The organism is Vibrio sp. 1557 (genome assembly GCF_033340175.1).
Taxonomy (GTDB): Bacteria; Pseudomonadota; Gammaproteobacteria; order Enterobacterales; family Vibrionaceae; genus Vibrio; species Vibrio alginolyticus.
The window spans coordinates 1-115,343 of the sequence record NZ_JAWOVZ010000015.1; the positions used below are offsets into that span (position 1 = coordinate 1).

Genomic DNA, 115,343 nt, shown 5'->3' on the forward strand with positions numbered 1-115,343 from the left:
AAAACTGCTTTGATGCGGTCACGCACTCGACCATCACGAGTTGAATCGTGCATCTCTTCGAGCTGTTGTTTCTGTTGTGGAGTCAGTGTAATTTTCATGGTTCGTAGCATGATCCTGCTTTAAGGAAAAATCAAGCACCTTCAATGATCACGGGTATAACTGTGAGTCATTTTTCATCAGTCCCTTATAACGCGTTTTGATGAACCCGAACTGGCACTTGATGATGCGAAATGGGTGTTCCACTTTTGCACGGATACTGGCTTTCAGGTATTCAATCCTGATGACAGTTTTGTTCTTACGGGGATGCTTTTTCAATGCGCGAATTTTGCTGGGGCGCTCGGCGATTAACCATTCCACATCAGCGTCTTCCAGCTCTTCCCGTTTCTGTGCGCCCTGATAACCGGCATCGCCGGAAACGAATTCCTCTTCACCGTGCAGCAACTTATTCAATGGGTTTAGGCCATGTTCGTTGGCGGCAGTAGTGACTAGCGTATGGGTGAGACCGCTGTTGGCATCAACGCCAATATGGGCTTTCATGCCGAAGTGCCATTCATTGCCTTTCTTGGTCTGATGCATATCTGGGTCACGTTGTTTGTCTTTGTTCTTGGTGGAACTTGGGGCTTCGATAATCGTGGCATCCACCAAGGTGCCCTGTGTCATCATCACGCTGCAGTCAGACAGCCATTGATTGACTGTTTTGAACAGCTTGCGTGCCAGTTGGTGTTTTTCGAGTAAATGCCGGAAGTTCATGATGATGGTGCAGTCTGGGAGCGCTTTATCCAGTGATAATCGTGCAAACTGACGCATTGAAGCAATTTCGTATAACGCATCTTCGGTCGCTTCGTCACCAAGACTGTACCATTGCTGCATACAATGAATGCGGAACATTGTCTCAAGTGGATACGGGCGGCGGCCGTTGCCGGCTTTTGGGTAAAAGGGTTCAATCACTTCGAGCAGTTGAGACCACGGCAACAGGTTGTCCATCCGGGATAAAAAAATCTCTTTACGTGTTTGGCGGCGCTTGCTGGAAAACTCACTATCGGCAAAGGTGAATTGTTGGCTCATGGGTGTTGGTCGTTGTGATGGACTGTACCACTATGATCTCACATTAGGGACTTATTCGCACCTTCCCTAACACAGTTCGCCTGTCTGCTTCAGACAACAAGTTTGCAACGGACTCGGGCAACAAATGGAACAACCAAGCCATCGCCAAACAATCGGTTGCAGCTCGGTGTCCTTCATAAAACCAACCTAAGCGAAGCAGCAGGTACTCAAGCTTTCGACTTTCAAAACCCAATGCTTTCCAATCTATGCCACTGGCTGAACAGGCCCAAGATAGATGGCCTAATGTGACAAACCGCTTTTCAAAGAAAGGACGATCAAACTGTGCATTGTGCGCGACCACCAGCGGATCATCGGATAACCAACTCGCAACCAGTGCATCATCAATGCGCTGGCGTTGCACCATGTCATCGGTGATACCGGTTAACTCGGTAATCAGCTCAGGGATTGGCTTGCCGGGATCTTCATACAAACTGATCACATCAACAATCGACACAATCCGCTGAGCAGAGGGGCTGTAAAGCACCTTAACCAAATAGTAGAGAACCACCATTGGCTGTTCATCACCGACCACAGCAGAAAGTTCAAGTGGCCAGGACTGCGGTTTACGCGTTAATGGAATGCGCTCCAGCAATCTAAAATCTTCTGGTCTTTCTGGGATATCCGCGAGGCGCTCTAGCGGAAATGGTGCAGGGGCTCTTGTCATTGATGGTTCCTCTTCAATTCTGTTGTTCGCTTTGGGTTATTTCACTGTGCCCTGTTCGTTTATAAACGCGTTTGTACAAAATGCACCTTGGATACCTCAGCGTTTTTTTAATCTTTCTACTGGGTGAACCCATGTATGAAGGCTTTGGCTAAGCCTTTCAGAAAGTCTTAGCTAAACCGTTTAGGCAACCCTTACCGATACCCTTTACGTATGGCTTAGCCAACCCCTTTTCAAACGGTTGCAAAAGGCTTGAACCGAGTTCGACTGAGCATTTTAATGATTCTCCTGACTTCGCTTTAAGCCAGTAAATTCAATACGAAGCAGAATTTTACTAACTGTTTTGAAACCCTTTGCGAAGGGTTCAACAAGCCTTGTTTGACGGTTACCTAACCCATGCGTTAACCAGTAGCAGTAACAGGATCATTAACAGAAACAAGAACAGTAGGCAGAAGCAGTATTGTCCAAGCCTTGCGGCTTTGACGAGGGCGAGCGATCCCCCACATCAAGCTTTTCAACACAAAAAAGAAATCACCCACGAAACAACGTCTTACTCGAACAACTACAGTTTTACCTACAATTTTACTTGTAGAAATCAGCATAGTATTAGATACTGTATGAACAAACAGTATCAATTCTATTTTTTTCGAGGTTCGTCATGAGTGTCTCGCTGATAGGCCGTAGCGGCGCACTTGCCTTCATCAAAGCCAAGCGCCTTCGTATTCCATTGTTCATGGAACGTGTTTCTGCTGGTTTTCCCTCACCAGCGCAGGATTATGTTGAGCAAACGCTCGACCTTAACGAGCTGTGCATCAAACGACCGGCTGCAACCTTCTTTGTGCGTGTTGAAGGTGATTCTATGATTGATGCCGGGATTCACCCAGATGATATTCTGGCGGTTGATCGCTCTGTCCAAGCAGAACACGGTGACATTGTCATCGCTGGCATCCATGGTGAACTCACGGTAAAGGAGCTTCAACTAAGGCCGTGCGTCAAGCTGATCCCAAGAAGCCGGGCGTATGAACCTATCCATATTCCCGAAGGGACAGAGTTAGAGATATTTGGTGTGGTCACCAATGTGGTGCGAAACATGCGCCGTAAGTCGTGACTATCCCATGCCTGTATTTGCCTTGGTGGACTGCAACAATTTTTACGCCAGTTGTGAGAAGCTGTTTCGTCCTGATTTAAAAGATACGCCGGTTGTGGTGCTGTCCAACAATGACGGCTGCGTGGTTGCACGGTCGCGTGAAGCCAAGTTACTCGGTATTAAAATGGGCGTACCCGTCTTTCAGATCAAAGCTGAAATGCAGCGCCATGGCATTTTGGCTTTTTCATCCAACTATGCGCTGTATGCAGATTTAAGCAGTCGAGTGATGCGCACTTTGGAAGAGATGGCACCACGAGTAGAGGTTTACTCCATTGACGAAGCGTTTTTGGATTTAACCGGTATTGAGTCTGCCCTATCCCTTGTCGAGTTCGGACAACAAGTGCGGGAGCGCATAGGCCACTGGATTGGGATCACCGTCTGTGTCGGCATTGCACCGACTAAAACACTCGCCAAACTGGCAAACCATGCCGCCAAAAAGTATCCCGCCACTCAGGGCGTTGTAGACCTGACCAATCCAGATCGGCAACGTCGATTACTCGCATTAGTCCCAGTTGATGATGTTTGGGGCGTTGGTAGACGGCTTTCTAAGCGTTTAAATGCTTTGGGTATCACCACAGCCCTAGACCTAGCCAATGCCTCTCCTAGAGCCATCAGAGACCAGTTTTCAGTGGTTTTAGAGAGAACCGTCCGAGAGCTCAATGGTGACTCGTGCATTGAACTTGAAGAGATCCCGCCAGCTAAGAAACAAATTGTCTGTAGCCGTTCATTTGGCGTAAAAGTAACGCACTTTGAATTGTTACGTGAGGCCGTCTGCGAATACGCAACCCGCGCCACTGAGAAGCTACGCAAAGAACAGCAGCAAGCCAAAGTGCTGACCGTGTTCATACGTACCAGCCCCTTTAAGGACAACGAGCCGCAGTACAGCAACTCTGCATCGGGTGAATTGCTAATCCCCAGTTGCGACACGCGGGATTTTATCGAGCTGGCCAATCACTTACTCAAGCGGATTTGGAAGGATGGTTTTCGTTATGCCAAAGCGGGCGTCATGCTATCTGACTTTTACGATCTTGGCATGTTTCAGTCAGGACTATTCGATGACGTATCGACCCGCTCAAATAGCCAACAGTTAATGTCTGTATTGGACACCATTAACCAAAGCGGTGCCGGAAAGGTTTTCTTTGCTGGACAAGGTACGAAGAAAGATTGGTCAATGAAGCGAGAGCATTTATCTCCCGCCTATACAACACGCTGGGACCAGTTACCACGAGTGAAGTAGACCCTGCGATTCAATAGGCATTCACTCTGCGACGCAGCATGTTGAGCTTATCAACCTGGCGTCGAATATCACTGAAAAATTCCTCTTTCTCCATGGCCAGCGCTAGCTCCCACTCTTTGGCCAAACCTTGGCAGTCCAAAAATGAGTATCTGAGCTTCGTCTTGGAAATACGCAGCCCCTTGCTAAAGACCACGCGTTTGCCTCGTTGACCGTGAAAACTGTTGATGTACCACTCAATGCCAAAGCCATACTTAAAGTCTCTGATACGGACACCAAGCAGCCCCCAATCTTTAAAGGGCTCATTCTCACGAACCTTGTAATGGGTAACCCAAAAGTCATCAACTTCAGCTCGTGCCAGCGCTTTTAGCCTGTCCGTTTCTTGCTGAAGTAAATCTGATACCTCTGCTTTCCATTGTTCATTGACGATTTCTACCAAACCAATTTCCCCATCCAATTAACCCCAAAAGCCAAAACCACTATCCGTTTGGCTTTTGGATCGAAACGCCAAACGTAAAACTGCCGTAACAATCACTGTTTGGCGTCTCGATATAAATCAACTCGCGCAATCCCATACATGACAAGGGATACAGGCCGATTTCACTTAAAAGCGCCTAAAAAGACGTATCGCCATGAAGATACAAACCGTTTGGCGAGTTCAGGCCAGAATGCAAACGACGTTTGGCGTCTCGATTTTTTTGACTCAGTCATTCGCCGCCAAACAGAGCCTATTCTCATACTTTTGCGAAAATGCAATAGGCAGATAGATGAAAGGATTTGTCACCTTTCTGCCCACCGCCAGTGCACCGAATCCTGATAATGACATTTGAGTGAACCGCCAGAGTACTTGGAAATGCCCAAGCGTGGTCAGTGCGGTTGATTGAAAACCGTTAGAGCACTTTGAGTGCACAGGAGATAAGTATGTTTGTACTAGGCGTAGATATCGGTTACTCAAACCTGAAGCTGGCCATTGGCCAATCAGGCAGTGAACCGAAAACCATTATTCTGCCTGCGGGTGCCGGTCCTGCGGATCGTATGCCGGATCGTATCAGTGGAGGCGATGATGAAACCTGTTTGTATGTGTCTGTCGATAATGAGCGTTGGGCCGCCGGTGTGCCAGCTGGACGCCTTCAAGGCTGGGAACGAGAGCTTAACCCCGAATATCCCACCACAAAAACCTATAAGGCGCTTTTTCATGCTGCCTTGTTAATGGCTGAAACTGACTCCATCGATTTGGTTGTCACTGGATTACCGGTTTCCCAGTTTCATGAACCACAACGTAAGTCAGACCTTGTGCAGCGTTTAAAAGGTGTCCATCAAGTGACGCCTAAGCGCAGCATCACTGTTCATGACGTCAAAGTGCTGCCGCAGCCTGCCGGTGCCTATATGGATCTGGTTCAAACAGGTGGTGATTTGGGCTTGATTGAAGAAGGTCGCGTCGTCGTCATCGATCCAGGCTTCTTTTCTGTTGACTGGGTTGCCCTTGAGGCCGGAGAAATTCGCTACAGCTCATCAGGAACCAGTCTTCAGGCAATGTCCGTGCTACTGGAAACGATTGATAAGCTGATTTCGGAAGATCACGGTGCCAAAGTGGGTATGGATCGACTTGAAAAAGCCATGAGAACCGGCGACTTGCAGGTGCTGCTATTTGGAGAAAAAGTCGATGTTTCACCTTGTCTGAATACTGCCATGAAAAAGGTAGCGCCTGTTGCTCTTACAGCCATGCGCCAATCCATGCGTGACGAAAGCATTAACGCGGACTTGGTATTGATCGCCGGAGGTGGGGCCTTGACTTATAAGGAAGCGGCCAAGGAGATTTTTTCACGAAGCAAGATCATCGTGCCGGAGCAGTCTGTTTTGGCGAACGTCCGAGGCTTCTGGTTTTATGGGGCCTGATCATGAGAGTCGTCGTCAACATTCCCCCAGGGAGCCACCCTGAACTGCTCAAAGAATTAGAAAAGACGCCGCCACGGGAACGCGCTGAGCGTCTGCGGATGCTGGCCACCTTTGGCCTAATTCACATGAGCCAAACCAATCTATCGACGACATCTGCACCGGTGGATGGCCATGCACCAGATGGTGAAGTGACTTTTATGAGTACAGCGCCAGAACCCGAAGCAGAATCACGTAAGCAATCATTAAAATCAAAACTAGGGCTGGGCTTATAACATGGCGTTATCAGTTAGCTGGCTCGATGCCAGGTTAAATAAAGAAGCAAAAGAAACCGTAGTAAAAGCCGACCGAGACGGGCTAAGCGCTCGGGTATCGCCCAAGGGCAAAATTGTTTTTCAGTTTCGTTATCGTTTCGATGGCAAGCAACAGCGAGTAGACATAGGTACTTACCCACTTATGAAGCTTGCTGAAGCCAGGAATGAGCTGGATAGGTTAAGGGCGGTACTCGACCAGGGCAGAAACCCCAAGCTCTACCTACAGCAGGAACGGGCCAAGTATTCTGCCAACCAAAGCTTCGAATCGATTTTTCGAGACTGGATAGACTCTGCCGGTAAGCAAAGGCTAAAGGAGAAAACGTGGCACTACCAAAAACGCAGCAGTGAAATATATTTGCTGCCTCGACTTGGCAAGTACCCATTAACTGACATCAATGAATTATCCTTACGAAACTGTCTTCGTGAGGTTTCGGAGTCGTCCCCTTCAAACACAGAACGCCTGGTGTCTGTGCTGCACAAGTTTTATGACTGGCTGATTGATGAACAAATTTTGGAAATTAACGCTGCCGCTGGGATCACAGCAAAAAAAGTTGGCGGTAAGAAAGGCAAACGAACTCGGGTGCTAAATGACAACGAGATCAGGATACTTTGGCGCTATTTGCACGAGTCAAAAATCACTGAGAAGAACCGCATCTACATAAAGCTGCTTCTGCTATTGGGCGGTCGCAAGGGCGAACTCATTCAAGCTGAAAAGCATCACTTTGATTTGCAATCTGCAATGTGGACAGTGCCTATAGAGATCCGCAAACAAGGTGAGAAAATAGGAGCGCCGATCATGCGGCCATTAATCAAACCAGCTATCGAGCTGATTGAACTGGCGATGCAGATGAGTAAATCAACTTACTTGTTTCCCGCGAACGGACAAGAAGCACTTGCCACAAATGGCTTTGATACCACTATTCCTAACAATGTGAAAATCTGGGCTCGCAGGTCGCTTGGTATTGAGATGGAACATTGGTCTATGCATGATCTACGCAGAACGATGCGAACACGAATGTCGGCCATCACGACGCAAGAAGTTGCCGAGTTGATGATTGGCCACAGCAAAAAAGGGTTGGATGCTATCTACAACCAATATCAGTACCTGGATGAAATGCGTCATGCTTACGACGTTTGGTATCAACAACTAGAAACCATCATCGAGCCGACAGGCTTTCCATTCAACTGGCGTTTCGGACAGTAAAAGAAAGAGGCTCAGTCCTCTTTCTTCTCATACTCTTCCAAGTCTTCAATGTGCCACAGCTTGTTTCGTGTATTTCGGTTGATACGAGGTTGCGGCAAGCTGCCATCTTTTATTCTTCGCCAGAGCGTCGTATAGCTAATGTGGTAACGAGCCATCACTTCGTAAGACGTGAGAAAAGGGGTTACTTGGTGCGCTACTGCTGTCATCTGCATTCTCCTGAAAATCAATGTAAAGCTATCATCGCCTGATTCATCACTTGTTGATGGTCAGAAAGATGCATGATTTGTTCAGAAGATCAGCCGTATAAAAACACTGGTATCATTATTCAGTTTACCAAACGTCCAATTTTCGGCGCAAAGCGCCGTAAATTAGCGTGAAGTTAAACCATCATTACGACAAACATCGATATTCACACTCTAGCTTCCAGAAATTCAGCGTAGCGGTATGCTTCGTAAGTGTGTTTCGATTGCTTCAATCATCGATTTGGTAAGCGGTAAATGCGCTTTTTCTTTCGCCCATACCTCATGAAAGCCTGCTACGGTTTGTTTGGCGGTATCTAACACCAATTTTTCTGGCAGCATGGCTTTAGCTGCTAGGTGTGATAACTCATCTAACGTGAAATCACTGAATTTCTTGCTACGGCTCACCTTCAGCGACGCACTATCATCGGAGATATAAGGAATGGTCGAGACAAAGTCATAAGCAGGTGCTATTGATGCTGTGCGCTTATCTTTATAGATCACAGACCAATTCTTCAAATGCATATCTGCATTTCCAATTAGCGTATTGAACACCAATCGGCGAGTAAATTCTGCGATATCATCGTCTTGGCCTTCGATGCCGATAACCTGAGCAATATTGCGCATACTGGCTTTTTTGTATTTATCTTGAGGATAAACGCCAAACACTTGCGCAAAGTCCTCAATGTGCACAGCTTGACCATCTGCACGGTCAAAACGTTTGATCACAAACGCACTGTCACCAAATTTGCCAATGCCATTTGGGATATTAGCAATCTGATTAATAGGGAGTAACTGCGTTTCTGGCACATTCATTCCCAACATTCGAGCCAGTTCCATCATTGAATATTCATTTTCTGGCACAGCTTCAAATCGAGACGACGGTAATTTTACAATCCAAGAACCACCTTGACCGGTTGCTGGGATCGTCAAACCGCCATTTGCCTGCTGCACCGCTGAAAACTTCAATTGCACTCCCGCCAATGAAAAACGCATTGGCCCATCAGTCTTCTTTTCATCTTCTATGTCTTGATACACATTAGGTGGTAAGGATTCACCATTCGCAGGCTCAACCGTGATCGCGCCAGCCAGATCCCGTCCCAGTGCCCACAATAGAAAAAATTCTCTCGCGGGGTTCACTCCGGCACGCTCTGCTAGGTAATTTCTCATCGTTTCTTCTGGCAAAAGGTTAGAGAAAAGCGGGGTTAACTTAGTTTGGGTCGGTTTGAAGCTAGTCAGCAGGCCACCTAGCGAATCTTTAAAGCTAAGTCCTAACACGGGCCGCGATTCATCATGAATGTACGAATCCATAAAGGCAAAAAGCGTTCTGTCATTGCCCACGTTGGTGATAGTGGCAATGGGTTCACCGTACAGCAACACGTTGAGCGTAGAGACATGGTTAGTCATCGTCGTCTTCCTCTAACTGATACGCGGGCGACATTGACTCACCCTCATCGCTAATGCCGTTAATACCTTGGCCACTTCGAATGATCGACTTGATGGCAGGTACAGACTTTTTAGGCGCAACCAATAGCTCTAGGTCTAGTACACGGGCAAGTGCAATCAAACTGGATATTCTTAAATCAACACTGCCAGACTCGATTTTCGAAATATGGCTTTGAGGCACACCCGAACGAGCACTTAACTCTCTCTGGCTAAACCCCTTTCGTACCCGAGCTTCTCGAAGACTTTCTAGTATCTGCTCTGTTACATAGCTCATTTCGATATGCCTTAATGCATCAATTAAGAATAATTATATACAAAAACATATCACAGTACCTTAAATAACACAAATTTGATTAGCCATTACATATCAAAAGCCATGACCAGATACATAATTACATATAAGTAGAAGGAGATTTTTGTCATCGACAAAAGAGCGATACTCTCGCTGATAATCGCCAACTGACGCATCAAACTCCCTAAGTACTTTTGTAGCTCAGCCCTTATACAGCAAGGGCTACAGAAGAACTCGCGTCAAATCGCCAGAAGATAAGTGCAACAAAGAGGAAGTTTGTACACAGTTACAGGAAATTTTGTACACACAAGTCGAAAAACAAGTGCAAAATGATGGTGTAAACAGCAACTAAATTTGAAGGTAAGTCTGATATCTCAATTAGAAATAACCGTATTGGTTCGCTTCAAGCATCTTCAAAAACGAACACTAAAGCGAAAATCACGCCAACAATAAACTCCCTCATTAAATTTTGTAATTTGGTACAGAAGAAAACATTTACCAAAAAAAGAGACTCTTTTTAACGGTAGTACTTTTTACGCCAAACCCAGTAACCACAAGGCCTACAGCCAGGTTTGTGTCATGGAATTTTCGCAAAAGGCCTCTAAAACGGAATTTGTACTCAAGTTTGTACACACTTTCCGAGGTTACGCTTGAACATCATTGAAAAGCAAAGAAACGAGAAAAAGACAAAAAGCCTTTAAATTCAGTAAGTAGAGATGTAATTGTGGTGTGCAATGAAAGGTGGTTTTAAGCGTTGAAAGGCTGGGCGGCATCAGGGTGAGAAATAATAGCGAACGTTCTGCGCTTAGACACTTCGCCTAAAAAAAGGGGATTTGACATTAGTTAATCTTCTAAATTACTTTCATGCTCACAAAATAGGCAAGCATATCTACTATTCGATATTGTGCGGTATTCTCGCTTATTATCGCTGTGCTAGCAAACTGGAAAGACATGAACTGAATTTACTCGGCTCACCAGCCTTTACCTGCAACTAACAAGGGAAAGCCAGCTCCACACAAAGAGATGTAAAAATTCAAAAAATTATTATTACATATTCAAAAGCCTCGAATCCGGATACGCATTTAAAGCATAAGTGTTGATGAGGTAATTAGTAACGGCCTAAAACTAACTCAAAAATAAGTAACTCATGATAATGGCGTCTTCCTTACCATTTCCCGATTTAGCTGGGTAATAGTTGTAACGACGGTCCACTTCATTAAAACCTGCTTGCTCATAAATATGGATAGCTGGGTGATTACTTTCACGCACTTCTAACCAAGCACTCTCTGCTTTGGCTTGTTCACAGTGTTCAATAAACGCGTCCAGCAATTTTTGCCCTAGCCCTCTGCCCTGTTGAGAAGGCGCTACTGCAATATTTAATAGTGTCACTTCTCCAACAATATTCTGTCCATAGAAGTAACCAACCACTTGAGAGCCTTCCAGCATCACATGGTGGCAAGCACCGCGACTGGATAAGTCACGAACCAAAGATTCAGCCCAAGGGTGAGAATGTGCTTGCTGCTCGATTTGCCAAACTTGGTCGAGGTGCTCTGCACGCATCGGCGTAATTTCAATTGTCACGCATTAGCTCCGTTAAGAGTACGAACAGATTTGTTGCCACAATGCGCGGCGCTGTTCGTTATTACCATCAATATCTTGTAATAGTGGCGAGGTCAGGTGCTTTGCCTTGATGCTTTGATCAGCCTCACAGCCTGCAAACCACACCCACTCTAGCTGATGTTCACCCAGCATGGATAAGCGCTCAGGCTCTAGGTGTAGCGCATCATCAAGCGTGAGCTTAATGCTTTTTAATACGCGCTCAAACATCAATGCCGTCTCGTTTTCTGGACATATTGGCGATACCAATAGGAGTTTACATGAACTTTGCAAATCCAATAATGGCGATTGATAGCCTTCCAGTCTTTCAGGGTGTACCAGCTCCCATGTGCTGATCCCCATTTCACGTAAATACTGTTTCTCGTTAATTGACATTTTCCGTCACCTATTTGAACGAGGGCAATCCTATCAAATTATCGCGATTATACCTAAAGGACTTCAAGGAACACCTGAACACAATGAGATGATTTGGATATTCCTGAACATAGCGTTTTGCCAACGGCCACACATTGGGTATGACATATGAGGTACATTATGAAATTCTTAAATACGCTACTACTTTGCACACTGGTAGCCGCCACCAGCATGAGTGTTTTTGCTAATAACAGCGATGAGTGGGAGCTGATTGCAACGAAAACCGTTAACTTTCATACAGAAACAGATACCGTGACACCAAATAGCCTATTCCGAAACCGAAGCTTCAGTAAAATAAAACTAAAATGTGTGCAAGGAACGGTAGACATTAATGGTTTAAAAGTCGTCATGACAGATGGTAGTGAGAAAAAGCTTTCCTCTATGGGCGTACTAACAAGCGGATTGTCGACTCGTGCCTGGAGCCTTCCAGGTACAAAAGAAGCCAAGCTAAAACAGATTGAAATGACTTACAGTAGCTGGGGAAGCACAAAACTCAGCCTGCTAGGGGTAAGTAAAAAAGCGAAAATAGAGGTCTGGGGCAAAAAGAAAAGTAACCAGTCATCCTAACCTCCCTATCTCAGTTTTCAGTGAATAAGAAAGAAGCCCACTTAGTCGTGGGCTTCTTTCATTTACAGTTCAGAGAACTCTGGCGCATAGTCTATGCGTCCGGAGCGTCCAGCACATTGACCTTCGACCAACTCTGCGACTCGAAATGCACCTTTAGGGACATCCCAAGCACATTCAAAGCCCATCTCGTCGCATGATTGAAAACCCTGGCGCGCGTAATAATCAGGATCGCCCAACACCACACACACTGGGTAGCCAAAATCACGCAGTGAATCAAAACCTTCTTTGATCAACTCTGCAGCGATGCCTTGGCGACGGTAATCTTCATGAACAGCTAATGGCGCTAGCCCTTGCCATGACAAATCTTCACCATTTAAGGTCACAGGGCTAAATAAAGCATGGCCTATCACCTCTCCCTCATCTGTACACGCGACTAAGGAAAGCGTGAATTTGCTGTTTTCGCGCAAACGCATCACAAGCTCAGCTTCAGCTTCCGTCGGGAAGGCGTGTTTCAATAAGCGGTCAATGGTAAGAATGTCCGCTGGGGCTTCAGTTCGAATAAGCATTCGCTACTCCGGTTGGTTGTGCAGGCGCTTGAACTCCTTTCTGAACAAAATCAGCCAATTGATTCAAAGCGACTTGCATTGCTTTCGGTAACTGCTCTAAGTCGACACTGTCCATTAAGTTTTTCACTTCTAAGCCAAGCTCAGTATCACCTTCAATTGAAAGGCGACGTTGGAAGAACAGTGTGTCAGGGTCTTCTTTACGACCAGCAATCAGTACTAGGTCGTTTAGATTACCACTAAAACTCACATCTTCCTGAACTGGTTTTTCAGCTACCACCAATTTTTCGTCTTGATAGCTGATGTACCATGCTAAGTTCAAGTCTTTAATCGCAACTTTTAACCACTTGTCTTCAAGGAACTCAAAGTCACCATCTTCCAAGGCTTCTTTAAACACCATTTTTAGCCCTTCCAGCAACGCTTTTTGCTGAATTGGCTGTGGTAATAACTGGACTGGAGAACGCAAAATATTAGCTGCGTTCTTTACTAGTTGACTGCGAATCTTGTTTAACACGTTCATTATCCGTTACTTTGTCATTAGGTTGCTTATATTAAGCAATCGTGGCGATGAGATTACTGTTATGTATCAATAAAGTGCTTATTTTAGATTGGTGGTTTATTGCTCACTAACGCTTCTTTTTTTGAACTTACGTGTATTATTGATGCGAACAGGTGGATAAACACTTTTACAACCGTATTTTCAAAGTTATAGTTATCTGAGCGTATCCATGTGATTGTCGACTGCACAGCTAAAACCGCGAGCCCTTTAATGGCAGGTAACACTTTGGCTTGGTGGTAGACCGCCGCAGGCTTATCAGGGTGTCGCTTTTTATACACGGACGAATAATCTGGCTCATTGGAGATCGGTAATACCCTAATGCCTTCCCAGCAATTAAAACATTGGTTTGCCACGCTAACCTCAAATAGCCCTTTCTTTTTTGCCATTCTTGATAAAAAACACAATTATCGAATGGTAAGTGACCGTTACTGCGATATCGCAGGTTTAAGTCATGAGGAAATCGTCGGCTTAAACGATTGCCAAGTGCTGGGTGAACAGTTTTATAAGAAGCTTGCACCATACTATCAGCGCGCGTTCAAAGGGGCACATGTCGAAGCCGAAATCACGCTCGATGAAACCGACCTTGAAACCAGTCTTCACTTTAGTCTTTCGCCAGTTTTTGAAGGTAACGACATTCGCTTTGTTGTTTTTCACGCTGTCGATACTTCAGAAAAGCAGATACTCGTTCGCTCCTTAGAAGAGTCCGAAAGTAAGTTTGCGAAGTTAACACAACTGCTACCAGACGGCTTACTGCTTATCGAAGATGATATTGTCATCTCTGCGAACCCCGCATCAGCGCGCCTTCTCGGACTTAACTCTCCTCATGAATTGTTGGGCGAAGAGCTAAGTCGTTTATTCATCGATGAAAATAGTAAAAAGGTATTTAGTCATCGATTGAGTACATTAATTTCTGACAAACCTTTTGTCTGCTTAACCAGCGCAAGATGCGGCTTTGAACGGAAAGTTCAGCTACACGCGGATTCCACGGCGATATTAGGTAGCGAATCTCAAATTATCCTAATCCAAGATGCTGATGATGCGCCCAAAAACCTGTCTTCTGCATCGAATGAAGACATACACATTGACTCGCTCACCAAACTCTACAACCGCTTTGGCTTCACCAAACGTTTGGAACAGCTGATCAAAAAGCAAACACCGCTTCTGGTGTTCTATTTGGATATCGATAACTTCAAAAACATTAATGACTCACTTGGTCACCATATTGGCGATAAAGTGATTCAAGAGGTATCGGCCCGTCTTAAACGGTTACTGCCAAACCAAGCGATTATTGGTCATTTGGGTGGCGATGAGTTTGGCGTCATTCTACCGGAGCCAGAAAATACCCGCATGGCTGAAATTTTGTCCGATCGCATTATCTCGTTGATCAACCAGCCTTTCGATTTACACCACTTCAGCAAACGCCTTGCCTGTTCAATTGGTAGCGTTCGATACCCTGAAGACGGACAAGATGCACGAATCCTACTACAAAATGCCGATACTGCGATGTATGAAGCCAAAGATCGTGGTAGAAATCGTCTGATCAAATTTAACGATCAAATGAACAAAGAAGCGCGTATGCGTTTGTGGCTTGAAATCGAACTGCAAAAAGCATTGCAGCAGAACGGTTTGGAAGTGTGGTATCAACCTAAGGTTAACGCGCGAGACTTCAGTATCAACGGCGCAGAAGCGCTCGTTCGTTGGAAGCATCCAGTCGAAGGGTACATTAGTCCTGGCTCATTCATTCCTGTCGCCGAGCGTGCTGGGTTAATCGAACACCTTGGACGTGTCGTGATGCGTGATGTTTTCAATACGGTAAAACGTTGGAAGCAACAAGGCATACTGCCAGGCCGTGTCGCCATCAACCTCTCTCCCGAGCAATTTGGCAACCCACAGCTGATCGACTTTATGGAAAAGCTGCTTCGCACTACCGAGCTTGATCCAAGCTGCATTACCTTCGAGCTAACCGAAAGTGCCGTGATGAGTGATAGCGAACATACACTGCAAATGTTGAATGCGATTAAAAAGCTTGGCTTCGCTCTCTCTATCGATGACTTTGGTACCGGCTACTCTTCTCTTTCCTACTTAGCGCGTTTCCCTATTGACGAGCTAAAAATCGACCGCGCTTTTATTAATGATATCGACACACTACCGAAACAAGTCACTGTGATTGAAAACATCATTAATCTGGGTAAGTCGCTCGACTTAACTGTCGTTGCCGAGGGGGTGGAAACCCACCAGCAAGCGACCCTGCTCTCTAACCTTCAATGTAATGCGATTCAAGGATTCCATTTTTATCGCCCGCAGCCAAAACATGAAATTGAAGAGCTGTTTGTACAGAATCGTCGTCACAAGAACTAACCCCGACCCGATACCCTTACTCGCAAGGGGTAAATATCGACTTTATTGAGCTAAACCTAACTTAGGTCAATTTCGCTATTCATAATTCTTCATAAAATGCGGACACCTTTTTATTCTCAATGATTGTGAGCATATGGAACTCTTGTGTCCCGCGGGTAACCTGCCTGCGTTAAAAACTGCGATTGATTGCGGTGCCGATGCCGTCTACATTGGTTTCAAAGATGATACCAACGCCCGTCACTTTGCTGGCCTCAACTTTAACGGCAAGAAATTAGAAAAAGCGGTGCAATACGTTCATGACCGCAATAAAAAAATTCATGTCGCGTTGAATACCTTCGCTCATCCCAATGGCTTCGAGCGCTGGACGAACGCAGTAGACAATGCAGCGGCACTGGGTGTAGACGCGCTGATTGTTGCAGACATTGCAGTGCTGGAGTACGCGGCTCGCAAATATCCCGATCTGGAACTACACCTTTCAGTGCAAGCATCAGCGACCAACGTCGCAGCCATTGATTTTTACAAACAAAACTTCAACGTAAAACGGGTAGTATTACCTCGCGTTTTATCGATTCATCAGGTCAAACAGCTTTCACGCAACATCACTAGCGATGTCGAGTTAGAAGTCTTTGCTTTTGGTAGCCTTTGCATCATGTCTGAAGGTCGCTGCTACCTATCGTCATATATGACAGGCGAGTCTCCAAACACTGTGGGAGCATGCTCTCCAGCTAAGTACGTTCGCTGGCAAGAAACAGAAAATGGTCTGGAATCCCGCCTTAACGACATTTTGATCGATCGCTACAGCGCCGGTGAAAATGCGGGCTACCCTACCTTGTGTAAAGGTCGTTTCGAAGCAGAAATCGAAGGCGAGAAAAAACGCTACCACGCACTGGAAGAACCAACCAGTTTGAACACCCTCTCTATGCTGCCAGAACTATTTGCTGCAAATGTGGCGTCTGTAAAAATTGAAGGTCGCCAACGTAGCCCAGCTTACGTAGAACAAGTCACTCGAACATGGCGAGCCGCGATTGACCGTTACCAAGCAAACCCAGAAGCTTACCAAGTCGAAGCGGCTTGGGATGCCGCATTGGCAAACGTGTCTGAAGGTACGCAGACCACACTTGGTGCTTATCACCGCAAATGGCAGTAGAGGTTAAGATGGATAATTCAATGAAATACGCGCTTGGCCCGCTGTTGTACTTCTGGCCAAAACAAGACATCGAAGCGTTTTATGAACAAGCGAAATCAAGCTCCGCGGACATCATCTATCTTGGGGAAACCGTATGTTCAAAACGTCGAGAAATGAAGCCTTCGCATTGGCTTGAAATCGCAAAAGAGCTGTCTGCATCTGGCAAGCAAGTGGTGCTATCAACGATGGCACTACTAGAAGCTCCGAGTGAAGTAAACATAATGAAGAAGTACATCGACAACGGTGACTTCGCGATTGAAGCAAATGACGTATCTGCTGTTCAATTAGCATCAGAGCATAAAGTGCCTTTCGTCGTTGGCCCTGCAATCAATACTTATAACGCACACACGCTCAACTTATTTTTGAAGCAAGGTATGATGCGTTGGTGCATGCCTGTCGAGCTCTCTCGCGAATGGTTAAACGATACTTTAGTTCAGTGTGACGAGCTGGGTATTCGTAACAAGTTTGAAGTTGAGGTATTTAGCCACGGTTATTTACCTTTAGCGTATTCCGCTCGCTGTTTCACAGCCCGAGCTGAAAACCGAGCGAAAGACGATTGCGAAACCTGCTGTATCAAATACCCTACGGGTATCCAGGTCAGCAGCCAAGAAGGGCAAGAAGTCTTTAACCTTAACGGCATTCAAACACAATCAGGGTATTGTTATAACCTGATCAATGACTTACCAAGTATGCAAGGCCTGGTTGATGTGGTCCGATTAAGCCCTCTCGGTGTGAGTACACTTTCTGAGTTAGAGCATTTTCGCTCAAACGAATACGGCGATAATCCTGAAAAGCTCGAAAGCCGCCAATGCAATGGCTATTGGCATCAACTAGCGGGCTTAGAAGTAAAAACCATTTAATCCTTAAAGATAAAAGCGAGGCCTAGCCTCGCTTTTATCTGTTAGCTTTTGTTAGCAGGCTTGCACCCTTGGTTCGACAGAACTCTCATTAAGCAGCTTTTTCACATCTCGCCACAACATACTGATCACGACCAAACTCAATGCAATGTTAGACAATGGGAAAGCTAACCAAATACCTGTCACGCCGAAAAGTTTCGGCATAATGAATAAGAATGGCAACTGGACCAGCATGTTGCCTAGTGTTACAAACATAGCTTTGCTGCCTTTGTTTACTGATTGATAGTACGCGGCCGCCACAACTAAAAAACCATCTAAGAACAACGCAAACATGTGTAAACGAATCCCGATCACGGTGCTATCAATCAACTGTTGGTCAGCATTATTAAACACCGCAACAAGTTCGTACGGGAAAAGGTTCATCAAAACAACGAACGCCACCCCACCAAGCACAGATGTCCCCATCGCGACCTTTAATAACTTTCTGATGTTCTCCTGATTACGTGCACCGTGGTTGAAGCTCACTAAAGGCTGCATACCATTCGCAATTCCTTCGGCTATCAGATAGTAAACCGTCACGATGTACCCCAAAATGGCGTACGCTCCGATCAACATTGCACTTCCGTATTGAGCAAATAACGCGTTGTGCAGTGCCACCATCACAGAGCCGTAGGCGTACATAAAGAAACTTGATGTACCTATCATGATAATCTTTGGTACAGCATCAACCTGAACTTTGAAGTCGCGGATACGAAGGCGTAATGTTGCTTTTGAAGTAAAGAAGTAACCAATACCGAGCACAGTGACCACTAATTGTGCAAGTGCAGTGGCAATAGCGGCTCCGGTTAACTCCCACTCCAACCAAGCAATAAATACGTAGTCTAATACAATGTTAATAACGGCACCGATGACCATCAAAATCGTTGCTAAGTTCGGGCTGTCGTCATTGCGTAATAAAAACGGAACTGCGATAGAACCCAACGTGAATACGCACGCGACAATCAGAATATGCAAATATTGCAGCGCAAGTTCAAACACTCGCCCTTCCGCACCTTGCCAGCGAATAAATTCATCCGAAAACAAGAACAATATTGTAGCAACGATCGGCATCAATGCCGCTAACAACGTCAATCCGGTCGTTAGGATTCGCTTAGCGCCTTCATGATCGTTCTCTCCTTGCTTGATCGAAGTCAGCGCGCCAGTCCCCACCCCAATCATCATTCCTATACCGAGGATCGAACCGATAATAGGCCACGCAACATTGATCCCAGCTAATCCGTCAGCGCCAACATAACGGCCAATAAAAATGCCATCAACTATTTGATACAAACCGTTTACGAGCATTGCTGCGACGGTTGGAATCGTATATTTCCAAAACTGTCTATAAATTGAGTTTTGCATGACTGTCACCAGTAGTTAGCAAAGCTAACCATTTAATTAGCAAGACTAACTAAATGGTTAAATTAAATAAAAGAAAGATGAAACAACAAAAACTAAACCATACAGCTGAGGCCTTTGCTTTAGTTTAAAATGACTTATTACTCAATGCTTTATTCAATAAAGCTTGTAACTGTTCAGCTTCTTGCTGATTTAATTGTTGCATCATTTGGTCAGAGATATCTTTGTACACTACCTGCTCCAAAGACATTTTTTCTGCGACTTCTTCCGTAAGCAACACACGCTTAGCACGAGCATCCTCATTACATGCGATGCGTTTCACCAAACCCTTTTTTTCCAAACGCACAACCATTGTCGATGCGGAAGGCTTAGTCACTTGCAGCTCTTCTGCAAGATCGGTTATTCGCACACCCTCAGGGTAAACCTGAATCACACGTAAATAATCGAACTCATTAAAGCTTAGATGTGATAACGGATCTTCTTTGGCATAGACACGCCAAGCTTTGGCGCAAAAACGCTCTAAATCAATCAAGCTTTCTTCTAATGCCATAAAAGCCACCACCACTTAGTTAGCAAGACTAACTACTTTAAATGAGTCACTCATCAAGTTCAATCATAAAAAAAGCCGCTCTCATCGAGCGGCTCTAAATCATTCAATTTCCAGCTTCTTGGCAGCCTTTAACTTGGCCAATCTATCTTGCTGTAATTGATCGTAAATTTGCGCCAACTCCAAGAAAGAATAGCGATGCTCAACATAATCGTAAACGTTGAACGAAATCGCGAGCTTATAAAGTGAGATGGCACTTGCGATATCACCTTCAAGCTGATTACGCTTTCCAAGGTAGAAATACGTTTCCGTCAATCGTTCAGCTAGGCGATAGTTCTCTCTCGTTCCATCCATAATTGCTTTAAGCGCGTCTTCGTCCGAGACGTCTCGTAGCATGATGGCAACAAGAACCCATCCCCACTCTTCACTACGATCTCGTAAATAACGCTGTTGAAGATTGGCTTTTGCTTGCTCTGGATTTTGCTCAGCTTCGATGATGTACAGCCATAATGAACGAAAAGGATCCGTTGGCATTTCTTGATAATGCTTGGTCATATCTTCTAAAGCGAGATCGATTCGGCCACCATAATACAGTGCAATCGCACGGTTGCGCTCAGCATAGGTATTATCAGGAGCCAACTCTATGGTCGAGTCAAACGCTTCATATGCCGCATCAAACTCTCCTACTTGGGTAAAGTATACTCCCAAAAGATTGAAGATGTCCGGCTGAGCAGGATTCAACTGCAAAGACTGGTTAAAGTCCAAACGGGCAAGATCACGCAAACCAACGCTGTCGTAGTAGCTACCGCGCTCATAATGCATTTTAGCGCGCACTTCATCACTAAGGTCGGGACGTTGTAGCAACTGCGAGAGACGCGCGATTTGTACTTCTTGTTGAACACTAGGCTGAAGTGGCACCGCCATCGGTGGATATAACCACTTTTGTGCTGATTGTTGAGAAGTATTTGCACAACCGGTCAGCGCGATAGCAACACATAAAATTGCGGTTTGAAACCATTTCACTAATTGATACTCCTGTTTGGACCGCTCAAGATTTGTTTCTCTTAATGCAATATAGGCGATAACCTCGTTTGAGGTTAATACATCGAAACAAACCAAAAAAGGGGAGCGAAAATGCTCCCCTTTTATAACATGCTTTCAGGCCCTTAATCTAATAAAAGGCTGAAAGTCTCATTTTGTCTTACTCGTCTTTAGCAGCCGGTGCTTCAGCAGCAGCTTCTTCAGCTGGCTTTTCTACCGCTTCTTTCATGCTTAGACGTACACGGCCTTGGCGGTCGATTTCAAGAACTTTAACTTGAACTTCTTGACCTTCAGCTAGGTAGTCAGACACTTTCTCTACGCGTTTTTCTGCGATTTGAGAAATGTGTACAAGACCATCTTTGCCTGGAAGAACCGTTACGAATGCACCGAAGTCCGCTAGACGTGCAACTTTACCTGTGTAGATACGGCCCACTTCAACTTCAGCAGTGATCTCTTCGATACGGCGGATAGCTTCTTTCGCAGCAGTGCCTTCAGTTGCCGCAATCTTGATAGTACCGTCGTCTTCGATTTCGATAGTTGTACCAGTCTCTTCAGTTAGAGCACGGATAACTGCACCACCTTTACCGATAACGTCTTTGATCTTCTCAGCGCTGATCTTCATCGTGTGAATACGCGGAGCAAATTCAGAGATGTCTTCACGAGCACCAGAGATAGCTTCATCCATTACAGATAGGATGTGCTTACGTGCGCCTTGAGCTTGGTTAAGCGCAATTTGCATGATTTCTTTAGTGATGCCTTCGATCTTGATGTCCATTTGAAGTGCAGTGATACCAGTGTTAGTACCTGCTACTTTAAAGTCCATGTCACCTAGATGGTCTTCATCGCCAAGGATGTCAGAAAGTACAACGAAATCGTCACCTTCTTTAACAAGACCCATTGCGATACCAGCAACAGATGCTTTGATTGGTACACCTGCGTCCATAAGTGCAAGAGAAGTACCACATACTGAAGCCATTGAAGATGAACCGTTAGATTCAGTGATTTCCGATACAACACGTACTGTGTATGGGAACTCATCAACAGAAGGCATTACTGCAGCAATACCACGCTTCGCCAGTTTACCGTGGCCGATTTCACGACGCTTAGGAGAACCTACAAAACCAGTTTCACCTACACAGTATGGAGGGAAGTTGTAGTGCAGTAGGAAGTGATCTTTACGCTCACCAGTTAGCTCATCGATGATTTGAGCATCACGCTGAGTACCTAGCGTTGCCGTAACGATCGCCTGAGTTTCACCACGAGTAAATAGCGCGCTACCGTGAGTACGAGGAAGAACACCAGTACGTACATCTAGTGCACGAACCATGTCTTTTTCACGGCCATCGATACGAGGGTTACCTGCAATAATACGGCTACGTACTACTGTCTTCTCTAGATCATGGAAGATAGTGTGGATTTCTTTTGTGTCTGCTTCAGGATCTTCAGCAAGAAGAGCTTCATTTACTTCCGCAGCGATCTCATGGATGCGGTCGTAACGAGCCATTTTCTCAGTAATTTGGTAAGCTTCAACAAGTTTAGCTTCTGCTAGATCAGCAATCTTATTTTTAAGCGCTGTGTTCTCTTCAGGAGCAACCCAATCCCAAGCAGGAGTTGCAACTTCTGCTTTGAATTCGTTGATAGCTTGAATAGCAACTTGTTGTTGGTCATGACCATAAACAACCGCCGCTAGCATTTCTTCTTCAGTTAGGTTGTCCGCTTCTGACTCAACCATCAGTACTGCTGACTCTGTACCTGCAACAACAAGGTCAAGCTTAGAAGTTTCTAGTTCAGTTTGGCTAGGGTTAAGTACAAGCTGACCATCGATATGACCAACACGCGCCGCACCGATAGGGCCGTTGAATGGAATGCCAGAGATAGCAAGAGCAGCAGAAGTACCGATCATTGTAACGATATCTGGCTGAACATCTGGGTTTACAGACATTACTGTCGCGATAACCTGAACTTCGTTTTTAAACGCGTCTGGGAATAGCGGACGGATTGGACGGTCGATTAGACGAGCTGTTAGCGTTTCGCCTTCAGAAGGACGACCTTCACGTTTGAAGAAGCCGCCTGGAATTTTACCCGCAGCGTAAGTACGCTCTTGGTAGTTAACCGTTAGTGGGAAGAAGTCTTGACCTGCAACGGCTTCTTTTTTACCTACAACAGATACGAATACAGACGTATCATCCATTGTGACCATAACTGCTGCTGTAGCTTGACGTGCAATAACGCCAGTTTCTAAAGTAACTGTGTGGTTACCGTACTGGAACGTTTTAACAACTGGTTTTTCGAACATTGTTATTCCTTGTTTCTAATCTTCCTTTAGTGCTTAAAGAAATCTTAGATGTGTTAATTGACACTCAAGGCATTACGAATCGCGACTAGTAAAAAGAAACTCGGAAATTCCTTTTGAATAGTCGCGACCTTTTGGTCGACGTGGTTGACTGTAATGCTATGAGCTTTTGAGAAAACCTCTTACAAGGTTTAGCCGCCAGTATTATAACGGCATAAGTCTAATTTGGCTAAATTTAGGCAACAAAAAAGGGGCATAAAGCCCCTTTTTAGACAAACTGCTATGCAGTCGCTGATTAGCGACGTAGGCCTAGACGTTTGATTAGGTCTTGGTAGCGAGCTAGGTTTTTACCTTTTAGGTAATCTAGAAGCTTACGACGACGAGAAACCATGCGTAGAAGACCACGACGGCTGTGGTGATCGCCTTTGTGCGCTTTGAAGTGACCTTGTAGGTGGTTGATAGAAGCTGTAAGTAGAGCTACTTGAACTTCTGGTGAACCAGTGTCGCCTTCGCCTTGTGCGTATTCTGCAACGATTGCTGCTTTAGTTTCTGCATTCAGAGACATAATTCTCTCCTAATAAGAGTAGGTTTAAAGTTGTAGCAGCCAATCTCTGATTCAGCCGCTACGCGAAGCGCGGATTATAGGGAAATTTCCTATCTCGTGCAATATAAAAATACCGACACTCAGGTCGGTATTTTCAATCATTTACTTGGATGCAACGTCATCTCGGAACACGACCAATCGCTTAGGAGCGATTTTGCCATCTTCGTTCATTTCGCCAACGCCAATAAACAAGCGTTCTTCACCCATAGTAAGGCGAAGTGAGCCCTCAGTCGGAGCACCAAATACTTGAACGGGCTGCCCATGTTGGACCATATTCGCCAGTTCAGGCACCAAGTTGACTTCTGGTAAGTCTTCTACCGCTGTATCCATTGGCAAAAGCAGTGGGTCCAGTAGCTCTCGAGGCGCTCGTTCCTCGCGGTGAGCTTGCTCTAGCAACTCATTTAGTTGCTCAAGTGTTACCATATTCTCGTAAGGGTATTTAGCAACACCAGTACGACGAAGCATAGTTACGTGCGCACCACAACCTAACATTTCGCCCAGATCATCAACGATAGTACGAATATAGGTACCTTTAGAGCAGTGCACTTCCATCTCTACTTCATCGCCTTCAAAACGGTGAAGAACAATCTCATATACCGTGATCTTACGAGATTCACGCGGAACTTCGATGCCTTTACGAGCGTATTCATACAAGGGTTTACCTTGATACTTCAACGCAGAGAACATGGAAGGCACTTGATCAGATTCACCACGGAACTGATCGATGCACGCTTCTAGCTTGTCTAACGTAACATCGACTGGACGCGTCTCTACAACTTCACCATCCGAGTCAGATGTATTGGTACGTTCACCCAGCTTTGCGATCACGCGGTAGCGTTTATCAGAATCAAGAAGAAACTGAGAAAATTTTGTCGCTTCACCCAAGCAAATTGGCAGCATGCCTGTCGCTAATGGGTCCAAGGCTCCAGTGTGGCCTGCTTTCTCGGCAAAGTAGATTCGCTTTACTTTTTGCAGTGCATCATTGGAAGAGATACCTGTTGGTTTGTCCAACAGTATAACACCATTAATTGGACGACCTTTACGACGACGAGCCATTATTCTTCGTCCTCACGACCAGAATCTTTTTGCTTTTGTTTGTCTGAACTAACGACTTCAGACACTAGGTTAGACATACGCATACCTTCAACCAGCGTATTGTCATAGTGGAAGCGGATTTCTGGCGTTAAACGTAGACGAATACGCTTACCTAACATCATACGAATGTGCACTTCGTGCTCACGTAGCGCTGCTAGACATGATTCTGGTGTTTGCTCCCCCACACACAGGAAGGTCACAAATACTTTTGCGTAAGCTAGGTCACGAGAGACTTCTACGTCTGAGATCGTCACCATGCCAAGGCGAGAGTCACGAACTTCACGTTGAAGGATCATCGCTAGTTCTTTTTGCAGCTGCTGTGCAACGCGCTGCGTGCGGCTAAATTCTTTTGACATATCTTTACTCTTATATAGAAAGAATGGGGGGTTGGTCAAAGCCAGCCCCCCATGGTGTATTCAACAACCAATTACTACTTATCTTTCAAAGACAATATTAGTAATTTTAGTCAATTAGTCTAGAGTACGTTTAATTTCAACGATTTCGAAGACTTCGATTTGGTCACCAACGCGAACATCATTGTAGTTCTTAACGCCGATACCACATTCGTAGCCATTCTTAACTTCTTGAACGTCATCTTTGAAACGACGTAGTGACTCTAGTTCACCTTCGTAAATAACAACGTTATCACGTAGTACACGGATTGGGTTGTTACGCTTGATCACACCTTCTGTAACCATACAACCAGCGATAGCGCCCAGTTTCGGTGACTTAAACACGTCACGAACTTCAGCAAGACCAATGATCTCTTGCTTGAATTCTGGAGCAAGCATACCGCCCATTGCTTGTTTCACTTCATCAATCAATTGGTAAATGATTGAGTAGTAACGTAAGTCAACAGCTGCGGCTTCAACAGCACGGCGAGCAGAAGCATCTGCACGAACGTTAAAGCCAAGGATGATTGCGTTTGAAGCTTCCGCTAGTACTACGTCAGTTTCCGTAATACCACCTACACCAGAACCAACGATGTTCACTTTAACTTCGTCAGTAGATAGCTTAACTAGTGAGTCAGCGATTGCTTCTACAGAACCTTGAACGTCTGCTTTAAGTACAACGTTAAGTTCAGCAACTTCACCAGCAGTCATGTTAGAGAACATGTTCTCTAGTTTAGATTTCTGCTGACGAGCAAGTTTCACTTCACGGAACTTACCAGCACGGTAGTTAGCTACTTCACGCGCTTTACGCTCGTCACGAACTACTGTTGCTTCATCACCTGAAGATGGTACACCTGAAAGACCTAGGATCTCTACAGGGATAGATGGGCCAGCCGAAGTAATTTCTTTACCTAGCTCATCACGCATTGCACGAACACGGCCGTATTCTTGACCACAAAGAACGATGTCGCCTTTGTTTAGTGTACCTGATTGAACAAGTACTGTTGCAACTGGACCACGACCTTTATCTAGGCGAGATTCAACAACAACACCAGATGCCATGCCCTCAGCTACAGCTGTAAGTTCAAGAACTTCAGACTGAAGAAGGATTGCTTCTAGAAGACCATCGATGTTTGTACCCTGTTTAGCAGAGATGTGAACGAACATGTTCTCACCTCCCCACTCTTCAGGAATAACGTCGTATTGAGCAAGCTCGTTCTTAACGTTATCTGGGTTCGCGTCTTCTTTATCGATCTTGTTCACAGCAACAATTAGAGGAACGCCTGCCGCTTTCGCGTGCTGAATCGCTTCTACTGTTTGTGGCATTACGCCATCGTCTGCTGCAACAACAAGAACAACGATATCTGTTGCTTGAGCACCACGAGCACGCATTGCAGTAAACGCTGCGTGTCCAGGAGTATCAAGGAACGTGATCATGCCGTTGTCTGTTTCAACGTGGTACGCACCAATGTGCTGAGTAATACCACCCGCTTCGCCAGAAGCAACGTGTGTGCGACGGATGTAGTCAAGTGTTGACGTTTTACCGTGGTCAACGTGACCCATGATAGTAACAACTGGAGCACGTGGAACTGCTTCCGCGTTAGTGTCACGGTCAGATAGTACCGCTTCTTCCAGTTCGTTCTCTTTACGAAGAACTACTTTATGGCCCATTTCTTCAGCAACAAGTTGTGCTGTTTCTTGGTCGATCACTTGGTTGATAGTCGCCATAGCGCCCATCTTCATCATTACTTTGATAACTTCTGTCGCTTTAACCGACATCTTGTTAGCAAGTTCTGATAGAACGATCGTTTCGCCAATTACAACGTCTTGCTTAGCAACCGTTGCTGACTTATCAAACCCGTGCTGCATTGAAGTCGGCTTAGCAAGTTTGCCCTTACGACCTCTACCGCCACGTTGGTTGTTACGGCCACCGCGAGCTTGGTCGTCTTTACCCGAAGCTGCTTTTTTCTTCTTACGACGACCGCCTTCTACTTTGCGATCTGCTTCATCTTCGGCTTCACGTGCGTATTGTGAAGTCGTTACATGGTAATCTGTATCTTCCATATCACCCTTTTTCTCTTCTGCAGCAGACCAACGCTCTTTATTCTTTTCAGCCAATTCGCGAGCTTCTTCAAGCTTGCGCTGACTTTCCTCTTCAGCCTTACGCTTAGCTTCTTCTTCCTGACGACGTTTAAGCTCGTCGGCCTCTTTTCGCGCTGCTTCTTGCTTAATTTTCTCTTCAGCATCACGCTTTGCTTTTTCTTCAGCATTACGTTGTGCATTCGTATCTACGTCTCGCTTCGCTTTTTCTTCAGCTTCACGTTTCGCTTTTTCTTCCGCTTCACGTTTTGCAGCTTCTTCAGCTTCACGTTTTGCAGCTTCTTCAGCTTCACGTTTTGCAGCTTCTTCTGCTGCACGTTTTGCTGCTTCTTCTGCTTCACGTTGTGCTGCTTCTTCAGCTTCACGTTTCGCTTCATCTTCAATTGTGCTGCGCTTCACGTATGTACGTTTTTTGCGCACCTCAACCTGAACATTCTTACTCTTACCACCACCCGCGTTCACACTAAGTGTACTACGAGTTTTACGCTGAAGCGTAAGGCGAGTCGGCTCTGAATCACCTGATTTATCACCGTGTTCTTTCTTTAAATGAGAGAGAAGCTTCTGCTTCTCTTCATCAGTAACATTGTCAGAGCTCGCCTTTTTAATGCCAGCGTCAGCAAGTTGTTCAATCAAGCGGTCGACTGGCGTACCAATCTCATCACTCAGTGCTTTAACTGTTAATTGTGTCATGCCGCTTCCTCCTTGCCGAAAATTATGCTTCTTCGCCGAACCAACAGATGTTACGTGCGGCCATAATTAGCTCACCTGCACGTTCCTCGGTCAGGCCTTCGATACCTTCTAAATCGTCAATACCTTGGTCAGCAAGATCTTCCAGTGTCGCTACACCTTTCGCTGCCAATTTAAATGCCATCTCACGCTCAAGACCTTCAAGTGCAAGTAGGTCCTCAGCTGGTTCTAGACCTTCAAAAGACTCTTCTTGTGCTAGTGCGATCGTCGTTAGTGCATCTTTTGCACGTCCACGAAGCTCTTCGATTAGTTCTTCATTCAAACCATCGATTTCTAGTAGCTCGTTAACTGGCACGTATGCGATTTCTTCTAGCGTTGAGAAACCTTCTTCAACAAGAAGTTGAGCGAAGTCTTCTTCAATATCTAGGTACTTCATGAAGTTTTCAATAGATGCTTGTGATTCTTCAGCGTGTTTCTTCTGAAGATCAGCAACTGTCATAACATTCAGTTCCCAACCGGTTAGTTGAGATGCTAGACGCACGTTTTGACCGTTACGACCAATAGCTTGCGCTAGGTTGTCAGCTTCAACTGCGATGTCCATTGAGTGTGCATCCTCATCAACGATGATAGAAGCAACATCAGCTGGCGCCATTGCGTTGATAACGAATTGAGCTGGGTTATCATCCCAAAGAACGATATCGATACGCTCACCACCAAGTTCGCCAGAAACAGCTTGTACACGTGCACCACGCATACCAACACACGCACCTACAGGGTCGATACGTTTGTCATTTGTTTTGACAGCGATCTTAGCGCGAGAACCAGGATCACGTGCCGCGCCTTTCAACTCGATAATATCTTCTGCGATTTCAGGCACTTCAACACGGAACAGTTCTGCCAACATTTCTGGCTTAGAACGAGTGATGAACAATTGGAAACCACGTGCTTCAGGCGCGACTTTGTAAAGAAGGCCACGTACGCGGTCGCCTGGACGGAAGTTTTCACGAGGAAGTTGGTCATCACGCAGGATTACCGCTTCAGCGTTATTACCAAGATCAAGCACGATTGTGTCACGGTTTACTTTTTTCACGACACCAGTGATTAGATCACCTTCATTGTCGATGAACTGTTCAACGATTTGTGCGCGCTCAGCTTCACGAACTTTTTGTACGATAACTTGCTTAGCAGTTTGAGTCGTAATACGGTCAAACGTTACTGATTCGATTTCGTCTTCTACGTAGTCGCCAAGCTCGATTGAGTCATCTTCGTATTGCGCTGCTTCTAGTGAGATCTCTTTTGTAGGGTTCTCAACGTCATCAACAACTAACCAACGGCGGTAAGTGACAAACTCACCGGTTTTACGGTCAATGGCAACACGTACGTCGATTTCGATTTCGTATTTTTTCTTTGTAGAAGTTGCTAGAGCAATCTCAAGAGCCTCAAAGATACGCTCACGAGGTACCGCTTTTTCGTTCGATACCGCTTCTGCTACCGCTAAAATTTCTTTACTCATTATATTTAGCCTCTAAGCTTAAACTTTTTTAGGGAACTAAAATTTAGGGATCAGGTTAGCTTTGGAAATGTTACTTAGAGCAAACTCTTCTTGCTGACCGTCTACAGTAATTGTCACTGTTTCGCCATCAACACCGTGGATAATACCTTTCCACTTACGACGGTTTGCTACAGCCATTTTCAATACGATGCTGACCTCGTGACCAATAAATTGCTCGTAATGTGCTGCTTTAAAAAGTGGTCTTTCTAAACCTGGAGAAGACACTTCTAGGCTGTAAGCAACAGAAATTGGATCTTCAACGTCTAAAACTGCACTAACTTGGTGGCTAACTTCTGCACAGTCGTCTACGTTAATACCATTTTCATGGTCAATGTAGATACGTAACGTTGAGTGCGCGCCTGCACGAATGAATTCTAATCCAACTAACTCATAACCTGATGCCGCTACTGGCGCGTCAAGCATTTCAGTAAGTTGTCTTTCTAAACCAGTCATTTAACCACTCCAGAAACAAAAAAAGGGCTCAGAGCCCAATCAAAAAACCAAGCAGTATCTGAGCTATTTCAAAAAGCTCAGATAACAAAAAACCCCGATAGTCGGGGTTTTATGCTGCTGGACCCTGATACGTTAAGAATAGCCAACAATTGCTTTTCTTAACTCGTAGTGTGGTTAGCACTACGCAAACTTGCCAATCTACGATTTCCTTTTAAAGAAAGAGATTGGTTGCGGGGGCCGGATTTGAACCGACGACCTTCGGGTTATGAGCCCGACGAGCTACCAAGCTGCTCCACCCCGCGTCCGACTTGCTGAGCATTATACTCGCAAACAAGTGATTTACAAGTTTGTAAATACATGGTGCCGAGAGAGGGACTCGAACCCTCACACCTAAGGCACTAGCACCTCATGCTAGCGTGTCTACCAATTTCACCATCTCGGCATCAAAACCTTACAGCTTATTGAGGAATTTCATCACCCGCAGGGGCAGGAACTTCACTCGCTGCATCCTTAACTTGTTCAACAACTGGTTGACCTAACGTTGGGTCTACCCATTGTGATTCAGTCTGGTGCGTAGACATACGACCAAGTAACAAGCTAACGATAAAGAATACGGTTGCTAAAATAGCAGTTGTTCGGGTTAAGAAATTACCTGAGCCGCCAGCACCAAACACTGTGTTTGAAGCACCAGCACCGAACGAGGCTCCCATATCTGCGCCTTTACCTTGTTGAATCAACACAAGGCCAATCACACCAAGCGCTGCCAACAGGTAAATCACAAGTAGAACTGAAAACATTTTTTCCACCTATGTTCCAAATTGTTGAGCCAGCGCCGTTCAAAAGAACAAATCATAATGAACAAGGCTAGCGACCTCCTAACGGGAGGCGGAGCAATACTAGCGAAAGCCAGTAACGCTGACAAGGGAAAATTAGTAAAAAATCAATGCCAATGCGTTAAGCGCTCAAAAAAAGGGCAAAAGATGCCCTTTTCATTCAAGACATGCTTTAACGCAATGATTAACAACTTGCTTTAACAGCCTCAGCGATTTTCAATGCTGAGTGTTGAACTAGTTCACCATCTTCGCCTTCCACCATAACGCGGATCAAAGGCTCAGTGCCAGACTTACGCAGCAGTACACGCCCTTTATCACCAAGTGTCGCCTCTACTTCAGCGACAGCGTTTAATACAGCTGTAGCTTCAAGAGGGTTACTTTCTCCTGAGAAACGGACATTTTCTAAAACCTGAGGATATAATGTCATTCCTTGCGATAGTTCATATAAAGACATATCGCTGCCAATTACAGAAGCAAGTACTTGAAGTGCAGCAACAATCGCATCGCCGGTTGTGACTTTATCTAATAAGATCACATGGCCTGAGTTTTCAGCACCAATTTTCCAACCTTTTTCTAGCAGTTGCTCCATGACATAACGGTCACCAACAGCAGCACGTACAAACGGAATGCCTAGCTGCTTTAAACCATTTTCCATACCCAAGTTAGTCATTAGTGTACCAACAACACCACCCTTTAGCTCACCACGACGAAGTGCATCACGAGCGATGATATAAGCAATTTGGTCACCATCAACTTTGTTACCTAGGTGGTCGACCATAATGATGCGGTCACCATCACCATCAAATGCGAGACCAAGATGCGCTTGCTCTTCAACAACACGCTGTTGAAGAGCTCGTACGTCTGTTGCGCCCACTTTTTCATTAATGTTGATGCCGTTAGGCTCTACGCCCATAGCGATAACTTCTGCCCCAAGTTCTTTGAAAACATTTGGAGCGATGTGGTACGTTGCACCGTGCGCACAGTCTACTACGATCTTAAAGTTCGCAAGGCTCAACTCAGATGGGAAAGTACTCTTACAGAACTCGATGTAACGACCAGCTGCATCATTTAGGCGGGTTGCTTTACCAAGCTCAGCCGACTCCACACATTCAATTTCTTTATCTAACTCAGCTTCGATCGCCAATTCGATATCGTCAGGTAGCTTAGTACCCTCAGAAGAAAAGAATTTAATGCCGTTGTCGTAATATGGGTTATGTGATGCAGAAATCACAATACCAGCCTCGGCACGGAAAGTCTGAGTTAAATATGCCACAGCTGGAGTTGGCATGGGACCAGTAAATGTTGCTTTAAGTCCCGCAGCTGCAAGGCCAGCCTCTAGTGCAGATTCAAGCATATAACCTGAAATGCGTGTATCTTTACCTATGATAACTTTCTTTGTGCCTTGTTTCGCTAGTACACGACCAGCAGCCCAGCCAAGCTTAAGTACGAAGTCTGGAGTGATTGGGTATTGTCCTACTTTACCGCGCACACCGTCAGTACCAAAGTAACGTCTTTCATTCGACATAAACTTTCCTTTATTATTTTTAAATATTGTTTTTCGTCATCTCAACAACTTTCATTGCTTCGATTGTCTCTTCAAAGTCATGCACGCGAATGATCTGCGCGCCTTTCATCGCGGCAATCGTAGCACAAACAACACTTGCGTTCGTACACTCTGCCGCTGGCTTGTCTAACAGTTTGAAGATCATGGATTTACGAGACATGCCAGCCAAAATAGGCAGGCCGAATTCATGAAACTTTTCAAGATGAGCAAGCATATGATAATTGTGTTCGATTGTTTTGCCAAAGCCAAACCCAGGATCGAGAATCAGTTGAGATTTATCAATCCCTGCAGCTTCACACGCCGCGATACGTTCTTCTAGAAAAGCCGACACGTCCCCCATTAAATCATCATAATGAGGGTCAACTTGCATGGTCCTAGGTTGACCTTTCATATGCATCAGACAAATTGGAAGGTTTGCTTCTGCTGCGACTTCCAGAGCACCAGGCTCTTGCAGCGAGCGGATGTCATTGATCAAATCAGCCCCAGCATCAATTGCTTGACGCATCACTTCTGCTTTACTGGTGTCAACGGAAATCCACACATCATACTTTTCACGAATGGCTTTGATTACTGGGACAACACGCCTAAGCTCTTCTTCCAAAGACACATCCGGTGCACCAGGTCTTGTCGATTCACCACCAACATCAACAATACTTACACCAGCCTTTATCATTTTATCAACTTGAGCAAGAGCAAGTTCAATTGAGTTGTATTTACCGCCATCCGAAAAGGAATCCGGTGTCACATTTAGAATGGCCATGACATGTGGACGCGAAAGGTCCAAAGATTTGTTATTTGCTGTAATCATCATCATAAACACAAAAACCCCGAGATAACTCGGGGTTTAATATTATCGATACTCTTTACTCAGAGTCTTTCTTTTCAGGCGCTTCGTTAGAAGTTGTTTCAGAAGAGCTAGGCTGTTCTGCATCTTTCGCAGTCTCCGTTGCTTCTTCTTTAACTTCTTGCTTTGCTTGAGGCTTGTCGCTGTCTTCTGGTTTGCTTGCTGAGTTATCACTCCAGCCCGCAGGCTCACGAATTTCAGCTTTGCGCTCCATTAAGTCATCAATCTGGCGAGCATCAATGGTTTCATACTTCATCAGCGCATCTTTCATCGCATGCATGATATCCATGTTCTCTTGAAGAATCTTCTTCGCACGATCGTAGTTGCGGTCAATGATCTGACGAACTTCGTCATCAATCAACTTCGCTGTATCGTCAGACACATGTTTAGTCTGAGTTACACTACGCCCTAAGAAGACTTCGCCTTCATCTTCTGCATACAGCAGAGGGCCAAGCTTTTCAGAGAAACCCCATTGAGTAACCATCTTACGAGCAATATCTGTTGCACGCTCGATATCATTAGAAGCACCGGTTGATACTTTGTCAGCACCGTAGATAAGCTCTTCTGCTAAACGACCACCGTACAAGCTAGAAATCATTGATTCTAGGTGTTGGCGAGACATACTCACGCGGTCCTGCTCTGGAAGGTACATTGTTACACCCAACGCACGACCACGTGGAATGATAGACACTTTGTACACTGGATCGTGTTCAGGAACCAAGCGACCAACAATCGCGTGACCCGCTTCGTGGTATGCTGTTGACTCTTTCACTTCCTCGGACATCACCATTGAACGGCGCTCAGCACCCATCATGATTTTGTCTTTCGCCAGTTCAAACTCAACCATAGAAACGTTGCGCTTGTTACCGCGCGCAGCAAACAGGGCTGCTTCGTTAACTAAGTTTGCTAGGTCAGCACCAGAGAAGCCTGGAGTACCACGTGCGATGAGAGAAGGCTCTACATCACCCGCTAGAGGGACTTTACGCATGTGAACTTTTAGGATCTGTTCACGGCCACGTACATCTGGAAGACCAACTACCACTTGGCGGTCAAAACGACCAGGACGCAGTAGCGCAGGGTCTAGCACGTCCGGACGGTTAGTCGCAGCGATAACGATAATACCTTCGTTACCTTCGAAACCATCCATCTCAACGAGCATTTGGTTTAGTGTTTGTTCACGTTCATCATGACCACCACCAACACCTGCGCCACGTTGACGACCTACCGCATCGATCTCATCGATAAAGATGATACAAGGTGCGGCTTTCTTTGCTTGTTCAAACATGTCACGAACACGAGATGCACCAACACCAACGAACATTTCTACGAAATCAGAACCAGAGATAGTAAAGAATGGTACTTTCGCCTCACCGGCAATGGCTTTCGCTAGAAGCGTTTTACCCGTACCAGGAGGACCAACCATTAGAACACCCGTTGGAATCTTACCGCCCAGTTTTTGGAAGCGGCTTGGATCGCGTAGGTAGTCCACCAGTTCTTTCACGTCTTCTTTTGCTTCGTCACAACCAGCAACGTCAGCAAAAGTTGTCTTGATTTGTTCTTCGCTCATCATTCGAGCTTTGCTCTTACCAAAAGACATGGCGCCTTTACCACCGCCGCCCTGCATTTGACGCATGAAGAAAATCCATACACCAATTAGTAAGATCATTGGGAACCAAGAGATGAAGATTGTACCAAGCAAGCTTTGCTCTTCTGGAGGCGTGCCTTGTACTTTCACGTTTTGGTTAATTAGGTCATCTAGAAGCTTTTGGTCATACACTGGCATGTAAGTGACCATTTTGGCACCGCCGCCACGACGAACAAAGCTAATTTCACCGTCTTTAAAAGTTGCTTCTTGAATCTGGCCTTGGCCAACTTCCTGTACAAACGTGGTGTAATCCACGGTTCTGCCATTGCTTTCTCCAGGGCCAAAGCTCTGGAATACCGACATCAATACGACGGCGATAACAAGCCACAGAATTAAATTTTTTGCCATGTCACTCAAGGTGTAAGCCTCTCGATAACTAATTGTAATTAAAGGTAGGGTACTACAGTTCATTAACTGTAGCTATAGTGTTAACACGCTCTCAAGAGAGCAAAATGGTTAACCTTTGTAACCAGTGGCTACGACGAAGACCTCTCGAGAGCGAGCTCGCGATGAGTCTGGTTTTCTAATTTTTACGGCTTTAAACATGTCTCGGACTTCTTTCACATACTGATCGAAGCCCTCCCCTTGGAAAACCTTTACGACAAAGCTACCATTAGGCGCTAGAACTTGTCGACACATATCTAAAGCTAATTCAACTAAATACATAGCGCGAGGTTGATCAACAGAATTGTTTCCCGCGATGTTAGGCGCCATATCAGACATTACTACGTCTACCATGGAAGGTTGGATCCTTTCTAGCAAAGCTTCCAATACTGCATCATCACGAAAGTCGCCTTGTAAAAAGCTAACGCCAGCAATCGGGTCCATAGGAAGCAAGTCACACGCAATGATCTGACCACTGTCCCCTACTATCTTAGCAGCATATTGAGACCATCCGCCCGGCGCAGCCCCCAAGTCGACGACTGTCATTCCAGGCTTTAACAATTTATCTTTCGTTTGAATCTCATCGATCTTGAAATAAGCACGTGAGCGGTAGCCTTTTTTTCGGGCTTCATTCGCGTATTTATCATCAAAGTGTTCTTTCAACCAACGACCAGAACTAGCCGAATGTTTTTGTTTACTCATTTTAATCCCAACAAGGCACAAATTGGAGCTATTGTTTTAATAGGCGCTACCTATTAATCAATAAATTATAGTCTTCAGCAATAGATGGCGTTAAAATAGCTTTTTTCAACCCTTATTTTAAAGAAAATTGGCCGCGTAATGAACCTAAGCACCAAACAAAAGCAGCACCTTAAAGGCCTAGCTCACAGTTTAAAACCTGTTGTGCTAATGGGCGCAAATGGACTTACAGAAGCCGTGCTAGCAGAAATTGAAATCGCTCTTAACCATCACGAACTTATCAAAGTAAAAGTTGCTTCGGAAGATCGTGAAACAAAACAGCTAATCATCGACGCTATCGTACGTGAGACGGGCGCTGAAAAAGTTCAGACTATTGGTAAAGTGCTTGTGCTATACCGCCAGTCTGAAGAGCGTAAAATCGAAATCCCTCGTAAGTAACTCTACTTACGTTGCTGAAGAAAAAAGGTCGCCTGAGGCGACCTTTTTGCGTTTTATCAGGGCAGTAATGCTACTCCAAACGACTTAGATATATTCTACTCGGTCAATTTCGAAGTCTTTCGCGCCACCCGGAGTTTGAATAGCAACTTCATCACCTTCCATCTTACCAATCAGGCCACGAGCAATAGGTGAGCTCACTGAAATGCGACCTGCTTTGATATCGGCTTCATCATCACCAACGATTTGGTACGTTTTTTCTTCTTCGGTGTCGATATCAATCAAGGTTACGGTTGAACCAAAAATAACTTTACCCGTGTTCTCCATCTTCGTTACATCAATAACTTGAGCAACTGACAGTTTGTATTCAATGTCACGGATTTGTGCTTCACAAATGCCCTGCTCTTCACGAGCGGCGTGATATTCAGCATTCTCTTTTAAATCACCTAGCTCACGAGCTTCAGCAATTGCCTCTGAGATCTGAGGACGTAGTTTAAGTAGACGATCGAGTTCTGCACGTAGCTTTTGCTCGCCACGTAGTGTCATTGGAACTTTTTCCATTTTATAACCTCAAGCCCAAATGGGTCTTTGGACAAAAAAAGCCCACCCTGTCATAGGACTGGGTAGTGCGCTTAAAGATGTATTTCGTTTAGTGTAAACAAACTCCCGGACGAAATCATCTTAATTCGAAAGGCAGCAAGACTATGCCTTTTCGGCATAATGATATAACTCACTTTTAGAGCGGTTCTAGGGCGAATCACCTTCTCAATTTATTGAAAAACAACACTGTTCATTACACCAAAAACCTCAAAAAAGATAAAAACTAATCAATGTCAGGTCAATGTCATTGCCAATAATTTCAATAAAAAACAGCAATTTAAATAAAAACAACGCACAATTGAACAGTGTTCATCAGTGAGATTTATATCATTTTACTAACTCATACGGAAACTTTAGCAGTAAAACATGTCCAGCGAGTTGTTAGATCAATGGCTTACAAGTGCGAACTATATCGCTCAATTAGCCAATTTTGGACCAACAACTTGTGAGAGATCACCTCTCCCCCATACAACAATGATTATGGACAGCTAACTAGGACAAATAAGATGAAAAAGACTCTAATTGCTCTTTCTGTATCTGCAGCAGCTATGGCAACTGGCGTAAACGCAGCTGAACTTTACAACCAAGACGGTACTTCTCTAGAAATGGGCGGCCGTGCTGAAGCACGTCTATCTATGAAAGATGGCGACGCTCAAGACAAATCTCGCATCCGTCTAAACTTCCTTGGTAAACAAGAAATCAATGACAACCTATACGGTGTTGGTTTCTGGGAAGGTGAATTTGAGACTGCTCAAAACGGTACTGTAGACGGCGACGACAAGAGCGATCTAGAAACTCGTCTTGCTTACGCTGGTCTTGGCGGTGCTTACGGTGAGTTCGCATACGGTAAAACTGAAGGTGCACTAGGCGTTATCACTGACTTCACAGATATCATGGCTTACCACGGTAACTCTGCAGCAGACAAACTAGCTGTATCAGACCGTACAGACAACATGATGGCTTACAAAGGCCAGTTTGAAAACCTAAGCGTAAAAGCAAGCTACCGCTTCGCTGATCGTATGGAAAACGAAAACACTGGTGAGTACTACGACAACAAACAAGACGGTTACTCTCTATCTGCAATCTACGCTCTAGCTGACACTGGTCTTGAGCTAGGTGCTGGTTACGCAGATCAAGACAAAGCTAACGAGTACATGCTAGCTGCATCTTACACAATGTCTGATCTTTACTTCGCTGGTGTATTCACTGACGGCGAGAAAATGGAAGATTCAAACAACAGTAACACAGTTGATTACACTGGTTACGAGCTAGCGGGTGCTTACACTCTAGGCCAAACAGTATTTACAACATCATACAACAATGCAGAAACTAACAACGAAACTTCTGCAAACAACTTTGCTGTTGATGCTTCTTACTACTTCAAGCCTAACTTCCGTGGTTACATTTCTTACAACTTCAACCTGATTGATGCAGGTGACAAGTTTGGTTCAACTGACACTAGCAAAACAGTTGCAACTAAGATCGATGCTGAAGACGAGCTAGCTCTAGGTCTACGTTACGACTTCTAATTCCGGTCTTTGACTAGAATATCGAATGCCCGCTTTAAGCGGGCATTTTTTATACTTCATTTTAAGCAGCGCGCCTTTCTCTCGTGTCTCATTCATGAAGACATTTGAAGCATTTCTTTAGTTACCTAGCATATTGAAAGGACTTGCGTATACTCAATCACATAACTCACCTTAGAAAGTATCATTATGCGTTTACGTTGGCCCTTGCTCATATTCTCTTCATTACTTTCTGCTTTTTCACAAGCGTACCCTCATCAAGAGGTGTTGCCTGAAGGCGCCCGCATCAGTTTAGTTGCGGAAAAACTCAGTGAAAATGCTGAGCTTGACGGTGTTCATCCTACCGAACAACTGTTCCCACCAGCGAGTACATTAAAAATCGTCACCGCATTAGCCGCGAAGTTAGAACTGGGTGATAACTTCCGGTTTCGAACCAAGCTGGAAACATCGAACTCAGATGCAGTGATTTACTTTGTCGGCGACCCAACACTCCAAACCAACGACTTAAAATCACTTCTCACTCTAGCTAAGAAAAATGGCTTAAAACGGATTAACGGTGACCTATGGCTCGATAACAGCGCATTCACTGGTTATAACCGTGCGGTGGGCTGGCCGTGGGATATCTTGGGAGTTTGCTACAGCGCTCCGGCATCGACCATCACACTCAATAACAACTGTGTACAAGCCTCTATCTATACACAAAAAGATGGTGGAACGCGGGTCTACGTACCAGAGCATCAACCTATTCGTGTCACAAGTACCGTAGAAACAGTTTCTAAAACCATTAAGAAAAGTCGTCATTGTGACTTAGGTTTAGTTGCAAATCCCGATAACAACTACAAGCTAACAGGGTGCTTGGTTGAAAGAGACAAACCATTGCCACTGAAATTTGCGGTTCAAGACCCTGAGCGTTACACCAGTCAAAGGTTGGCGACTTTGCTCAAGGAGCTCAACATTGGGGTATCAGGAAAGATTAGGGTCGGTACGGCGCCAGAAAAGCAGCGAAAGCTCATCGCAATGCATCAATCAAAGGCCTTACCAGACATTCTTGAAGATATGCTCAAAAACTCTGACAACTTGATTGCCGACACATTAACCAAAACACTTGGTGCTAAATTTTTCGTTCAGCCAGGCAGTTTTACTAACGGTACAGAAGCGATCAAGCAGATCATTTTCGCCAACACTGGTATTGATATTCGTAATGCGCGCCTAGAAGACGGCTCAGGACTTTCGCGAAATAACCGGATCTCCGCGACCAAGATGGCTGAAATGCTGCGCTATATTTGGAAGCATGAAAACGAACTCAAATTGATTGCCATCATGCCGAAATCAGGTGAATCCGGCACATTAAAGTACCGACAAAGTATGCGAAAACTTCCAATTAAAGGACAGCTGATCGCGAAAAGTGGCTCTATCTACGGGACTTACAATATGGCTGGATATGGCTTGGATAAAAATGGTCAACCTAACACCATTTTTGTTCAGTTTGTTTCAGACTACTTCCCAGAAAAACGGGACGACAACACACCTGTCATCGCCCCGATTACACATTTTGAGCAGCTTTTTTACAATGACATTGTGAACTTTAGTCAGGCAATACCTAAGAAATAGTTCACCACGTTAAAGTAAATCCACATTCCTGAAATATCGACGATAGACGCAAGAACTGGACTCACCAATACGGCTGGGTCCAACTTGCAAGCTCGTGCAATAATTGGCAACAGCCCGCCCAATGTTGTAGAAATGGTGACTTGAATGAACAGCGCAACTGCTATTGCCAGTGCGATATCGGTCAGTTCAAAGCCTCCTGTTGATTGTCCTGCACTAAATAACATAATGCGTCCAATCATCACGATAGCGATCGCTAGCGCAATAAATAGAGCGACTCGGCTCTCTTTCCACAAAACTTCTAACCATTGGCGTTTTTTTAACTCTCCAGTAGCAAGAGCACGAATCACCAAAGTTGCTGCTTGTGTTCCTGTGTTACCACCAGCAGCTGCAATCACTGGCATGTACACTGCAAGTAAAACAAGCTGACTAAGGGTGTCCTCATACTGAGCGATGATCAAGCCTGACACTATCCCTAAAAGAGCCAGCGCAATGATCCATCCAATACGCTGTTTTACATGCCCTAAAACACTAGTTGATAAATAACCATCGGGTGTATCAACTTCAGACATATGCAGACCCAGTTGGTGAGCATAATGACGTGCGCGTTTGTCATGACCTGCTTGCTCAAGTTGAGCAATAAGACTATTCACATAGCCGACAGAGCAATGCTGTAAAATACCTACAGCCTCATCAATCGGCATAACCGTAAGCAAATGGACTTGTTGCTCTTGCTCGTACTGCAAGAATGCATTGCGAGCTGCACCAATTTCTACTTCAGAAAAGTTTGGTGTTGTTTCAATAAAAGTGTTGTTCATTACCGTCATGGCGAATCTCCCGATTGGCATTGGTAACGACCATCGACAAAGCATGAAAAAGCCACTCTCGCACGCTAAAAGTCAGACAACAATTAAGATGCACAGAGAAAACCAATGCGAATGCACTGTCTATTCAGAATGTATGAAGGAAATAACGAGAAGAAAGTTAGAAAAGATGCCTCACCACTTAGGTAAGGCGGAGATCGCCAATACCGAAGCGGGTTATTTCGCTCCCTTAATCTTACTCACCCAACGACTGGGAGGATGGTCGGTATTGTTCATGTAAATCTCCGATAGCGCTGCCATTATTGGCAGCGCAAGTATAGTAGCAAAGTTCATCAGGTATGGAAGTTTTACTTTGCCGTTTTTGCTAAATTTTCATACAAAAAAAGCGCCCTTCAGACGCTTTCATTTGCAGTCATTATGAATTACTGAATAGTAATACGAGCAAATTTACGTTTGCCGACTTGGAACACGTAAGTACCCGCTTCTGGAGCAAATTTGCTGTCCGCAATTTTTTCACCATCAATCTTCACAGCGCCCTGCTTAACCATGCGCATCGCATCTGACGATGATGGACATAAGCCTGCTTCTTTCAACAGATTACTCACTGGGCGACCTGCGTCAAAGTCAAACTCTGGCATTTCATCAGGAATTTGGTTCTTCGCAAAACGGTTTACGAATTCTTGCTCTGCTGCATCGGCATCGGCTTCACTGTGGAAACGAGCAATAATTTCTTTTGCTAGCAATACTTTGATGTCACGAGGGTTTTTGCCCGCTTCTACATCAGCTTTGAATTGAGCAATCTCTTCCAGAGGACGGAAAGAGAGCAGCTCGTAGTAGCTCCACATTAGGTCATCAGAAATAGACATGATTTTACCAAACATTTCGCTTGGCGCTTCGCTGATACCGATGTAGTTGTTTGCTGACTTAGACATCTTCTTCTCGCCATCAAGGCCCACTAGAAGCGGCATCATCAGTACAACCTGAGGTTTTTGACCGTGAGACTTTTGCAGTTCACGACCCATTAGAAGGTTGAACTTCTGGTCTGTACCACCTAATTCAACATCCGTTTCCATTGCTACTGAGTCCCAGCCTTGTAGAAGTGGGTACATGAACTCATGAATAGCAATTGGCTGACCACCCGCGTAACGCTTTTTAAAGTCGTCACGCTCTAGCATACGAGCAACGGTTTGGTTTGCCGCAAGGCGAATCATACCTTCTGCGCCCAGTTCAGACAGCCACTCAGAGTTAAACTGAATTTTAGTCTTTGCAGGATCGAGAATTTTGAACACTTGCTCTTTGTACGTTTCAGCGTTACGCAATACGTCTTCACGACTTAGCGGTGGACGAGTTGTGTTTTTACCTGTTGGGTCACCAACCATTGCAGTGAAGTCACCGATTAGGAACGTCACTTCATGACCTAGTTCTTGGAACAAGCGAAGCTTATTGAAAATAACCGTATGGCCTAGGTGAATGTCAGGTGCTGTTGGATCAGCGCCCAATTTAATACGTAGAGGACGGTCTTCTTTTAGTTTTGCGATTAGCTCTTCTTCTGGAATCAGCTCTTCAACACCGCGCTTAATCTCGGCTAGTGCAGCTTCAATGCTCGCCATTCTTGTTCACTCCCACAGATTTGGCAAAAATATAATAGCTGAACATATTACTTGAATAGCGATGCATTTTGAAACACGTTAGACTAGGTAGTTGTCACTTTTTCCGTTTAATTTAGCAATCAAGTACCTCATGCATTCGATTTTTGTCCGACTTCCACTCTTGCACAAAGTATTGATCGGTTTTTTTAGTGCGCTGATTATCTTCGCGCTCTTCTTTTTACCTGATCCGCAAGACCTAGACCCGCAGCAGAGCCGATTAAAAGTTGGTCAACATTATCCTGTGCCAGTTTCCCTCGAACTCAGTGCACTAAATAGTTCATCGCCTGCGGTTCCCGCCGTGCTGCGCTGGGAGACATACAAGGTAAAAAATGGCGAGAGTGCTGCCATCTTATTTAGTCGCGTAGGGCTTTCTGCTCGTCTATTACATGAACTGGTGTCATCAGACAAAGAAGTGGAAAAACAGTTAACTCGGCTTCGACCTGGTGACCGATTGCAATTTGGTTTTGACGAAAATAACGACTTGGTGCAGCTAAGAAGAACACTAAGCGCGTTCGAGACTTTTCGTATCACATTAAAAGACGGCAAGTACGTTTCTGAAGTTGATAAGAAAGAAGTCGACTTCCAGTACAACTACGCTGAAGCCACCATCAAATCAAACTTTTGGAATGCAGGAATATCTTCTGGATTAAATGGTAACCAAATCATGGAACTGGCTGGCATATTTGGTTGGGACATCGACTTTGCTTTAGATATTCGTAAAAAAGACAGCTTCCGAGTACTTTACCAAGAGGAAGTGGTAGAAGGTGAAGTAATCGGCCGTGGAAAAATCATTGCTGCGATCTTTAAAAACCAAGGCGATACCTTTACCGCAATATTGGATCAGAAAAGTGGCAAGTATTACGACGAAAATGGGCGTGCAATGAAAAAAGCATTCTTACGCGCGCCGTTGGATTTCCGTCGAGTTTCGTCTAACTTCAACCCACGCCGCTTACATCCAGTGACGGGACGCGTTCGTCCTCATAGAGGCACGGACTATGCAGCACCAGTGGGCACCCCGATTTGGGCGGCTGGTGATGGTGTTGTTCAAAAATCGTCTTACAACAAATTTAATGGTAACTACGTTTTCATTAAACATAGTAATACTTACATTACCAAGTACCTGCACTTAACCAAACGTACTGTACGAGCTGGTCAACGCGTTAAGCAAGGCCAAACCATCGGTACGCTTGGCGGAACTGGCCGTGTAACTGGCCCTCACCTGCACTATGAGTTCCTTGTGAATGGTGTCCATAAAAACCCGCGCACGGTGAATTTGCCACAATCTAAATCCCTGACAGGAAAAGCGAGACAAACTTTCATGGCAAACGCGAAAGTTAGCATGGACAAGCTTGAACGCTACAGCAAACTGCTAGCAATGAAGTAAGGCAAGGTATTGAAAAGGGCAGCTTCGCTGCCCTTTTTGTTTTGTCGATATCATCACGATAAAGCTTACTGTTCGGAGTGATGCTCTCTCCCGAGCATAAGCAAACACGGTGTCAGAACTAACGTTAGCAAAGTCGCAAACGCCAAACCACCCGCGACAGCGGTCGCAAGCTGAGACCACCATTGAGTGCTTGGTGCGCCAAACTCCACTTTCTGATTAACTAAGTCGATGTTCATTTCTAACACCATTGGCAATAAGCCTAATATGGTGGTCACCGTCGTAAGTAAAACGGGTCTTAAACGCTGCACACCCGTACGCAAAATAGCCTCAGATTTTTCTAAGCCACGTTTACGCATCTGATTATAAGTATCGATTAAAACAATATTGTTGTTTACCACGATACCAGCCAACGCAATCACTCCAATTCCCGACATAATGATGCCAAATGGCTTTTGGAAAATAAGTAACCCAGCGAAGACACCAACAGTAGAAAACAGCACTGCGCTAAGGATTAAGAAAGCTTGATAAAAGCTATTAAACTGCGTAATTAAAATCAAAGCCATCACACCAAGCGCGACAATAAAAGCATTTTGCAAGAATGCTGATGAGTTTTCCTGCTCTTCATTTTGCCCCCGAATCTTATATTCAATGCCTTCCGGTAACTCGAGCTGTTCCATTCCAGCGGCAATCTTAGGTAATTCAAGCGCTAAATTGTAACCTTCCACCATATCCGCTTTAATATTGATAACTCGATGACCGTCGACCCTACGAATGGTGTCTTGCTTATGATCTGGTTTGATTTGAGCAAAATTCGTAATCGGTACTAGACCAGCTGCCGTTTTCACTCTCAGCTGATCAAATCGACCTATGTCGCGCTTATCTTGCGGATAGCGCACCAAAATATCGACTTCTTCATCTGCATCATCAGGCAAATAATCGCCTATTTTCAAGCCGTTCGTAACAAACTGGACGGTATTCCCGACTAAGGTAGCATCCGCTGCAAAGCGAGAGGCGTCATCTCGCTGGATATCAATTTGCCAATCAATCCCTTCCTTATTAGTGGTATCACTCAAGTTGGTCAGTGCAGGATTACCATCAGCCCAATGTCGTACTTTTTTGGCCGCTTCATCTAACGCACTAACACTCAAGTTTCGTGATGATACTTCAATCACGAGATCATGCTCGACAGGCGGTCCTGCGTCCGGGAATTTATACTCAAGTTCAACACCATAAAAGCGATCTGTCGTCTCTTTTAGTTCCTCAATAATGGTTTTCACTTTGCGTCGATACTGCCAATCCACAGGCGTTATTTGAATCTGGCCAATCTCGTCCCCATTATCGCTCGACCCCGTGCGCGTGTAGACACTTTCAAACTCGTCATGACCGAGCATCACCTTCTCGATTTCGCGCATAACAACATCTTTTTCGTGAATAGACAAGTCACCATAAGAACGAACTTTAACGGTAAAAAAGGCAGGGTCCACCTCAGGGAAAAACTCTGCACCCAAGCCAGCTTTGTTGTAAGTGAAGCCGACACCTGCCGCTAGCAGTATCGCGCTGAGTAAGACTTTCCATGGATGACGAATCGCTACCGACAGAGTCTGGTAATAAAGCTTGGTAATGCCTGTCGCTTTTTCAAAGTTGCCGTTATGCAGCTCCACCATTTCTCGCTGAGCTTTCTGATTGACGACTTGAGGCTTGCCAATGATCCCACCGATGACAGGAACGAACAGTAAAGCCATCATCAGTGAAGCGGCCAAAGTAGCAATTAAAGTAAGTGGTAAGTACTTCATGAACTCACCAGTGATGTCTGGCCAGAAAAGTAACGGAGCAAACGCAGCCAATGTGGTTGCTGTGGATGCGGTAATCGGCCAGGCCATTCGCTTTGCTGCATCTCGATAGGCTTCTTTACGTGGCGTTCCTTCTTGCATGCGCCGATCTGCAAACTCTGTCACCACAATGGCACCATCCACCAACATGCCTACTGCCATAATTAAAGCAAACAGTACGACGATATTGACCGTCAGCCCAAATACCGATAACACCAACAACCCAGTCAAGAACGATCCTGGAATAGAAATCCCCACGAGAAGCGCGGTCCTAACCCCCAATATGGCAATAATGACGATAACTACGAGGATAATTGCGGATAAGATATTGTTTTGTAGATCACTGAGCATCAATTTGACATCGTCGGATTGATCCCAAGTGTATTTAACTTGCAAATTGTCGGGCCACTCGGCGCGCTTCTGTCCCTGAGCCAGTACTTCTTTTACCAGCTCAACCGTTTCAATGATGTTTTCCCCTGCCCGTTTTTTTACGTCCAAAACGATGGCAGATTCGCCATCTAAACGAGCAAAACTTTCAGGATCGCGAAATGCACGTCGTACTGTCGCCACATCGCCAAAAGTGATCACCTCTTTGCCATTCACCTTGATCGGTAGTTCAAGCACATCTTTCAGTGAATCAAAAACCGATGGGACTTTTACCGAAAAGCGTCCATACCCAGTATCGACAAACCCCGCTGCCACAACTCGGTTATTCAAGGCGATTAAATTATAGATATCCGCTTGATCGAGACCGTAGCTTTCCATCAATAGCGGATCGACAACTATCTCCACGATGTCTTCGCGATCTCCTGCGATTTCAACCTCAAGAATCTGACGGAAACTTTCCAAACGATCACGTAACGTTCTGGCAATCTGAACAATGGTTCGCTCTGGTACGGTGCCATAGAGCACAACGGTCAAAACAGGCTCTTCAGATGCAAACGTGACTTCGTTTACCGTCGGCTCATCACTGTCCTCTGGTAACTTTGGCTTCGCAAGATCAACCGCATCACGCACATCTGCCATCGCTTTATCAAGATCCACTCCGACACTAAATTCCAGCGTCACCGAAGCATGACCTTCTGATGCCACAGAGGTCATCTCTTTTACGCCTTCAATTGAACGCAGCTCTTGCTCTATTGGCCGAACTAATAAACGTTCGGCATCGACAGGAGAAATGCCTTGATGTCCAACAGAAACATAAATGATCGGAATGGTAATATCAGGGCTCGATTCCTTGGGGATTGTGACGTAAGTAATGACACCAGCAATTAATATCATCACCAACAATGTCAGCATAGTGCGAGCGCGAGATAACGCAGCATCAATCAGAGTGTACATAGGTGCTCCTTACTGCTCATTAGCCGCTTCAATAACTACGTCATCAACTTTATTGGCCAGTACTTGATCACCATCTCGCACAAAACCTTGTCCCAGCACGATAATGTCTGCACGCTCTCCTAACCCAGAGAGCCACACACCATCATCCTCGGCCTTAACGAGTTGAATTGGAACAAACTCAACATACTCATTACGCAGTGTCTTGACACCTAAGTTACCTTCTTCATCGAGTGCTAACATGGCAGCCGTAATCTTTACTGCCAACACTTCACTCAAAGGCAGCTGTACTTCTGCGCTCATACCGGCAGGAATTCTTGCGTCTTGATTATCAATTTCGATTTCAATTGGAAATGTATTAGTAGAAGCAGAAGAAACACGTCCAATGTAGCGCACACGACCTTGATGATGCTGTTGGTTAATGGTTCTTACGTCGGCTTCTAGGCCTTCCTTAAGGTATTGTATATGCCGTTCACTGACATCGGCTTCAATCACTAAAGTATCCAAATCAATGACCGTCGCAATAGGATCGCCAATCCCGACAAAATCACCTAACTCAACAAAGTGGTGATCTACGATGCCATCAAATGGCGCTTTAACCTCAGTATTTCTTAAAGCCGTTTGCACGTTACTCAAATTCGCACGTGCATCTACCAACGCTGCTTGCGCTGTCGCAAATGCAACCTCACCTTGCAGTCCACGACTTTTTAGCGATTTAGCTGCATTAAACTCTTTCTCTTTAACCAACAGCATCGCCTGGGCCCGTTTAAGTTGAATGCCAAGGTCGCGCTTATCGATGTTTGCGATCACTTGTCCCTGTTTGACCGCTTGGCCTTTCTTTATGTTAAGACTGACTATTTTACCTGCAACTTCGGCGCCAAGACGCGCTTGACGATTGGGCGCTGTTCGTCCATACAATTCAATGGTTTTACTGGTAGGTTCGGCAAGAAAAGTATCAAACATCACCTTTGCAAGTGGTGTCGTGTTCGTGGATGTTGAAGAGTTAGGATGATCATCTTGTGCTTTGAGTTGGCCGATGGTTAGCCATGCAACAAGAAGTAAGACGAGGATAAGAGATACTAGCCAAGGGCGCTCGACAATTCGGCGTCCAAAAGAAAGTCCAGACATATAAAGTCCTTTTTATTATTTCTCTGCATATCTGCGAGCGTGTGCTTTACGTGACATCCTTCTACATAAAGCACAGGCAGCCATTAGCTGCCTGTTAGGTGTTAATTACACACTGAACGATGCACCACAACCACATGTTGTCGTTGCATTGGGGTTATTTACGAAGAAGCGCGCTCCTTCCAACCCTTCTGTGTAGTCAACAATACCGCCAACGAGATATTGCAGACTCATAGGGTCTACAACCAGTGTTACACCACTGTTTACGATTGTCGTATCGCCTTCGTTTACATTTTCATCAAAAGTAAAGCCGTATTGGAAGCCGCTGCAGCCGCCGCCAGTAATGTATACGCGCAGTTTCAATGCTGGGTTTTCTTCTTCAGCAATCAATGCTTTAACGCGAGATGCTGCTGCGTCAGAAAAAGATAATGGTACGTTTACTTCGCTCACGAAGACCTCTCTCACTCGTGTAATGCGTCAAGCCTGAAGCAAGACGTCAAATTTGTGCTAATTGAGACGATTATCCAATACCTGACAAACTCGTTCAAGTATTCGCCGCCGATTCTTTATAACAGATGCGGATATATAAGATTACACTGCGAAACAACACATAAATTAAGCAAAACGTTTCTAACTTGATTATAGCTAGGTACAATGCGCTCCACTTGGTCCGAGCAATCAAAAGAGGATAACCCCATGACCAAATCATCAGAGCTGTATCAAAAAGCTCAGCAAACCATCCCTGGCGGTGTCAATTCACCAGTTCGTGCATTCAACGGCGTTGGCGGTTCTCCGCTATTTATCGAACGAGCAGACGGTCCACTGATTTTTGATGCCGATGGTAAAGCGTATATTGATTACGTTGGCTCTTGGGGTCCAATGATTCTTGGCCACAACCACGCAGTTATCCGCGAAGCAGTAATTGATGCAGCGCAACGCGGTCTTAGCTTCGGTGCGCCAACAGAACTTGAAATCGCGATGGCAGAATTAGTTTCTGAGCTTGTTCCATCAATGGAGCAAATCCGCATGGTAAGTTCTGGTACTGAAGCTACGATGAGCGCGATTCGCCTTGCACGTGGCTTCACCGGTCGCGACAAGATCATGAAATTTGAAGGTTGTTACCACGGCCATGCTGACAGCTTGCTAGTAAAAGCAGGTTCTGGTGCACTAACTCTAGGCCAACCAAGCTCTCCTGGCGTTCCTGCAGATTTTGCTAAGCACACGCTAACAGCAACATTCAACGACCTAGATTCTGTACGCGAGCTATTTGCTGCTAACAAAGGCGAAATTGCTTGTATCATCGTTGAGCCAGTAGCAGGCAACATGAACTGTATTCCACCAGTGGAAGGCTTCCACGAAGGGCTACGTGAAATCTGTGATCAAGAAGGCACGCTACTAATTTTTGATGAAGTAATGACAGGCTTCCGTGTTGCTCTAGGCGGCGCGCAAGCACACTACAACATCAAACCCGACCTAACGACACTGGGTAAAGTGATTGGTGGCGGTATGCCAGTAGGTGCTTTCGGTGGCCGTAAAGAAGTGATGCAATACGTTGCACCTACAGGCCCAGTTTACCAAGCTGGTACCCTTTCCGGTAACCCTGTCGCAATGGCAGCAGGCTACGCATGTTTGAACCTTCTAAAAGAAGAAGGCAACGAAAAGCGCCTAGCTTCTAAAACGAAACAACTTGCTGAAGGTTTTAAGTCTCTAGCAGAAAAACACGGTATTCCGCTAGTTGTTAACCAAGTGGGCGGTATGTTCGGCTTCTTCTTCACTGACCAAGAAAAAGTAACTTGCTACGAAGACGTAACGAAGTGCGATGTAGAACGCTTCAAGCGTTTCTTCCACTTAATGCTAAAACACGGTGTCTACCTTGCGCCATCTGCGTTTGAAGCGAGCTTTACTTCACTCGCTCATGGTTCAAAAGAGATTGATGCCACACTAGAAGCGGCTGACCGCTGTTTTGCTGTTCTTGCAGAAGAAGCGAAATAATCGCTAAAAACGGCGATAACGCATTTAGAAAAGGACCGTAACGGTCCTTTTTTATTGCCAATTCAAAATAACCAATATCGCTAATACCCCAACGACAATGCCAAACCACGGTATTCGCTTAGCTTTTTTCTCGGTTTGACACTTTTTATCACCGTTGCAACAACCCATAGCTCATCTCTTGATTGATAACCAACTGATTTGTAGTCATTATAGCAAGGTACATCGCCCTGCTCTAATTCGGCATTGTCATAAGCTTGAAAGAGTTAAGAGTGCAAAGTAATAAAGGTTACACGCCATCATTGAAGGCATAAACCGTAAACGTCACCTGTAAGTTGGACTAATACCATGCCAAATAATGTAAAAATAACGTCGAGTCACCGAGTACTAATGGTTGCTTTACTCGCCGCTGCTTTTGCTTGCTACTTATTGGTTGAGCCATATATCAATTCCATTGTGATGGCTTTTATCATTTCTTTGCTCATGTTTCCGATACACGAATGGTTTGAGCAGAAAATTCCCAAGCACCCCAATATGGCGGCACTGCTGTCATGTGTCGTCTTGACATTTATTATTGTTATCCCGCTTTTATTTGTGTTTGCCGCCATTGTTCAGCAAGGCTCTGTTTTCTCACAAAATACATATAATTGGGTTACCAATGGTGGTATCCAAGATATATTCCAGCATCCTTTCGTTATCAAAGGCTTAGCGATTGTTAATGAGTACTTACCTTTTGATAAAATCGAGCCCAAAGCCATTGCTGAGAAAATTGGTCAATTTGCCACATCGTTTGGCTCTAACTTAGTTGCTATCAGCGCAAAGATTTTAGGAGACGCAACCAACTTCCTAATGAACTTCTTCCTGATGCTGTTTGTGCTGTTTTTTCTGCTTCGTGACCACGACAAAATTATCTCTGCGATTCGTCATATCCTGCCACTCTCACGTAGCCAAGAAGACCGCATATTGACAGAGATAGAGCAAGTTTCTAAATCAGCCGTAATGGGCTCATTCATGACAGCGATTGCTCAAGGTTTGGCTGGCGGTATCGGTATGTGGCTCGCCGGTTTCCCTGGGTTATTTTGGGGAACAATGATGGGCTTTGCATCATTCATTCCAGTGGTAGGAACCGCGCTAATCTGGATTCCTGCAGCAGCGTACTTGTTCTTAACAGGCGATATGACTTGGGCTATCTTCTTGACGGTGTGGAGTGTAGTTATCGTTGGCTCTATAGATAACCTATTACGTCCGTTGCTAATGCAAGGCAGCGCCGGCATGAATACCCTTATGATTTTCTTCTCATTACTGGGTGGTCTGCATCTGTTTGGTTTGATTGGTCTTATCTACGGCCCACTTATTTTTGCCGTGACCATGGTACTGTTTAATATCTACGAGGAAGAATTCAAAGACTTCCTTAACCAACAAGACAACAGCTAGTCACCGCTTAATCACTTCAAGCTTGGGGCAGATTGTGCGAAAATCTGCCCCAAATTATTTCTGATGAACCAAATTTATGTCTGCTTATATCGCTCCTAGCCAAATAGCTCAGCGCCAACTTGAATACTTCAACGGAAAACACGTTTTAGTCGCTGGTGAAGTTGAAGACCTATTTCCTCTTGAGTTAGTGGCTCATTGTGAGTCTGTTGAAGTGTTTACTTCCAACTATAGCTACTACCGCCAAATTCAAACCTCTGACAAAGTGAAAAGTCATTTTGGCTCTGTGTTTGATGCCGAAACAAAAGCAGACATGGTCCTTTTATACTGGCCAAAAGCAAAAGCCGAAGCAGAATACTTGCTGGCGATGTTGATGGCGAAACTGGGCATTAACACCGAAATCGTCATCGTTGGTGAAAACCGCTCCGGCATCAAGAGCATCGAGAAGATGTTCCAAGAATACGGCCCTGTGAACAAGTACGACTCTGCTCGTCGCTGCTCATTTTACTGGGGTAATTGCCTCAATGAACCAAAACCTTTCAACCAAGCAGATTGGTTTAAGTCTTACACTGTTACACTCGGTGAGCAGTCGCTAGCGGTTAAGAGCCTACCTGGCGTATTCAGCCATGGCGAGTTCGACTTAGGTAGCCGATTGCTGCTTGAAACCTTACCTAAGCTGTCGGGCAAAGTGCTCGACTTTGGTTGTGGTGCAGGTGTACTCGGTGCGTTTATGGCGAAAGCGAATCCAGAGATCGCGATTGAGATGTGTGACATTAATGCTTATGCGATCACTTCTAGCCAAGCCACATTAGAAGCGAATGGTTTATCCGGACGCGTATTTGCATCAGATATATACTCGGATACCGCAAAAGACTACCGCTTTATCGTCAGCAACCCGCCATTCCACAGTGGTTTAGACACAAATTACAACGCAGCGGAAACCTTGTTGGGTCAGGCACCACAATATCTAACCAAAGATGGCGAAATGGTGATTGTCGCGAATAGCTTCTTAAAATACCCACCAATTATCGAGCGGGCGTTTAATAATTGCGAGACGCTAAATAAGACCAATAAATTTTCTATCTACTACGCGAAAAAATCATAACTTCCCCCGCGCAGGCATAAACCTGCGCGATTTTTTCTCATAAATTCAACACTCATAAGAAAAACTGCGTCACCCTGCACGCTTTACAACTAACTTTCTTGTCAAAGAAAAAAAACTCGTTAATTTTGTTAATTCTATCTAGTTGAACATCTTATCCGTTTTTAACGAGAACCTCGGCAGCGAAGTATGTTTTAGAACTGCCCATTATGAGTTGTAATCTTATCCATGTTTAAATTCTACAAAAAACAGAAATTTAAGCGCCTTCAGAGTACACTGATGACCGCATTTCTGGTGCTCAGTATCACACCTCTTACCATTACTGCGATCTTTTTCTTGCAGTCCCACAGTAAAGATCTGCAAGAACAAAGCACCTCACACTTACTGTCTGTTCGAGATACAAAACAGCAGCAAATCATCGACTACTTTGAGGCACGAGAAACCGAAGTCATGGGCTTTGTGCGCTCAGAGTTGGCTTACGCCAGTGGTGGCCGATTCTACGGTCTCGTCAATGCTTTTAGTCGTTTAGGCAATGATATTGAAGAGTCTCGTAAAAACGCCCAACAGCGCTACATCGAGGGCAGCGGAGACCAAATCAAAACCTCAACGTTACCCGAGTCATCCAACTATGTAGGAAGTGAACGTTACCGGCTTTTACATAAACGCTATCATTGGGCCTACTTAGAGCTCCTCAAGCGCTCTGATTTTAATGACATTTTGCTGGTAGACATCAATGGTAACGTCACCTACTCGATCAACAAAGACGATAACTACGGAACGAACTTGTTATCAGGCCCCTACAAAGACTCGGCACTTGGCAAAACTTTCAAGCGTCTCGCCGATGATGTGACTGAACGTCGAAAAGTAAACGAAGACTACACTCCTGTGATTGTGTCTGACTTCGAGCTGGAAGGGGGGAAATCAGTCGCTTGGCTAGGTGCACCAATTGTTCAGCAAGGTTATCTACACAGCTATGCCATGTTCCGCTTGCCAAATAATGGCATCACTAAGTTAGCCGCAGACGCCAACCGAGAGTCATCAATTAACACCTTGCTGGTTGGAAATGATCACCAACCTCGCACAATTAACACGAAACAAGACGACATTAAGAACAGTTTAGAAGTGATCGATAAAGCACTCTCTGGTGCATTTGGTGTCGGCACTTACACAAACGGTTTAGGTGAAGAGATCATCGCGGCTTATGCACCGATTGAAACTCGTGGTGTGATTTGGGCGCTCGTCGTACAGTTACCAGAAAACGAAGCTTTCGCTCGTATACATCAACTCGAAAAACTATTCGTTATCGCTATGTTGATCGCCATTATCCTTGTGGTGATCGCTTCTCACTATTTATCAAACTTTATCACTTCTCCGTTGCTGAAATTGACTTGGGTTGCCGAAAAGGTCTCTGCAGGGGATCTTGATGACACGTCTTTTAATACGGTTCGTAAAGATGAAATTGGTCGGCTTGCGTTAAGCTTTGAACGAATGCAACGCTCTATTCGAGAGAAGATTCAAACCATTAAGAAGCAAAATGAAGAACTAGAAAGCAACATACAGATCATTCAGAAACAGAATGAAGAACTGCAATTGGCCGATAAATTAAAAGATGAGTTCTTAGCCACGACTTCTCATGAACTTCGTACACCGTTACACGGCATGGTCGGGATTGCTGAAACCTTAGCGTCCGGCGCCAATGGCGCGATCCCCGCTAGCCAGAAATATCAGCTTGATATCATCATTAAAAGTGGTCAGCGTCTCGCTAATCTAGTCGATGACTTGTTGGATTATCATAAAATGCGTTATGGAAGCATGGATATCCAGAAATCAGCAGTGAGTTTGGGCAGTGCAACACGATTGGTTTTAGAGCTTTCTAGCCATTTACTTGGAAGTAAAACCATCCGCATCATCAACCAAGTCCCAGCGGATTTAAAAGCAGTGTCAGCTGACCCGCAACGCCTTGAACAAGTGCTATATAACCTGATTGGCAATGCGATTAAATACACCTCAGAAGGTAAAATTGTTATCTCCGCTAATGTGGTAGATGATCATGTACGCGTACAAGTCGTGGATACTGGACAAGGAATTCCCGCAGAACAACTTGAACATATTTTTGAACCACTTATCCAAGCAGGGCAAGACGCGAGCCGTTATCGTCAAGGTGCAGGACTTGGGCTCTCCATTAGCCGTCAATTGATCGAATTAATGGGAGGCTCGTTATACGTCAGTAGCCAACCAATGGTCGGAACTACCTTCAGTTTCACTTTACCGCTCGCCAGTGAAGAAGAAATCCAAGCAACCCAGACTCTAGCTGCGCACGGGCACTTCCAAATTCCTGAAGTTAATGTAGAGAACAGTGAAGACTTATCACTTCCAGAGAACCCAGACGGCCCGTTACTGTATGTTGCTGACGATGAACCAGTAAACTTACGCGTGCTTGAAAGCTTTTTACGTTTAGAGGGCTATCGTGTGCGTACTGTCTCCGATGGGCCAGAAACGTTAGCGCTCGTCGAGCAAGAGAAGCCGGAACTTCTGTTATTGGATATCATGATGCCAGGCATGAGCGGCTACCAAGTTTGTAGTGAACTACGTGAAACCTATGATCATGCCGAGTTGCCAATCATTATGCTCACCGCACTCAGTCAAACAGAAGATCGTGTAAGAGGTTTTGAGGCAGGAGCCAACGACTATTTATCGAAACCATTTAATAAACAAGAGTTGGCGGCACGTATCCAAGCGCATTTAACGGCAAGTAAAGCAGAAATGCGCCATATGGAAAACAAAGTGCTAGAGTCTGAACTTAGACAGCGTGCAGTCGTTGAAGCAAGCTTACTTGAGACTCAAGGTCGTTTGTTGGAACAGCTAGAATCGGCTCCTGAAGCTATCATCTGTCTACGTGAAGACAAGCGTATTCGCTTTGCTAACGAAGCTGCTTGTAAGCTATTCAAGCGCAGCTTAGAACAGCTAAAGCGTTCATCTGCTGATGAGCTGATTGCCCCTAAATATCTGACCGTCAAACAACCTCATTACTGTGGCAAGATTGATATCTATATTGAAGATATTCGTCAGAACATCGAAGCAGACATTCTTAAGCTCCCTGAAGGTTCAGGGTTAGATATCATGTACATCTTTAATGTCGGCGGTGGAGCCAGTGCCGCTCGCATACATAATCTAGAAACCGCCGTAGAAGTGCTTTCAAGTTATGCATTTGATGGTGACAAAGACCAATTGCAAAAGCTAAAAGAGCTTGGCGGAGAATTTACGCGCCTTGCAGACAAAGCGCTCGGTAATAAAAAAGACAAGCAAGAACTTATGCGAGAAGTTCTAGTAGACGCAATGACACATGCTTTAGAGTATTGGGAATCTGTAACGGGTGAAAGTAAGTTCGCATTTGCAGAGCAAAGTGGCTTGTGGCGCGTTTATCTAGACCGTAGTACTTTGCAAACACGCACTTTAGATAAATACATGCGTATAGAAACATTACCCAAAACACCACGTTGGAGAACGGTGCTAAGCTCGATAGAGTTCATTCTCGAACACTGCAAAGAACAGAGCCCCGAGAGAGCATACATAGAAGCACAACGAGATAAACTACAGCGACTATTGACCAGCTAATATTTATCAAAAAAACTAGCCTAGCGTGCATGCTGGGCTTTTTTGTTATTCGAGTATTCCCTTCCTAGAGATAAAAGAGACCGCCTCTTCCTACCCCATTAACATATTTCCAATAACGAACATTCGGTTAGACATCACTATCTATTGTTGGTCTTCAAAACGTACGATCTTATCCATTTAACTGGCCTTAATTAGGTAAGTTCGAGCAACCAAAAAACTTCATTCATACAATAAAAAAAGGACGACAAACGGAAGAAAACTGTCGATAAAAAAGGCCATTTTTCAGATAACAAGCGGATTTTGACGAACTATTGATAGAGATTGCGAACTTAATCACAACAGAACGGCAGATTAATTTTTAGCTGATTAATTAACACCATTTCTGCATGTGAGCGAGATCTCCGAACCTAGAAACCAAGCAAGAAACGTATATTTTAAATGGATCACCAGGTTAGTAATCACCAACACTCATTATTAACAAGGATATAAACTGCGACGCATATCAACGTTTATTTTTTGTCCCTCTACTGGTTAAAATTAGCCAAAATAACGTTTATAACGGAGAGCTCAGAGATTTTAACGTTTTTAACGGGAATCAAGTTTGATTATTTTATGGATAAGGTGTTTTCTTACTCCTGCCTAAGGCCTACAGGCCACTCTTGGCGAAACTCAATGTTGTAATGAGTAAGGCATGTACAAGAGGTAGGTCTTAGAGAGTGTTTATCAATTGATGACATTCAATTCCATTTAGTGAAATGAAAGCAAATAGTAAGGAACAGCTATGCTTGCCAATATTAAAAAAACAGCACTAGCAACAGCAATTATTGCAACGGCTACTACAGGTTTTGCATCGGTAGCTACTGCGGCTGAACGCAGTGAACTGACTATCCACCCTAAAGAGTTTACAACTTTCGTTCGTAACTTTAACCCTTTCTTGGGTGCAACTAACCTGCACACAACAACCGACTTTATTTACGAGCCGCTCGTTGTTTTTAACGAAATGCACGGTAACACGCCTGTATTTCGTCTAGCAGAAAACTTTACCATGGCTGATGACCTGATGAGCGTAACCTTCGATATCCGTAAGGGCGTAAAATGGTCTGATGGCAAAGCGTTTACCGCTGATGATGTTGTTTACTCTTTCAACCTAGTTAAAGAGAAGCCAGAGCTAGACCAATCTGGTATCAACTCTTGGGTGACTGGCGTAGAAAAAGTTAACGACTACCAAGTTAAATTCCGTCTAAGCGAAGCAAACTCAAACGTTCCTTACGAAATTGCGAAAGTACCAGTCGTACCTAAGCACGTATGGAGCAAAGTAAAAGATCCAGCAACATTCACAAACGAAAATCCAGTAGGCAGTGGTCCATTTACTGAAATCGACACTTTCACACCGCAGCTATATATCCAGTGTGAGAACCCGAATTATTGGGATGCTGACAACCTAGATGTAGATTGTCTGCGTGTGCCACAAATCGCGAACAACGACCAATTCTTGGGCAAAATCGTTAACGGCGAAATGGACTGGACGTCTTCATTCGTACCAGACATCGACCGTACGTACGCTGCAGCAAGTCCGAATCACCACTACTGGTACCCACCAGCGGGTACTCAAGCATTTGTAGTGAACTTCAAAAACCCAGACGCTGCGAAAAACGAAGCACTAACTAACGTTGACTTCCGTCGTGCGTTCTCTATGGCGCTAGACCGTCAAACTATCATTGATATCGCTTTCTACGGCGGCGGTACAGTGAACGACTTCGCATCTGGCCTTGGCTACGCATTTGAAGCTTGGTCTGATGAAGAGACGCACAACAAGTACAAAGGCTACAACACATACAACGCGGAAGGTGCGAAAAAGCTTCTAGCTAAAGCTGGCTTCAAAGATGTAAACAAAGATGGCTTTGTGGATACACCATCTGGCAAGTCTTTCGAGCTTCTAATTCAATCACCAAACGGTTGGACTGACTTCAACAACACGGTACAACTAGCCGTTGAGCAACTAGCAGAAGTGGGCATTAAAGCTCGTGCTCGTACACCGGACTTCTCGGTATACAACCAAGCTATGCTAGAAGGTACTTACGACGTTGCTTACACCAACTACTTCCACGGTGCAGATCCACACTTGTACTGGGATAGTGGCTACAACTCGAAGCTACAAGCTGGTGACGGCATGCCTCGCTTTGCAATGCACTTCTACAAGAACGATAAGCTAGACGGTCTTCTTAACAGCTTCTACAAGACAGCAGATAAGCAAGAACAGCTAGAGATCGCTCATGGCATTCAGAAGATCATTGCTCAGGACCAAGTAACTATTCCTGTGCTATCTGGCGCGTACATGTACCAATACAACACAACTCGCTTCACTGGTTGGTGGAACGAAGAAAACCCTAAGGGCCGTCCAAACATTTGGGCAGGTATCCCAGAGCGTCTACTTCACGTACTGGACCTAAAACCAGTTAAATAAGTAGAAGTTCATTTCAAGCGGCATACATCCCGTGTGCCGCCTATAAAAATCCCTTGTTAACGAAACCAATATGTGGCGCTCGTCGTCAGGGGATTTTTCGCTCTAAATTTCGCTAGGAGCGACCTGAAACCAGAAACAGGGAAAAAATCTGGGTGAGTAAGGTGTGAGTTATGGGTTATTTTTTAAGACGTTTGTCGTTCTATCTTGTCGCGCTCTTAGTTGCAGCGACGTTAAACTTTATTATTCCGCGAGCAATGCCTGGTGACCCAGTTACCATGATGTTTGCTAATGCTTCAGTACAGGTGACTCCAGAACGAATCGCAGCAATGAAAGAACTGCTCGGTTTCGTTGATGGGCCAATTTACATTCAGTACTTCTCGTACATTAAAAACATTCTAAGTTGGGAATTGGGCACCTCAATCCAGTTCTACCCACTTTCAGTTAATTCTTTACTAGGTAGTGCATTTGGCTGGTCACTATTTCTAGCTGGTACTGCGGTTGTACTTTCTTTCTCCATCGCTTCTGTCCTTGGTATTTTTGCCGCCTGGAAGCGCGGTAGTAAGTACGATGCATTCGTAACGCCTGGTACATTGATCATTCAAGCTATTCCACAAATGGTTATCGCAATGTTAGCGCTGTTTACCTTTGCGATTGGCCTGAAATGGTTCCCATCTGGCTATGCTTACACGCCAGGTACTATTCCTGATTGGACAAGCTGGGAGTTCATCAAGAACGTGGGTTACCACGCTGTATTACCTCTATTCTGTGCAACCATCGTTCAAATTGGTGGCTTCCTAGTTAACATGCGTAACAACATGATCAACCTTCTCGCCGAAGACTATATCACGATGGCTAAAGGTAAAGGGCTGAGTGAAAACCGCGTCGTCTTTAATTACGCCGCACGTAACGCACTACTTCCAAGTGTTACCGCACTGTCTATGTCTTTAGGTATGGCCATTGGAGGTCAATTAATCATCGAGATGATTTTCAACTACCCAGGCCTAGGTACTGTTCTATTGAACGCAATTCACGCTCGTGACTACCAAGTACTTCAAGGTCAGTTAATTATCATGACGATGTTCATGCTGTGCTTCAACTTAATGGCTGACATGCTGTACATGATTCTAGACCCTCGCCTACGTACGGGAGGCAAATAATCATGAAAGAACTATTCAAACTTATTTTAGGTAACGCATTTGCTCGCATTGGTCTTGGCATTGTTACGCTGTTCGTGTTCGTTGCGATTGCCGCTCCTTTACTTACAAAGCATGCGCCAGACAAGCGAACCGGTAACCCACACGAATACCCAAGCTTTGTTGTAAAACAGGCACAAAACAACCCTGATGGTTGGGTCGCTAAAAACCTAGCAGACGATCGTCGTACACTGCTTATGTCTAAAAAGGCCGACCACGTATTAGGTACTAGCCGAATGGGTCGCGATATCTGGTCGCAGGTGGCTTACGGTGCACGAGTATCACTGGGTGTAGGCTTTGGTGCTGGCATCATCGTGTGTTTCTTAGCAACAGTCATTGGTATATCGGCAGGTTACTTCGGCGGTAAAGTGGATGACGTATTGAGTGCCGCGATGAACATCATGTTAGTAATCCCGCAGTATCCATTGCTATTCGTGTTGGCGGCCTTTATCGGTGAAGCAGGCCCACTCACCATTGCCTTGATTATCGCTGGTACTTCTTGGGCATGGGGTGCACGTGTTGTCCGCTCTCAAACTATGGCACTACGCGAGAAAGAGTTCGTTAAAGCTGCCGAAGTATTGGGAGAGTCTTCATTCCGCATCATCTTCGTTGAGATTTTACCAAACCTTATCCCAATTGTCGGTGCGAGCTTCATTGGCTCAGTAATGTTGGCGATCAACACTGAAGCGGTCATTTCGTTCCTAGGTTTGGGTGATGCCAACACGATCAGTTGGGGCATCATGCTTTACAACGTGCAAACCTCATCAGCCATGCTGATTGGCGCATGGTGGGAAGTACTAGCACCTTGTATTGCCCTAACACTACTGGTTACTGGTCTTGCTCTGTTGAACTTTGCCGTTGACGAAATTGCGAACCCTCAACTTCGTTCTCACAAAGGCATGAAACGCTGGAAAAAACTAGCAGCAAAAGACAAGAAAGAGCGTGAGCCTGAACTGGCACCACAAAATGCACTATGGAGCGGAGATAAATAATCATGACTGCACCACTAATTTCCATCCGTAACCTATGCGTAGACTACATCACAGACGCGGGCGATGTCCGCGCCTGTAACAACGTGAGCTTCGACATTGCACCAGGTGAAGTATTCGGTCTGGCTGGTGAATCTGGCTGTGGCAAATCCACTGTTGCCTTCTCACTAATGCGCCTTCATAAGCCACCAGCGTTTATCACAGGTGGTGAGGTTATCTTCAACGGTGAAGATATCCTTCAGTACAGCGATGATCGCATGCAAGCGTTCCGCTGGAGTGAAATGTCGATGGTATTCCAGAGTGCGATGAACGCTTTGAACCCTGTTCTAACCATGGAAGAGCAGTTCTGTGACGTCATCATGCGTCATACCAATATGACTCGCGCTCAAGCAAAAACACGCGCTGAAGGTCTGCTGGAAATCGTTGATATCCACCCTAGCCGATTGAGTGATTACCCGCACCAGTTCTCTGGTGGTATGCGTCAACGTCTAGTAATCGCAATCGCTTTGGCTCTGAACCCAAAAATGATCATCATGGACGAACCGACTACCGCATTGGATGTAGTGGTTCAACGTGAAATTCTACAAAAAATTTACGCGCTTAAAGAAGAGTTTGGTTTCTCAATTCTGTTCATCACACATGACTTGTCATTGATGGTCGAGTTCTCGGATCGTATCGGCATCATGTACTCAGGTGAGTTGATTGAAGTCGCGCCTTCTAAGCAAATTCTGGAAAGTCCTTACCACCCTTACACCAAAGGTTTGGGTAGCTCTTTCCCTCCACTAACTGGACCAAAGACCAAATTGACTGGTATTCCAGGTAACCCGTTGAACTTGCTAGAAGTACCACGGGGCTGCCGCTTCCAAGCTCGTTGCGATCGCGTACATGAAGCATGTACACGTGTACCAACCCAATTACGTCAAATTGAACCAGGTCGCCTCTCAAATTGCCATTTGTACGGCGACACCATTGCTCAAGCTAAGGTTTAACAACAAAAAAACGTTAGCTAAGAACAAAAATTACACTGGAGAGAATTATGAGCAAACAATTCGGCGAACTGCTGATTGAGGGTAAAAATGTCGTTAAGGACTTCCCTTTAAACAGTAACTCAATCAAACAATCTAAGATGCGCGCAATCAACGACGTCTCTTTCAAAATGTACAAGAGCCGCGGCTTGTCAGTGGTAGGTGAATCTGGTTCAGGTAAGTCTACTACTGCAAAAATGATTGCAAAAATGTACGCACCAACCGATGGCATCATTGAATACAAAGGTCGTGATATCCAAGACATCACCTCTCGTCACGATTTAATGACCTACCGTGAAGGTGTACAAATGGTGTGGCAAGACCCGTTTGGCTCGCTAAACCCAACGCACAATATCTTCCACCATATTGCGCGCCCGCTGCTGATTCATAAGAAAGTAGCACCGGGCAACAAGAAAGAACTGGAAGAGCGTGTGTACGACCTACTTGAACAAGTTGGTCTTATTCCACCAAAAGAAACGGCGCAAAAGTTCCCGCACCAGCTATCTGGCGGTCAGCGTCAACGTGTAAACCTAGCTCGTAACATCGCAGTTGGTGCAGAAGTGGTATTGGCGGATGAGCCAACATCGATGCTCGATGTATCAATCCGTGCCGGTGTTCTGAACTTGATGGAAGAGATGAAGTTCGAGAAACAAATGTCTCTGCTTTACATCACTCACGACATCGCAACAGCGCGTTACATTGCTGAAGATCTCGCGGTCATGTACGTAGGTCACATGGTTGAATGGGGCGATACTGAAGAAATCATTCACGATCCTCAACACCCATATACGCAACTGTTGGTATCTGCGGTTCCAGATCCATCGAAGTCTATTCACGAGAAACTGAAAGGCAACAAAGGGGAAATCCCACTTTGGACACCAGAATCTGTCGGCTGTCCATTTGCTGGACGTTGTGTACACGCTACCGACAAATGTCGCGAACGACTACCGGGCGTCACTCAACTGTCCGACAACCACTTTGTCCGCTGTTACTTATTTGAAGATTAATCATAACGAGGGTCAGGTTCAGCCTGGCCCATTCCTGTTTTTATCGTTTCCCGGAGACATTGAATGCTGCTACTGACTAACCACATTGGTTATGAACGTCTGGGCCCAAAGAAAGCCATTATCCAGACCGAACAACCACACTTGTCTTCTTACACTGCTCAATTGATTTGTGCCACTAGCGAGCAAACCGTGGCAACTTTTGCGGTTGAAGAACAAGGTAAAGTGGCGAACTGGCATCAGGGCTATTTCTACCTCATCGACTTTTCCTCTTTCACAACGTCAGGTGACTATTTCTTGCAAGTAGAAGATACGCGCTCTTCCTCTTTCATCGTTGGCGAACACATTCTGTTGGATCAAACTTTGTCAGATGTGATCCACTACTTCAAATCGCAACGTTGCGGCGGGATCTTCGATCAACAAGATCGACAACTTCCAGTACTAAACTCCAATAAAAAGGTTGATGTACACGGCGGCTGGTACGACGCATCAGGAGACGTTAGCAAGTATTTAAGTCACCTTTCATACGCGAATTATTTGAATCCTCAACAAACCCCAATGGTGGTTTGGAACATCCTAAAAGGGGTTTCATTGCTTGAAGGAAGCGAAGACATTGCAGCTTTCACACGTACACGTCTGATTGAAGAAGCCCTGTTCGGTGCAGACTTTCTTGTGCGTATGCAAAACGAAAAAGGCTTTTTCTACATGACGGTCTTTGACAAGTGGAGCAAAGATACTGCGCAACGCGAGATTTGCGCGTACGAAACTCAACTTGGTCACAAATTTGACGACTATCAAGCAGGCTTTCGACAAGGTGGCGGTGTCGCCATTGCAGCGCTAGCGGCAGCATCGCGTTTAAGTGTTCACGGTGAATACGATCAACAAAAATACCGCAACGCTGCCGAAAATGGTTACTGGCACTTAAAAGAGCACAATACGCAGTACCTCAATGATGGGGAAGAAAACATTATCGACGAATACTGTGCGCTACTGGCTTGTGTAGAACTGTTTAAAGCAACCAAAGAAACTCGCTACTTGGAAGAGAGCCGTTTGTGGGCGCAACGTTTAGTTGCACGCCAAATGAGCGACGAGCAGATTCAACACTTTTGGTCAGCAAACCAAGACGGCAGCCGTCCATATTTTCACGCAGCCGAAGCTGGTCTACCAGTTATTGCCCTATGCGAATATCTATCAATTGAAGACGACTCAGCACGAGCGGAATCGGTAAAACGTATCGTCAACCTAGCGTGTGAGTTTGAGATCACAATATCGAATAAAGTGATCAACCCATTCGGTTACCCTCGCCAATATGTTAAAGGCGTAAATGAGTCAAAACGCGAGGCATTTTTTGTCGCACACAACAATGAATCTGGCTATTGGTGGCAAGGCGAGAATGCTCGACTGGGCTCACTCGCGACCATGGCGTACCTTGCTCAACCGCATATAGCGTCGCAAGAAGTACAGCAACAACTTTCTGTGTTTGCTCAAGATGCATTGAACTGGATTGTAGGCTTAAACCCATACGACATGTGCATGCTAGATGGCCATGGTCGTAACAACCCTGATTACCTCCCTCAATATGGTTTCTTCAACGCAAAAGGTGGCGTGTGTAACGGAATCACTGGCGGCTTTGAAGACGAGGAAGACATTGCATTTAACCCACCAGCACAAAAAGAAGACGTGTTACAAAACTGGCGCTGGGGCGAACAGTGGATCCCGCATGGCGCTTGGTACTTACTCGCGATAATGAGTCAAGCTCAGCATGTTTCTCAGTTGGCGACCTCTAAAAATATGAAGGAAGAATAATCATGGGAATGTATTTTGTCGGTATCGATGGTGGCGGCACGTCATGTCGAGCCAGGATTAAAGATTCACAAGGTAATTTTCTTGGCGAGGCCAAAAGCGGCAGTGCCAACATCATGCTAGGTGCTGAAATAGCAATGGCTTCGATTCTTGAATCCATCACTTCGGCTACCGAGCAAGGCGGTCTGACACAACAAGATTTCGCGTCGATGCACGTCGGCTTAGCCCTTGCTGGCGCAGAGCACAAAGCATCTTGGCAAGCCTTCATGTCTCTTCCTCATCCATTTGCCAGTATGACTCTGAATACCGATGCCTACGGTGCGTGCGTTGGTGCGCACAATGGCGAAGATGGCGCAATCATGATTGCGGGAACCGGTTCTTGTGGCATCTACCTTAACGGATTGGAGCAACACGTTGTCGGTGGTCGTGAGTTCCCTATTTCGGATCAAGGTGGCGGCGCAGTGATGGGGCTACGCCTAGTTCAGCAAGTTTTGTTAGCTGAAGATGGCATCAGAGAAAAAACGCCCCTAGCACAACACGTTATGACGCATTTCGAAAATGAGGTCGACAACGTGGTGGCGTGGTCAAAACAGGCGCTTCCTCGTGATTATGGGCAGTTTTCTCCGGCTATTTTCCAACATGCGGAACAAGGCGATGCACTGGCCATTGAAATGCTGAAGCAAACCGCAGCGGATATAGAAATGTTTCTCGTGGCATTAAACAAGCGCGGCGCAACACGTATTTGTTTAATGGGCAGCATAGCTGAACGCATTGTACGTTGGCTTTCACCACCAGTTCAGCAATGGATTGTTGAGCCACAGTTTGACGCGATTGAAGGCGCAATTATGTTTGCTGGCAAACCAGAACATAACCTTTACTCGCTCAGTGCGGCGTAGGAGTAGATATGGAATATCGTGTTGATCTCGTAGTCCTTTCTGAGCAGAAACAAAACTGCCGCTTTGGCCTCACCTTTCATAACTTGAGCGACCAAGACCTAAACAGCTGGAGCTTAACTTTCGCTTTCGATCGTTACATTCTTCCAGACAGCGTTTCAAATGGTCAACTGACTCAAATTGGTAGTTTTTGCACACTTAAACCAGAAGGGGTGGTACTGGCTGCCAACCATCACTATTACTGTGAATTCAGTATTGGTTCGAACCCATTCCGTTATTACTCGGATGGCTTTAACGAAGCGATGATCAACTTTGTCGTTGATGGAAACCCACAGCGCGCACAAGTGGATGTCACGCCTATCGTATTAGCTTCACCATACCGTGAACGCAGTGAGATTCCGGCAAGTTTAACCCATGCACAGCCCTTGCTGCCAAAACCAAACCATATTGAGGTCAGCGATCACTATTTTAGCTTTGATCATCATGCTGGCGTCGCGGTTTATTCAAGCCTGGCCAATTCAGCTAAAGAATGGCTACTTGAAGAGCTTAAGCGCATTCACCAATTTGAGTTCGCATCAGACAATGGCAGTCAGATCATCTTCAAAGGCAACCCAACCTTGGATGAAGGCGCTTACAAACTGAAAGTAGCCGAAGAGTCAATCAAAATTGAAGCAGGATCTTCGTCTGGTTTTACCCATGCTTGTGCAACGTTATTACAACTAGTCAAAGTTGGCGATCAACCTAACTCAATGGAAGTAGTTTGCTGTTCAATCAAGGACAGGCCACGCTTTCGTTACCGCGGTATGATGCTCGATTGTGCTCGTCATTTTCACTCCGTTGAGCAAGTCAAACGCTTGATCAACCAACTGGCTCATTACAAGTTCAATACGTTCCATTGGCATCTTACCGACGATGAGGGTTGGCGAATTGAAATCAAATCACTGCCTCAACTGACCGATATTGGTGCTTGGCGCGGATTGGATGAGATCAATGAACCACAGTACACGCACTTTGATGAACGTTACGGCGGCTTCTACACGCAAGAAGACATCAAAGACGTTATCGAATTTGCATCGCAACGCGGCATCACCATCATTCCTGAAATTGATGTACCTGGTCATTGCCGAGCCGCCATCAAGTCGTTACCACACCTATTGGTAGAAGCGGAAGATACCACCGAATACCGCAGTATTCAGCATTACAACGACAACGTCATTAACCCTGCTCTGCCGGGGAGTTATGAATTTATCGACAAAGTGCTAGAAGAAGTCTCTGCACTTTTTCCTGCGCCTTACGTTCATATTGGTGCCGACGAAGTACCTAACGGCGTATGGTCAAAAAGCCCAGCATGCCAAGCACTAATGGAACAACTGGGTTACAGCGACTACAAAGATTTGCAAGGACACTTCTTACGTTATGCCGAAGACAAACTTCGTAAATTGGGCAAACGCATGCTGGGCTGGGAAGAAGCTCAACACGGCGACAAAGTCAGTAAAGATACGGTGATCTACTCATGGCTAAGCGAAGAAGCGGCCTTGAACTGTGCTCGCCAAGGCTTTGATGTGGTGCTGCAACCAGCACAAACCACTTACCTAGATATGACCCAAGACTACGCACCTGAAGAACCGGGCGTGGACTGGGCAAACCCACTGCCACTAGAAAAAGCTTACAACTACGAGCCGCTCGCTGAAGTGCCTGCCGACGACCCAATACGTAAGCGCATTTGGGGCATTCAAACAGCATTATGGTGCGAAATTATCAATAACCAACCTCGCATGGACTACATGATCTTCCCTCGTTTAACTGCAATGGCAGAAGCATGTTGGACAGACAAACAACACCGAGATTGGACCGACTATTTATCACGCTTGAAAGGCCATCTACCTCTGCTTGATTTGCAGGGAGTGAATTACCGTAAACCGTGGAAGTAATACAAAACTGATGTCGAAACATCACGCTTGAAGAGTTTTTAAATTTTGGCTGCTGATGCAGCTTCGTAAAAAGGAAAGACACAAATGAAATACGGCTATTTCGATAACGAGAATCGCGAATACGTCATCACTCGCCCTGACGTACCAGCACCATGGACCAACTACCTAGGTACTGAGAAGTTCTGTACGGTTATCTCGCACAACGCGGGTGGCTACTCGTTCTACAACTCTCCAGAATACAACCGTGTTACTAAATTCCGTCCAAATGCGACATTCGATCGCCCAGGACACTACGTTTACTTGCGTGATGATGAGACAGGTGATTACTGGTCAATCTCTTGGCAACCAGTTGCGAAGAGCCTAGACGAAGCAAACTACGAAGTTCGTCACGGCTTGTCTTACTCTAAATTTAAGTGTGAGTACAACGGTATTGAAGCTGAAAAGACGCTATTCGTACCAAAAGGCGAAGACGCTGAAATCTGGGATGTAGTGATTAAAAACACCTCTGACAAACCACGTACGATCAGTGCATTCTCATTTGTTGAGTTCTCATTCAGCCACATTCAATCTGATAACCAAAACCATCAGATGTCTCTGTACTCGGCAGGTACGGCTTACAACGAAGGCGTGATCGAGTACGACCTGTACTACAACACCAACGATTTCGAAGGCTTCTACTACCTAGCTTCAACATTTGACCCAGATTCATACGACGGCCAACGTGACAGCTTCCTAGGCCTATACCGTGACGAAGCAAACCCGTTAGCGGTAGAACAAGGTAAGTGTTTCAATACAGCACAAACGTGTTACAACCACTGTGGCTCTTTGCATAAGCAATTTACTATTCAGCCGGGTGAAGAAGTTCGCTTTGCTTACATTCTAGGTATCGGTAAAGGCAACGGTGAGCGTCTACGTGCTAAGTACCAAGACCTTGCAGAAGTCGACAACGCATTTGCGGGTATCAAAACACACTGGGATGAGCGCTGTGGCAAGTTCCAAGTGAAATCACCAAACGAAGGTCTAGATACCATGATCAACGCTTGGACACTGTACCAAGCAGAAACTTGTGTGGTGTGGTCTCGCTTTGCTTCATTCATCGAAGTGGGTGGTCGTACTGGTCTTGGTTACCGCGATACAGCGCAAGATGCAATCTCAGTTCCTCACGCTAACCCTGCAATGACGCGCAAACGTATCGTTGACCTACTGCGCGGCCAAGTAAAAGCGGGCTACGGTCTACACCTATTTGATCCAGATTGGTTCGATCCAGAAAAAGCTGACGTTAAACCATCGAAATCCCCAACCGTGGTTCCAACACCGTCTGATGAAGACAAGATTCACGGCATCGAAGACACCTGTTCTGATGACCACCTATGGCTAGTTCCAACCATCTGTAAGTACGTGATGGAAACCGGTGAGCACAGCTTCTTTGACGAAGTGATCCCTTACGCCGACGGTGGCGATGCAACGGTTTATGACCACATGAAAGCCGCACTAGACTTCTCGGCTGAATACGTAGGTCAAACCGGTATCTGTAAAGGTCTGCGTGCAGACTGGAACGACTGTCTGAACCTAGGTGGTGGCGAATCTTCAATGGTGTCGTTCCTACATTTCTGGGCACTGCAGGAGTTCATCGACCTAGCGAAATACCTAGGTAAGGAAGCCGACGTTGAAAAATACACGGTGATGGCAGCAAACGTTCGTGAAGCGTGTGAAACCCACCTTTGGGATGACGAAGGCGGTTGGTACATCCGTGGTCTGACGAAGAATGGCGACAAGATCGGTACTGCGCAACAAGCGGAAGGCCGAGTACACCTAGAGTCAAACACACTTGCGGTACTTTCTGGTGCGGTATCTCAAGAGCGCGGCGAAAAAGCGATGGACGCTGTCGATGAGAACCTATTCTCTGAATACGGCCTTCACCTAAACTCACCATCTTTTGCAACACCGAATGATGATATCGGCTTCGTAACTCGTGTTTACCAAGGCGTAAAAGAGAACGGGGCGATCTTCTCGCATCCAAACCCATGGGCTTGGGTAGCTGAAGCGAAACTGGGTCGTGGTGATCGTGCAATGAAGTTCTACGATGCACTAAACCCATACAACCAGAACGACATCATCGAAAAACGTATCGCAGAACCGTACTCCTATGTGCAGTTCATCATGGGTCGTGACCACCAAGACCACGGTCGTGCAAACCACCCATGGTTAACAGGTACATCTGGCTGGGCTTACTTCGCTGTTACCAACTTTATCCTTGGTGTGCGTACAGGCTTCGATGGCCTAACTATCGATCCATGTATCCCAACGAACTGGCCTGGTTTCGAAGTGACTCGTCAATGGCTAGGTGCAACGTACAACATCAAAGTCGTTAACCCAGACTCAGTAAGCAAAGGCGTTAAGTCGATTACTGTGAACGGTGAAGCGGTGAATGGTGCCTCTGTACCAGTTCAAGCGGAAGGTTCAGTAAACGAAGTTATCGTTACTCTAGGTTAATCATCTTTTGGGGGAGAGCTTTTCCCCTTTTGATTTATCCGATGCACTTGAGTTTGAGAAGTGCATCGGTTCGCTAGCAAAGATTTAAGACGCGGTGGGATGCCGCTCTTATCGAGGATCGAATCATGATCAAATTTGGTACAGGCGGTTGGCGTGCATTTATTGGTGAGGAGTTCACCAAAGATAACGTACGCTTGGTTGCCCAAGCAGTTGCAAACATCACGAATAACGAATCGGTTGCTGATCGCGGTTTTGTGATTGGCTATGACCGTCGTTTTCTTTCCGATAAAGCAGGTCGTTGGTTCGCTGAAGTTCTAGCAGCAAACGGCATTATGGTTAGCTTTATCGACAAATTTGTCCCAACACCTATCGTAATGTTTAAAGCGAAAGAAATGGGCTGCGCATACTCGGCATGTATTACCGCATCACACAACCCTGCCGATTACAACGGCATTAAAGTCTTCATTGAAGGTGGTCGTGACGCAGATGAAATCATCACCCAAAAAATCGAATCACAAATAGACGCGCTCACTGCGCAAGATGTAAAAAGCGTCGACTTTGAACAAGCGGTTGAAGATAAGCTGATTGAAATCATCAATCCGATGAACGAATTCGTTGACTCAATCATCGACTTTATCGACATCGAAGCGATCAAGAAGGCGAATTTACGTGTTTTGATCGACCCAATGTTTGGTGTCGCGAAAAACGCACTGCAAACCGTATTAATCAACGGCCGCTGTGACGTTGATGTGATTAACGATGGCAAAAACCCAGACTTCGGTGGGTTAATGCCTTCGCCAAGCGCTGCAACACTCTACCGTTTGATGCACCTAGTGAAAGAGCAAGGTTACGATATTGGCATCGGTACTGATGGCGATGCGGACCGTCTTGGTATTATCGACGAAAAAGGTAACTTCATTCATCCAAATGAAGTGCTACTGCTGCTTTACTACTACCTACTTGAATACAAAGGCTGGAAAGGCTCCGTGGTACGTAACATCGCAACCACCCACCTTCTCGATAAAGTCGCCGAAGATCATGGCGAGAAATGCTTTGAGGTTCCTGTAGGCTTTAAGCACATCAGCTCCCAAATGGAAGCGGATGACTCACTGATTGGCGGGGAAAGCTCTGGTGGCCTAACCATTCGCGGCCACATCAAAGGTAAAGACGGCGTATTCGCATCAAGCCTATTGGTAGAAATGATTTCAGTAACCGGCAAGAAGCTGTCTGAGTTGCTGGATGAAATCTACGGCAAGTACGGCTATGCCTACATGGCAGAAGGCGATTGCAAGTTCAAACCAGCGCAAAAAGACGTACTGTTCAACAAGATTTATGTTGAAAAGCAGTTGCCTGAGTTTGAGTTTGAAATCGAAAAAGTCAGCTATGAAGATGGTGCGAAAGTCTACTTCAAGAACGGCGGTTGGATCATCGCTCGCTTCTCTGGCACTGAGCCACTGCTACGAATTTTTGCAGAGATGCAAGATAAGGACACTGCGGAACGTGTTCTTCAACAGTTTAAAGACTTCTTGTCTTTATAACTGAACCTTGTGCCCGCTTCGAGCACTATGATGAGAGTCAACGCTGTCTGAAAAGGCGCTCATCAACAGGAGAAGAGCACTTGCCCGGCTCCACAGCCGGGCTTTTTTATTGTATGTTGGGAAGTCGTAAACGAGATAGAAAAGATACTCAGGAGCGTTAAGCAAATGCCAGGACGCCTTGCGTTTCAATTTTCACCGCGACGGACTCACCTATATTTAATGCTTGCGAAGCTGTAGCTAACAAACGGTCACCATTCGCGTTAATCACATAACGGCAGTGATCACCCATAAAATGCTGTTCCAATACGGTTACCGAACTATCTTCATCGGATTGAATTTGCACATGCTGCGGTCTTAGCAGTAAAGAGCACTCCGCCTGTACTGGAATATCTTGTTGAGCCGTGGCTTCAACCACGCCCAAGTGGGTTTCATATTCTGAATTCGAAACCCGTTTAGCAGCAAGGTAACTGCCACCACCTAAGAAATCAGCGACAAATTTACTTGAAGGCTGGTAGTAAAGCTCAGATGCTGTGCCATATTGCTCGATGACTCCATTGTTCATCACTGCCATTTTATCGGCGAAAGCAAAAGCCTCTTCACGGCTATGCGTAACAAAAATGGCAGTCACACCTTGGGCCTTAAAAATCTTACGGATCTCACTTATCAACTCATGGCGAACTTGCGTATCAATATTAGAAAACGGTTCATCAAGTAACAATAAGTCTGGGCTGTAAGCTAATGAGCGAGCAATCGCAACACGCTGCTGCTGTCCACCAGACAATTGATGAGGATAACGATCGCCATAACCTTGAAGATGCACGAGTTCTAACATCTCTTGAACTTTGGCATTTTTCTCTTTTGTCGAGCACTGCTTTAAGCCAAAGGCAATGTTTTGCTCCACCGTCAAGTGAGGAAAAAGTGCGTAATCTTGGAAAATCATCCCGATATTACGCTGTTCTGGCGGCAACCAGTTTTCCCCATCATCAATTGTGACGCAATTTAGACTCATTTCGCCTGACGTTAACGGCAATAATCCCGCAACGGCCTTTAATAGTGTTGTTTTCCCACAGCCACTGGCTCCTAGCAAACAGACAATCTGCCCTTGTTCTACCTCAAGAGACAATGATTCGAGTACAGTTTGATCGTCATATTGGCACGTTAGGTTTTTAATTGATAATGCACAGCTCATCAGTGATTTTGCTCCAGTGAACGGTTAACAACAACAAGCGGGATCAACCCAACAAGAACCAACAGAACCGCTGGCAAAGCGGCCAATTCTAAATGCTCATCCGAGGCGAAGTTATAAACGTATGTGGCTAGTGTTTCAAAGTTAAACGGACGAAGTAACAAAGCCGCATTAAGCTCTTTCATCGACTCGATAAACACTAATAAAGCCGCAATCAGTGCACCGCGCTTAACCAGCGGAAAGTGCACGCGCCACAGCATGGCATTGGGCTTACAACCCATAGTGCGCGATGCCATATCTAACGACGGAGAAATTTTATTTAAATTACTTTCGATACTACCAATCGCTACCGCGGAAAAGCGCACAACCATGGCAAATACTAGTGCGAACATGGAACCAGAAAAGATAAGTCCCGGCCTTCCCCACTCCATGGCTTTAGCAACATCGTTGACACGATGATCCATAAACAGCACAGCGACCATCACACCGATGGCTAGTACCGTTCCTGGTACTGCATAGCCCATAGAAGAAAGACGCATAAATGCCAAGCTTTCTCGTTTACCACTGACTCGATGGGTAAAGTTAACGATCAGTGCGACAGCAACACCAATAATCGCAGCAATAACAGACACAACTAAGCTATTCCATGCGTATTCACGAAACTCTGAGGTCCAACTCTGCGCAAAATAAGTGATCGCATAATCAATCAGCTGTAGTAGCGGCAAAATAAAAGCGACTGAAACCAAGCCCCAACACCAAACCAGTGCGGTCCACTTTTTCCAGCCCGTCAACTCGTAACGAAAATCTTCGTGACTGTTAAATTGGCTTTGAAAAAGCTTTTGTTTACGGCGGCTGTATCGTTCGGCACTAAGAAGCAGTACTACAATGACGAGCATCATGGCAGAGATCTTGGCTGCCGCATTAAGATTAGAGTACCCCAACCAAGTATCGTAGACCGCTGTGGTTAACGTATTCACCGCGAAGTAACTTACCGTACCAAAGTCACCGATGGTCTCCATTGCGACCAATGATAAACCCACTGCGATAGAGGGTCTTACTAACGGCATCGAGATGCGCCAAAAGCTTTCCCATGGAGAGCACTTGAGCAAACGCGCGCTTTGCAATAAAGAGACATTTTGCTCCATAAACGCAGCCCGGCACAATAAATACACGTAAGGATACAACACCAAAGCTAACACAAAGGTCGCGCCAGGCAACGTACGAATGTCAGGGAACCAATACTCGCCAGGTCCCCATCCGGTTACATCACGCAAAAAGATTTGAATTGGACCAGCAAAATCAAACCAATCCGTAAAAATATAACCAATGATATAACCTGGCATCGCAAGAGGTAGCACCAATGCCCACTGCAACCATTTTTCGGTCGGCAGTTTACACATGGCCATTATCCAAGCGCTTGGAATACCAAGAATTAAGGACAGCACCATTACGCCAACAGTTAGCGCAACCGTGTTAAAAATATAAGTCGGCATGACTGTTGCCATTAAATGAGCAAACAAATCATCCGTTTCACCAATTGCGGTGTAGAAGATCGCTAAGATCGGCAAAACCAGTAGCAGAGTTATTACCCCACTACTGGTTTTCCATAAAGAGTGTTTATCTTTCATCGCCTAATTACTGCAAGGCTGTATGAAATACAAATGCTGTTGCAAATACATCTCATATCCTTTAATCAAATGGGGGTACTGTTATACCCCCACAAGGAATTAAAGGTCAAATTTCACTTCGTCTAATAGCTTAATTGCCGCTTCGTGGTTGGCTGCAATATCGTCTAGAGAAAGCTTGTCTGCTTTAAAGTCACCCCAAGATTCCACAAGCTCAGAACGCTTCACGCCTTCTTTAACTGGGTACTCATAGTTAACTTCTGCGTACATTTGCTGCGCTTTGTCACCCGTTAGGAATTCCATTAGCTTCACAGCATTGTCTTTGTTTGGAGAGTACTTCGCCATCGCCATACCAGAGATATTCACGTGAGTGCCTGTAGTCTCTTGGTTAGGGAAGTTGATGTAAACTGCATCAGCCCAAGCTTTTTGCTCTTTGTCGTTAACCATTTTACCTAGGTAGTAGCTGTTACCTAGAGAAACATCACATAGGCCTTCTTTGATCGCTTTAACTTGTGCACGATCGTTGCCTTGTGGTTTGCGAGCAAGGTTTGCTTTCACGCCTTCCAACCACTCTTTGGTTTCTGCTTCGCCATTGTGAGCAATCATTGCTGAAACTAGAGAAACGTTGTACGGGTGCTTACCGCTACGAGTACAAATTTTACCTTTGAACTCTGGCTTAGCTAAGTCTGCGTAGTTGAAATCTGCGCCTAGTTTACCTACGCGATCACGTGATGAATAAACGCTACGAGAACGTAGAGTTAGAGCAAACCACTCATTCTCTTTATCTTGGTATTGAGCAGGTACATTTTCTTCAATGATTTTGCTATCGACTTTCTGAACTAAACCTTTGTTTGTCAGTTCAGCTAGACGGCTGATGTCTGTCGTAAGAATAACGTCAGCAGGGCTGTACTCACCTTCTTGAGCTAGCTTTTCTGCTAAGCCTTTTTTAGCAAATTTTACGTTTACTTTGATACCAGTTTCTTTAGTGAACTCATTGAACATAGGTTCAACTAGGAAAGGTTGACGGTAAGAGTAGACGTTCACTTCTTCAGCAGCCATTGCTGTTGGAGCTAGAGTAGCGCAAGTTAGTGCTGAAAGAGTTAGCAGTTTTTTCATTGTTTAATCCTTTACCATGCTAATGATAACGTTTATCAGTTGCGTTATTATATGTATGTTCAATAAGAAGACAATGACGAATATTAAAAAACCTGCTCATCGGAGCAGGTTTTATTGTGTTAAGTGTGTAACCATTTATTACAAGCTAATGATTATTTCACCGTAACAAACTCTGGGTAAGCACCAACACCACAATCATGCATGTCCATACCTTCCATTTCTTCATCTTCTGTAACGCGAATCCCAACGGTTGCTTTCAAGATTGCCCACACAACTAGGCTGGCACCAAATACCCAAGCAAAGATAACTACGGCACCTAAAAGCTGTGCACCAAACGTTGCATCACCGTTGCTCAGTGGCACTACCATTAGGCCGAAGAAACCACACACACCGTGAACTGAGATAGCACCTACTGGATCGTCAATTTTAAGTTTATCTAGAGCAATGATACTGAATACTACTAGTGCACCCGACACCGCACCAATCGCAACCGCGTACAGTGGTGATGGCGATAGAGGGTCTGCAGTGATGGCAACCAAGCCAGCTAGCGCGCCATTGAGAATCATCGTTAAATCGGCTTTACCCCAAGTAGTTTTACAAACGAATAGCGCCGCAATTGCACCGGCAGCCGCTGCTGCGTTAGTGTTTAGAAAGATCTGACCTACCGCTGTAGCATTCTCAAAATCTGAAACCATCAACTGAGAACCACCGTTAAATCCAAACCAACCAAACCAAAGGATAAAAGTACCCAACGTTGCCAAAGGCATGTTAGAACCTGGAATCGGATAAATTTCACCATTTTTACCGTACTTACCCTTACGCGCGCCAAGCAGTAACACACCAGCTAGAGCAGCAGAAGCACCTGCCATATGTACGATACCAGAACCCGCAAAGTCACTAAATCCAGCTTCTGCTAGGAAGCCTCCACCCCATGTCCAGTAACCTTCCATTGGATAGATAAACGCAGTTAAAATCGCAGAGAAAATCAAGAAAGACCAAAGCTTCATGCGCTCAGCTACCGCACCAGAAACGACGGACATGGCAGTTGCAACGAAGACAACTTGGAAGAAGAAGTCAGACTCTAAAGAGTGGTCGGCCCCTTCACCTTGAGTACCAATTAGCGTACCAAATGAAGGTAACCAGCCTCCTTCTCCATTATCGACATACATGATGTTATAACCGACGATCAGAAACATCGTACATGCGATGGCGTACAAACAGATGTTCTTCGTAAGAATTTCTGTTGTGTTTTTAGAGCGCACAAGGCCAGCCTCTAGCATCGCAAAGCCTGCTGCCATCCACATTACCAACGCACCGGAAATGAGGAAGAAAAAGGTGTCAAGTGCGTAACGTAACTCGGTTACTGTTGTTGTTAATTCCATAATAAGTATCTCCAATCCTTTGAATTCTTAAAGTGCTTCTGCGTCCATTTCGCCAGTTCGGATACGCACCGCTTGGTTCAGATCGTAAACAAAAATTTTACCGTCGCCGATTTTTCCGGTTTGCGCAGCTTTTGTAATTGCTTCAACAACACGATCTACATTGTCTGCGTGAGTCGCGATTTCAATTTTCACCTTTGGTAGGAAATCAACTTGATACTCTGCACCGCGATACAATTCCGTGTGACCTTTTTGACGACCGAACCCTTTAACTTCTGATACTGTCATCCCTTCGATACCGACATCAGCCAATGCTTCTCGTACATCGTCTAATTTAAACGGCTTAATAATGGCATTGATTATTTTCATTGAGTTATCTCCGAAGCTTTCATCCTGAAACACTTCTTATAATCCAATCTACGTGCCAAGTTTTTAAGTCATTGAATAATAAAAGCTAACCTCAATTTACATATCTATAAACAAAAAGAGCGCACCATATCGGTGCGCCCTTTTCACAAATTTAAAGCAACGGCAGAGAAGTTACCCAAAACTGTGCATTAAATATTCAAAAAGTCTTTCCATTGTTCGATAAGTGTCATGAAATCCTCTATCCCACAACTTGCTGTACTTTCTGCATTGTAGAAGTCGAACTCACTTTCCATCTCGACATCATATTCATGGGCTAATGCGTTTTCTTGTACAAGAACTTCGTCGCCCTGAATCATCAAGCTAATTTCCGTGCCTGTTAGGTTATGCTCCTGAGAAGGCGCTGAAAATGACCGCTCAATTAGCTTTTCAACCTGTGCAATCTTCATCGGATCTTTGCCAATTTCTTCTTGCAACCAGCGCCCTACAATCTCATGTCCCATGCTACATTTTACGTAGTACTCGCCCATCAACGTGTTACGAATGAATTCAAATTCCACCGAGATTGCCTATTTCGTATCAATTTGGTGCGAGTATAGCGAATTGCTCCCATAAAAAAAGCACCTCATATGAGGTGCTTTCGAATTGTGCATTTCTGATTATGCCGGTTCTTGGAAGATCACTTCATCCGCTTTCTTGGTGTATTGATCCATTTTATGGAAGTTCAAGTAGCGGTACGTATCCGTTGCCGTAGCGTCGATTTGCTTCGCGTATTCTAGGTATTCTTCTTTGGTTGGAATCTTACCTAGGATTGCACCTACTGCAGCTAGCTCAGCTGACGATAGGTAAACATTCGCACCAGTACCCAGACGGTTCGGGAAGTTACGCGTTGAAGTCGACATTACTGTTGATTTATCTGCAACACGTGCTTGGTTACCCATACAAAGTGAACACCCTGGCGTTTCAATACGCACCCCTGCACGTCCGAAGATACCGTAGTAGCCTTCTTCAATCAGTTGGTCTTTATCCATCTTTGTTGGTGGCGCTACCCAAAGGCGCGTCGCTAACTGGCCATTGAACCTATCAAGCAATTTACCTGCTGCGCGGAAGTGACCGATGTTCGTCATACAAGAACCGATGAACACTTCATCAATCGCTGTGCCTTGTACTTCAGACAACAAACGAGCGTCATCTGGGTCATTCGGTGCACATAGTACTGGCTCATTGATTTCAGCCATATCGATTTCAATCACATGTGCGTATTCAGCGTCTTTATCTGCTTGCATCAGCTCAGGGTTTGCTAGCCACTCTTGCATTGCAGTAATGCGGCGCTCGATAGTACGGCGATCACCGTAGCCTTCAGAGATCATCCACTTCAGCATCACGATGTTAGAGTTTAAGTACTCTTCGATCGACTCTTGAGACAATTTCACAGTACAACCTGCCGCCGAACGCTCTGCAGATGCATCAGAAAGCTCAAATGCTTGCTCAACCGTTAGCGTTTCTAAGCCTTCAATCTCAAGGATACGGCCAGAAAATTCGTTGATCTTGCCCGCTTTCTCTACCGTTAGTAGACCTTGCTGAATCGCGTAGTAAGGGATGGCATGAACAAGATCACGCAGTGTAATACCCGGTTGCATTTCACCTTTAAAACGAACCAAGATTGACTCTGGCATGTCTAGCGGCATAACGCCTGTCGCAGCTGCAAAGGCAACCAAGCCCGAGCCTGCTGGGAATGAAATACCCAGAGGGAAACGAGTATGTGAGTCCCCACCCGTACCGACAGTATCCGGTAGTAGCATACGGTTTAGCCATGAGTGGATAATACCGTCACCAGGACGAAGAGATACACCACCGCGGTTCATAATAAAGTCCGGAAGTGTATGGTGAGTGTTAACGTCTACTGGTTTTGGATAAGCCGATGTGTGACAGAAAGACTGCATGACAAGATCAGCAGAGAAGCCGAGACACGCCAAGTCTTTAAGTTCATCACGAGTCATAGGGCCTGTAGTATCTTGCGAGCCTACTGTCGTCATCTTCGGCTCACAGTAGGTTCCAGGACGGATGCCTTCTACGCCACATGCTTTACCAACCATTTTCTGTGCAAGCGTGTAACCCTTGCCAGAATCTGCGATTTCACCAGGTTTGCGGAATACGTCCGAAGGCTCAAGACCTAGCGATTGACGCGCTTTGTCTGTCAAACCACGACCGATGATCAATGGGATACGACCACCAGCACGAACTTCATCAATCAGTACTTCTGTTTTTAGCGAGAACTCAGCTAGAACCTCACCAGTTTCGTGGTTGCAAACTTTACCTTCATATGGGTAAACATCGATAACATCGCCCATGTTGAGCTTAGTTACGTCAACTTCAATTGGTAGTGCGCCAGCATCTTCCATTGTGTTAAAGAAGATAGGGGCAATTTTGCCACCAAGCACATACCCACCAGCTCGTTTGTTTGGAACGTAAGGGATATCATCACCCATAAACCAAAGCACTGAGTTGGTTGCCGATTTACGTGAAGAGCCAGTACCAACAACATCACCAACGTAAACCAATTGATGACCTTTGTCTTTTAACTCTTCAATTTGCTTGATCGGGCCAATAGTACCCGGTTGATCAGGGTTTATTCCTTCACGCTCGTTTTTAAGCATCGCCAGTGCGTGTACTGGGATATCAGGACGAGACCAAGCGTCAGGTGCAGGTGAAAGGTCATCCGTGTTCGTTTCACCTGTTACTTTAAATACGGTTAGAGTGACTTTTTCTTCAAGCTTAGGCTTAGAAAGGAACCACTCCGCATCAGCCCATGATTGAAGTACTTTCTGTGCATGCGCATTGCCTGCTTTTGCTTTCTCTTCTACGTCATAGAAAGCATCAAACATTAGCAGCGTATGAGACAGCGCTTTTACTGCGATCTCTGCCAGTGCTTCATCATCCAATAGCTCAACTAGCGGTTCGATGTTGTAACCACCTTGCATAGTGCCTAGCAGTTCAGCCGCTTTTTCACGACTCACTAATGGTGATTTAACTTCACCTTTTGCTACTGCTGTTAGGAAACCCGCTTTTACATAAGCAGCTTCATCAACACCTGGAGGGATACGGTTTTCAAGTAGGTCAAGAATGACTTCTTCTTCACCTTGTGGGGGATTTTTCAGAAGTTCTACAAGTCCAGCAACTTGTTCTGCGTCTAGCGGTTTAGGAACAACTCCTTCAGCAGCACGCTCTTCGACGTGTTTACGGTAGGCTTCAAGCACGACTTTTTCCTCTCATTGCGGTTCCTCCTCTATTATTACTATTGTTAAAGTAAAGGAGTGAACATCCTTGGAAACTTGGCTCTCCATTGCCCTTGTTTTCATTCAATTATGATTGAGAAACAGCGCCGTAGAGGCCAAACTGTGGGCAAAATAATAGCAAATTTAACCTTAAATTAAAATCTTATCATTTTGACCAACATAGCAACTTACGACTAAAGTTCTGCTAATTTTGACCAAATATGCCAAGTTTTTGCTTTCTCATACCCGATTAATTAAACGATGTTCCTACGATCAAATACACAGCATCCAAATCTTGCTCGGTACGACCGTATGCCAACATTATTGGTCCTATTGGTGAGTCAACACCAAAGAAGATGGAGCCAGCATTGTAAAGCGGCGCTTCGTTTAGTTTCAGATCATTATCAGACCAAACACCGCCATATTCGACCGATGCGCCCAGGTAGACTGGAGCTTCAAACAATCCGAAATCATTATCAAACCACTTATATCGGTACACCAAACTGCTGAAAAATAAGTTCTGTCCGATCAGGCTATTTCTTGGGATTCCCGATAGGCTTAAGAAGCCGCCCAACTCTCTGGGATCAAGCGGTAAAGATGAGTTTTTACTCTCTACAAAACTATATTCAGCATGTCCGACTAAAGTATGACGCTGATGACTCACTGCACCTTTAAATCGTGCAGAGATTTCATAAACGGTATCTTCAATAATTTTGTCAGTCTCTAAAAGGCTAACGCCCTGAGGACTTTGATCATGAGACACTAAATATTCGAGATCGACTAAAAGTCCACGAGTCGGAAATGCGAAATCATCAAGTGTATCTAGACGATAATTGGCAAACAGTCCACGACGTTCAAAATCCAATTTACCAGCAGAAGCCAAAGTAGAAAGCTCAATATCTCCGGTAGAGTAGCGAGCGCCAAATCGAAGTTCTTGCCACAATGTGGGTTGGATACCTATCGCTAACTCTGTTGTAAAATCATCGTAAGTGACCGGAAAAAAATCATTTACTGACTCTAAATCTGGTGCTTGAGGCTCTGTTAAAGGTAAGTTTCGGCTCTCACTGCCATAGGAAATACGCCCCGATACAAAAAGTTCTTGGCTAGATAAAACAGGGGAATACAACTCAGCTTCAATCAGCTTATCTGTGCCCATTTCTACGTTGAACGCCAACTCCGCGCCATGAGAGTTCAAGTTGGTAAAGTTGGTTGATATCCCTATGCCGTACTGGCTATCTGTATCGAAGTCATCTTCAAGAAAAAATCGGAAGTTGAGATAATTAGGCCCCCACGACTTCTCGTTAACATCAAAAACCAACAATGTCTCACCATCCACCTCTTCAAAGTGATAAGTGATGAGCTCGAACCGATCTAACGCGTAGAGGTTTTCAACGGCTTTCTCAATTTCGGCCGTTGAAATACGACGTCCGGTTTCTAATTCAATACGATTCGTCAATAGCACATCGCTGTAGTGCGTGTTATTTACAATCACAATGTCATCAACCACACGCTGATCGCCATAAATCAAAGTTTTACGAACTTCTTGTTTGCGATCGATGTATTTTTGATAGTCCGCGTTGGACAAGCGTAACTCTTTCAGCTTGTCTTTTAACTGCTTGGTAATATCGTACCCAGCTTGAAAAGCCCAAGGCATTTTGTCGAACTCGACGGTTTCCATGGTGCCCACATTGGGACGAATATAGATATCTTGAGGTTCAAGCTCGTCCACTTGCTGTTGTGTACTACGACGAACGAGATAGTTAGAGAGTTGATCCGCGACAGTAAACAGCCCCGTAAATTCATCTTCGGTTTTGTAATCGGTGCTAATATCGACGGCAATAACGACATCAGCCCCCATGGCGCGAGCCACATCGACAGGCATGTTATTGACGACGCCGCCATCAACAAGCATATGACCATTGAGCTTATAGGGAGGAAGTGCTCCTGGTACAGACATGCTAGCCATCATGGCATCCACAAGGTAACCATTACCCAGTACGACTTCTTCTAGGGCAAGAATATCAGTCGCAACAGAACGATAAGGAATGGCAAGATCATCAAAAGAATCGAATCGCCCTAAGTTCCCTGTAGTCTCACGCAATACTCGCAACATGTTCTGGCCTTGCACCACACCCGTTGGTGCTCGTACCTCACCGAACCTTAAGCCGAGGTCGGTATTAATTTGATAGCGGTCTTCATACTCTTTGTCACGTACTCGACGTTGGCTACGGTCAACACGATCTCGATAACCGCTGCCCCAATCGACGGTGTAGATAAAACTCTCGATTTCATCAGCACTCATCCCCGTGGCATAGAGCCCACCCACATAGGCGCCCATACTGGTACCGGTCACAATATCGACAGGGATCTGCATTTCTTCCAATGCTTTTAAAACCCCAATGTGTGCCGCCCCTTTCGCTCCGCCACCAGCGAGCACAACCGCCACCTTTGGTCGAGGTTCCAAGTCATCCGTTTTTGTTAGAGAGTTTGCGAGGGAAACAGAAGGAGTGATCATCAAAAAGGTACTAACCCAAAGCGCAAAGTTGCGAACCGATGGGCTTGATAACAGCTTTTTGAACATTCACTTCTTCCTTTATTGAATATCTGATCAAGTAGGGCGTGCTAGCAGTACTGTACTAACACGCCCTAATATGTACTAAGAATTAATCAGATAAACAAGCTAATGTTGTTGATTTGGCGATGCTACCAATCAAATATGCTATTTAACCAGTTTGATTTCTTCTCACACTGTTGCTTTATCTGACCGGTTTTATCCCAAACCGGCAGTTTGTAATCACTACGGCAGTTCATTTCTAAACCTCCATCAGATGTAGGCTTGAACCCTAATGTGGTGATTTCTCTTGGCCATGGGAGCTCTAAGCGCTCAGGAATACGCTGCTTCAAGTACTCTGCGTACACTCGTAATGCACCACTCGACCCCGTTAGATTCACGGGTTTATTATCGTCGCGGCCTAGCCAAATTGTCGTCACCTCACGACCATCAACACCGACAAACCAACTATCGCGGTTGTCATTACTGGTACCCGTTTTTCCTGCCAATGCAGCCCAACCAAACTGGCTTTGTAAGAAGCGGCCAGTGCCTTGAGCAACCCCTTGTTTCATCGCGTAGGTCGTTAGCCATGCAGCTTGTTCATCCACGGCTCTTGATGAACGAGGCAAGGATTGATACAGCACATTACCTTCCATATCCATGACTGAGCGCAGAGCGGTCAGTTTTGCACGCTTACCTGAATTCGTCAGAGTCTGATACATCTGTGCGACTTCGAATGGCGTCAAAGAAAACGAACCCAAAAACATCGAAGGCACTGGGCGAATTTCGTCTTTGTTCACGCCCAAACGCTCTAAAGTATTGGACACTTCAGGAATGCCAAGTGCCATACCTAAGCGCACGGTTGGTACGTTAAGTGATTTCGCTAAAGCAATGTAAAGTGGCACATCACCACGATATTTTCTATCGTAGTTGCGCGGCGTCCACACGTTACCTTTACTGCTCTTCAGACTTAACGGCGTGTCGTGTAGCGTCGTGCCTAGGTTGTATTTATCCGGTTGTTCTAGAGCCGTTAAGTAAATCGCTGGTTTCACTAAAGAACCAATTGGACGACTGGCATTGAGCGCGCGGTTAAAGCCTTCATAACCGACACGTTTACCACCAACCATCGCACGGATTTCACCACTATGGCGATCAACGGCCACAGCTGCGGCTTCTAACTCTTTACCACCCCGTTTAGCTAGTTCTGGGAGCTTTTTCGCGATAGCTTGTTCCATTTTGCTTTGCGATACTGGGTCCAGAGACGTAAATACGCGCAGTCCGGTCTCTGCTTTAAATCGCTCCCCAACTTTTTCTTTTAATTCAATGCTCAATTGTTGGAAATAAGCTGGCTGACGGCTCGCAATACGTGGCTTGCTTTGCGTATCGAGTGGACGACTTACAGCTTGTTCATACTGCTCTGAAGTCAACATGTTTTGCTGCATTAACAGGCGCAGAACGAGATCACGACGCTCTTTCGTTCTCTCAGGGTAACGAATTGGGTTGTAGTAAGACGGTCCTTTTACCATCCCAACTAACATCGCCAGCTGATCGATTCGCAACTCCTGGATTGGCTGCCCAAAATAGTAACGCGACGCCAAGCCAAACCCGTGGATCGCTTCACCTCCACTTTGACCTAGGTACACTTCGTTTAGGTAGGCTTCTAAGATACGATCTTTGCTATAACGGTAATCCAAAATTAGCGCGATATACGCTTCTCGAACTTTACGCCACAGTGTTTTATCACGAGTCAAAAATAGGTTTTTTGCCAATTGCTGAGTCAACGTACTACCGCCTTGAACAGCACGACCGGCCTTAATGTTCGCAACCAATGCACGTGCAATCGCGAGCGGTGACACCCCGTCATGTTGATAAAAATCCCGGTCTTCGGTCGCAAGCAGCGCATCCACTAAAATTTCAGGGAACTGATCACGACGTAAGAAAAGGCGCTGTTCATCACGGTCTTTCTCCAGCATGCCCAACATCTTCGGTTCTAGGCGCAAGTAACCAAGGTCTCCTCGAGATTCTAAAGACTGAATACGTTGCAAGCCGGAATCAGAAAAATGCAGCATAATGTGACGATCCGGCTCGGGACCATCGGCAAACTCGAATGGACGACGAATCAATTCAATCCGAGTGGAAGAAGAGGAATATTCGCCTGGGTAACGAGGTTGACTCACTTTACGGTAATTCAACACATCTAGCTCGTTGCGCAGTTCTTGGATGGTGATATTCTCACCAGGGCTTAGATTCAAGATACGGGCATAAACCACCGTTGGCAGCTCAAACAGCTGGCCTTCAAAGCGTTCTTTCACCACACTATCTAAGTAAATCCCAACAAACAGCAAAACAGCGGCAAGTGCAACGCCAGCTTTCCAGCTAAACGACCACAGAACTTTCAACCACGAACGTTTCTCGTTAGTCGGCTTTTTACTCGGCGTACGTCGAGTCTGTTTTGCGGCTCCTTTATTGGTTGTACTTTTCTTCGCTGGCGCTTTTTTCGCGCTAGGCTTCTTGCTGTCAGTCATTATTCAATTGTCTTTTTGTTTTCGTTGTTGCTACATGATTGGCAGGATCATCTGGCCAAACGTGTTTTGGGTAGCGCCCTTTCATCTCTTTTTGAACGTCTTTGTAGCTTCCGTTCCAGAAAGCCGCCAAGTCCGACGTTACTTGCAATGGACGTTGTGCCGGTGAAAGCAGTTCAAGCACCAAACGCTTGCGGCCAAGAGCCACCGTTGGGGAACCACTCTCCCCAAATACTTCTTGCATACGCACCGATAATATCGGCTCGTGGCCATATTGGTAACGGATACGCTTCTTTGAACCAGTGGGCAGTTGGTAATGCTCAGGTAACCATTCATCCAGTTGTTGATTGAGTGGCCAACCTAATCGAGCATTAAGCGCTTCGACCAAGTTTATCTTGCTCAGGTCTTTAACCGAGCTGACAGACGTCATGTATGGCTCTAACCACTCCTCTAATGAATCCAACAAACTGGCTTCATCAAACATTGGCCATGACTGCTCAGGTAACCATTCCACCGCACAACGAATCCGAGCCAACAAGCTCTCCGCTGCCGGTGTCCAGTTTAGACTCTGTAAGCCCTGGCGGCGGACATACGTGAGTAAAGCTTGTGTCATTTTTTCTTTGCCAGGGTTTGGCAACGGCTCGCGTTCAACGACCAGCAGACCGAGTTTTGTTTGTCGCTCAGCTATTAGACGGCCTCTTTTTTCATCCCAGTCCACTACTTCTTCAGACGAAAATAGCGTATCAAAGGTCGTTCGCAATATATTGACATCCAATTCACATGCCGAATGAATTTGACTTGAGTTAGAATGAGAACGCATTAAGTCAACGGCAACCAAATACTCACAGCCACCTAGCATGTCTTCCTGATGACATTCTGCACCATGACCATTAGCCAAAGTAAATCGCCCAAATTGATTTGTGCGCTGCTGCGCAATGCGATCTGGAAATGCCAAACTTAACACCAGCGGTAATGCATCTTCATCCACGCCTTTCAGGTCAAATACCGTATCCAATTTGTACGCCAGAGATTGAGCACGCTTGAACAACATCGACTTTTTTGGATGAGTACCAACAAGCCAACGATGCAAGCTATAAGAGATATTGGTAACATTTCTCTCTGGCTCTTCAATCAGTGCGACCGCCGCCAAAGCAGCATTTAACATCTTATCACTGTAAGATTGCGCTTTAATTAGCATCGCAGCCGCACGAGGCTCAACGCCTAGTTCATGCGCCTGTTTTCCTTCGGACGTTAATTGCCCTTTTTCCGTCAGTAGTCCCAATGACACCAATAGCTGCTTCGCTTGTTCCAATGACGCATTAGCGGGAACATCAAGCCACTTTAGATCGTGGATATCACCCGTTCCCCAAAAGGCAAGCTCCATAACTAAACTAGCCAAATCGGAATGCAAAATTTCGGGTAGGGGAACCAGCGGTTGCTGCTTGAACTGGTTTTCAGAATAAAGACGAACACAAATGCCCTCTTCTATTCGTCCCGCTCGTCCTGCACGCTGAATCGCTGAAGACTGTGCAATGCGTGTTTGCTCTAAGCGTGTTAAACCGTTTTTCAAATCAAAGCGGGCAATACGCTCTAACCCAGAATCAACCACGAGGCGAATGCCTTCAATCGTTAGTGAAGTTTCTGCAATGTTGGTCGCTAGAACGACTTTACGCTTACCTTGTTCTGCTGGCGTAATCGCTTTTTGTTGATCTGCAAAACTCAGTTGACCATAAAGTGGGCATATGTCGATATCATCCGCTAAATGAGACAACCGCTCTTCAACTTGTTTTATGGCACCAACACCCGGTAGGAAAGCTAACAAAGATCCGGACTCTTTGTTCATAAGACTTTCTATTGTTTTTGCCATACTCGTAGGTAAATGCTCGTTCACACCTAACGGCTGGTAGCGCATTGCCACATCAAAGCTGCGCCCTTCAGATTCAATGTAACTGGCTTCCGGCAACAACGATTGTAATGCTTGTTGGTCAAGCGTTGCCGACATTACCACCAGCTTGAGATCGTCTCGCAATGCCTCTTGAACTTCTAAACTGAATGCCAAAGCGGTATCGGCATGAATGCTGCGTTCATGAAACTCATCAAAGATCAGTAGATCAACCCCATCCAGTTCAGGGTCAGTTTGGATCATCCTGGTCATGATCCCTTCGGTCACGATCTCCAGCTGCGTTGCAGAACTTACCTTTGCCTCGCCACGAACTCGATAACCCACGCGTTGACCAACTTGTTCTCCCAATTGCTCAGCAAGATAACGGGCAATGTTACGCGCCGCGAGTCGTCTTGGCTCAAGCATGATGATTTTTCCAGCAACCGAATGATTTAAGAGTAACTGCAAAGGGAAGTAAGTCGACTTACCGGCACCAGGCGCCGCTTTTAAGATCACTTGATGTTGATTTTTGACCGCCGTCAGCAACTCAGGCATCACGGCTTCAATCGGCAATTGTGACAAAGGAAATACCTTATGGTGTAATGGTGGCAACATTGTACATAAAAAATTTTTTGTCTAAATAAGCAAATGCATTTTACACCCGCTTTAGAGTCCGCCACTCTACTCAAACGTTATAAACGCTTTCTTGCCGATATCGAGCTCGATACTGGTGAAATCCGTACAATCCACTGCGCAAATACAGGTGCAATGACGGGTTGTGCAACGCCCGGAAACAAAGTTTGGTTTTCTACTTCCGACAACCCGAAACGAAAATACCCCAATAGTTGGGAGTTGAGTGAGACCGAACAAGGCCACCGTATTTGTATCAACACCGCGCGTGCCAATCAATTAGCCGTAGAGGCTATTGAAAATAATGTCATTTCAGAGCTTTATGGTTATGACACACTTCAAACTGAGGTGAAATACGGCAATGAAAATAGCCGAATTGATATCTTGCTCAGCGCAGACGACAAGCCAAAGTGCTATATAGAAGTGAAAAGCGTCACTCTTCTTGATGAGACCGACTCTACTGGACAAGGATACTTCCCAGATGCGGTCACGACTCGGGGACAAAAACACCTGAGAGAGCTCACAGAAATGGCACAAAATGGAAGTAGAGCCATACTTTTATTCACTGTTTTACATTCAGGTATTGAAAAAGTATCCGCGGCGCACCATATAGACGCGAAATATTCACTATTACTCAAACAAGCACAAGACGCTGGAGTGGAAGTTCTCTGCTACAAAGCTGAACTGAGCGATACTGGAATGAAGCTGATTTCCGCTATTGATTTTATCAATTAAGAGAAAAAATGATGTCGTCTTCACATTGACGATAACTTTGCGATTCAGTATTTGCTTGCACCGCCTCTTTTTGCTATAGATACCCGCCTTAAATTGACTGCGTAGCAGTTGACTAGGTGTAAGTAGGAGATGCTGTATGCCAGAATCAAAGAAGAAAACGATAGGCATCCTAGCCATTGCCGGCGTGGAGCCATATCAGGAAAAACCTGGTGAAGAGTACATGTCACCAGAGCAGGTTGAACACTTTACGAAAATCTTAACAGCTTGGCGCGACCAGCTAAGAGCTGAAGTGGATCGTACTGTTCACCACATGCAGGACGAAGCAGCAAACTTCCCAGATCCAGTTGACCGCGCCTCTCAAGAGGAAGAGTTCAGCCTAGAACTGCGTAACCGTGACCGCGAACGCCGTTTGATCAAGAAGATTGAAAAGACTTTGGATAAAATCAAAGAAGACGATTTTGGCTTCTGTGAGTCTTGTGGCGTAGAGATTGGCGTTCGCCGTCTTGAAGCACGTCCAACCGCTGACCTTTGTATTGACTGTAAAACACTTGCAGAAATCAAAGAGAAGCAAATGCAAGGTTAATCACCCAGCATTATGATTGTTGAAGGGAGCTCAGGCTCCCTTTTTGTTTTGGCTACCTTCGCACCCTATTTGTTTACTAAATTCGAGATACACGCATGACACGCTATGTAGGTCGATTCGCCCCATCTCCTTCTGGTCCACTGCATTTTGGTTCACTGATTGCCGCTCTTGGCAGTTATTTTCAAGCGAAAGCACAAAATGGAGCTTGGTTAGTACGTATTGAGGACTTAGACCCACCAAGAGAAATGCCAGGTGCAGCGCAACTTATCCTAGAGGCACTCAAGGCCTATCAGCTGCATTGGGATGGAGAAGTGGTATACCAGAGCGAACGTCACGACCTTTACCAAGCTCAAATAAACAAATGGCTCGAAAATGGAGAAGCCTATTATTGCCAATGTACTCGTAAGCAAATTAAAGAGCATGGCGGTTTTTATCCTGGCACTTGCCGCGATAAAAACTTGAAAGAAGGCGCGATTCGCCTAAAAATGACCAAGCCTGTCGCTCATTTCCTCGACCAAAAGCGGGGAACCATTACGATTCCAGAGCAACTCGTTAATGAAGATTTCATTATTAAACGTCGAGATGGATTATTTGCTTATAATCTTGCGGTAGTATTGGACGACATCGACCAAGGCGTCACAGAAGTCGTGCGAGGTGCAGACTTAATCGAGCCGACAGGGCGTCAAATTAGCCTGTACCAAATACTTGGTCAGCCAGAAGTTAGCTACTTGCATTTACCATTGGCGATGGACAACAACGGCAATAAATTGTCGAAACAAAATCACGCGACGGCTATTGATATAGATACACCAAAACCTACTCTATTGCGCGCCATGACATTTTTAGGTTTCGAGATACCTGAAACCGTAAGGGCGGCCAACATAGAAGATATTCTTCGTTGGGGCTGCGAAAACTGGCGGTTGGAACAGCTTCCAGCAGAGATCGAGATCACACCGTGATTCTCAAATGGCATTGTGTAGGCTATCATTAGCCGCAAATTAGGCCCTAGAGGCGTATAAAACTAACCAAAGCAAGATTGGATTAAACCCAGTTATTGCCAGATGCACATGAATACAAACGACTATACACCAAGCGAACCTGCCACAATTCCAGAGCTCGCTCTCAATGTAATAACTCGTGAAGAGCACAACATTTCGCGTAAGCAGATCAGTGATAATGCGCTGAAGGTACTGTACCGCCTAAATGGTGCTGGTTTCGATGCTTTTCTTGTGGGTGGCGGGGTTCGAGACTTACTGCTTGGACAAAAACCAAAAGATTTTGACATTGCGACCAACGCAACTCCGGAACAGATCAAACAGCTATTTCGTAACTGCCGTTTGATTGGTCGCCGCTTCCGCTTGGCTCATATTATGTTTGGCCGAGACATCATTGAGGTTGCGACATTCCGTGGTCACCACCAAGAGCAAAAGAATAAGAGCATTTCTCAGCAATCAAAAGAGGGTATGCTGCTGCGTGACAACGTCTACGGCACCATCGATGAAGATGCTGAGCGCCGTGATTTCACGATTAACTCGATGTACTACAACATCGCAGATTACTCGATTCACGACTACGCACGTGGTATTGAAGATTTAGAAGATCGCCTAATTCGACTGATTGGTGATCCAGAAACACGCTACCGTGAAGACCCTGTGCGCATGCTGCGTGCGGTTCGTTTCGCGGTAAAACTAGACTTTGATATTGAAGAAGACACCGCAGCGCCAATCGAACACATGGCACCGTTGCTCGGTGACATTCCGTCAGCGCGTCTTTTTGAAGAGTCACTCAAATTATTGCAATCCGGTCATGGCTTAGAAACCTACCACCTACTGCGTGAGTACAACCTATTCCAGCAACTATTCCCGACGATTGCAGCGCACTTTACAGAAGATTACTCCTCTCACACTGAGCAGATGTTGGATCTTGTCCTAGATTCTACCGACATGCGCATCGAAGATGGGAAACGCATCAATCCAGCATTTATGTTTGCTGCAATGCTGTGGTACCCACTGTGTGCGAAAGCCGATGAACTGATGGAAGAGCGCAACTTAGGCCATTACGACGCCATTATGGAAGCGAGCAACGTCATTCTTGACGAGCAAGTTCGCACAATTGCCATTCCAAGACGCCACACCGCAACCATTCGCGAGATTTGGCAGTTACAGCTTCGTCTTCCACGACGTAACGGTAAACGTGCATTCCGTCTTATGGAGCTCAATAAATTTAGAGCTGGCTTTGATTTTCTTGAAATGCGCGGTGAAATTGAAGGTGGTGACACTCAGAAGCTTGCCAAGTGGTGGGAAACTTTTCAAAATGCAGGCCGAGAAATGCGTCAAGCAATGGCTGCCGACTTAGACGGTCAATCACCGAAAACAGGCCAGCGCCGCCGTAAAACTTATCGCAAGAAAAAGAGTAAGCCCAAATCATGATTACAGCGTACATTGCGGTAGGCAGTAACTTGGCGGATCCTGTCAGCCAAGCGAAGCAAGCGATTGAAGCATTAAAAACGCTGCCTAAATCAGAGTTTGTTCAAGCTTCTTCGCTATACAGCAGCACGCCAATGGGGCCACAACACCAACCGGATTACATCAATGCGGTTGTGTCTATTAACACCAGTTTGACGCCTATTGAATTGCTCAATTGCACACAAGCTATAGAGCAAGAACAAGGGCGTGTCCGTAAAGACGAACGCTGGGGACCAAGAACCTTGGACCTCGACATTGTGCTTTATGGCAATGAGGTGATTAATTCCGAGAGGCTGATCGTTCCTCATTATGGAATGAAAGAGCGTGAATTCGTACTCTACCCTCTTGCGGAAATTGCACCAAGTTTACAACTCCCTGATGGGACCGAGGTCTCTGAACTACTGGAACAAGTAGATAGAAACGGCCTCAGTATCTGGCAGTCATAGCCAACTCCTAGTAAGGATAAAACCATGAAAAAAATGACCATCAACGACCTAATCAAGTGGAAGCAAGAAGGTCGTAAATTTGCTACTTCAACCGCTTATGATGCGAGCTTTGCCCAACTGTTTGAAAGCCAAGAAATGCCAGTACTTCTTGTTGGTGATTCTCTAGGTATGGTTTTGCAAGGTCACAACGATACTCTGCCAGTAACGGTCGATGATATCGCTTACCATACTCGTTGCGTACGTGCTGGTAGCCCAAATTGTTTGTTGATGGCAGACATGCCATTCATGAGCTACACCACGCCAGAGCAAGCTTGCGAAAGTGCGGCTAAACTGATGCGTGCTGGTGCCAATATGGTAAAAATTGAAGGTGGTGACTGGCTTGTCGACACGGTGAAAATGCTCACTGAACGATCAGTTCCAGTTTGTGCTCATCTTGGTTTAACTCCTCAAGCTGTTAACATTTTTGGTGGTTACAAAATCCAAGGTCGCGATCAAGAAAAAGCAGACCGCATGGTAAAAGACGCATTAGCGCTGCAAGAAGCAGGCGCTCAAATCGTCTTACTAGAATGCGTACCAGCTGAGCTTGCTGAACGTATTACGCAAGTGCTTGACGTTCCTGTTATCGGTATTGGTGCAGGTAACGTAACAGATGGTCAAATTCTCGTGATGCATGATATGTTCGGTATTTCTGCCAACTACATGCCGAAATTCTCCAAAAACTTTCTTGCTGAAACAGGTGATATGCGCAAAGCCGTTACTAAATACATTGAAGATGTAGCCAACGGTGTATTCCCAGACGACGCTCATACCATTGCCTAGAGGATAAATGCATGCAAACTTTTGCGGAAATCTCAGCAGTTCGTGAACACCTTAAAACCTTTAAACGTGAAGGTCGTAAAGTGGCGTTTGTCCCTACCATGGGCAACCTTCACGAAGGCCACTTAACTTTAGTGCGTAAAGCACGCGAATACGCTGATATCGTTGTCGTAAGCATCTTTGTTAATCCGATGCAGTTTGATCGTGCTGACGATTTAAATAATTACCCACGCACGCTAGAGGAAGACTTAAGCAAGTTAACCTCTGAAGGGGTCGATGTGGTATTTACGCCAACACCAGAAGTTATCTACCCTGAAGGTCTGGATAAGCAAACCTTCGTCGATGTCCCTGCCCTATCAACAATTCTCGAAGGCGCGTCTCGACCAGGTCATTTCCGTGGCGTGACGACGATTGTGAATAAGCTGTTTAACATCGTACAACCGGATGTCGCGTGCTTCGGCGAGAAGGACTTCCAACAACTTGCTGTTATCCGCAAGATGGTTGATGACCTAGCAATGGACATTGAAATCATCGGTGTACCAACCGTACGTGAAATGGACGGTTTAGCAATGAGTTCACGCAATGGCTTGCTTACGCTGGACGAGCGTCAACGCGCTCCTGTACTTGCTCGTACAATGCGTTGGATCAGTAGTGCCATTCGCGGTGGCCGCGATGACTACGCATCGATCATCGAAGATGCAAGCGACCAACTTCGAGCTGCAGGTCTGCACCCTGATGAGATCTTCATTCGTGATGCTCGTACATTACAAGTGATCACACCAGAAACGACACAAGCTGTTATTCTGATGTCTGCGTTCCTAGGCAAAGCTCGTCTTATCGATAACCAAACGGTAGATATGGTTGTCGAAACGAAGGAAGAAGCTGAATCTAACAATACAAACTCAGAGAACGCAGAGTAAGCTCTGAGCCATAAAAGTAAAAAGGTCGACTCTTAGTCGACCTTTTTTATACTCTACGTATAGACGCAATCTAACCCTTCAGGGCGAGTTTTAAACCGCTTGTGCAGCCACATCCACGCTGGAATATCACGTTTTATCATTTTCTCAAGCTCTTGGTTCAAGATGCTTGCCGCTTTAACCGCATTACGTCTCTCGAAACGCTCGCTAATGTCTTTTCCAATGTACAGCGTGTAATGGTGATTTTTACTCACTGTAACGCCAGATATAACCGCGCACTTTGTTGCATCAATGAGAACACTAGACCCGACGGTACTCGCCGCTTGTTCAACAGCAAAAAACGGCGCAAAAACAGAATGGCTAACGCCATAATCATGGTCGGGTAAATACCAAAGTCGATGACCATTCTTCAGAACTTTGAGCATTGATTTCACGTCTTTTCGATCAATCATTTGATGTCCAAAACGAGTTCGACCTCGATGTTGAATAAACTCATAAGCAGGATTCGAATTTGGGCGATAAACGCCATAACCTTGGGCAAACTGGCTAAAAATACGAGCGGTTATCTCCAAGTTTAAATGGTGACTGCACACCACCAACACACCACGTCCATTCTTTTCCTCAGCGAGTAAACGATCTTTTCCAACAATAGAGGTTATCCGACGTATCCGCCAATCTGGCCAAAACCAAGCGATACCGGTTTCGATGATCGCCATTCCAGTATATTGAAAGTTTTTTCGTACTACGTCCTTACATTGCCAATCCGTAAAATCAGGGAAACACAGCTGGAGATTACGCAGAGCGATCTTGTGTCGGCGCTTCATTACATGCATCGCAATACAGCCGATGCTTCTACCTAAGATTCGCAATACTACGTATGGCAGTACATTAACAAGAATCGCTAAAGATCCAAATGCCAGCCATACAGACCAATATTTGGGCTTAAGTAACTGATAGGAGAAAGGCGGCGGCGGGACAATATTCATAGGATCACTCATTTATTACAAATGATTGAAACCTACCATGATAAAAACCGAAAAATTGTATGGGTATGTATTGTTATGCACGCGAAAGAGCAGCGTGAATCGCCGCTCTTTGCTTTATGAGAATGGCTTAGCTTCTTAGCCCAATCCCTTTGGTTACTAGATAATGCGCAATGGCATACAGTGCAACAACAAACACTGCAAGTACACTAAATGAAGTGACAATGCCCACATCCGAGACACCTAAAAAGCCGTAGCGGAACGCATTCACCATGTAGACGATTGGGTTGATCTTAGAAACGCCTTGCCAAAATTCAGGCAGCAGACTGATCGAATAAAAGACTCCTCCCAAGTAAGTTAAAGGAGTCAATACAAACGTAGGGATGATCGAAATATCATCAAACGTTTTTGCGTAAACCGCATTGATCAAGCCACCGAGAGCAAATACAACCGACGTCATGAAGACAGTCGCGACAATAATGCCCCAGTGCTCCACTTGCAAATCAACGAACAAAAGTGACACACAAGTAACAATTGCACCGACCAACAAACCTCGAGTCACGCCGCCCATCACATAGCCAGCAATAATCACATAGTTTGGTACCGGTGCCACCAGCAGTTCTTCAATATTCTTCTGTAGCTTTGCACTAAAGAATGACGACGCCACGTTCGAGTATGAGTTAGTGATCACCGACATCATGATCAAACCTGGAACAATGTACTCCATGTAACTAAAGCCGCTCATCTCACCAATTCGAGAGCCAATAAGATTGCCGAAAATGATGAAGTACAACGTCATCGTAATGGCTGGCGGCACTAAGGTTTGCACCCAAATACGTGTAAAACGAGTAACTTCTTTGCTCAGCAAGCTGCGAAATGCCGTCCAATATAAACCGTACATTTAATTACTCCCCTCTCTTACAATGCTGACAAACAACTCTTCAAGTCGGTTGGCTTTGTTACGCATTGAGAGAACTTTAATGCCATGCTCTGTTAACTGACTGAATACCGAATTCAATCCTTGGCTCTTATCTAGTTCTATCTCTAAAGAGCCATCAACAATACTTTGTCGATTAACACCTTCAAGCTCAGGCACCTCGACTTCTGACTCAATATCCAAGATAAATGTCTCGACGCTTAGCTTACCTAGTAACGCCTTCATGGTGGTATTTTCAATCAGCTCACCACGATTAATAATGCCGATATTTCGACACAGCATCTCCGCTTCTTCTAGGTAGTGTGTCGTTAAAATAATCGTAATTCCTTGCTCTTGGTTGATCTCTTTCAGAAACCCCCACATTGAGCGGCGTAGTTCAATATCCACTCCAGCCGTTGGTTCATCTAAAATGAGTAATTGCGGCTCGTGCATCAAAGCTCTTGCGATCATTAAACGACGCTTCATCCCACCGGATAGGTTACGAGCACGCTCTTGGCGTTTTTCCCATAAATCCAATTTTTTCAGGTATTTTTCTGCTCTTTCTTTGGCTAATACTTTAGACACACCGTAATAGCCAGCTTGCTGCATCACAATTTGCTCAACGGTTTCAAACTGGTTGAAGTTGAACTCTTGTGGCACCAAGCCTAAATTCTGCTTGGCCAATTCGAGGTCTGTATCAATGTCATAACCGAAAACTTTCGTCGTTCCGGAGGTTTTATTCACTAAGGAGGAGATGATGCCAATCGTGGTCGATTTTCCTGCACCATTGGGACCCAGAAGCGCGTAGAAGTCACCCTTTTTCACTTGGAGACTTATACCTTTTAACGCCTCAAAGCCACCTGCATACGTCTTGCGCAGTTGTTCAATTTCTAATGCGTACATAAGGTCTTGATTGCCGTTTGTTTGTGATTACTAATACCGACTCATATTTATCAGCGGTTTACTACAAAATCGCCTTGGGTATCGTACTGGAGGTCCATCAGTCTATCGTTGAATAACGATGATTACAAATAAACCTTTCGACAATATTGGAAATATAACCCTTACCTCGTAAAGGTTATCTCTAAGTAAGACAAAATAGAGCATAAAAAAACGCAACAGGAAACTGTTGCGTTTTTAACTGTCAGAATGATTACGCCGTTATGCGCTGATACTGGTCTGCCTCAACATGTGCCACCGCCGCATTCAATGCTTCGTAACGGAATTGGTACATATTTTCATCCGGGACAAGGTCAATCACATGGAATTTCTCTAGCTGTTCTCGTGTTCGCTCATTCGGGCATAATAAATACACGGCACAATTGGCATCGAGAGCATCCTTAATCGCATTCTCTAACGCCAAACCGACGGTCACATCAATCATTGGTACATCCGTAAGATCGAGAATCATCACGTCATAGTCCGAAATACTAGAGTGCTGACGTGAAATGGCTTTAGAAACACTAAAGATCATCGGACCGGAAAGATAAAAGAACAGCACTTTACCATTAGCACGATCCAACAAACCACGCTCGCTGTCAGTCAGCGGCACATCATCTTCATCCGCGTCGCTGATCGCTTTTACTTGTCGCGCCTGCTCTCGGCTCAAACGCTCGATGATGATAATGTTCGAGATAAAGACGCCTAAACCCACCGCAACAATAAGATCAACGAATACTGTAAGCAACATAACGCCATACATCACCGCCATTCCGGAAAAGCTTACCTTATGTGCCCTCTGAATAAAGCTCCAGTCTAGGATGTTAAAGCCAACATACACCGCAATGCCTGCTAACACAGCCATCGGGATTGGCTCTGTTAACCCGCCAGCAACCAGTACAACCAACGCCAACATTAGTGCACGAATCACACCAGATAATGGCGAACGAGCCCCAACTTGGATATTCGTTACCGTCCCCATAGTAGCCCCCGCCCCCGGCAGCGCACCAAACAAGCCTGAGATCATGTTAGCTAACCCTTGACCTCGCAGCTCTTTATCTGAGTCGTGTTCTTTACGAGTTAATGAGTCACCGATAACCGCCGTTAACAAAGTATCAATACAACCTAATGTGCCGAGCACTAATGCATCAATGACCATCTCGACAAACATATCTGTGTCAATATAAGGGGCGACGAGAGAAGGTAACCCAGCAGGAATTTCACCGATACGACGAATATCTTCTGTATCAAAGAGAATCACAGACAATAAAGTCACCGCGACCAATGCCACGAGCTGTGCAGGAACGTATTTACGATATTGCTTAGGGAAGAAAAAAAGAATCCCCAAAGTCAGTAGTCCCAAAAACAACTCACTGAACTTAAGGTTAGAAATGGTCTCCGGCAAAGCAGATAACGTTCCGAGTACTCCCCCTGAAGGCGCAGCATGCCCCATCAAAGGCGATAACTGCAGAATGATAAGAATCACACCAATGCCAGACATAAACCCGGAAATAACGCTATAAGGCATTAAGGTAACGTATTTACCCAGTTTTAACGTCCCCAATAGGATTTGGAACGCGCCAGCCATCATGACAACCGTGAAAGTCATAGCCATGCCCGTTTCTGGGTATTTCGCCATCATACTGGTTAATACTGCGGTCATGATTACCGTCATTGGCCCTGTCGGTTCTGATATTAACGTATTAGAACCACCAAATAACGAGGCAAACAAACCGACCATTATTGCTCCCCAAAGGCCGGCCTCAGCACCGGCTCCGGATGCAACACCAAACGCTAACGCCAGAGGGAGAGAGATAATCGCCGTGGTTACCCCGCCAAATACATCCCCTTTGAAATTGATATCTTCAAAACGACTACCGAACACTGCTGATTTTCCCTGCATTCAATTTTAAAAAGTAAAATATCACTACTTTAACGAGCTAGGCGAAAATTTAAACCATAAATAGATTAAGGCTAAATTCACACCACAAATAGTTTCACCAGATTTTACTTTTTTCTTAATGAAAACTAGTCAGATGAGTCCAATCTGACGAATATTTAACGAGATCGAAATTGTAACATTGTGTATAGTTACAACACTGATCGCTTGCATGTGCACACAAACAGCGGCAGCGATTTTGTCTTTTAAGGGAAGTAGTTTGCAAAATGCCGGAAATAAAACAGTTATTTGAAAACAATTCGAAATGGTCTCAAGAGATCAAATCTGATCGACCTGAATACTTCGCAAAACTCGCTGAGGGGCAAAAGCCTGATTTTCTTTGGATTGGCTGCTCTGATAGCCGCGTCCCTGCCGAGCGACTAACCGGACTATACTCAGGTGAACTCTTTGTTCATCGGAATGTTGCAAACCAAGTTATCCATACTGATCTCAACTGTCTATCGGTCGTCCAGTACGCCGTAGACGTTCTTAAGGTTAAACACATCATTGTCTGTGGACACTATGGATGTGGTGGCGTAAATGCAGCCATTGATAACCCTAAGCTAGGTCTTATTAATAATTGGCTGTTACATATCAGAGATATCTATTTCAAACACCGCACTTACCTAGATCAAATGCCGCAACAAGATCGAGCGGATAAACTAGGCGAGCTTAATGTTGCAGAGCAAGTGTACAACTTGGGTAACTCAACCATCCTGCAAAACGCTTGGGAGCGTGGACAAGATGTTGAAATTCATGGTGTGGTATACGGAATTGAAGATGGTCGCTTAGAGTACTTAGGCATTCGTTCTAACTCTAAGGAAACCGTAGAAGCGTCTTACCAGAAAGCTCTTTCGACGATTCTAAATACAGATAACAAGCTGCTTTGTCGCTAAGTCATATCTAAAAGTTGAACAAAAAACGCCCATCTTAGATGGGCGTTTTTTTTATATTTTTAATGCTGCTCTCAATGATTATTCTTGAGGTACAACTTTACCGATGTATGGTAAGTGGCGGTATTTCTGCGCGTAATCAATACCCACACCAACGACAAACTCATCTGGGATTTCGAAACCAATCCAATCCACAGGAACATTCACTTCACGACGAGATGGCTTATCTAGGAGCGTACAAATCGCGATAGACTTCGGCTCACGTAGCGAAAGAATCTCACGGATTTTATTTAGTGTGTTACCTGTATCAATGATGTCTTCAACAAGCAAAATGTCTTTGCCTTTGATGTCATCATCCAAATCTTTCAAGATACGAACGTCACGTGAGCTTTCCATCGTATTGCCGTAGCTTGACGCAGTCATAAAATCAACTTGGTGAGTCAGTTCGATAGCACGTGCCAAGTCTGCCATAAATACAAATGAGCCTCGCAATAAGCCTACCAACACAAGATCTTCACTACCTTGATAACGCTCTGTAATTTGTTTGCCTAATTCACGAACTCGCTCCTGAACTTCTTGCTCAGAAATCATGACTTCTATTGTATGTTTCATACTGTGCTCAATCTAAATTTGTGGGTTGAGGTAAGTCGCACGCAAACGATCACCTAATCTTACGGCGTGTAGTGTATCACCACGTTCATTGGGTTGAAAGTCGCATCCTGTTGCCAAAAAATCTTGGAAGAAGGTCTTAGTTTTATAAAGTTCATAGCTAAATTTATCAATAATAATGACATTACTGTATATAAATTGTTCTACAGATGTTGACCTTGTGCATATGCACCATTACACTCATCACTGCTTTAAGCAACTATTAAAATAATCAATTAGGGGGTTACCCCCAATATCAACTCAAATGGCAAGGAAAATGGATATGGACTCAATTGCAAAGAGACCTAGAACTAGGCTTTCTCCAATTAAGCGTAAGCAACAGTTAATGGAAATCGCATTGGAAGTATTTGCGCGCCGCGGCATCGGTCGTGGTGGTCACGCAGATATCGCAGAAATTGCTCAAGTTTCTGTAGCGACTGTTTTTAACTACTTCCCTACACGCGAAGACTTGGTGGATGAAGTTCTCAATCACGTCGTACGTCAGTTCTCAAACTTCCTATCGGATAACATAGACCTAGACTTACATGCACGTGAAAACATCGCCAATATTACTAATGCGATGATCGAGCTTGTCAGCCAAGATTGTCACTGGCTAAAAGTATGGTTCGAGTGGAGTGCTTCAACACGTGACGAAGTATGGCCATTGTTTGTTTCAACTAACCGTACTAACCAGTTGCTAGTACAAAACATGTTCATTAAAGCAATTGAACGTGGCGAAGTGTGTGACCAGCACGATTCAGAACACTTGGCAAACCTGTTCCACGGTATTTGTTACTCACTGTTTGTCCAAGCGAACCGCGCTAAAGGTGAAGCGGAGCTGAAACATCTAGTGAATTCATACTTAGATATGCTTTGCATTTACAACCGTGAACACTAAAGCTTAGCTCGTAATATATGTCAGCCCACCGTTTGGTGGGCTTTTTATTGTCTGCTGTCAGCTAAGCACACATTTATATTTCTATATAACAAGCATAAAAAAACCGCTGCAATGCAGCGGCTTCTATCATTCAGTCAGAAAAAGCTTACTTCTTCTTAACTGCTTTTTTGTTTGGCAGGTCAGTGATTGAACCTTCAAATACTTCAGCAGCCAGACCTACAGACTCGTGTAGAGTTGGGTGAGCGTGGATAGTCAGAGCGATATCTTCTGCATCACAGCCCATCTCAATTGCAAGGCCGATTTCACCAAGTAGTTCACCACCGTTAGTACCAACGATAGCACCACCGATTACGCGGTGAGTTTCTTTGTCGAAGATTAGCTTAGTCATACCGTCTGCACAGTCAGATGCGATTGCACGACCTGATGCTGCCCATGGGAATGTTGCTACTTCGTACTTGATGCCTTCTTCTTTCGCTTCTTTTTCAGTCTTACCAACCCAAGCCACTTCTGGCTCAGTGTACGCAATTGAAGGGATAACTTTAGGGTCGAAGTAGTGCTTCTTACCAGAGATAACTTCAGCAGCTACGTGACCTTCATGCACACCTTTGTGAGCAAGCATTGGTTGACCAACGATATCACCGATCGCGAAGATGTGAGGAACGTTAGTACGCATTTGCTTATCAACGTTGATGAAGCCGCGCTCGTCAATTTCTAGACCCGCTTTTTCACCGTCGATTAGCTTACCATTTGGTACACGACCGATAGCAACTAGAACCGCATCGTAACGCTCAGCTTCAGCTGGCGCTTTCTTGCCTTCCATTGAAACGTAGATACCGTCTTCTTTTGCTTCAACTGCTGTTACTTTCGTTTCTAGCATTAGCTTGAACTTGTCTTTGATACGCTTAGTAAATACTTTCACGATATCTTTGTCTGCTGCAGGAATTACCTGGTCAAACATTTCAACAACTTCAACTTTAGAACCTAGAGAGTGGTAAACCGTACCCATTTCTAGACCGATGATACCACCGCCCATGATAAGCAGTTTTTCTGGCACTTCTTTTAGTTCAAGAGCGTCAGTAGAGTCCCAAATACGTGGGTCTTCATGCGGGATAAATGGCAGTTTGATTGGACGAGAACCAGCCGCAACGATTGCGTTGTCAAAGTTAACAACTGTTGGCTCACCTTCGCCTTCTACAAGGATAGAGTTAGGGCCAGTGAACTTACCGTAACCGTTAACTACTGTTACGTTACGCATCTTAGCCATACCGCTTAGGCCGCCAGTTAGTTGGTTAACAACTTTTTCTTTCCAGATGCGGATTTTGCTGATGTCTGTTTGAGGCTCACCGAACACAACGCCGTGGTCAGCCATCGCTTTCGCTTCTTCAATTACTTTAGAAACGTGAAGCAGTGCTTTAGATGGGATACAACCCACGTTCAGACATACACCGCCAAGCGTGCTGTAACGTTCAACTAGTACAGTTTCAAGACCTAAGTCCGCACAACGGAATGCAGCGGAGTAACCAGCAGGACCAGAACCAAGTACAACAACTTGGGCTTTAATTTCTTTGCTCATTTTGACCTCTTGTAGTCATTATCCCTAACAGGCTGAGTGGGTATCGATTTTTTATGTTTAAGAGAGATTTGTTTTAAACAGTTATTTTCAGACCGCTAACAGTTTACAGAGATGTTAATGGTGTGAAAAGTAAATCAATTTAGCCTGTGAGCTAGACAACAATTCGATTGTGAAAACCCTGAACGAAGCAAGGCTGATAACCAAATTGTCGGTAATTATGATTAGCAGAGGCGGCTAAGTTGCCGCCTCTCATTCATCTAATTTCTATTACAGAACTAGACGACGAATGTCAGATAGACATGAGTTTAGGTAAGTGATGAAGCGCGCACCTTCAGCACCATCGATCACACGGTGGTCGTATGATAGAGACAGTGGAAGTTGTAGACGCGGTTCGAACTCTTTACCGTTCCATACCGGTTTCATTTCTGACTTAGACACACCTAGGATACCAACTTCTGGTGCGTTTACGATTGGAGTAAACGCTGTACCGCCGATACCGCCTAGGCTAGAGATAGTGAAACAGCCACCTTGCATGTCAGCCGCAGTTAGCTTACCAGCACGTGCTTTCTTAGAAACCGCCATTAGCTCTTCAGATAGCTCGTAGATGCCTTTCTTGTTCACGTCTTTAAATACAGGAACAACTAGACCGTTTGGTGTATCTACCGCGATACCAACATTCACGTATTTCTTCAGAATTAGGCTCTCACCGTCTTCTGATAGAGAAGAGTTGAACGCGGGGAACGCTTCAAGCGCTTTAGCTACCGCTTTCATGATGAACACAAGTGGTGTGATCTTCATGCCAGTGTCTTTCTTCGCTTCAATCGCGTTTTGCTCTTTACGGAATGCTTCAAGAGCCGTGATGTCTGCGTTATCCCACTGTGTAACGTGCGGGATCATTACCCAGTTACGGTGTAGGTTTGCGCCAGAGATCTTCTTAATGCGAGATAGCGGTTGAACTTCTGTCTCACCAAACTTGCTGAAGTCCACTTTTGGCCATGGTAGTAGACCAAGAGCCGCGCCGTCGCCTTTGCCAGATGCTGCTGCACCTGCGCCAGACTCAAGACGCTTAAGTGCATCTTTCACGTAAGCTTGAACGTCTTCTTTTAGGATACGGCTCTTACGACCAGAACCTTTAACCTTAGAAAGATTAACGCCAAATTCACGCGCTAGACGACGAACAACTGGAGACGCGTGAGCGTACTCATCGTTTTCTTTGAAATCGCCAGTCGCTGCTGGAGCTGCTGGAGCTGCTGCCGCCGGAGCTTCTGCTTTAGGAGCCGGAGCTGCAGGTGCTGCCGCTTGAGCTGGAGCTGCTGCAGGAGCAGGTGCTGCACCCGCCACTTCGAATACCATGATTAGTGAGCCAGTAGACACTTTGTCGCCAGCTGCAATCTTGATTTCTTTAACTGTGCCAGCGAATGGTGCAGGAACTTCCATAGAAGCTTTGTCACCTTCAACAGTGATTAGAGATTGCTCTTCTTCCACTGTGTCGCCAACCGCAACCATGATCTCAGTAACTTCAACTTCGTCGCCGCCGATATCTGGAACGTTCACTTCTTTTGCCGCAGACGCTGCTGGAGCTGCTGCCGCAGGAGCTTCAGCTGCCGCTGGTGCTGCTGGAGCGCCTGAACCTGCTGTTTCGAATACCATGATAAGTGAGCCAGTCGATACTTTATCGCCTGCTGCAACTTTGATCTCTTTTAGAGTACCTGCGAATGGCGCTGGAACTTCCATAGAAGCTTTGTCGCCTTCAACAGTTAGAAGAGATTGCTCTTCTTCGATGCTGTCGCCAACGGCAACCATGATTTCGGTAACTTCTACTTCATCACCACCGATGTCTGGTACGTGAACTTCTTTTAGTTCTGCCGCTGCTGCTGCTGGAGCTGGAGCTGCTGCTGGAGCTGCTTCTGCCGCAGGAGCAGGTGCAGCGTCAGCTGCACCCTCGGCTTCGAAAATCATGATTAGAGAACCAGTAGAAACCTTGTCGCCTTCTGCAACTTTGATTTCTTTAACGATACCCGCTTGAGAAGCAGGAACTTCCATAGAAGCTTTATCGCCTTCAACTGTGATCAGAGACTGCTCTTCTTCAACCTTGTCGCCAACGCTTACAAGAATCTCAGTAACTTCAACCTCATCCGCACCGATGTCTGGTACATTAATTTCGATTGCCATTTCTTATCTACCTTCTTAATTAAGCGTATAGCGGGTTTGTTTTCTCTGTGTCGATGTCGAATTTCTTAATTGCTTCTGCAACTACAGATTTCTCAACTTCGCCACGTTTCGCTAGTTCAGTTAGCGCTGCTACTACTACGTAACCTGCGTTCACTTCGAAGTGACGACGTAGGTTTTCACGGCTGTCTGAACGACCGAAGCCATCAGTACCAAGAACTTTGAAAGACTCAGCAGGAATGTATGCACGAACCTGCTCTGCGTAGTTCTTCATGTAGTCAGTTGCTGCGATAGCAGGTTCAGTACCCATTACTGTTTGGATGTAAGGTACTTTCGCTTCCGCTTCTGGGTGAAGCATGTTGAAACGCTCTGCATCTTGGCCATCGCGAGTTAGTTCGTTGAATGACGTTACAGAGTAAACATCAGAAGCAACACCGTAATCTTCGCTTAGGATTTGAGCTGCTTTACGTACTTCATTCATGATAGTACCAGAGCTCATTAGCTGAACTTTCGCTTTGTCGCCCGTGTAAGTTTCTAGCTTGTAGATACCTTTACGGATGCCTTCTTCAGCGCCTTCTGGCATTGCTGGCATTGCGTAGTTTTCGTTCATTAGCGTTAGGTAGTAGAACACGTTTTCTTGTTCTGGACCGTACATGCGACGGATACCGTCTTGCATGATTACTGCTACTTCGTACGCGAACGTTGGGTCGTAAGAAATACAGTTAGGAACCGTACCCGCCAAAATGTGCGAGTGGCCGTCTTCGTGCTGTAGACCTTCACCGTTCAACGTTGTACGACCCGCAGTTGCACCTAGTAGGAAACCACGTGCTTGTTGGTCACCAGCCATCCACGCCATGTCGCCAACACGTTGGAAGCCGAACATTGAGTAGTAGATGTAGAACGGGATCATTGGTAGGTCGTTTGTCGAGTATGAAGTCGCAGCAGCAACCCATGAAGACATAGCACCTAGCTCGTTGATACCTTCTTGTAGAACCTGACCTGAAGTCGCTTCTTTGTAGTAAGAAACAACGCCACGGTCTTCTGGTGTGTAAGTTTGGCCGTGCGGGTTGTAGATACCGATTTGACGGAACAGACCTTCCATACCGAATGTACGTGCTTCGTCAGCAATGATAGGAACGATGTTCTTACCAATGTTCTTGTTCTTAAGTAGAACGTTTAGCGCACGTACGAATGCCATAGTAGAAGAGATATCACGCTTCTGTTCTTCTAGTAGTGGCTTGAATTCTTCTAGCTCAGGAACGATGAATTCTTGAGTGAATTTTGGTAGACGCTGTGGCGTGTAGCCGTGTAGCGCTTTACGACGAGCGTGTAGGTATTCGTACTCTTTTGAACCTTCTTCAAGTTTCAGGTACGGAAGCTCTTTCACTGCTTCGTCAGTTAGGATGTCTTGAAGACCTAGACGATCACGTAGGTGTAGTACGTGAGTCATGTCCATCTTCTTAACTTGGTGCGCGATGTTCTTACCTTCAGCCGCTTCACCCATGCCGTAACCTTTAACAGTCTTAGCTAGGATTACTGTTGGACGACCTTTAGTTTCTGCCGCGTTTTTGTATGCCGCGTATAGCTTAGAAGACTCGTGACCACCACGCTTAAGTGCGAAGATTTCGTCGTCAGTCATGTCAGCAACAAGTGCAGCTGTCTCTGGGTACTTACCAAAGAAGTGCTCACGTACGTACGCGCCATCTTTTGATTTGAATGTTTGGTAGTCGCCGTCGATCGTTTCATTCATAAGCTGTAGAAGCTTACCAGTCGTATCTTTAGCTAGTAGTGAATCCCAGTTGTTACCCCAGATTACCTTCACTACGTTCCAACCAGCACCTTTGAACAGACCTTCAAGTTCTTGAATGATCTTACCGTTACCCATTACAGGGCCATCTAGACGCTGTAGGTTACAGTTGATTAGGAAGCATAGGTTGTCTAGTTTCTCACGCGCAGCGAAAGAGATAGCACCACGTGATTCTGGCTCATCCATCTCACCGTCACCTAGGAACGCGTAAACGCGCTGCTCTGAAGTATCTTTAAGACCACGGCCTTCTAGGTACTTAAGGAAACGAGCTTGGTAGATAGAAGCGATTGGACCTAGGCCCATCGATACTGTCGGGAACTGCCAGAATTCAGGCATCAGTTTAGGGTGCGGGTATGAAGGAATACCTTTGCCGTCTACTTCTTGACGGAAGTTGTCTAGCTGCTCTTCAGTTAGACGACCTTCAACGAATGCACGTGAGTAGATACCTGGTGAAATGTGACCTTGGTAGTAAACTAGGTCGCCACCATCCTTCTCGTTTGGTGCACGGAAGAAGTGGTTGAAACATGTCTCGTAGAACGCAGCAGAAGACTGGAAAGACGCCATGTGGCCGCCTAGCTCTAGGTCTTTCTTAGATGCACGTAGAACGATCATGATAGCGTTCCAACGAATAATTGAGCGAATACGACGCTCAAGTGTTGTGTCACCTGGGTATGCTGGTTCTTGGTCTGCAGGAATCGTGTTGATGTAGTTAGTTGTGATACCTGTTGGCATATCAACACCGTCTAGACGTGCTTTATCTAGAACTTGCTCTAATAGGAATTGAGCACGCTCTAGACCTTCTTCACGTACAACTGACTCAAGCGCTTGTAGCCATTCTTGAGTTTCCAGTGCATCTACGTCATGCTTCATATCAGACATGGCGATCTATCCTTCTGTTGGTTGGATCTACTTATTTAAGTAACGCTCTTACGAGTCATTACCCTGCTGAATTCGACGTAGAGAACGCTCTCGTCGAGACTCTTCTCGAGTCAAATCCAACAATGTTTCTTCGATGTAAGCCAAGTGCGAGTGGGACATTTCTCGCGCCTTTTCAGGCTGACCAGAAACAATCGCATCCACGATATTGGCTCGGTGTTTACTGACTTTCTCGACCGCTTCTGGGCGGCGACGTAGTAATTTAAAATTTTGTAGAATATTTTGCTCAAGCAAAGGCGCTAAGCTTCGAACAATGTGCAACAGAACCACGTTGTGCGCGGCTTCTGTCAAAGCGATCAAAAATTGCATCACTTCCGCAGATTCAGCTTCGATATCGTTGTTTGCTTGCTCTTGGCTAATGCGCTCAAGGCAACCTTGAATACGCGCAAAATCTTCTTCGGTACCACGTAAAGCTGCAAAGTAGGCTGAAATTCCTTCCATCGCATGACGAGACTCAAGCACATCAAGCTGGGTTTCAGAATGACTAGACAACAAATTCAACAAGGGATCTGAAAAGCTCTTCCAGATATTCTCACTTACGAATGTTCCGCCACCTTGGCGACGAGTCAACAAACGCTTCGCTTCTAAGCGTTGAATGGCTTCTCGGACTGAAGGACGAGACACATCGAACTGTTTTGCCAGTTCACGCTCTGGAGGCAGTTGTTGCCCCGGAGACAATGTTCCTTCCACTATCAACCTTTCTAACTCTTGTTCTATAACATCAGAGAGTTTTGGCTGACGAATCCTTTGATAAGCCATAATTTATTGTTCTTCTACTCTTGCAGGTAATTGGTAATACCAATTTTAAGTTGGTGCAGAAATTAACATAATTAAAACGCCACTGTCCAGCCGAAAATTGACCTAAATCATAGAACGAGCTTACTTCCAACACTCTGATAACAATCGACTGTTAAAACAGCAATAGAATTGGTATGACCAATTACATAAAGCATACAAATGGGAAGTCGACGTGCTAGCAGTTTTGGAAAAGAAATACAGAAAATGACAAAATTATCAGTCTATTTATTCACCAAAACGGCATGTACGAGCGTAAGAATGTAGTTAACTTTTAACAATCATTAATATTTCTGGTATCAAAAAAAGGCATACCTGATCGTATGCCTTATTTATTTCGCTTTTTTGAATTTACACTTTCGCTACAAATCAACGCTGTATAAGCAGTCTATATTTCACCCAATCAAAGCTTAGACCAGGATCGCTTTTTCTCAAGGGCGCAATATATTGATGACCGGTAATTCGTGGCGGGGTGATTTGAGGATAAGACTGCATAATCACCTCAGTGATCTCTGCAAGTGATTGATATTGCGCTTCTGTGTAGGCAGTAAATTCTGTCCCTTCAAGCTCGATACCAATGGAATAGTCATTACAACGCTCCCTGCCTGCGAAACTGGATTGACCGGCATGCCATGCTCTATCAAGAAAAGAAACAAATTGAACAACCTCGCCGTTTCTTTTAATCAAGCAATGTGCAGAAACGCCCATTTTGTGAATAACTTCAAAAAATGGATGTTCATTTGGGTCTAGCTTGCCAGTGAAGAAGTCCTCTATATATGGTCCACCAAACTGCCCAGGAGGCAAACTGATGTTGTGTACCACCAGCAGAGAGATGTCGTTTGTATCAGAGCGAGCATCAAAAAATGGTGACGGAACATGCTTTGCCTGTGTCAGCCAGCCATTCTCGATAATTGGGCGCATATCAACCTCTCTACTTTGCAAATTAACTGCTGAAATTATTGACACCGGAGAGTATCATTCGTTGCCATCTCCCTTTCAAGACAAGATTTGCGATGAAGAACACACACAACATTCAAGAACGCCTAGAATACCTTAAACAACAACTCCCTTTAGAGATCACTCGCTCTGTCGCTGATACCTTAAAAGAAGATCTAGGTGGCAGTGTCGACGCAGATAATGACATTACTGCATCTTTGATCCCTGCCGATGCGGTTAATACCGCAACGATTATTACTCGTGAGTATGGTGTGTTCTGTGGTCAAGCATGGGCAGATGAAGTTTTTAAGCAGCTCGGTGGCAAGGTCAGTATTGAATGGCACGTAAAGGACGGCGATAAAGTCGAACCTAACCAAACCCTTTGCACGCTGACAGGCCCTGCTCGTGACTTGTTGACTGGTGAGCGTAACGCAATGAACTTCATCCAAACGTTGTCTGGCTGCGCAACAGTTACCGCAGAGTACGCTGAAAAAATCGCGCATACTGAGTGTCGTCTACTAGACACACGCAAAACCATTCCTGGTCTGCGTAGCGCACTAAAATACGCCGTGACGTGTGGTGGTGGCTTTAACCATCGCATCGGCGTGTTCGACGCTTACCTCATTAAAGAAAACCACATTATTGCTTGTGGTGGCATCACTCAAGCCATCCAAAAAGCGAAAAAGCTTAACCCAGGCAAACCGGTAGAAGTAGAAACGGAAAGCTTAGAAGAGTTGAAACAAGCGATAGAGGCTGGTGCCGACATCATCATGCTCGATAACTTCACAAAAGAAATGATGCGTGAAGCCGTAGCGATTAACGCAGGTCGTGCCGCTTTAGAGAACTCCGGCAACATTACGCTAGAGACCATCGCAGAATACGCAGAAACCGGTGTCGATTACATTTCGGTAGGCGCGTTGACTAAGCATTTAAAAGCGATGGATCTTTCGATGCGCTTCAAATAATAAAAGCAACAAATCTGAAATTACTTCAACTAACTCAGTGAGTTGTGAGTAATTCATCATTTAAAAGGGCCAATTGGCCCTTTCTTTTTATCCACTAAAAAAATAGTACTACTCGCAAAACTCTGCATGCGATATGCAACTTTTCACCAAAGAGTTTTATCTCACTCGAGAGCCCATCCCTTCCCCATTTTCAACCTTTATGAAGTCTCCATAATCCTTCGCTAATGCAAGGGCATTATTTATTTCATTAAGAAGGAAAGAAAATGAAACACAGTAAACAGAAAAAACAGCAAGGCTTTACGTTAATTGAATTGATGATTGTGGTAGCAATTATTGGTGTGTTATCAGCAGTCGCAATCCCTGCATATAAAGACTATGTCGCAAAGTCAGCTGTAACCTCTGCTGTGGGTACTTTAAAGTCATTACTTACTAATGCTGATTTATATACTCAGAACAACACCACAGCTACTTCCGACTTAGGAGACATCGGTGGGAACGCTACTATGAACGCCCTTGGCAATATTACCGCATCAATTGAAGGTGCTGGAGCAGCCTCAAACGCAAAATCTACACTCAAATTTGTATTTAATACTGGCAATGCTGCAGCAGGTGACATCGAATATGCTAGGACACCAAACACACCCTGGGGCTGTACAAATAATACTAACCCAAAAGTATCTATTGATAGCTGCCCATAATGCAAACCAACCTCTCCACGATTCTTCGTCAAAAAGGACTATTGGCTTTTTCCCAAGAAGAATCGTTGCTTGAGCAAGTCAAAGCTTCTGGCATTTCGATGCCGGAAGCTTTGCTCAGTTCAGGGTTATTTACATCACGCGAACTCACTGAACATTTAAATTCTATTTTTGGATTAAATCAGCCCGAGTTATCTCAGTACGAGTACGCCTCGCTTTGTCAGCAACTTGGCCTTAGGGAATTAATCACACGGCATAACGCACTCCCACTCCAGCGTACACCTTCAACGTTATTATTAGCCGTTGCCGACCCCACGAACCAACAAGCAGAAGACGATTTCCGCTTTGCCACTGGTTTACAGATTGAATTGGTGTTGGCGGATTTTCGTCAACTCAGCGCGGCAATTCGACGCTTATATGGTCGTTCATTGAGTCATGAGAAGTCCGGGTTAAAAGAGATCAACCAAGAAGAGTTAGCCAATCTGGTTGATGTGGGCGCAGATGAAATCGACAACATTGAAGACTTGAGCCAAGATGAGTCTCCTGTTAGCCGTTACATCAACCAAATTCTGTTGGACGCTGTGCGCAAAGGCGCATCCGATATCCACTTTGAGCCTTATGAAAAGATGTACCGTGTGCGCCTACGCTGTGATGGCATCTTAATTGAAACACAGCAGCCACCAAGCCACTTAAGTCGCCGCTTATCCGCTCGTATCAAAATCCTCTCTAAACTTGATATTGCAGAGCGACGTTTACCACAAGATGGGCGTATTAAGCTCAAGTTGAATCAAGACACCGCAATTGATATGCGTGTATCCACGCTACCGACTCTATTCGGAGAGAAAATTGTACTACGACTGCTCGACAGCAGCTCTGCGTCATTGGATATCGACAAGCTTGGTTATAGCGAACAACAAAAACAATTGTACTTGGATGCGCTGCGTCGCCCACAAGGCATGATTCTGATGACAGGCCCAACCGGGAGCGGAAAAACCGTTTCTCTGTACACTGGGCTGAGTATCCTCAATAAGCCAGAAATCAACATTTCCACGGCAGAAGACCCAGTAGAAATTAACTTATCGGGCATTAACCAAGTTCAAGTTCAGCCTAAGATTGGTTTTGGTTTTGCCGAAGCCCTGCGCTCTTTCTTACGTCAAGACCCGGATGTGGTAATGGTCGGTGAGATTCGTGACTTAGACACCGCCGAAATCGCTATAAAAGCATCGCAAACCGGTCACTTAGTACTTTCAACCTTACATACCAACTCTGCGGCTGAAACGGTTATTCGTTTATCAAACATGGGCGTAGAAAGCTTTAACTTGGCCTCATCTCTTAATTTGATTATTGCCCAGCGCTTGGCCCGTAAACTGTGCTCGCACTGTAAACAATCACAAGAGCTTACCGTTCAGCTACAACATCTTGGAATTCAAGCAAGCGACAACATTTTTAAAGCCAATCCCGATGGATGTAATGAGTGTACCCATGGTTATTCCGGCCGAACGGGAATTTATGAAGTGATGCGCTTTGATGAATTTCTTTCCGAAGCGCTTATTAAAGGCGCCTCAGTACATGAACTAGAAAAACTCGCCATCGCAAATGGTATGAGCACGTTACAAATGTCGGGCATAGAAAAACTCAAACAAGGGATCACAAGTTTTAGTGAACTACAGCGCGTACTTTATTTTTAATCCTTTAATCAGCAGTCACCTCTATGAAAAGCACTACAACACAACTTAAAAACTTCCGCTGGAAAGGCATCAACAGTTCTGGCAAAAAGACGTCTGGACAAACCCTCGCGATGACAGAAATTGAAGTACGCGAGCGTCTAGACGCACAGCACATCAAGATCAAGAAGTTAAAGAAAAGCAGTATCTCGTTTCTCACTAAACTCAGCCATCGCGTGAAAGGCAGAGACATCACGGTGTTTACCCGTCAGATTTCGACGATGTTGATAACCGGTGTACCCTTAGTTCAGGCTTTAAAATTGGTCTCAGAAAATCATAAAAAAGCAGAGATGAAATCCATTTTGATGAGCGTGACACGCGCCGTTGAAGCGGGGACGCCCATGTCAAAAGCCATGCGCACTGCAAGTGAACACTTTGACCCACTCTATACCGATCTTATCGCCACAGGTGAGCAATCCGGTAACTTAGCAGAAGTGTTCGAGCGCTTAGCCACCTACCGAGAAAAAAATGAACAACTCCGTGCGAAAGTGATCAAAGCACTGATTTACCCAGCGATGGTAGTGCTAGTAGCGTTAGGCGTGTCGTTTATCATGCTCACCAAAGTCATTCCCGAGTTTGAAAAAATGTTTGTTGGTTTTGGTGCTGACTTACCGTGGTTTACCAGGCAAGTATTAGATCTTTCCGCCTGGACACAAAACTGGAGTCCGTTTATCGCACTAGGCTCCATTAGTTTATTCATTTCGGCGAGAATCCTCTCTAAGCGTTCAGATTCTTTTCGCTTAATGCTCAACCGCTCTGTGCTTAAATTTCCTGTCCTGGGCCCTGTATTATCAAAAGCCGCTATCGCCAAATTTAGTCGAACACTCGCCACAAGCTTTACAGCGGGCATTCCAATTCTAACCAGTTTAAAAACTACATCAAAAACATCAGGAAACTTGCACTATCAACTCGCCATAGAAGAAGTTTACCGTGATACCGCCGCAGGTATGCCAATGTATGTAGCCATGCGCAACTGTAATGTGTTCCCTGAATTGGTGTTACAAATGGTTATGATCGGTGAAGAGTCTGGTCGACTTGACGATATGCTCAATAAAGTTGCAACAATCTACGAGTTTGAAGTCGACAACACCGTCGACAACCTTAGTAAAATTCTAGAGCCACTAATTATCGTTTTTTTAGGTATCGTTGTTGGCGGATTAGTGACAGCAATGTACTTGCCAATCTTTAACTTAATGAGTGTATTGGGCTAGAATGAGCTGTTAACTCCTTTAAAACAGCATCTTGCTGATTTCACTCATCGCTCAAGAGACAAATATGGAAGTATTCCAGTACTACCCTTGGCTATTCGTTGTGTTTGCCACCATCTTCGGTCTGATCGTGGGTAGCTTCCTCAATGTGGTTATTTATCGACTACCTAAAATCATGGAACTAGAATGGCGACGCGAATGTGCCGAGTCATTTCCTGAATACAAAATAGAACCTCCTAAAGAAGTGCTGACCTTGAGCGTTCCACGCTCCTCCTGCCAGAAATGCGCAACACCGATACGTATTCGCGACAACATTCCTGTGATTAGCTGGCTGCTTTTAAAAGGCAAATGTCACAACTGTCAGGCAACCATTAGTGCACGCTATCCACTGATTGAACTGCTCACCGCGTTCTGTTCAGGCTTTATCGCTTATTACTTTGGTTTTAGTTACTTTACCGTTGCCCTACTCTTTTTTACTTTTATCTTAATCGCCGCAACATTTATCGATCTCGATACTATGTTGTTACCTGACCAATTAACATTACCATTAACTTGGGCTGGCATTGCCTTAGCATTAGTCGAAATAAGTCCTGTTACTCTACAAGATTCTGTCATTGGTGCTATTGCTGGTTACCTATGTCTCTGGTCCGTTTACTGGGGCTTTAAGCTACTTACTGGTAAAGAAGGAATGGGGTATGGTGATTTTAAACTACTGGCGGCACTAGGAGCTTGGCTAGGTTGGCAGTCACTGCCGATGATCATTCTACTTTCTTCTGTGGTTGGCATCGTATTTGGCATCATTCAACTACGCTTGCAACAGCAGGGAATTGAAAAAGCTTTCCCTTTCGGTCCTTACTTAGCAATTGCTGGTTGGATAAGCTTAATTTGGGGCGACCAGATTTTAAACTGGTACTTTACTTCAGTTCTAGGAGTGTAAATGGCTTTGGTTATTGGTTTAACAGGCGGTATCGCTAGTGGAAAAACAACCGTCGCGAATCTGTTCAAACAACAATTTAAAATCGATATCGTCGATGCCGACATTGTAGCAAGAGAAGTTGTCGAGCCAGGTACTCCCGGCCTAAACGCGATTATTGAACACTTTGGTCACGATATCGTTCGTGAAGACCAAACTTTAGATCGCGCAAAGCTGAGAGAAAAAATCTTTTCGAATTCAGATGAAAAAGCATGGCTCAATGCACTGTTGCACCCGATAATTCGTGAAAAGATGATCGAAGATTTGCAGCAAGTCAC

Annotated in this window: 91 protein-coding genes, 2 tRNA genes and 3 pseudogenes (1 of these 96 running past the window's edge); 42 read left to right on the forward strand and 54 right to left on the reverse strand. The window is 45.2% G+C overall.

Annotated features, from left to right (window positions below; all coding sequences use genetic code 11):
* Positions 1 to 156 precede the first annotated feature (156 nt).
* Positions 157 to 1,065: pseudogene (locus tag R7070_RS16645) on the reverse strand (IS5 family transposase); the annotation flags it as partial.
* 67 nt (positions 1,066 to 1,132) lie between these two features.
* A pseudogene (locus R7070_RS16650) lies at positions 1,133 to 1,768 on the reverse strand (exonuclease domain-containing protein); the annotation flags it as partial.
* 655 nt (positions 1,769 to 2,423) lie between these two features.
* Between R7070_RS16650 and umuD the strand changes: the two are divergent.
* Positions 2,424 to 2,873 carry a translesion error-prone DNA polymerase V autoproteolytic subunit gene (gene umuD / locus R7070_RS16655; protein ID WP_169628521.1) on the forward strand — a complete coding sequence of 150 codons (450 nt, stop codon included), beginning with the start codon at positions 2,424 to 2,426 and terminating at the stop codon, positions 2,871 to 2,873.
* Positions 2,874 to 2,880: 7 nt separating this feature from the next.
* Positions 2,881 to 4,149: a translesion error-prone DNA polymerase V subunit UmuC gene (gene umuC, locus R7070_RS16660; RefSeq protein WP_262640643.1), complete on the forward strand. Its 1,269-nt coding sequence runs from the start codon at positions 2,881 to 2,883 to the stop codon at positions 4,147 to 4,149.
* 10 nt (positions 4,150 to 4,159) lie between these two features.
* On the opposite strand, the gene mobI is transcribed toward umuC, so the two are convergent.
* A complete protein-coding gene (mobI, locus tag R7070_RS16665; protein ID WP_025574216.1) occupies positions 4,160 to 4,603 on the reverse strand; it encodes a conjugative transfer protein MobI(A/C) in 444 nt (147 codons plus the stop codon).
* Between the two features lie 464 nt (positions 4,604 to 5,067).
* Here mobI and R7070_RS16670 point away from each other — a divergent pair, with 464 nt between their 5' ends.
* The 3 genes from R7070_RS16670 to R7070_RS16680 are packed head-to-tail and all read left to right on the forward strand — an operon-like array spanning position 5,068 to position 7,557.
* Positions 5,068 to 6,042 carry a ParM/StbA family protein gene (locus R7070_RS16670; protein ID WP_064376544.1) on the forward strand — a complete coding sequence of 325 codons (975 nt, stop codon included), beginning with the start codon at positions 5,068 to 5,070 and terminating at the stop codon, positions 6,040 to 6,042.
* Positions 6,043 to 6,044: 2 nt separating this feature from the next.
* Positions 6,045 to 6,314 (forward strand): hypothetical protein, encoded by a 270-nt coding sequence (locus tag R7070_RS16675; protein ID WP_064376543.1) that lies wholly within the window; start codon positions 6,045 to 6,047, stop codon positions 6,312 to 6,314.
* 1 nt (position 6,315) lies between these two features.
* A complete protein-coding gene (locus tag R7070_RS16680) occupies positions 6,316 to 7,557 on the forward strand; it encodes a tyrosine-type recombinase/integrase (protein ID WP_064376542.1) in 1,242 nt (413 codons plus the stop codon).
* 11 nt (positions 7,558 to 7,568) lie between these two features.
* On the opposite strand, the gene R7070_RS16685 is transcribed toward R7070_RS16680, so the two are convergent.
* The 6 genes and pseudogenes from R7070_RS16685 to R7070_RS16705 form a co-directional block, all read right to left on the reverse strand.
* Complete coding sequence (locus R7070_RS16685; RefSeq protein WP_000127614.1) at positions 7,569 to 7,763, reverse strand: helix-turn-helix transcriptional regulator; 195 nt, start codon at positions 7,761 to 7,763, stop codon at positions 7,569 to 7,571.
* Between the two features lie 225 nt (positions 7,764 to 7,988).
* A complete protein-coding gene (locus tag R7070_RS16690; RefSeq protein ID WP_213870451.1) occupies positions 7,989 to 9,203 on the reverse strand; it encodes a type II toxin-antitoxin system HipA family toxin in 1,215 nt (404 codons plus the stop codon).
* Positions 9,196 to 9,516: a helix-turn-helix domain-containing protein gene (locus tag R7070_RS16695; RefSeq protein ID WP_022609784.1), complete on the reverse strand. Its 321-nt coding sequence runs from the start codon at positions 9,514 to 9,516 to the stop codon at positions 9,196 to 9,198. Before R7070_RS16695 ends, R7070_RS16690 begins: the two co-directional genes overlap by 8 nt.
* A 780-nt stretch (positions 9,517 to 10,296) precedes the next feature.
* Positions 10,297 to 10,374 (reverse strand): annotated as a pseudogene (locus tag R7070_RS26820) (peptide chain release factor 3); the annotation flags it as partial.
* Between the two features lie 285 nt (positions 10,375 to 10,659).
* On the reverse strand, positions 10,660 to 11,115 hold the full coding sequence (gene rimI / locus R7070_RS16700) for a ribosomal protein S18-alanine N-acetyltransferase (protein WP_005386430.1): 456 nt from the start codon (positions 11,113 to 11,115) through the stop codon (positions 10,660 to 10,662).
* Positions 11,116 to 11,127: 12 nt separating this feature from the next.
* Complete coding sequence (locus tag R7070_RS16705; protein ID WP_005386429.1) at positions 11,128 to 11,526, reverse strand: DNA polymerase III subunit psi; 399 nt, start codon at positions 11,524 to 11,526, stop codon at positions 11,128 to 11,130.
* Between the two features lie 159 nt (positions 11,527 to 11,685).
* Between R7070_RS16705 and R7070_RS16710 the strand changes: the two genes are divergently transcribed.
* The gene (locus R7070_RS16710) at positions 11,686 to 12,132 is read left to right on the forward strand and encodes a hypothetical protein (RefSeq protein ID WP_031781040.1); all 447 of its coding nucleotides are present in this window, start codon (positions 11,686 to 11,688) and stop codon (positions 12,130 to 12,132) included.
* 62 nt (positions 12,133 to 12,194) lie between these two features.
* On the opposite strand, the gene R7070_RS16715 is transcribed toward R7070_RS16710, so the two are convergent.
* The gene (locus R7070_RS16715) at positions 12,195 to 12,698 is read right to left on the reverse strand and encodes a GNAT family N-acetyltransferase (RefSeq protein ID WP_005380119.1); all 504 of its coding nucleotides are present in this window, start codon (positions 12,696 to 12,698) and stop codon (positions 12,195 to 12,197) included.
* Positions 12,682 to 13,209 carry an SCP2 domain-containing protein gene (locus R7070_RS16720; RefSeq protein WP_005394645.1) on the reverse strand — a complete coding sequence of 176 codons (528 nt, stop codon included), beginning with the start codon at positions 13,207 to 13,209 and terminating at the stop codon, positions 12,682 to 12,684. Before R7070_RS16720 ends, R7070_RS16715 begins: the two co-directional genes overlap by 17 nt.
* A gap of 363 nt (positions 13,210 to 13,572) precedes the next feature.
* Here R7070_RS16720 and R7070_RS16725 point away from each other — a divergent pair, with 363 nt between their 5' ends.
* From R7070_RS16725 to R7070_RS16735, 3 genes are all read left to right on the forward strand, one after another.
* On the forward strand, positions 13,573 to 15,612 hold the full coding sequence (locus R7070_RS16725; protein ID WP_005380112.1) for a bifunctional diguanylate cyclase/phosphodiesterase: 2,040 nt from the start codon (positions 13,573 to 13,575) through the stop codon (positions 15,610 to 15,612).
* Between the two features lie 133 nt (positions 15,613 to 15,745).
* Positions 15,746 to 16,759, forward strand: a complete 1,014-nt coding sequence (locus tag R7070_RS16730; RefSeq protein WP_005386427.1) for a peptidase U32 family protein — start codon at positions 15,746 to 15,748, stop codon at positions 16,757 to 16,759.
* Positions 16,760 to 16,779: 20 nt separating this feature from the next.
* Entirely contained in the window at positions 16,780 to 17,658 is an 879-nt protein-coding gene (locus R7070_RS16735) for a U32 family peptidase (RefSeq protein ID WP_256900274.1), read from the forward strand.
* Between the two features lie 51 nt (positions 17,659 to 17,709).
* Here the strand turns inward: R7070_RS16735 and R7070_RS16740 are convergent, their stop codons facing one another.
* From R7070_RS16740 to rlmE, 17 genes are all read right to left on the reverse strand, one after another.
* Positions 17,710 to 19,056, reverse strand: coding sequence for an MATE family efflux transporter (locus R7070_RS16740; RefSeq protein WP_256900260.1), 1,347 nt, complete (start codon positions 19,054 to 19,056; stop codon positions 17,710 to 17,712).
* A gap of 124 nt (positions 19,057 to 19,180) precedes the next feature.
* The gene (locus R7070_RS16745; protein WP_005380103.1) at positions 19,181 to 19,603 is read right to left on the reverse strand and encodes a MarR family winged helix-turn-helix transcriptional regulator; all 423 of its coding nucleotides are present in this window, start codon (positions 19,601 to 19,603) and stop codon (positions 19,181 to 19,183) included.
* 99 nt (positions 19,604 to 19,702) lie between these two features.
* Positions 19,703 to 20,623, reverse strand: a complete 921-nt coding sequence (gene nlpI / locus R7070_RS16750; RefSeq protein WP_005380101.1) for a lipoprotein NlpI — start codon at positions 20,621 to 20,623, stop codon at positions 19,703 to 19,705.
* Between the two features lie 178 nt (positions 20,624 to 20,801).
* Positions 20,802 to 22,937, reverse strand: a complete 2,136-nt coding sequence (pnp, locus tag R7070_RS16755; RefSeq protein ID WP_256900261.1) for a polyribonucleotide nucleotidyltransferase — start codon at positions 22,935 to 22,937, stop codon at positions 20,802 to 20,804.
* 292 nt (positions 22,938 to 23,229) lie between these two features.
* The gene (rpsO, locus tag R7070_RS16760; RefSeq protein ID WP_005380094.1) at positions 23,230 to 23,499 is read right to left on the reverse strand and encodes a 30S ribosomal protein S15; all 270 of its coding nucleotides are present in this window, start codon (positions 23,497 to 23,499) and stop codon (positions 23,230 to 23,232) included.
* 141 nt (positions 23,500 to 23,640) lie between these two features.
* Positions 23,641 to 24,594, reverse strand: a complete 954-nt coding sequence (truB, locus tag R7070_RS16765) for a tRNA pseudouridine(55) synthase TruB (RefSeq protein WP_005380088.1) — start codon at positions 24,592 to 24,594, stop codon at positions 23,641 to 23,643.
* On the reverse strand, positions 24,594 to 24,989 hold the full coding sequence (gene rbfA / locus R7070_RS16770; protein ID WP_005380087.1) for a 30S ribosome-binding factor RbfA: 396 nt from the start codon (positions 24,987 to 24,989) through the stop codon (positions 24,594 to 24,596). Before rbfA ends, truB begins: the two co-directional genes overlap by 1 nt.
* Positions 24,990 to 25,103: 114 nt before the next feature.
* Positions 25,104 to 27,815: a translation initiation factor IF-2 gene (gene infB / locus R7070_RS16775; RefSeq protein ID WP_005380086.1), complete on the reverse strand. Its 2,712-nt coding sequence runs from the start codon at positions 27,813 to 27,815 to the stop codon at positions 25,104 to 25,106.
* A 22-nt stretch (positions 27,816 to 27,837) separates the two neighbouring features.
* Positions 27,838 to 29,325, reverse strand: a complete 1,488-nt coding sequence (nusA, locus tag R7070_RS16780; RefSeq protein WP_005380084.1) for a transcription termination factor NusA — start codon at positions 29,323 to 29,325, stop codon at positions 27,838 to 27,840.
* Between the two features lie 36 nt (positions 29,326 to 29,361).
* Positions 29,362 to 29,817 (reverse strand): ribosome maturation factor RimP, encoded by a 456-nt coding sequence (gene rimP, locus R7070_RS16785; RefSeq protein ID WP_005386424.1) that lies wholly within the window; start codon positions 29,815 to 29,817, stop codon positions 29,362 to 29,364.
* Positions 29,818 to 30,042: 225 nt separating this feature from the next.
* Positions 30,043 to 30,119, reverse strand: a tRNA-Met gene (locus R7070_RS16790).
* A gap of 56 nt (positions 30,120 to 30,175) precedes the next feature.
* Positions 30,176 to 30,259 (reverse strand) — tRNA-Leu (locus tag R7070_RS16795).
* Positions 30,260 to 30,275: 16 nt separating this feature from the next.
* A complete protein-coding gene (gene secG / locus R7070_RS16800; RefSeq protein WP_005380080.1) occupies positions 30,276 to 30,614 on the reverse strand; it encodes a preprotein translocase subunit SecG in 339 nt (112 codons plus the stop codon).
* 220 nt (positions 30,615 to 30,834) lie between these two features.
* Positions 30,835 to 32,175 carry a phosphoglucosamine mutase gene (gene glmM, locus R7070_RS16805; RefSeq protein WP_005388992.1) on the reverse strand — a complete coding sequence of 447 codons (1,341 nt, stop codon included), beginning with the start codon at positions 32,173 to 32,175 and terminating at the stop codon, positions 30,835 to 30,837.
* A 19-nt stretch (positions 32,176 to 32,194) separates the two neighbouring features.
* Positions 32,195 to 33,025 (reverse strand): dihydropteroate synthase, encoded by an 831-nt coding sequence (gene folP, locus R7070_RS16810; protein WP_017820419.1) that lies wholly within the window; start codon positions 33,023 to 33,025, stop codon positions 32,195 to 32,197.
* Between the two features lie 52 nt (positions 33,026 to 33,077).
* Complete coding sequence (gene ftsH, locus R7070_RS16815; protein WP_017635895.1) at positions 33,078 to 35,051, reverse strand: ATP-dependent zinc metalloprotease FtsH; 1,974 nt, start codon at positions 35,049 to 35,051, stop codon at positions 33,078 to 33,080.
* A 108-nt stretch (positions 35,052 to 35,159) separates the two neighbouring features.
* Positions 35,160 to 35,789, reverse strand: coding sequence for a 23S rRNA (uridine(2552)-2'-O)-methyltransferase RlmE (rlmE, locus tag R7070_RS16820; protein ID WP_005388985.1), 630 nt, complete (start codon positions 35,787 to 35,789; stop codon positions 35,160 to 35,162).
* 138 nt (positions 35,790 to 35,927) lie between these two features.
* Between rlmE and yhbY the strand changes: the two genes are divergently transcribed.
* Entirely contained in the window at positions 35,928 to 36,224 is a 297-nt protein-coding gene (yhbY, locus tag R7070_RS16825; protein ID WP_005380066.1) for a ribosome assembly RNA-binding protein YhbY, read from the forward strand.
* Positions 36,225 to 36,308: 84 nt separating this feature from the next.
* Here the strand turns inward: yhbY and greA are convergent, their stop codons facing one another.
* On the reverse strand, positions 36,309 to 36,782 hold the full coding sequence (greA, locus tag R7070_RS16830) for a transcription elongation factor GreA (RefSeq protein WP_005380065.1): 474 nt from the start codon (positions 36,780 to 36,782) through the stop codon (positions 36,309 to 36,311).
* Between the two features lie 545 nt (positions 36,783 to 37,327).
* Between greA and R7070_RS16835 the strand changes: the two genes are divergently transcribed.
* A complete protein-coding gene (locus R7070_RS16835) occupies positions 37,328 to 38,350 on the forward strand; it encodes a porin (protein WP_005386521.1) in 1,023 nt (340 codons plus the stop codon).
* 186 nt (positions 38,351 to 38,536) lie between these two features.
* Complete coding sequence (gene dacB, locus R7070_RS16840) at positions 38,537 to 39,958, forward strand: serine-type D-Ala-D-Ala carboxypeptidase (protein ID WP_017820417.1); 1,422 nt, start codon at positions 38,537 to 38,539, stop codon at positions 39,956 to 39,958.
* Here the strand turns inward: dacB and R7070_RS16845 are convergent.
* Both R7070_RS16845 and tyrS read right to left on the reverse strand, forming a co-directional pair.
* Complete coding sequence (locus R7070_RS16845; RefSeq protein WP_005380062.1) at positions 39,937 to 40,782, reverse strand: magnesium transporter; 846 nt, start codon at positions 40,780 to 40,782, stop codon at positions 39,937 to 39,939. The two genes, dacB and R7070_RS16845, sit on opposite strands and share 22 nt — an antisense overlap.
* A 419-nt stretch (positions 40,783 to 41,201) precedes the next feature.
* Positions 41,202 to 42,389 (reverse strand): tyrosine--tRNA ligase, encoded by a 1,188-nt coding sequence (gene tyrS / locus R7070_RS16850; RefSeq protein WP_017820416.1) that lies wholly within the window; start codon positions 42,387 to 42,389, stop codon positions 41,202 to 41,204.
* Positions 42,390 to 42,519: 130 nt separating this feature from the next.
* On the opposite strand from tyrS, the gene R7070_RS16855 reads away from it, so the two are divergent.
* On the forward strand, positions 42,520 to 43,812 hold the full coding sequence (locus tag R7070_RS16855) for a peptidoglycan DD-metalloendopeptidase family protein (RefSeq protein WP_256900262.1): 1,293 nt from the start codon (positions 42,520 to 42,522) through the stop codon (positions 43,810 to 43,812).
* Positions 43,813 to 43,877: 65 nt separating this feature from the next.
* Here R7070_RS16855 and vmeK read toward each other — a convergent pair whose 3' ends face one another.
* The 3 genes from vmeK to erpA all read right to left on the reverse strand — a co-directional run bounded on the left by vmeK (position 43,878) and on the right by erpA (position 48,554).
* Positions 43,878 to 46,982, reverse strand: coding sequence for a multidrug efflux RND transporter permease subunit VmeK (vmeK, locus tag R7070_RS16860; RefSeq protein WP_256900263.1), 3,105 nt, complete (start codon positions 46,980 to 46,982; stop codon positions 43,878 to 43,880).
* A gap of 9 nt (positions 46,983 to 46,991) precedes the next feature.
* Complete coding sequence (locus R7070_RS16865) at positions 46,992 to 48,107, reverse strand: efflux RND transporter periplasmic adaptor subunit (RefSeq protein WP_054574824.1); 1,116 nt, start codon at positions 48,105 to 48,107, stop codon at positions 46,992 to 46,994.
* Positions 48,108 to 48,212: 105 nt separating this feature from the next.
* Entirely contained in the window at positions 48,213 to 48,554 is a 342-nt protein-coding gene (erpA, locus tag R7070_RS16870) for an iron-sulfur cluster insertion protein ErpA (protein WP_005380031.1), read from the reverse strand.
* A 246-nt stretch (positions 48,555 to 48,800) separates the two neighbouring features.
* On the opposite strand from erpA, the gene hemL reads away from it, so the two are divergent.
* The 14 genes from hemL to R7070_RS16940 all read left to right on the forward strand — a co-directional run bounded on the left by hemL (position 48,801) and on the right by R7070_RS16940 (position 71,574).
* Positions 48,801 to 50,096 carry a glutamate-1-semialdehyde 2,1-aminomutase gene (gene hemL / locus R7070_RS16875; RefSeq protein WP_054579090.1) on the forward strand — a complete coding sequence of 432 codons (1,296 nt, stop codon included), beginning with the start codon at positions 48,801 to 48,803 and terminating at the stop codon, positions 50,094 to 50,096.
* 345 nt (positions 50,097 to 50,441) lie between these two features.
* Positions 50,442 to 51,527 (forward strand): AI-2E family transporter, encoded by a 1,086-nt coding sequence (locus R7070_RS16880; RefSeq protein ID WP_031779035.1) that lies wholly within the window; start codon positions 50,442 to 50,444, stop codon positions 51,525 to 51,527.
* Positions 51,528 to 51,603: 76 nt separating this feature from the next.
* On the forward strand, positions 51,604 to 52,629 hold the full coding sequence (gene rsmC, locus R7070_RS16885) for a 16S rRNA (guanine(1207)-N(2))-methyltransferase RsmC (protein ID WP_132936916.1): 1,026 nt from the start codon (positions 51,604 to 51,606) through the stop codon (positions 52,627 to 52,629).
* A gap of 225 nt (positions 52,630 to 52,854) precedes the next feature.
* Positions 52,855 to 56,241: a response regulator gene (locus R7070_RS16890; protein ID WP_005380036.1), complete on the forward strand. Its 3,387-nt coding sequence runs from the start codon at positions 52,855 to 52,857 to the stop codon at positions 56,239 to 56,241.
* 781 nt (positions 56,242 to 57,022) lie between these two features.
* Positions 57,023 to 58,705: an ABC transporter substrate-binding protein gene (locus R7070_RS16895; protein ID WP_005380037.1), complete on the forward strand. Its 1,683-nt coding sequence runs from the start codon at positions 57,023 to 57,025 to the stop codon at positions 58,703 to 58,705.
* A 170-nt stretch (positions 58,706 to 58,875) separates the two neighbouring features.
* Entirely contained in the window at positions 58,876 to 59,862 is a 987-nt protein-coding gene (locus R7070_RS16900; protein WP_005380038.1) for an ABC transporter permease, read from the forward strand.
* Positions 59,863 to 59,864: 2 nt separating this feature from the next.
* Entirely contained in the window at positions 59,865 to 60,890 is a 1,026-nt protein-coding gene (locus R7070_RS16905; protein ID WP_047102642.1) for an ABC transporter permease, read from the forward strand.
* A gap of 2 nt (positions 60,891 to 60,892) precedes the next feature.
* The gene (locus R7070_RS16910) at positions 60,893 to 61,876 is read left to right on the forward strand and encodes an ABC transporter ATP-binding protein (protein ID WP_005380040.1); all 984 of its coding nucleotides are present in this window, start codon (positions 60,893 to 60,895) and stop codon (positions 61,874 to 61,876) included.
* Between the two features lie 47 nt (positions 61,877 to 61,923).
* Complete coding sequence (locus tag R7070_RS16915) at positions 61,924 to 62,919, forward strand: ABC transporter ATP-binding protein (protein ID WP_005380041.1); 996 nt, start codon at positions 61,924 to 61,926, stop codon at positions 62,917 to 62,919.
* Positions 62,920 to 62,982: 63 nt separating this feature from the next.
* Positions 62,983 to 64,722, forward strand: coding sequence for a glycoside hydrolase family 9 protein (locus R7070_RS16920; protein WP_053349851.1), 1,740 nt, complete (start codon positions 62,983 to 62,985; stop codon positions 64,720 to 64,722).
* A gap of 2 nt (positions 64,723 to 64,724) precedes the next feature.
* Entirely contained in the window at positions 64,725 to 65,615 is an 891-nt protein-coding gene (locus R7070_RS16925; protein WP_005380046.1) for an N-acetylglucosamine kinase, read from the forward strand.
* Positions 65,616 to 65,623: 8 nt separating this feature from the next.
* Positions 65,624 to 67,543, forward strand: a complete 1,920-nt coding sequence (locus R7070_RS16930) for a beta-N-acetylhexosaminidase (RefSeq protein ID WP_054579084.1) — start codon at positions 65,624 to 65,626, stop codon at positions 67,541 to 67,543.
* A gap of 84 nt (positions 67,544 to 67,627) precedes the next feature.
* Entirely contained in the window at positions 67,628 to 70,036 is a 2,409-nt protein-coding gene (locus R7070_RS16935) for a GH36-type glycosyl hydrolase domain-containing protein (protein WP_170893985.1), read from the forward strand.
* Between the two features lie 125 nt (positions 70,037 to 70,161).
* Positions 70,162 to 71,574, forward strand: a complete 1,413-nt coding sequence (locus tag R7070_RS16940) for a phosphoglucomutase/phosphomannomutase family protein (RefSeq protein ID WP_256900264.1) — start codon at positions 70,162 to 70,164, stop codon at positions 71,572 to 71,574.
* Between the two features lie 157 nt (positions 71,575 to 71,731).
* Here the strand turns inward: R7070_RS16940 and R7070_RS16945 are convergent, their stop codons facing one another.
* The 10 genes from R7070_RS16945 to hrpB form a co-directional block, all read right to left on the reverse strand.
* Entirely contained in the window at positions 71,732 to 72,763 is a 1,032-nt protein-coding gene (locus R7070_RS16945; RefSeq protein ID WP_005380055.1) for an ABC transporter ATP-binding protein, read from the reverse strand.
* Positions 72,763 to 74,388 (reverse strand): ABC transporter permease, encoded by a 1,626-nt coding sequence (locus tag R7070_RS16950; RefSeq protein ID WP_025768193.1) that lies wholly within the window; start codon positions 74,386 to 74,388, stop codon positions 72,763 to 72,765. The genes R7070_RS16945 and R7070_RS16950 overlap by 1 nt, the downstream gene beginning before the upstream one ends.
* A 99-nt stretch (positions 74,389 to 74,487) precedes the next feature.
* Positions 74,488 to 75,501: a Fe(3+) ABC transporter substrate-binding protein gene (locus R7070_RS16955; protein ID WP_005386566.1), complete on the reverse strand. Its 1,014-nt coding sequence runs from the start codon at positions 75,499 to 75,501 to the stop codon at positions 74,488 to 74,490.
* A 152-nt stretch (positions 75,502 to 75,653) separates the two neighbouring features.
* Positions 75,654 to 76,883, reverse strand: coding sequence for an ammonium transporter (locus R7070_RS16960; RefSeq protein WP_005386568.1), 1,230 nt, complete (start codon positions 76,881 to 76,883; stop codon positions 75,654 to 75,656).
* A 27-nt stretch (positions 76,884 to 76,910) separates the two neighbouring features.
* Complete coding sequence (locus R7070_RS16965) at positions 76,911 to 77,249, reverse strand: P-II family nitrogen regulator (RefSeq protein ID WP_005386570.1); 339 nt, start codon at positions 77,247 to 77,249, stop codon at positions 76,911 to 76,913.
* Positions 77,250 to 77,437: 188 nt separating this feature from the next.
* Entirely contained in the window at positions 77,438 to 77,806 is a 369-nt protein-coding gene (locus R7070_RS16970; RefSeq protein ID WP_025768192.1) for a YacL family protein, read from the reverse strand.
* Between the two features lie 99 nt (positions 77,807 to 77,905).
* Positions 77,906 to 80,503, reverse strand: coding sequence for a bifunctional aconitate hydratase 2/2-methylisocitrate dehydratase (gene acnB, locus R7070_RS16975; protein ID WP_318141259.1), 2,598 nt, complete (start codon positions 80,501 to 80,503; stop codon positions 77,906 to 77,908).
* A 268-nt stretch (positions 80,504 to 80,771) separates the two neighbouring features.
* Positions 80,772 to 83,102: a patatin-like phospholipase family protein gene (locus R7070_RS16980; protein ID WP_047102650.1), complete on the reverse strand. Its 2,331-nt coding sequence runs from the start codon at positions 83,100 to 83,102 to the stop codon at positions 80,772 to 80,774.
* Between the two features lie 122 nt (positions 83,103 to 83,224).
* A complete protein-coding gene (gene mrcB, locus R7070_RS16985) occupies positions 83,225 to 85,597 on the reverse strand; it encodes a penicillin-binding protein 1B (RefSeq protein ID WP_318141260.1) in 2,373 nt (790 codons plus the stop codon).
* On the reverse strand, positions 85,590 to 88,058 hold the full coding sequence (gene hrpB, locus R7070_RS16990) for an ATP-dependent helicase HrpB (protein ID WP_215810048.1): 2,469 nt from the start codon (positions 88,056 to 88,058) through the stop codon (positions 85,590 to 85,592). The genes mrcB and hrpB overlap by 8 nt, the downstream gene beginning before the upstream one ends.
* A 66-nt stretch (positions 88,059 to 88,124) precedes the next feature.
* Between hrpB and sfsA the strand changes: the two genes are divergently transcribed.
* The 7 genes from sfsA (at position 88,125) to panC (ending at position 94,071) form a co-directional block, all read left to right on the forward strand.
* Positions 88,125 to 88,841, forward strand: a complete 717-nt coding sequence (sfsA, locus tag R7070_RS16995) for a DNA/RNA nuclease SfsA (RefSeq protein ID WP_005380023.1) — start codon at positions 88,125 to 88,127, stop codon at positions 88,839 to 88,841.
* Positions 88,842 to 88,977: 136 nt separating this feature from the next.
* The gene (gene dksA / locus R7070_RS17000) at positions 88,978 to 89,424 is read left to right on the forward strand and encodes an RNA polymerase-binding protein DksA (protein WP_005386584.1); all 447 of its coding nucleotides are present in this window, start codon (positions 88,978 to 88,980) and stop codon (positions 89,422 to 89,424) included.
* Positions 89,425 to 89,519: 95 nt separating this feature from the next.
* Complete coding sequence (gene gluQRS, locus R7070_RS17005) at positions 89,520 to 90,383, forward strand: tRNA glutamyl-Q(34) synthetase GluQRS (protein ID WP_104975576.1); 864 nt, start codon at positions 89,520 to 89,522, stop codon at positions 90,381 to 90,383.
* 102 nt (positions 90,384 to 90,485) lie between these two features.
* Positions 90,486 to 91,853, forward strand: coding sequence for a polynucleotide adenylyltransferase PcnB (gene pcnB, locus R7070_RS17010; RefSeq protein WP_318141261.1), 1,368 nt, complete (start codon positions 90,486 to 90,488; stop codon positions 91,851 to 91,853).
* A complete protein-coding gene (gene folK, locus R7070_RS17015; protein ID WP_256900266.1) occupies positions 91,850 to 92,335 on the forward strand; it encodes a 2-amino-4-hydroxy-6-hydroxymethyldihydropteridine diphosphokinase in 486 nt (161 codons plus the stop codon). Before pcnB ends, folK begins: the two co-directional genes overlap by 4 nt.
* A 24-nt stretch (positions 92,336 to 92,359) precedes the next feature.
* Positions 92,360 to 93,154 carry a 3-methyl-2-oxobutanoate hydroxymethyltransferase gene (gene panB / locus R7070_RS17020; protein WP_054574817.1) on the forward strand — a complete coding sequence of 265 codons (795 nt, stop codon included), beginning with the start codon at positions 92,360 to 92,362 and terminating at the stop codon, positions 93,152 to 93,154.
* An 11-nt stretch (positions 93,155 to 93,165) separates the two neighbouring features.
* Positions 93,166 to 94,071 carry a pantoate--beta-alanine ligase gene (gene panC / locus R7070_RS17025; protein WP_318141262.1) on the forward strand — a complete coding sequence of 302 codons (906 nt, stop codon included), beginning with the start codon at positions 93,166 to 93,168 and terminating at the stop codon, positions 94,069 to 94,071.
* Positions 94,072 to 94,124: 53 nt separating this feature from the next.
* On the opposite strand, the gene R7070_RS17030 is transcribed toward panC, so the two are convergent.
* From R7070_RS17030 to R7070_RS17045, 4 genes are all read right to left on the reverse strand, one after another.
* A complete protein-coding gene (locus tag R7070_RS17030) occupies positions 94,125 to 95,054 on the reverse strand; it encodes a Kdo(2)-lipid IV(A) acyltransferase (RefSeq protein WP_053304122.1) in 930 nt (309 codons plus the stop codon).
* 127 nt (positions 95,055 to 95,181) lie between these two features.
* On the reverse strand, positions 95,182 to 95,952 hold the full coding sequence (locus R7070_RS17035; protein ID WP_005386598.1) for an ABC transporter permease: 771 nt from the start codon (positions 95,950 to 95,952) through the stop codon (positions 95,182 to 95,184).
* Positions 95,953 to 96,870 (reverse strand): ABC transporter ATP-binding protein, encoded by a 918-nt coding sequence (locus R7070_RS17040; protein WP_005380000.1) that lies wholly within the window; start codon positions 96,868 to 96,870, stop codon positions 95,953 to 95,955.
* Between the two features lie 250 nt (positions 96,871 to 97,120).
* Entirely contained in the window at positions 97,121 to 98,791 is a 1,671-nt protein-coding gene (locus tag R7070_RS17045) for a SulP family inorganic anion transporter (protein ID WP_005379997.1), read from the reverse strand.
* A gap of 281 nt (positions 98,792 to 99,072) precedes the next feature.
* Here R7070_RS17045 and can point away from each other — a divergent pair, with 281 nt between their 5' ends.
* Positions 99,073 to 99,741 carry a carbonate dehydratase gene (can, locus tag R7070_RS17050; protein WP_005379996.1) on the forward strand — a complete coding sequence of 223 codons (669 nt, stop codon included), beginning with the start codon at positions 99,073 to 99,075 and terminating at the stop codon, positions 99,739 to 99,741.
* 78 nt (positions 99,742 to 99,819) lie between these two features.
* Here can and hpt read toward each other — a convergent pair whose 3' ends face one another.
* Positions 99,820 to 100,350 carry a hypoxanthine phosphoribosyltransferase gene (gene hpt / locus R7070_RS17055; protein WP_005379995.1) on the reverse strand — a complete coding sequence of 177 codons (531 nt, stop codon included), beginning with the start codon at positions 100,348 to 100,350 and terminating at the stop codon, positions 99,820 to 99,822.
* A gap of 319 nt (positions 100,351 to 100,669) precedes the next feature.
* On the opposite strand from hpt, the gene opaR reads away from it, so the two are divergent.
* Positions 100,670 to 101,284 (forward strand): transcriptional regulator OpaR, encoded by a 615-nt coding sequence (gene opaR / locus R7070_RS17060; RefSeq protein ID WP_005379994.1) that lies wholly within the window; start codon positions 100,670 to 100,672, stop codon positions 101,282 to 101,284.
* A gap of 145 nt (positions 101,285 to 101,429) precedes the next feature.
* Here opaR and lpdA read toward each other — a convergent pair whose 3' ends face one another.
* The 5 genes from lpdA to ampD form a co-directional block, all read right to left on the reverse strand.
* Positions 101,430 to 102,857, reverse strand: coding sequence for a dihydrolipoyl dehydrogenase (gene lpdA / locus R7070_RS17065; protein ID WP_005379993.1), 1,428 nt, complete (start codon positions 102,855 to 102,857; stop codon positions 101,430 to 101,432).
* A gap of 267 nt (positions 102,858 to 103,124) precedes the next feature.
* Positions 103,125 to 105,029, reverse strand: a complete 1,905-nt coding sequence (aceF, locus tag R7070_RS17070; RefSeq protein ID WP_256900267.1) for a pyruvate dehydrogenase complex dihydrolipoyllysine-residue acetyltransferase — start codon at positions 105,027 to 105,029, stop codon at positions 103,125 to 103,127.
* A gap of 19 nt (positions 105,030 to 105,048) precedes the next feature.
* Positions 105,049 to 107,712 carry a pyruvate dehydrogenase (acetyl-transferring), homodimeric type gene (gene aceE / locus R7070_RS17075; protein WP_005386612.1) on the reverse strand — a complete coding sequence of 888 codons (2,664 nt, stop codon included), beginning with the start codon at positions 107,710 to 107,712 and terminating at the stop codon, positions 105,049 to 105,051.
* A gap of 48 nt (positions 107,713 to 107,760) precedes the next feature.
* Positions 107,761 to 108,528 (reverse strand): pyruvate dehydrogenase complex transcriptional repressor PdhR, encoded by a 768-nt coding sequence (gene pdhR / locus R7070_RS17080; RefSeq protein WP_005379989.1) that lies wholly within the window; start codon positions 108,526 to 108,528, stop codon positions 107,761 to 107,763.
* A gap of 405 nt (positions 108,529 to 108,933) precedes the next feature.
* Positions 108,934 to 109,485: a 1,6-anhydro-N-acetylmuramyl-L-alanine amidase AmpD gene (gene ampD / locus R7070_RS17085; RefSeq protein ID WP_005379985.1), complete on the reverse strand. Its 552-nt coding sequence runs from the start codon at positions 109,483 to 109,485 to the stop codon at positions 108,934 to 108,936.
* Positions 109,486 to 109,577: 92 nt separating this feature from the next.
* Here ampD and nadC point away from each other — a divergent pair, with 92 nt between their 5' ends.
* From nadC to coaE, 6 genes are all read left to right on the forward strand, one after another.
* On the forward strand, positions 109,578 to 110,465 hold the full coding sequence (nadC, locus tag R7070_RS17090; protein WP_171343193.1) for a carboxylating nicotinate-nucleotide diphosphorylase: 888 nt from the start codon (positions 109,578 to 109,580) through the stop codon (positions 110,463 to 110,465).
* 263 nt (positions 110,466 to 110,728) lie between these two features.
* Positions 110,729 to 111,163: a type IV pilin protein gene (locus R7070_RS17095; RefSeq protein WP_029803401.1), complete on the forward strand. Its 435-nt coding sequence runs from the start codon at positions 110,729 to 110,731 to the stop codon at positions 111,161 to 111,163.
* Positions 111,163 to 112,848 carry a type IV-A pilus assembly ATPase PilB gene (gene pilB / locus R7070_RS17100; RefSeq protein WP_115386281.1) on the forward strand — a complete coding sequence of 562 codons (1,686 nt, stop codon included), beginning with the start codon at positions 111,163 to 111,165 and terminating at the stop codon, positions 112,846 to 112,848. Before R7070_RS17095 ends, pilB begins: the two co-directional genes overlap by 1 nt.
* Before the next feature lie 23 nt (positions 112,849 to 112,871).
* Complete coding sequence (locus tag R7070_RS17105; protein ID WP_171343192.1) at positions 112,872 to 114,095, forward strand: type II secretion system F family protein; 1,224 nt, start codon at positions 112,872 to 112,874, stop codon at positions 114,093 to 114,095.
* Between the two features lie 64 nt (positions 114,096 to 114,159).
* Positions 114,160 to 115,029 carry a prepilin peptidase gene (locus R7070_RS17110; RefSeq protein ID WP_225466545.1) on the forward strand — a complete coding sequence of 290 codons (870 nt, stop codon included), beginning with the start codon at positions 114,160 to 114,162 and terminating at the stop codon, positions 115,027 to 115,029.
* Positions 115,030 to 115,343, forward strand: partial view of a dephospho-CoA kinase gene (coaE, locus tag R7070_RS17115; RefSeq protein WP_047102660.1) — the 5' portion only. Its footprint extends 301 nt past the window's final position; the window shows 314 of its 615 coding nt (coding positions 1–314); the start codon lies at positions 115,030 to 115,032; the stop codon falls past the right edge of the window.

Coding starts and splice junctions, on each gene's coding strand:
- umuD (WP_169628521.1), top strand. CDS start 2,424: ATGAGTGTCTCGCTGATAGGCCGTAGCGGCGCACTTGCCTTCATCAAA.
- umuC (WP_262640643.1), top strand. CDS start 2,881: ATGCCTGTATTTGCCTTGGTGGACTGCAACAATTTTTACGCCAGTTGT.
- R7070_RS16670 (WP_064376544.1), top strand. CDS start 5,068: ATGTTTGTACTAGGCGTAGATATCGGTTACTCAAACCTGAAGCTGGCC.
- R7070_RS16675 (WP_064376543.1), top strand. CDS start 6,045: ATGAGAGTCGTCGTCAACATTCCCCCAGGGAGCCACCCTGAACTGCTC.
- R7070_RS16680 (WP_064376542.1), top strand. CDS start 6,316: ATGGCGTTATCAGTTAGCTGGCTCGATGCCAGGTTAAATAAAGAAGCA.
- R7070_RS16685 (WP_000127614.1), bottom strand. CDS start 7,763: ATGACAGCAGTAGCGCACCAAGTAACCCCTTTTCTCACGTCTTACGAA.
- R7070_RS16690 (WP_213870451.1), bottom strand. CDS start 9,203: ATGACTAACCATGTCTCTACGCTCAACGTGTTGCTGTACGGTGAACCC.
- R7070_RS16695 (WP_022609784.1), bottom strand. CDS start 9,516: ATGAGCTATGTAACAGAGCAGATACTAGAAAGTCTTCGAGAAGCTCGG.
- R7070_RS16705 (WP_005386429.1), bottom strand. CDS start 11,526: ATGTCAATTAACGAGAAACAGTATTTACGTGAAATGGGGATCAGCACA.
- R7070_RS16710 (WP_031781040.1), top strand. CDS start 11,686: ATGAAATTCTTAAATACGCTACTACTTTGCACACTGGTAGCCGCCACC.
- R7070_RS16715 (WP_005380119.1), bottom strand. CDS start 12,698: ATGCTTATTCGAACTGAAGCCCCAGCGGACATTCTTACCATTGACCGC.
- R7070_RS16725 (WP_005380112.1), top strand. CDS start 13,573: ATGCCTTCCCAGCAATTAAAACATTGGTTTGCCACGCTAACCTCAAAT.
- R7070_RS16730 (WP_005386427.1), top strand. CDS start 15,746: ATGGAACTCTTGTGTCCCGCGGGTAACCTGCCTGCGTTAAAAACTGCG.
- R7070_RS16735 (WP_256900274.1), top strand. CDS start 16,780: ATGAAATACGCGCTTGGCCCGCTGTTGTACTTCTGGCCAAAACAAGAC.
- R7070_RS16740 (WP_256900260.1), bottom strand. CDS start 19,056: ATGCAAAACTCAATTTATAGACAGTTTTGGAAATATACGATTCCAACC.
- R7070_RS16745 (WP_005380103.1), bottom strand. CDS start 19,603: ATGGCATTAGAAGAAAGCTTGATTGATTTAGAGCGTTTTTGCGCCAAA.
- pnp (WP_256900261.1), bottom strand. CDS start 22,937: ATGTTCGAAAAACCAGTTGTTAAAACGTTCCAGTACGGTAACCACACA.
- rpsO (WP_005380094.1), bottom strand. CDS start 23,499: ATGTCTCTGAATGCAGAAACTAAAGCAGCAATCGTTGCAGAATACGCA.
- truB (WP_005380088.1), bottom strand. CDS start 24,594: ATGGCTCGTCGTCGTAAAGGTCGTCCAATTAATGGTGTTATACTGTTG.
- rbfA (WP_005380087.1), bottom strand. CDS start 24,989: ATGTCAAAAGAATTTAGCCGCACGCAGCGCGTTGCACAGCAGCTGCAA.
- infB (WP_005380086.1), bottom strand. CDS start 27,815: ATGACACAATTAACAGTTAAAGCACTGAGTGATGAGATTGGTACGCCA.
- nusA (WP_005380084.1), bottom strand. CDS start 29,325: ATGAGTAAAGAAATTTTAGCGGTAGCAGAAGCGGTATCGAACGAAAAA.
- rimP (WP_005386424.1), bottom strand. CDS start 29,817: ATGACTGGTTTAGAAAGACAACTTACTGAAATGCTTGACGCGCCAGTA.
- secG (WP_005380080.1), bottom strand. CDS start 30,614: ATGTTTTCAGTTCTACTTGTGATTTACCTGTTGGCAGCGCTTGGTGTG.
- glmM (WP_005388992.1), bottom strand. CDS start 32,175: ATGTCGAATGAAAGACGTTACTTTGGTACTGACGGTGTGCGCGGTAAA.
- folP (WP_017820419.1), bottom strand. CDS start 33,025: ATGATGATTACAGCAAATAACAAATCTTTGGACCTTTCGCGTCCACAT.
- ftsH (WP_017635895.1), bottom strand. CDS start 35,051: ATGGCAAAAAATTTAATTCTGTGGCTTGTTATCGCCGTCGTATTGATG.
- rlmE (WP_005388985.1), bottom strand. CDS start 35,789: ATGAGTAAACAAAAACATTCGGCTAGTTCTGGTCGTTGGTTGAAAGAA.
- yhbY (WP_005380066.1), top strand. CDS start 35,928: ATGAACCTAAGCACCAAACAAAAGCAGCACCTTAAAGGCCTAGCTCAC.
- greA (WP_005380065.1), bottom strand. CDS start 36,782: ATGGAAAAAGTTCCAATGACACTACGTGGCGAGCAAAAGCTACGTGCA.
- R7070_RS16835 (WP_005386521.1), top strand. CDS start 37,328: ATGAAAAAGACTCTAATTGCTCTTTCTGTATCTGCAGCAGCTATGGCA.
- dacB (WP_017820417.1), top strand. CDS start 38,537: ATGCGTTTACGTTGGCCCTTGCTCATATTCTCTTCATTACTTTCTGCT.
- R7070_RS16845 (WP_005380062.1), bottom strand. CDS start 40,782: ATGACGGTAATGAACAACACTTTTATTGAAACAACACCAAACTTTTCT.
- tyrS (WP_017820416.1), bottom strand. CDS start 42,389: ATGGCGAGCATTGAAGCTGCACTAGCCGAGATTAAGCGCGGTGTTGAA.
- R7070_RS16855 (WP_256900262.1), top strand. CDS start 42,520: ATGCATTCGATTTTTGTCCGACTTCCACTCTTGCACAAAGTATTGATC.
- vmeK (WP_256900263.1), bottom strand. CDS start 46,982: ATGTACACTCTGATTGATGCTGCGTTATCTCGCGCTCGCACTATGCTG.
- R7070_RS16865 (WP_054574824.1), bottom strand. CDS start 48,107: ATGTCTGGACTTTCTTTTGGACGCCGAATTGTCGAGCGCCCTTGGCTA.
- hemL (WP_054579090.1), top strand. CDS start 48,801: ATGACCAAATCATCAGAGCTGTATCAAAAAGCTCAGCAAACCATCCCT.
- R7070_RS16880 (WP_031779035.1), top strand. CDS start 50,442: ATGCCAAATAATGTAAAAATAACGTCGAGTCACCGAGTACTAATGGTT.
- rsmC (WP_132936916.1), top strand. CDS start 51,604: ATGTCTGCTTATATCGCTCCTAGCCAAATAGCTCAGCGCCAACTTGAA.
- R7070_RS16890 (WP_005380036.1), top strand. CDS start 52,855: ATGTTTAAATTCTACAAAAAACAGAAATTTAAGCGCCTTCAGAGTACA.
- R7070_RS16895 (WP_005380037.1), top strand. CDS start 57,023: ATGCTTGCCAATATTAAAAAAACAGCACTAGCAACAGCAATTATTGCA.
- R7070_RS16900 (WP_005380038.1), top strand. CDS start 58,876: ATGGGTTATTTTTTAAGACGTTTGTCGTTCTATCTTGTCGCGCTCTTA.
- R7070_RS16905 (WP_047102642.1), top strand. CDS start 59,865: ATGAAAGAACTATTCAAACTTATTTTAGGTAACGCATTTGCTCGCATT.
- R7070_RS16910 (WP_005380040.1), top strand. CDS start 60,893: ATGACTGCACCACTAATTTCCATCCGTAACCTATGCGTAGACTACATC.
- R7070_RS16915 (WP_005380041.1), top strand. CDS start 61,924: ATGAGCAAACAATTCGGCGAACTGCTGATTGAGGGTAAAAATGTCGTT.
- R7070_RS16920 (WP_053349851.1), top strand. CDS start 62,983: ATGCTGCTACTGACTAACCACATTGGTTATGAACGTCTGGGCCCAAAG.
- R7070_RS16925 (WP_005380046.1), top strand. CDS start 64,725: ATGGGAATGTATTTTGTCGGTATCGATGGTGGCGGCACGTCATGTCGA.
- R7070_RS16930 (WP_054579084.1), top strand. CDS start 65,624: ATGGAATATCGTGTTGATCTCGTAGTCCTTTCTGAGCAGAAACAAAAC.
- R7070_RS16935 (WP_170893985.1), top strand. CDS start 67,628: ATGAAATACGGCTATTTCGATAACGAGAATCGCGAATACGTCATCACT.
- R7070_RS16940 (WP_256900264.1), top strand. CDS start 70,162: ATGATCAAATTTGGTACAGGCGGTTGGCGTGCATTTATTGGTGAGGAG.
- R7070_RS16945 (WP_005380055.1), bottom strand. CDS start 72,763: ATGAGCTGTGCATTATCAATTAAAAACCTAACGTGCCAATATGACGAT.
- R7070_RS16950 (WP_025768193.1), bottom strand. CDS start 74,388: ATGAAAGATAAACACTCTTTATGGAAAACCAGTAGTGGGGTAATAACT.
- R7070_RS16955 (WP_005386566.1), bottom strand. CDS start 75,501: ATGAAAAAACTGCTAACTCTTTCAGCACTAACTTGCGCTACTCTAGCT.
- R7070_RS16960 (WP_005386568.1), bottom strand. CDS start 76,883: ATGGAATTAACAACAACAGTAACCGAGTTACGTTACGCACTTGACACC.
- R7070_RS16965 (WP_005386570.1), bottom strand. CDS start 77,249: ATGAAAATAATCAATGCCATTATTAAGCCGTTTAAATTAGACGATGTA.
- R7070_RS16980 (WP_047102650.1), bottom strand. CDS start 83,102: ATGTTCAAAAAGCTGTTATCAAGCCCATCGGTTCGCAACTTTGCGCTT.
- mrcB (WP_318141260.1), bottom strand. CDS start 85,597: ATGACTGACAGCAAGAAGCCTAGCGCGAAAAAAGCGCCAGCGAAGAAA.
- sfsA (WP_005380023.1), top strand. CDS start 88,125: ATGCATTTTACACCCGCTTTAGAGTCCGCCACTCTACTCAAACGTTAT.
- dksA (WP_005386584.1), top strand. CDS start 88,978: ATGCCAGAATCAAAGAAGAAAACGATAGGCATCCTAGCCATTGCCGGC.
- gluQRS (WP_104975576.1), top strand. CDS start 89,520: ATGACACGCTATGTAGGTCGATTCGCCCCATCTCCTTCTGGTCCACTG.
- pcnB (WP_318141261.1), top strand. CDS start 90,486: ATGCACATGAATACAAACGACTATACACCAAGCGAACCTGCCACAATT.
- folK (WP_256900266.1), top strand. CDS start 91,850: ATGATTACAGCGTACATTGCGGTAGGCAGTAACTTGGCGGATCCTGTC.
- panB (WP_054574817.1), top strand. CDS start 92,360: ATGAAAAAAATGACCATCAACGACCTAATCAAGTGGAAGCAAGAAGGT.
- panC (WP_318141262.1), top strand. CDS start 93,166: ATGCAAACTTTTGCGGAAATCTCAGCAGTTCGTGAACACCTTAAAACC.
- R7070_RS17030 (WP_053304122.1), bottom strand. CDS start 95,054: ATGAATATTGTCCCGCCGCCGCCTTTCTCCTATCAGTTACTTAAGCCC.
- R7070_RS17035 (WP_005386598.1), bottom strand. CDS start 95,952: ATGTACGGTTTATATTGGACGGCATTTCGCAGCTTGCTGAGCAAAGAA.
- R7070_RS17040 (WP_005380000.1), bottom strand. CDS start 96,870: ATGTACGCATTAGAAATTGAACAACTGCGCAAGACGTATGCAGGTGGC.
- can (WP_005379996.1), top strand. CDS start 99,073: ATGCCGGAAATAAAACAGTTATTTGAAAACAATTCGAAATGGTCTCAA.
- hpt (WP_005379995.1), bottom strand. CDS start 100,350: ATGAAACATACAATAGAAGTCATGATTTCTGAGCAAGAAGTTCAGGAG.
- opaR (WP_005379994.1), top strand. CDS start 100,670: ATGGACTCAATTGCAAAGAGACCTAGAACTAGGCTTTCTCCAATTAAG.
- lpdA (WP_005379993.1), bottom strand. CDS start 102,857: ATGAGCAAAGAAATTAAAGCCCAAGTTGTTGTACTTGGTTCTGGTCCT.
- aceF (WP_256900267.1), bottom strand. CDS start 105,029: ATGGCAATCGAAATTAATGTACCAGACATCGGTGCGGATGAGGTTGAA.
- aceE (WP_005386612.1), bottom strand. CDS start 107,712: ATGTCTGATATGAAGCATGACGTAGATGCACTGGAAACTCAAGAATGG.
- pdhR (WP_005379989.1), bottom strand. CDS start 108,528: ATGGCTTATCAAAGGATTCGTCAGCCAAAACTCTCTGATGTTATAGAA.
- ampD (WP_005379985.1), bottom strand. CDS start 109,485: ATGCGCCCAATTATCGAGAATGGCTGGCTGACACAGGCAAAGCATGTT.
- nadC (WP_171343193.1), top strand. CDS start 109,578: ATGAAGAACACACACAACATTCAAGAACGCCTAGAATACCTTAAACAA.
- R7070_RS17095 (WP_029803401.1), top strand. CDS start 110,729: ATGAAACACAGTAAACAGAAAAAACAGCAAGGCTTTACGTTAATTGAA.
- pilB (WP_115386281.1), top strand. CDS start 111,163: ATGCAAACCAACCTCTCCACGATTCTTCGTCAAAAAGGACTATTGGCT.
- R7070_RS17105 (WP_171343192.1), top strand. CDS start 112,872: ATGAAAAGCACTACAACACAACTTAAAAACTTCCGCTGGAAAGGCATC.
- R7070_RS17110 (WP_225466545.1), top strand. CDS start 114,160: ATGGAAGTATTCCAGTACTACCCTTGGCTATTCGTTGTGTTTGCCACC.